The following is a 112376-nucleotide window of genomic DNA, read 5'->3' on the forward strand; positions in this document are numbered from 1 at the left end:
CCCCGTCCCACGGTGATCCTTTCGACCGCGACACCGGCCGCGGCGCCCGCCGCTATGACACCGATGGCGGCGCCGGCCCAGCCGGCCTTGCGCCAGTTTTCGCTCACGACGTCGCCGTCCTCACTCAGCCGCCCAGGTACACCCGGGGCACCCGACCTCCGATACGGGTGACGATCTCATACGCGATCGTGTGTGCCGCTTGAGCCCAGTCCTCGGCGGTGGGTTCGCCGCGCTCCGCGTCGCCGAAAACGACGGCCTCGTCGCCGGGCTCGGCGAGGTCCTCGCCGAGGTCGACGACGAACTGGTCCATGGCGATCCGGCCCGCGGCCCGGCGGACCTTGCCGCCGACGAGCACCGGCCCGCGGCCGGAGGCGCAGCGCGGCAGGCCGTCCGCGTAACCGGCGGGGACCAGCGCGAGGTGCGTCTCGGCCTCGGTGACGTAGTGGTGGCCGTAGCTCACGCCGTGCCCGGCGGGGACGGACTTGACCAGGGCGAGCGAGGCCTTGAGTCGCATGGCGGGACGCAGTCCGAGCTGGGCGGGGGTGCCGAGCTCGGGGGCGGGCGAGACGCCGTAGACGGCCAGGCCGGTGCGGACGAGGTCGTAGTGGCTCTCGGGGAGGGTGAGGGTGGCGGGCGAGTTGGCGATGTGCCGGACCTCGGGGTCGACCCCTTCCTTCTCCGCGTAGGCGAGCATGTCGCGGAAGGCTTCGAGCTGGAGCCGGATGGAGGGGTGGCCGGGCTCGTCGGCGCAGGCGAAGTGCGACCAGACGCCGGTGACCTGGACGGTTCCTTCGGCCTGCGCGGCGACGGCCGCGCCGACGAGCTCCGCCCAGTCGGCGGGCTGGCAGCCGTTGCGGCCGAGGCCGGTGTCGGCCTTGAGCTGGATCCGGGCGGTGCGGCCGGCCGCGCGGGCGGCCTCCCGTACCTCGTCCAGGGCCCACATTCCGCTGACCGACACGTCGATGTCGGCCTCGATGGCCTCCCGCCAGGGGCCGCCGGGGGTCCAGAGCCAGCACATGACGCGCCCCTCGATGCCGGCGGCGCGCAGGGCGAGCGCCTCCTCGGGGGTGGCGGTACCGAGCCAGGTGGCGCCGGCCTCCTGGGCGGCACGGGCGCAGGGGACGGCCCCGTGCCCGTAGGCGTTCGACTTGACGACGGCCATGAGCTGGGCCCGGGGCGCCCGTGCGCGCAGGGCGCGCACGTTCTCCCGTACCGCGTCAAGATCGATCTCGGCGTACACGCGCATCGGAGTCTCGTTCATCGCCCACAGTCTCTCAGAACCCCCGCCCCGCCCCGATCTCCACCCGCCCGGCCGCGCCGGACCGGCCCCGGCCGGACCCGCTTCCCGGGGTCAGGAGATGACGTCGCGCCACGCCGCCGGAAGGGCGGCGGCCACCTCCTGCGCCACCACCGGCGCCCCGTCGGCGGCCAGCCGCCCGGCCAGCCCGTGCAGGTACGCCGCCACCGACCCGGCGTCGGCCCCCGGCAGCCCGCCCGCCAGCAGGGCCCCGGCCAGGCCGGACAGCACGTCCCCGCTCCCGGCGGTGGCCAGCCACGGGGTCCCGGTCGGGTTGACCCGTACCGCTCCGCCCCCGGCGGGGGCGACCAGCGTCGTCGACCCCTTCAGCAGCACGGCCGCCCCGTACCGCTCCGCCAGCTCCCGTACGGCGGCCAGCCGCCCGGCCTCGACCGACTCCCTCGGCACCCCCAGCAGCGCCGCCGCCTCGCCCGCGTGCGGGGTCAGCAGGGTCGCGGCCCGGCGCCCCCGCACCACCTCGGGGTCCAGTCCGCGCAGCCCGTCCGCGTCCACCAGCACCGGCACGTCCCGGTCGGCCAGCGCCCGGCCGACCTCCGCGGCCCGCCCGGCCCCGATCCCCGGCCCGACCACCCAGGCCTGCACCCGGCCCCGCCCGACCAGCACCTCCGGGTACCGCGCGAGCACGGCGTCCGCCGCCGGGCCCACGTACCGCACCGCGCCCGCACCGCCCCGCAGCGCCCCCGCGACGGCCAGGACCGCCGCGCCCGGGTACTGCTCCGACCCGGCGACGACCCCGACCACGCCTCGCCGGTACTTGTCGCTCGACGCCGTCGGCACCGGCAGCAGCCGCGCCACGTCGGCGTGCTGGAGGGCCTCCAGCACGGGCTCCGCGAGGTCCAGCCCGATGTCGACCAGCCGCACCGCGCCCACCCGCGAGGCCCCGGGGTCGACGAGCAGCCCCGGCTTGTACGCGCCGAAGGTCACCGTCACGTCGGCCGTCACCGCGGGCCCGGTCACCTCCCCGGTGTCCGCGTCGACCCCGCTCGGCAGGTCCACGGCGACCACGAGCGCGTCCGCCCGGACCCGCTCCGCCAGCGCGGCCGCCGCCGGGCGCAGCCCGCCCCGGCCGCCGATCCCGAGGAGCCCGTCCAGGACGAGGTCCGCCCGTCGCGGGACGGACGCCTCGACCCGGCCCCCGGCGGCCCGCAGCGCGGCGAGCCCGCCGGGGTGGATCCGCTGCGGGTCCATCGGGACCGCCGTCACCCGGGCCCCGCGCCGCGCCAGCCGCGCTCCCGCGTACAGGGCGTCGCCGCCGTTGTCCCCGGGGCCGGCCAGCACCACGACGCGGGAGCCGTACACCCGCCCCAGCAGTCCCGCGCACACGGCGGCCAGCCCGGCCGCGGCCCGCGCCATCAGGGCGCCTTCCGGCAGCCGGGCCATCAGCTCGCGCTCGGCGGCCCGTACGGTCTCCACGCTGTAAGCAGTACGCATGGCACCAGCGTGCCCGAAGGCCGGTCCCGGAGGCCTACTTCTCGGCGATCACCACGGCGGACGCGATCCCGGCGTCATGGCTCAGCGAGATGTGCCAGGACTTCACACCGAGCTCCTTCGCCCGCGCCTCGACCGTCCCCGACACCCGCAGCCGGGGCTGCCCCGACTCCTCCACGTACACCTCGGCGTCGGTCCACAGCAGCCCGCCGGGCGCGCCGAGCGCCTTGGCGAGGGCCTCCTTGGCCGCGAACCGGGCGGCGAGCGAGGCGGTCCCGCGCCGCTCGCCGCCCGGCAGCGTCAGCTCGGAGTCGAGGAAGAGCCGCCGCGCCAGGTTCGGCGTCCGCTCCAGGGCCGCGCCGAACCGCTCGATCTCCGCAACGTCAATCCCCACACCGACGATCACAACAGCCCCATCTACTCCACGGTCACGGACTTTGCGAGGTTACGCGGCTGGTCCACCTCGTTGCCCCGCGCCGTCGCCAGCTCGCACGCGAACACCTGCAGCGGCACCGTCGCCACCAGCGGCTGGAGCAGCGTCGGGGTCGCCGGGATGCGGATCAGGTGATCGGCGTACGGGACCACCGCCTCGTCGCCCTCCTCGGCGATCACGATGGTCCGCGCCCCGCGCGCCCGGATCTCCTGGATGTTCGAGACGATCTTGTCGTGCAGGACCGAGCGCCCGCGCGGGGACGGTACGACCACCACCACCGGCAGGTCCTCCTCGATCAGCGCGATCGGACCGTGCTTGAGCTCGCCCGCCGCGAAGCCCTCGGCGTGCATGTACGCCAGCTCCTTGAGCTTGAGCGCGCCCTCCAGCGCCACCGGGTAGCCGACGTGCCGCCCGAGGAACAGCACGGTGTCCTTGTCGGCCAGCGAGCGCGCGAGCCGCCGTACGGGCTCCATCGTCTCCAGCACCGTGTCCACCGCGCCGGCGATGTCCGACAGCTCGCGGATCACGGCCTCGATCTCGTCGCCCCACTTGGTGCCCCGCACCTGCCCGAGGTACAGCGCGACCAGGTAGCAGGCGACCAGCTGCGTCAGGAACGCCTTCGTGGAGGCGACGGCCACCTCGGGGCCGGCGTGCGTGTACAGCACGGCGTCCGACTCGCGCGGGATCGTCGATCCGTTGGTGTTGCAGACGGCCAGCACCTTCGCCCCCTGCTCACGGGCGTGGCGCAGCGCCATCAGGGTGTCCATGGTCTCGCCGGACTGCGAGATCGCGATCACCAGCGTGCGCTGGTCGAGGATCGGGTCGCGGTAGCGGAACTCGCTGGCGAGCTCCGTCTCGCAGGGGATGCGGGTCCAGTGCTCGATGGCCAGCTTCGCGATCATGCCCGCGTGGTACGCCGTACCGCACGCCACGATCACGACCTTGTCGACCTCGCGGAGCACCGCGGCGGGGATGCGCACCTCGTCCAGGGTCAGCAGGCCGCTCGCGTCGATCCGGCCGAGGAGGGTGTCGGCGACGGCCTTGGGCTGCTCGGCGATCTCCTTGAGCATGAAGTAGTCGTAGCCCCCCTTCTCGGCCGCCGAGGCGTCCCAGTCCACGTGGTACGCGCGCACGTCCGCCGGCGCCCCGTGGAAGTCCGTCACCGTGACCTCGTCGCGGCGCAGTTCGACGACCTGGTCCTGCCCCAGTTCGATCGCGGAGCGGGTGTGGGCGATGAAGGCCGCCACGTCCGAGGCGAGGAAGTTCTCGCCCTCCCCCACGCCGACCACCAGGGGGGAGTTGCGGCGGGCGCCGACCACCACGTCCGGCTCGTCGGCGTGGACCGCGACGAGGGTGAACGCGCCCTCCAGGCGCCGGCACACCTGCCGCATCGCCTCGGCCAGGCCGCCCCCGGTGGCCGAGAACCGTTCGGCGAGCAGGTGCGCGACCACCTCGGTGTCCGTCTCGGACTCCAGCCGGTGCCCGCGCCCGGCCAGTTCGGCGCGCAGGGCGGCGAAGTTCTCGATGATGCCGTTGTGCACGACGGCCACCCGGCCGGAGTTGTCCAGGTGGGGATGGGCGTTGACGTCGGTGGGCCCGCCGTGGGTCGCCCACCGGGTGTGCCCCAGTCCGGTGGAGCCGGCCGGCAGCGGGTGTCCGACGAGCTCCTTCTCCAGGTTGACCAGTTTCCCGGCCTTCTTGGCGTTGGCGAGCTCGCCGTCGGCGAGCACCGCGATGCCCGCCGAGTCGTAGCCCCGGTACTCCAGCCGCTTCAGTCCGGCGATGACCACATCGAGCGCAGACTGCGCTCCCACGTAACCCACAATTCCGCACATAGGCCGCAGCGTACGCGCTGGCCGGCCGTCTGCCCCGTACCCGAACAAGACGAAAACCCCGCCCGGCGGATCGCCGGAGCGGGGTTGACGTACGGGGGCTGCGGGTCAGCCGAGCTTCTTGACCTGAGCGTCGATCAGGGCCGTCGGGGAATCGGCCTTGCCCAGCAGGCTGATCGAGCTGAAGGAGGCGATCGTGCCGCCCTTGCGCGCCATGACGAGGAGCAGGGTGCCCTTGTCGCCGCCCTCCATGTCGACGGTGAGGCTCAGGCTGACCGCCTCGTCGCCGGCGGTGACGGCCGGGCCCGCGGCCACGCTCTCGTACTTGGTGGTCTCGCCCTCCGAGGTGGAGGAGAACCCGCCCGCGCAGATCTGCCCGGCGGTCTTGAAGGCCGCGAGGGTCTCCTGCGCGCCCTGGCCGTCGTAGGAGGACAGACCGGTCAGGGTCGCGGTGGTGCCGAGGGCGTTCTTGACCGCTTCCAGCTTCTCCTCGGGCGAGGCGCCGGCCGCCGGCTCCTTCGGCTTGGCGCCCAGCGTCGTACGGGCGACACCGGTCGGCTTGCCGATCTTCTGCAGGGCCTGGGTCTGCACCAGGACCTTGCAGGCGGGCTTGTCGGTGGTGACCTGGTTCTCGTCGACCTTGGACAGCTTCGCGGCGGCCTGGGCGTTGATCACGTAGTCGGGGACCTCCGCCTGCGTGACCAGCAGGCCGGTCAGCTCCGCGTCCGTCCTGCCCTTCGCGGCGGGCGCGCTGGGCGCGGACGGCCGCGGGTCGGGCTTGGCGTCGCCCTTGGTGTCGGCCTTGTCGGAGCCACAGGCGGTGGCGAGCAGGACCAGGGACACCGCGGAAGCGGTCAGGACGGTACGACGGACAAGGGTGCTGCGCACGAAGGATCCCCCCGGGGAAAAAGAACACCGCACGCACACGGAACGGCGTCGCGGTAGCGATCAATCTACGACCCGGCGGAGCGCCCCGCCGGAGTTCCCGGCCCCACGGACCAATCGTGACCGGCATGAGACGGGACGGGATTGCGATCGATACCCGGACCCGTACAACCCCACCACCTGCGCCTTCGGCGGGGCCTTCGGCCACGTGACCGAGCCCACCACCCACGACCGGCCCGGAGCCCCGACAATGGCCCTGTGATCACTTCGCCGCCACGAAGCACGCCGGAGAGCGCAACGGAGCACCCCGACGGATCGGAGCACCCCGCGCACCCCGAACCCGCCGGGCACCCCGAACCCGCCGCGCACCCCACGCGCCGCCGGGGCCACGAGGCCTCCCCCTACGTCGACCTCACCCGCGCGGAGTGGAGCGCCCTGCGCGAGCGGACGCCGCTGCCCCTGACGGCCGAGGAGGTCGAGCGGCTGCGCGGCCTCGGCGACGTCATCGACCTCGACGAGGTCCGCGACGTCTACCTGCCGCTCTCCCGTCTGCTGAACCTGTACGTCGGCGCCACCAGCAACCTGCGCGGCACCCTGAACACCTTCCTCGGCGACGCCGGCAACGGCCACGGCGCCCAGCAGGGCACCCCGTTCGTCATAGGCGTCGCCGGCTCGGTGGCGGTGGGCAAGTCGACGGTGGCCCGCCTGCTCCAGGCCCTCCTCGCGCGCTGGCCCGAGCACCCCCGCGTCGAGCTGGTCACCACCGACGGGTTCCTGTACCCGATGAAGGAGCTCCAGCGGCGCGGCCTGACCGCCCGCAAGGGCTTCCCGGAGTCCTACGACCGCCGGGCGCTGACCCGTTTCGTCGCCGACATCAAGGCCGGCAAGGACGAGGTGACGGCCCCGGTCTACTCGCACCTGATCTACGACATCGTCCCGGGCGAGCAGCTCGTCGTACGCCGCCCGGACATCCTGATCGTCGAGGGACTGAACGTCCTCCAGCCGGCCCTGCCCGGCAAGGACGGCCGCACCCGCGTCGGTCTGGCCGACTACTTCGACTTCAGCGTGTACGTGGACGCCCGGCCGGAGGACATCGAGCGCTGGTACCTCAACCGCTTCCGGAAGCTGCGCGAGACCGCGTTCCAGAACCCCTTCTCCTACTTCCGCAAGTACACCCAGGTCTCCGAGGAGGAGGCCCTGGAGTACGCCCAGACGATGTGGCGGACCATCAACAAGCCCAACCTGCTGGAGAACGTGGCGCCCACCCGCGGGCGCGCCACCCTCGTCGTGCGCAAGGGCCCCGACCACAAGGTCCAGAAGCTGAGCCTGCGCAAGCTCTGACGTCACCCACTAGGGTGCGGCCATGCTGCACCTTCGGTTGATCACTCCGGCGGACCGGACCGAGGCCGTGGTCTCGGTCATCGAGTCGACGGTCGGCACCACCCACCTGGTCGTGCTGCCGGGCGCGGCCCGCGACCCCCGGGGCGATGTCGTGCTGTGCGATGTCGCCCGCGAGGCGGGGGACGAGCTGCTGCAGGAGCTCCAGGCCCTGGGCCTCGCGGAAGCCGGCTCGATCGCCGTCGAGAACATCGACCTGTCGCTGTCCCGGCGGGCCGATGCGGCCGAGGAGGAGGCCCCGGGCGAGGCCGCCGACGCGGTGCTGTGGGAGCAGCTGACCGAGGCCACCCACGAGGAGTCCACACTCACCATCACGTACGTCGCGTTCATGGTCCTCGCGACCATGATCGCGGCGTGTGGTGTCGTCCTCGACAACGCCATCCTGATCGTGGGCGCGATGGCGGTGGGTCCGGAGTTCGGACCGCTCGCGGGTGTCTGCACCGCGGTGGTGCAGCGCGCGCCGCGGCTCGCGCTGCGGTCCCTGGGCGCCCTGCTGGTCGGTTTCGCCGTGGCGATCGCGGCCACCACCCTCTTCAGCCTGGGGATGGACGCGATCGGGCAGTTCCACGAGGGAATGCTGGACAAGCCGCGCCCGAACACCGGCTTCATCTGGCAGCCGGACCCGTTCTCGTTCGTCGTGTCCCTGCTCGCGGGCGTGGCGGGGGTACTGTCCCTGACCTCCGCCAAGTCCGGGGCACTGGTGGGCGTCGCGATCTCGGTGACCACCGTCCCGGCCGGTGCCAATGCCGCCGTGGCCCTCAGCTACGGCGAGTTCGCCCAGATGTGGGGGTCGGCGGAGCAGCTGGCGCTGAACCTGGGCGGGATCATGCTGGCGGGCATCCTGACCCTGTACGCGCAGAAGGCCCTGTGGCGCACCCAGCGCGGCCGCTGGGTGCGCCGGCCCAAGACCTGAAGCGCGGCACCGGCCGCCCGGGAAACGCCGTCGGCCCCGTCCTGCGCAGCGTGCGGGAGGACGGGGCCGACGCGTGTGCCGGCTGCCGGATCTAGCCGAGCGCCGACTTCACCACGTCCGCCAGCCGACCGGCGACCGCGCGGGCCTGCTCGATGTCGGCGGCCTCCACCATCACCCGCACGAGGGGCTCGGTGCCGGACGGGCGCAGCAGCACCCGGCCGGTGCTGCCCAGCTCCCGCTCGGCGTCGGCGACGGCCGCGGCCAGCTCGCCGGAGGTCGAGACCCGCGACTTGTCCACGTCCGGGACGTTGATCAGGATCTGCGGCAGCCGCGTCATGACCCCGGCCAGATCGGCGAGGGAACGCCCGGTGGCCGCGACCCGCGCCGCCAGCATCAGGCCGGTCAGGGTGCCGTCGCCGGTCGTCGCGTGGTCGAGGATGATCACGTGGCCCGACTGCTCGCCGCCCAGCGCGTAGCCGTGCTCCTTCATCGACTCCAGCACGTAGCGGTCGCCGACCCCGGTCTGCACGACCTGGATGCCCTCGGCCTCCATCGCCAGCTTGAAGCCCAGGTTGGACATGACGGTGCCGACCACGGTGTTCTCGCGCAGCTGGCCCGCCTCGCGCATGGCCAGGGCCAGCACGGCGAGGATCTGGTCGCCGTCGACCTCGGCGCCGGTGTGGTCCACGGCCAGGCAGCGGTCGGCGTCGCCGTCGTGCGCGATGCCGAAGTCGGCGCCGTGCTCGACGACGGCCGCCTTGAGCAGGCCCAGGTGGGTGGAGCCGCAGCCGTCGTTGATGTTGAGCCCGTCGGGCTCGGCACCGATCGTGACGATCTCCGCGCCCGCGCGGGTGAAGGCCTCGGGCGAGACGTAGGCGGCCGCGCCGTGGGCCTCGTCGAGGACGACCTTGAGGCCGTCGAGACGGTTCGGCAGGACGCCGATGAGGTGGGCGACGTACTTGTCGAAGCCCTCGGTGTACTCGGAGACGCGGCCGACGCCGTCACCGGTGGGGCGGTCCCAGGGAGCGCCCGTGCGGTGCTCCTCGTAGACCGACTCGATGCGGTCCTCCAGGTCGTCGGCGAGCTTGTGGCCGCCGCGGGCGAAGAACTTGATGCCGTTGTCGGGCATGGCGTTGTGGCTCGCGGAGAGCATCACGCCGAGGTCGGCGCCCAGCGCACCGGTGAGATACGCCACCGCCGGGGTGGGCAGCACACCGACGCGCAGGACGTCCACGCCGGCGCTGGCGAGGCCCGCGACGACCGCGGCCTCCAGGAACTCGCCCGACGCGCGGGGATCGCGGCCGACGACCGCCGTGGCCCGGTGGCCCGCGAAGGTGCCCGCCTCGGCCAGTACGTGCGCGGCCGCCACGGAGAGGCCGAGCGCGAGCTCGGCCGTCAGATCCGCATTGGCGACGCCTCGTACACCGTCCGTCCCGAAGAGTCGTCCCACTGTTGTCCTCCCGAGTTCACGCTTCGCTTTGTGACCGCTTGTGACAGGTATTGCCGCTTGTGGCGGTAAACGAACCGCCCCGACAGCACGGAGAGTGCTGCCGGGGCGGTTTCGTTGCAGAACAGCAGGCGCAGATTAACGCTTGCTGTACTGCGGAGCCTTACGGGCCTTCTTGAGACCGGCCTTCTTGCGCTCGACCGCACGGTCGTCGCGGGAAAGGAAGCCGGCCTTCTTCAGCGCCGGGCGGTTGTTGTCCACGTCCGCCTCGTTCAGCGCACGGGCAACGCCGAGGCGCAGGGCACCGGCCTGACCGGAGACGCCGCCACCCGCGATGCGGGCGATGACGTCGTAGCGGCCGTCGAGCTCAAGAAGCTTGAAGGGCTCGTTGACTTCCTGCTGGTGCACCTTGTTGGGGAAGTAGTCCTCAAGGGTGCGACCGTTGATCTTCCACTTGCCGGTGCCCGGAACGATCCGGACGCGGGCGATGGCGTTCTTGCGACGGCCCAGGCCGGCGGCCGGCTGGGGGTCACCGAAGCGACCGGCAAGCGACTCGGAGGTGTAGTCGCCCTCGACGACAACCTCGGACTCGGTGGTGTACTCCTCGACGCCCTCGAACTCTTCGACGGGGGTCTCGGCGGTGGTCTCGGCCACGATGCTCCTCAGAATTTTCTACGTCTTAGGGGGTGGCCGGAACTACTGCGCGACCTGGGTGATCTCGAACGGCACCGGCTGCTGGGCAGCGTGGGGGTGCTGGTCGCCCGAGTAGACCTTCAGCTTCGAGAGCATCTGACGGCCCAGGGTGTTCTTGGGGAGCATGCCCTTGATGGCCTTCTCGACGGCCTTCTCCGGGTTGTTCGCCAGGAGGTCGTCGTAACGCACGGAGCGCAGACCGCCCGGGAAGCCGGAGTGGCGGTACGCCATCTTCTGGGTCGCCTTGTTGCCGGACAGGTGAACCTTGTCGGCGTTGACGATGATGACGAAGTCGCCCATGTCCATGTGGGGGGCGTAAGTCGGCTTGTGCTTGCCGCGCAGGAGGGCGGCGGCCTGGGTCGCCAGACGGCCGAGGACAACGTCCTGGGCGTCGATGACGAGCCACTGGCGCGAGATGTCGCCGGGCTTGGGGCTGAACGTACGCACGCGTATGCCTTCGCTTCTTCAGTGGTGGGTCATCCCATAGGGCACGAGCCCCGGGGGAAGGGTCCTGACAGGGTCACCACGGACGATCACGACAGCCGCTTGTCCACATCGGGGACGCAACCCGTGTGAACCGCTGGTCATCGGCCCGGTGGACCGGCGTAAGGCCCTTTCACGTGAGAATGAGAAAGCCAATACGCATAACAAACCAGCAGAGTACCCAAGCAGACCCGTACGGGTCAAAACGCGGTCCGCGATGCCGATGCTGCTGGCGTCGCGGCGCACTCCGGTTCGGTCCTGGGTGGGGACCCCGCAGTTGTTACGGGTCCCAGAGTAACCCGATCCGAGCGCAGGGCACGACGCGCGAGCAAAGCCGCCAGCCCGCACAGGGCCGCCATGTCCCGGAAAGCACGTCGCTTGTGGGCCAGCTCCGGGGGCCACGGGACCAAGGCCGCCTGGGGCACCAGGGCCAGCCAGAACCAGGGCGAGCGGGGCATCGAGCCCGGCCGCGAACCCGACGCCAGCAGCAGCGGCAGCACCACCAGGAGGTAGTGGTCGAAGGAGGGACGGGAGACCAGGAATGCGGCGAGCATCACCATGGCAGCCGTCTCCGCGAGCCGCAGCTGCCCCTCGTCCCCGTCGACGGGATCCGGCCGCCGCCAGCGCCGCCACACGCCCCAGAAAGCGGCCCCGGCCCCCGCACCCGCCAGCACCACCGCCACCGGCTCCGGCACCCCCAGCCGCGGCAGCACCGCGATCGGCGAGGCGTCCCAGGGCAGCGCGTAGGCGTCCTGCCCCTGGAACAGGAACGGCAGCGTCTTGGTGAAGAACAGCGTCGGGCTCGGCATCAGCACCGCCCCCACCAGCGACAACACCGCCGGCACCAGCACCGCCACCGCCAGCCCCCGCCACTGCCGGGCCAGTACGAAGACCAGCCCGACCGGCACCAGCATCGGCTTGCAGGCGATCGCCAGCCCCACCACCAGCCCGGCCGCGACCCACGAACGCCGGTGCGCCAGCAGCAGGGCCACCGGCAGGGCGGCCGCCGAGACCGCCGTCCAGTTCCCGATCAGCACGAGGTTCGCGTACGGCTTGTACGCCAGCGCGAGCAGCACGGGAACGGCCACCGCGAACCGCGAGCACAGCGGCACCGCGAACAACCGCAGCGAAGCCCACCAGCCGATCCCCATGAGCCCGGTCATCCCCAGCGGCAGCAGCCAGCGCAGCAGCTCCCGCGGGACCAGCGCCTCCGGCACCGCCATGAGCACCGCGCTCGGCAGGTACAGGAACCGCTTGTCCTCGTACGGGGAGACCCCCGACAGCAACGCGTCCGCGGCCTTGACCACGAACGCGTTGTCGGAGCCCCAGTTCGGGCGCAGGCTCGTCGAGACCGCGACGCCCAGCAGGACCAGCAGCGAGACGGCCCGCCAGGACCGGGGCGCCGGCTCCGCCAGCCAGGCGGCCCGCCGGCCGGCCGCGGACGGCCGGTCCCACTTCATGAGCCAGATGCCAGGCCGCAGCCCCACAGCGCCTCCCCCTCGCCCCGCAGGGGCCCGCCGGCCCCTACCGCTTGCGCTCGACCCTACGTTCGTCCCAGACAGGCTCCTGAGTCTCCCGCACAACACCGTCCGAACCGAAGACCAGGTAACGGTCAAATGTGCGCGCGAACCAGCGGTCGTGCGTCACGCACAGCACCGTGCCGTCGTACGACTCCAGGCCGTCCTGCAGGGCCTCCGCCGACTCCAGGTCGAGGTTGTCCGTCGGCTCGTCCAGCAGCAGCGCCGTCGTGCCCGCCAGCTCCAGCAGCAGGATCTGGAAGCGCGCCTGCTGTCCGCCCGAGAGCTTCTCGAACGGCTGCTCCGCCTGGCGCTCCAGCTCGTAGCGGCGCAGGGCGCCCATCGCCGCGCCCAGCGGCTTCGCCGCCTCCGTCCACAGGATGTCGACGAGCGTGCGCCCGAACAGCTCCGGATGCGCGTGCGTCTGCGCGAAATGGCCCGGCAGCACCCGCGCGCCCAGCTTCCAGTCGCCGGTGTGCTTGACGTCCTCGCCCGCCAGCAGCCGCAGGAAGTGCGACTTGCCGGAACCGTTGGAGCCGAGCACCGCGACGCGCTCCCCGTAGAACACCTCCAGCGAGAAGGGCTTCATCAGCCCCGTCAGCTCCAGGTTCTCCACGGTCAGCGCGCGCACCCCGGTGCGCCCGCCCTTCAGCCGCATCTTGATGTCCTGCTCGCGCGGCGGCTCCGGCGGCGGCCCCGCCTCCTCGAACTTCTGGAAGCGCGTCTGCATCGCCCGGTACCGCGAGGCCATGTCGGGGCTGGAAGCCGCCTGGTTGCGCAGCCGCAGCACCAGCGCCCTCAGCCGTGCGTGCTCCTCGTCCCAGCGCCGCTTGAGCTCCTCGAACCGCGCGAAACGCTCCTTGCGGGCCTCGTGGTACGTACCGAAGCCCGCACCGTGCACCCACACGTCGCTGCCCGTCGGGCTCGCCTCCAGGCTGATGATCTTCTCGGCGGCCTGGGTGAGCAGCTCCCGGTCGTGGGAGACGAACAGCACCGTCTTACGGGTGGCCCGCAGCTGCTCCTCCAGCCACCGCTTGCCCGGGACGTCCAGGTAGTTGTCCGGCTCGTCGAGCAGCAGCACCTCGTCCGGCCCGCGCAGCAGCGCCTCCAGGACCAGCCGCTTCTGCTCACCGCCCGACAGCGTGCGCACCTCGCGGAACTGCGCGCTGTCGTACGGGATCGCCAGCGCGGCCATCGTGCAGACGTCCCACAGGGTCTCCGCCTCGTAGCCCTGGACGTCCGCCCAGTCGCTGAGCGCCTGCGCGTACGCCATCTGCGCGGCCTCGTCGTCCACCGTCAGGATCAGCTCCTCGGCCCGGTCCACCGCCTTCGCGGCCTCCCGGATCCGCGGCTGCGCCACCGACACCAGCAGGTCCCGCACGGTCGTCTCGTCCCGCACCGAGCCCACGAACTGCGACATCACGCCGAGCCCGCCGCTGATCGTCACCCCGCCGCCGTGCGGCTGGAGCTCACCGGAGATCAGCTTCAGCAGTGTGGTCTTGCCGGCCCCGTTCGCCCCGACCAGGGCGACGACCGACCCCTCCCCCACCCGGAAGGAGACGTCGGGGAGCAGGACCCGCCCGTCGGGAAGGTAGTACTCCAGGTGGCTGGCTTCGAGATGTCCCATGCGGGGCATTGTCCCGGCCCGGCGGCGATCCGCCCAAACCGTTTGCGGCGGCGGGCCCGAACCGGCCCGGTGAGCGCCCGCCGGGCCCGGGCTCAGCAGCCGCCGCAGCCGCCGCCCGCCCCCGGCAGGGTCCGCATGTTGCGCGCTTCCTTGCTCCGGGCGGCCAGCAGCTCGTCCGCCGGGTAGCCGACCTCCTCCAGGGTCAGCCCGTGCGGCTTCACCACGTGCACCGAGGAGTCCCGTACGGCGGCGGCCAGCACCTGCCCGGGCCACTCAACGGGCCGGTGCCCGTCGCCCACGTGCAGCAGCGCCCCGACCAGGGAGCGGACCATGTTGTGGCAGAACGCGTCGGCCCGCACCGTCGCGGTGACGATCCCGTCCGCGTCCCGCACCCAGCTGAGCTCCTGGAGCGTACGGATCGTCGTGGCGCCCTCGCGCTTCTTGCAGTACGCGGCGAAGTCGTGCTCGCCCAGCAGCGCGGCGGCGGCCTGGTTCATGGCGTCCACGTCCAGCGGCCACTGGTGCCACAGCACGTGCCCGCGCCGCAGCGGGTCGACGCCCGCCTGGTGGTCGCCGACCCGGTAGGCGTAGCGGCGCCAGATGGCAGAGAACCGGGCGTTGAAGCCCTCGGGGGCCTCGGCGGCCCGCCAGACCCGTACGTCGTGCGGCAGCCGGCCCGCGAGGCGGCGCAGCAGCTTGTCGTGGTGTTCGGCCCACACCTCCTCGGCCAGGTCGAACTGCGCGACCTGCCCGCGCGCGTGCACCCCGGCGTCGGTGCGCCCGGCGACGGTCAGGTCGACGGGCTCCTTGAGGCGCATCACGGTCTGCAGGGCGCTCTCCAGCTCGCCCTGCACGGTCCGCAGCGTCCGCTGCTTCGCCCAGCCGGAGAAGTCCTTGCCGTCGTACGACAGGTCCAGCCGCACCCGGACGTGACCGGGCTCCACCTCGTCACTCACGTGACAGATCCTCTCTCAGAGATGCAGAACGGGCCCGCCCCGGGAAGGGGGCGGGCCCGTTCAGAGCCGATCAAGCAAGCTCGATCCCGTAGCGGGATCAGGCCTCCTTGGTCTCCTCGACAGCCTCGGTCTCGGTGGCCTCGGCCTTGGCCTCCGCCTCCTTGACCGCGCGCTTGGTGGCGGCCTCGGCCTCACCGGTGGCCTGCTGGGCGACCGTCAGGGCCTCGACCAGCTCGATGACCGCCATCGGGGCGTTGTCGCCACGACGGTTGCCGATCTTGGTGATGCGCGTGTAACCACCGGGGCGGTTCTCGTAGCGCGGGGCGATCTCGGTGAACAGCGTGTGCACGATGCTCTTGTCCGTGATCGTCTGCAGCACCAGGCGACGGTTGTGGATGTCGCCCTTCTTGGCCTTGGTGACCAGACGCTCGGCGTAGGGACGCAGGCGACGGGCCTTGGCCTCGGTGGTGGTGATGCGGCCGTGCTCGAAGAGCGCCTTCGCGAGGTTCGCGAGGAGGTGCTTCTCGTGCGCGGCGGAACCGCCCAGGCGGGCACCCTTTGCGGGACGCGGCATGGTGTTACTCCTTCATATCTGCACCGGCCGTGTCAGGTACCGGTGTCAGTTCCCCCGAGGCGGATGCCGCGGGAAAGATCTACGGGTGCTGCTTAGTACTGCTCGGTCTCGACGAAACCGGCGTCCGCGTCGTCGTCGGCGCCGAAGGCGTCGGCGGCGGCGGTCGGGTCGAATCCGGGCGGGCTGTCCTTGAGGGCCAGGCCCATGCCGGCCAGCTTCGCCTTGACCTCGTCGATCGACTTCGCACCGAAGTTGCGGATGTCGAGCAGGTCGGCCTCGGAGCGGGCGACGAGCTCACCCACGGAGTGGATGCCCTCGCGCTTGAGGCAGTTGTACGACCGAACGGTGAGCTCCAGCTCCTCGATCGGCAGCGCCAGGTCGGCGGCCAGGGCCGCGTCCGTCGGCGAGGGGCCCATGTCGATGCCCTCGGCGTCGATGTTGAGCTCGCGGGCCAGACCGAACAGCTCGACCAGGGTCTTGCCGGCGGACGCCATGGCGTCGCGCGGGCGCATGGCCTGCTTGGTCTCGACGTCGACGATCAGCTTGTCGAAGTCGGTGCGCTGCTCGACTCGGGTCGCCTCGACCTTGTAGGTGACCTTGAGGACCGGGCTGTAGATGGAGTCGACCGGGATGCGGCCGATCTCCTGGCCCAGCTGCTTGTTCTGGACGGCGGAGACGTAGCCGCGACCGCGCTCGACGGTCAGCTCCATCTCCAGCTTGCCCTTGCCGTTGAGCGTGGCGAGGACCAGGTCCGGGTTGTGCACCTCGACACCGGCCGGGGGCGCGATGTCGGCAGCGGTGACCAGGCCGGGACCCTGCTTGCGCAGGTACATCACGACCGGCTCGTCGTGCTCCGAGGAGACGACCAGCTGCTTGATGTTGAGGATGATGTCCGTGACGTCTTCCTTGACGCCCGGCACGGTGGTGAACTCGTGCAGGACGCCGTCCACGCGGATGCTGGTGACAGCGGCACCCGGGATGGAGGACAGGAGGGTACGGCGCAGGGAGTTGCCGAGGGTGTAGCCGAAGCCCGGCTCCAGCGGCTCGATCACGAACCGCGAGCGGTACTCGTCGACGACCTCTTCGGTCAGCGAAGGACGCTGAGCGATAAGCATGTCTGTGTTCCTTCAGTCGTGGACGCCCACTATTTGACGCCCGACGGGTGCGGTCCGGGGACCGCGGACTTACAAGGGTACGGGCGGCACGTCCCCCGAAGGGTTCGTACCGCCCGGACACTCAAGAACGCACAGGGGCGTCCGCTGCGTCAGACGCGGCGGCGCTTCGGCGGGCGGCAGCCGTTGTGCGGGGTGGGGGTGACATCCTGGATCGAGCCGACCTCAAGGCCGGTGGCCTGGAGGGAGCGGATCGCGGTCTCGCGGCCGGAGCCCGGACCCTTGACGAAGACGTCGACCTTGCGCATGCCGTGCTCCTGCGCGCGGCGGGCGGCCGACTCGGCGGCCATCTGCGCGGCGAAGGGGGTGGACTTGCGCGAGCCCTTGAAGCCGACGTGGCCGGCGGAGGCCCAGGAGATCACGTTGCCCGAGGGGTCCGTGATCGAGACGATCGTGTTGTTGAACGTGCTCTTGATGTGGGCGTGCCCGTGAGCGACGTTCTTCTTTTCCTTGCGGCGCACCTTCTTGGCAGCGCCCTGACGACCCTTGGGGGGCATCTAAATCTCCTACGGGAGGTGGTCGGTCCTACAGCGCAAGACCGCTGAACAGGACTACTTCTTGCCCGGCTTCTTCTTACCGGCGATCGCGCGACGCGGGCCCTTGCGGGTACGCGCGTTCGTGCTGGTGCGCTGACCGTGCACCGGGAGGCCGCGACGGTGGCGGATGCCCTGGTAGCACTGGATCTCGATCTTGCGGCGGATGTCGCCCTGGATCTCGCGGCGGAGGTCACCCTCGGTACGGAGGTTGGCGTCCACGTACTCGCGGATCTTGACGAGGTCCTCTTCGGCCAGGTCACGAACGCGGGTGTTCGGGTTCACGCCGGTGGAGGCGAGGATCTCCTTGGACCGGGTGCGCCCGATACCGAAGACGTAGGTGAGTGCGATCTCCACGCGCTTTTCGCGCGGGATGTCAACACCGGAAACGCGTGCCACAAATGGCTCCTGTGTGTTCGGGGGTCTTCCGCAGAACCACTCCCGACCGCCGACCACCCTGATGGGTGGTGGTACGTCCGGGTCCCCGGCCCCCGCCGGAGGTGCCGCCGGCCCCTCTCAGGGCTGGGCGGGTTCTGCGTATGTACGTTTTCTTACGTCGCGCGAAGAACTGCGGAAGGCAGGTCGGTCGGCGTGCGTCAGCCCTGGCGCTGCTTGTGGCGCAGGTTGTCGCAGATGACCATGACCCGACCGTGACGGCGGATCACCTTGCACTTGTCGCAGATCTTCTTGACGCTCGGCTTGACCTTCATGTTGGTGAGGTTCTCCGGGTCAGTGCCACCACCCGCACCGGGACGGATGCCCAGGCAGGAGTGAGGACAAGATCTACTTGTATCGGTAGACGATCCGGCCACGCGTGAGGTCGTACGGAGACAGCTCCACGACGACCCGGTCATCCGGGAGGATGCGGATGTAGTGCATGCGCATCTTGCCGCTGATGTGCGCGAGGACCTTGTGACCGTTCTGCAGTTCCACCTTGAACATCGCGTTCGGGAGGGACTCGATCACGGTGCCCTCGATTTCGATGGCACCTTGCTTCTTGGCCACGCTTCGCCCTTCGAATCGGCTACCTTGATCGGCCTCGCGCGCCATGCAGGCATGGAAGTGCACGAGAGCCGACGAGTCAGTCTACGTCAGGGCACCCAGAAAGACGAATCCGGAAAGTTTGCCCCAGAGTGTAGATCATTACGCCAGAGGGTCGGGAGCCGTGGTGACCCCGTACTCCGCCAGCTTTGCCTTGCCACAGTCCGGGCTGGTCAGGACGATGGGACCGGCTTCGGTCAGGGCGATGGAGTGCTCCCAGTGCGAGGACCAGGTGCCGTCCGTCGTGATGACCGTCCAGTCGTCCGCCAGTACCTCCGTCTGGGCGGTGCCCAGGGAGACCATCGGCTCGATCGCCAGGCACAGGCCCGGGACCAGCTTGACGCCCTTGCCCCGCTTGCGCGAGACGTAGTTCAGCAGGTGCGGGTCCATGTGCATCTCGGAACCGATGCCGTGGCCGCCGTAGTCCTCGATGATCCCGAACTTGCCGAGGCTGTGCTCACCCGTGGACGGCCGCGGCTGGCGCTTGATGTACCCCTCGATCGCCTTCGAGATGTCCACCAGGCGGTTGCCGAGCTTCATCGCCGCGATACCGGCCCACATGGACTCCTCGGTGACCCGGGAGAGCTCCACCAGCTCCGGAGCGTGACCCGTGCCCACGAAGGCCGTGTACGCCGCGTCGCCGTGCCAGCCGTCCACGATGGCCCCGGCGTCGATGGAGATGATGTCGCCGTCCTTGAGGACCGTCTTGTCGTCCGGGATGCCGTGGACGACGACCTCGTTCACCGAGGTGCAGATGGTCGCGGGGAAACCGCCGTAGCCGAGGAAGTTCGACTTGGCCCCGGCGTCCGCGATCACCTTGCGGGCCACCATGTCCAGATCACGCGTCGTGGCGCCCGGAACGGCCGCCTCGCGGGTCGCCGCGTGGATCGCTGCGACGACCAGCCCCGCCTCTCGCATCTTCGCGATCTGCTCGGGGGTCTTGATCTGCACCATGGGGCGTGCCTTCCAGCTTCGAAACGGGTCTTCTCAACAGTACGGCCGCGATGCCCTGGGGACACCGCGGCCGTACCTGTACGACAGGGGTACTACTTCTTGAGGGCGTCCATCGCCCGCTTGGTGATCTCGTGCACCTCACCGAGGGCGGCGATCGTCACCAGGAGGCCCTGCGACTTGTAGTAGTCGATGATCGGCTCGGTCTGCGTGTGGTAGACCTCCAGCCGGTTGCGGACCGTGGCCTCGGAGTCGTCGTCGCGCTGGTACAGCTCGCCGCCGCAGGTGTCGCAGACACCCTCGACCTTCGGCGCCGCGTACGTCACGTGGAAGACGTGCGAGGAGTCCAGGCGGCAGATCCGCCGGCCCGCGATGCGCTTGACGACCTCGTCCTCCTCGACCTCCAGGTCGAGGACGGCGTCGAGCTTCATGCCCGCACCCTTGAGCATCTCGTCCAGGGCCTCGGCCTGGGAGACGTTGCGCGGGAAGCCGTCGAGCAGGAAGCCGTTCGCGGCGTCCGGCTGCTCCATGCGGTCCTTGGCCATGCCGATGGTGATCTCGTCGGGGACGAGGTCACCGGCGTCCATGAACGCCTTCGCGCGCCGGCCCAGCTCGGTGTTCTGGCTGATGTTGGCGCGGAACAGGTCGCCCGTGGAGATGTGCGGGATCGACAGGTTCTTGGCAAGGAACGCGGCCTGCGTTCCCTTGCCCGCACCGGGGGGCCCGACGAGGACGATTCGCATCAGCGGAGGAACCCTTCGTAGTTGCGCTGCTGGAGCTGGCTCTCGATCTGCTTCACGGTTTCCAGACCCACACCCACGATGATGAGGATGCTCGTCCCGCCGAACGGGAAGTTCTGGTTCGCCCCGAAGCCCGCCAACGCCATTGTCGGCACGAGAGCGATCAGACCCAGGTACAGCGACCCCGGCCAGGTGATCCGGTTGAGTACGTAGCTCAGGTACTCGGCGGTGGGCCGGCCGGCGCGGATGCCCGGGATGAACCCACCATACTTCTTCATGTTGTCGGCAACTTCCTCGGGGTTGAACGAGATCGCCACGTAGAAGAACGCGAAGAAGACGATCAGGAGGAAGTAGGCGGCGATGTAGTACGGGTGGTCGCCCTTGACGAAGTGCTTCTGGATCCAGGTCGCCCAGCCGGCCTGCGAGCCGCTGAACTGCACGATCAGTGCCGGGATGTACAGCAGCGACGAGGCGAAGATGACCGGGATGACACCGGCCTGGTTCACCTTGAGCGGGATGTAGGTGGACGTACCGCCGTAAGCCCGGCGGCCGATCATGCGCTTGGCGTACTGAACAGGGATCCTGCGCTGCGCCTGCTCGACGAAGACCACCAGGGCGACCATCGCGAGACCGACCAGGATGACCACGCCGAACTCGACCCAGCCTCCAGCGATCTTGCCCTGGAGCTTGATCGTCCACAGCGCGCCGACGAAACCGGCGGCGATGGAGATGAACATGAGGATCGACATGCCGTTGCCGATGCCGCGGTCGGTGATCAGCTCACCGAGCCACATGACGACACAGGTGCCGGCGGTCATGGTGATCACCATGACGACCGTGGTGAAGATCGAGTGGTTCGGGACGATCTCCCGAGCGACCGGGCAGCTACCGAACAGGGCGCCGGTACGCGCGGTGGCGACCAGGCCGGTGCCCTGCAGGATCGCGAGCGCGACCGTCAAATAGCGCGTGTACTGAGTGATCTTCGCCGTGCCGGACTGCCCCTCTTTTTTGAGGTTCTCCAGCTTCGGGATGACCACGGTCAGCAGCTGCAGGATGATGCTGGCGGTGATGTACGGCATGATGCCGAGCGCGAAGATCGTGATCTGCAGCAGCGCACCGCCGCTGAACATGTTGACGAGACCGAAGAGGCTGTTGCTGGTGCCCATCGAGTCGACACAGATCTGAACGTTCTTGTAGCTCACGCCGGGTACCGGGATGTGGGACCCGAGCCGATACAGCACGATGATGCCGAGCGTGAAGAGCAGCTTCTTGCGCAGGTCGGGCGTCTTGAACGCCCGGGCGAACGCGGTGAGCACGGTGCCTCCTGCGACCCCCGCGCTACTGCGTCAGAGGTGACGGTCTGAGGGATCGACGAATACGTACGAGCAAAGGTGCACGCCACCTTACCGGCGAGTGTGCCCCCCGTGGAACGACCAACCGGGGATGCCCCATATGTGAGGCATCCCCGGTCGGGTTTCTAGCTATTTGTCACAAGAGTTTCGTCTTAGACGAGCTCGGTGACGGTGCCGCCGGCAGCGGCAATCTTCTCCTTGGCGGAGGCGGAGACGGCGTCAACCGAAACCGTCAGCGCCACGGAGATCTCGCCCTGGCCCAGGACCTTGACGAGGCTGTTCTTGCGAACCGCGCCCTTGGCGACCAGGTCGGCCACCGTGACCTCTCCACCCTCGGGGTAGAGAGCGCCGAGCTTGTCCAGGTTGACAACCTGGAACTCGGTGCGGAACGGGTTCTTGAAGCCCTTGAGCTTCGGCAGGCGCATGTGGAGGGGCATCTGCCCACCCTCGAAGCGCTGCGGGATCTGGTAGCGGGCCTTCTGGCCCTTCGTACCACGACCTGCCGTCTTACCCTTCGACGCCTCACCACGACCGACACGGGTCTTCGCGGTCTTGGCACCGGGGGCGGGACGGAGGTTGTGGGCCTTCAGCGGGCTGCTCTCAGCCATGTTAGTCAACCTCCTCAACCGTCACGAGGTGGCGGACGGTGTGCACCATTCCGCGGAACTCGGGGCGGTCCTCCTTGACGACGACGTCGTTCAGGCGCTTGAGCCCGAGCGAACGCAGCGTGTCGCGGTGGTTCTGCTTGCTGCCGATGTACGACTTCGTCTGCGTGATCTTGAGGCGGGCCATTAGACACCCGCCCCAGCACGCGCACGAAGCAGGGCCGCGGGGGCGACGTCCTCAAGGGGCAGACCACGGCGAGCCGCGATCTCCTCGGGACGCTGCAGGCCCTTGAGGGCCGCCACGGTCGCGTGCACGATGTTGATCGCGTTGGACGAGCCGAGCGACTTCGACAGGATGTCGTGAACGCCGGCGCACTCCAGAACGGCGCGCACCGGGCCACCGGCGATAACACCGGTACCGGGGGCGGCCGGCTTCAGCAGCACGACGCCCGCGGCACGCTCGCCCGTGATCGGGTGAGGGATGGTGCCCTGGATGCGCGGAACCTTGAAGAAGTTCTTCTTGGCTTCCTCGACACCCTTGGCAATGGCCGCGGGAACTTCCTTGGCCTTGCCGTAACCGACACCTACGGTGCCGTCACCGTCACCCACCACGACGAGCGCGGTGAAGCTGAAGCGACGACCACCCTTGACAACCTTGGCGACACGGTTGATCGCGACAACGCGCTCAACGTAAGCGGTCTTCTCGACGGCAGCACCACCGTCGCGACCCTTCCGGTCCCGCCGCTCGCCGCCACCGGCACCGCTTCCGCGGCGCTGGGGTCCAGCCATTGGATTACCTCTCTCTGTTACGTCCGTGAGTCCCGGAACCGGGGCTTAGAACTTCAGCCCGGCTTCGCGGGCGGCGTCAGCCAGAGCGGCAATGCGCCCGGCGTATCGGTTGCCACCGCGGTCGAACACGACGGTCTCGACACCCGCAGCCTTGGCACGCTCGGCGACGAGCGCGCCGACAGCCTGGGCCTGGGCGCTCTTGTCGCCTTCGCCACCGCGGATCGAAGCGTCCAGGGTCGACGCGGACGCCAGGGTGTGGCCCTGGAGGTCGTCGATGACCTGAGCAACGATGTTGCGGTTCGAACGCGTCACGACGAGGCGCGGACGCTCCGCCGTACCCGAGACGTTCTTGCGGATGCGGATGTGGCGGCGAGCCTTGGCAGCGCGCTTGTACGCGTCGCCCTTGGCGATCTTCACACCGTATGCCATGGCTACTTACCAGCCTTTCCGACCTTGCGGCGGATGACCTCGCCGGCGTACTTGACACCCTTGGCCTTGTACGGGTCGGGCTTCCGCAGCTTGCGGATGTTGGCGGCGACCTCGCCGACCTTCTGCTTGTCGATGCCCTCGACCGAGAACTTGGTGGGCGACTCGACCTTGAAGGAGATGCCCTCGGGCGCCTCGATCAGGATCGGGTGGCTGTAACCAAGCTGGAACTCCAGGTCGGAGCCCTTCGCGGCGACGCGGTAACCGACACCGCTGATCTCGAGCGCCTTCACGTAACCCGTGGTCACGCCGGTGATCATGTTCGCCACCAGCGTGCGGGACAGGCCGTGCAGGGCCTTGTTCTGACGCTCGTCGTTCGGGCGGGTGACGTTCAGAACGCCGTCCTCACCCTTGACGATCTCGATCGGCGCGGCGACGGTGTGGGCGAGGGAACCCTTGGGGCCCTTCACCTCGACCGTGCGGCCAACGATGGTGACGTCCACACCGGCGGGAACCTGGATGGGGAGCTTGCCGATTCGCGACATTGCTTTTCCTCCGTTCCCGACTACCAGACGTAGGCGAGGACTTCCCCACCTACGCCCTTCTTGCCTGCCTGCTGGCCGGTCAGGAGACCGTGGGACGTGGAGATGATCGCCACGCCCAGGCCGCCGAGGACCTTCGGCAGGTTGGTGGACTTCGCGTACACGCGCAGACCGGGCTTCGAGATCCGCTTGATGCCCGCGATGGAGCGCTCACGGTTCGGCCCGAACTTCAGCTCGAGGACGAGGTTCTTGCCGACCTCGGCGTCCTCGACCTTCCAGCCGGTGATGAAACCCTCCTGCTTGAGGATCTCCGCGATGTGCGACTTGATCTTGCTGTGCGGCATCACCACGGTGTCGTGGTACGCCGAGTTAGCGTTACGCAGACGGGTCAGCATGTCTGCGATCGGGTCAGTCATGGTCATGAAGTGGCCTTCGGCCTCTCTCGCCGGGGTTTCCTGTATGCGCCATCCCTCTCCCCACTCAGAGGCGGGACGGGTGCGGCGCGGGGACCTACGGCGTAGTAAGTCGTTATGGGCGGCGGACGCCCAACCACACAAGCCTAAGGCATGCGCGGCCGGGCACCCGCCGTCCAGATGCTTACCGAGAGTGCCTGGTACTCCTCAAGTCCTTGCGGACGAGAGGGAATTACCAGGAGCTCTTGGTCACGCCCGGCAGCTCGCCACGGTGAGCCATCTCACGAAGGCACACGCGGCACAGGCCGAACTTGCGGTACACGGAGTGGGGACGACCGCAGCGCTGGCAGCGGGTGTACGCACGCACACCGAACTTGGGCTTGCGGGCAGCCTTCGCGATGAGAGCCTTCTTCGCCATCTCGCTTACGCCTCCTTGAAGGGGAAGCCGAGGTGACGAAGGAGCGCGCGGCCCTCAGCGTCGTTGGTCGCCGTGGTGACCACGGTGATGTCCATACCCCGGGTACGGTCGATCTTGTCCTGGTCGATCTCGTGGAACATGACCTGCTCCGTGAGACCGAAGGTGTAGTTGCCACGGCCGTCGAACTGCTTCGGCGACAGACCACGGAAGTCACGGATACGCGGCAGCGCGAGCGACAGCGTACGGTCCAGGAACTCCCACATGCGGTCACCACGGAGGGTGACGTGGCAGCCGATCGGCTGACCCTCGCGCAGCTTGAACTGCGCGATGGACTTGCGGGCCTTCGTGACGGCCGGCTTCTGACCGGTGATCGTCGTCAGGTCCTTGATGGCGCCGTCGATCAGCTTGGAGTCGCGGGCGGCGTCGCCCACACCCATGTTGACCACGATCTTCACGAGGCCGGGGATCTGCATGACGTTCTCGTAGGAGAACTCTTCACGCAGCTTGCCCGCGATGTCCTCGCGGTACTTCGTCTTGAGACGCGGAGTGGTAGCCATCAGATGTCCTCACCCGTCCGCTTGGCAACGCGGATCTTGTTGCCCTCGTCGTCGAAGCGGAAACCGACGCGGGTGACGACCTTCTGGCCGTCCTTCTCCACAACCAGCTGAACGTTGCTGACGTGGATCGGCGCCTCGGTGATCACGATGCCACCGGTCTGCGAGCCACCAGCGGTCTGGCCGGCCTTGGTGTGCTTCTTGACCCGGTTGACACCCTCGACGAGGACGCGGTCGTTGGCGGGGAAGGCCGCGATGACCTTGCCCTGCTTGCCCTTGTCCTTACCGGTGATGACCTGAACCAGGTCGCCCTTCTTGATCTTCATGCTTACAGCACCTCCGGCGCGAGCGAGATGATCTTCATGAACTTCTTCTCGCGCAGCTCACGGCCCACCGGGCCGAAGATACGGGTGCCGCGAGGGTCGCCGTCGTTCTTCAGAATGACGGCGGCGTTCTCGTCAAAGCGGATGTACGAGCCGTCCTGGCGGCGACGCTCCTTGACGGTGCGAACGATGACCGCCTTGACGACGTCACCCTTCTTCACGTTGCCACCGGGGATCGCGTCCTTGACGGTGGCGACGATGACGTCACCGATGCCCGCGTAGCGGCGACCGGAACCACCGAGAACACGGATGCAAAGGATTTCCTTGGCACCAGTGTTGTCGGCGATACGCAGTCGCGACTCCTGCTGGATCACGTGTATCTCCTGTTTGTCTGCCGGTTCCCGGCGGGGGCCTCACTCCGAAGAGCTACCGCCCCCACCGAGCCTGGCGGAACGAACCTAAGGGAAACCCCTCAGGTGCTTACTTGGCCTTCTCGAGGATCTCGACGATGCGCCAGCGCTTGCTCGCCGACAGCGGACGCGTCTCCATGATGAGGACGCGGTCGCCGACGCCGGCAGCGTTCTGCTCGTCGTGCGCCTTGAGCTTGTTCGTACGGCGGATGACCTTGCCGTACAGGGCGTGCTTCACGCGGTCCTCGACGGCGACGACGACGGTCTTGTCCATCTTGTCGCTGACGACCAGGCCCTCACGGGTCTTGCGGAAGCCGCGCTCGGTCTTCTCAGTCACGTTGTTCTCGCTCATCAGGCGCTCTCCACCGTCTCGATACCGAGCTCACGCTCGTGCATCAGGGTGTAGATGCGAGCGATGTCCTTACGGACGGACTTGAGCCGGCCGTTGTTCTCCAGCTGACCCGTGGCCGCCTGGAAGCGGAGCTTGAACAGCTCCTCCTTGGCCTCGCGCAGCTTGCCAACGAGCTCCTCGTTGCCGAGCTCACGCAGCTCGGACGCCTTGGTTCCCGTCGCCATCACGACTCACCTGCCTCGCGCCGAACAATCCGGCACTTCATCGGAAGCTTGTGAGCAGCGCGGGTGAGCGCCTCACGAGCAATCTTCTCGTTCGGGTAGGACAGCTCGAACATGACCCGACCCGGGTGCACGTTCGCGATCCACCACTCGGGAGAACCCTTACCGGAACCCATGCGGGTTTCGGCCGGCTTCTTCGTCAGCGGGCGGTCCGGGTAGATGTTGATCCAGACCTTGCCGCCACGCTTGATGTGGCGGGTCATCGCGATACGAGCCGCCTCGATCTGGCGGTTCGTGACATAGGCGGGGGTGAGCGCCTGGATACCGTACTCGCCGAACGAGACCTCAGTACCGCCCTTGGCCATACCGCGGCGCTTCGGGTGGTGCTGCTTACGGTGCTTGACCCTACGAGGGATCAGCATGTCGGTCAGGCCTCCGTTCCGGTGCTCTCGGCCGGAGCGGCGGCGGGAGCGTCGGCCTTGGGGGCCTCGACACCAGCAGCCTGCTGCGGCTTGCGGCCACCACGGCCGCCGCGCTCGCCACCACGGCCACCACGGCCGGCGGGACGGTCGCCAGCGCCCTGCGCGCCACGGGCCGGGCGGTTACCCGCACGGGCCGCAGCGTTCTCGGCGCGAACCTCGGCGATGTTCTTGACATCGCCCTTGTAGATCCAGACCTTCACACCGATACGGCCGAAGGTGGTCTTGGCCTCGAAGAAGCCGTAGTCCACGTTCGCGCGCAGCGTGTGCAGCGGCACACGACCCTCGCGGTAGAACTCGGAGCGGGACATCTCGGCGCCGCCGAGACGGCCGCCACACTGGATCTTGATGCCCTTGGCGCCGGCCTTCATCGTGCCCTGCATGCTCTTGCGCATGGCACGACGGAAGGAGACGCGGGAGGAGAGCTGCTCGGCCACGGCCTGGGCAACCAGCTGAGCGTCGAGCTCGGGGTTCTTGACCTCGAGGATGTTCAGCTGGACCTGCTTGCCCGTGAGCTTTTCGAGGTCACCGCGGATGCGGTCGGCCTCGGCGCCACGGCGGCCGATGACGATGCCCGGACGAGCGGTGTGGATGTCCACACGCACGCGGTCACGGGTGCGCTCGATCTCAACCTTCGAGATGCCGGCGCGCTCCATGCCGGACGTCATCATCCGACGGATGGCGACGTCTTCCTTGACGTAGTCCTTGTACAGCTTGTCGGCGTACCAACGCGACTTGAAGTCGGTGGTGATGCCGAGCCGGAACCCGTGCGGGTTTACCTTCTGGCCCATTACCGGGAACCTTCCTTGCTGCTGACGACCACGGTGATGTGGCTGGTCCGCTTGCGGATCCGGTAGGCACGGCCCTGGGCACGCGGACGGAACCGCTTCAGGGTCGGGCCCTCGTCCACGTACGCCTCGCTGATGACCAGCGTGGAGGCGTCCGGGTGGTTGTAGTTGTGTGCGGCGTTGGCAATGGCGCTGTCCAGCACCTTGCCGACCGGCACGCTCGCGGCCTGCGGGGCGAAACGCAGGACCGCCTGAGCCTCCGTGGCATCCATGCCACGGATAAGGTCCACCACTCGGCGGGCCTTCATGGGCGTGACGCGGATGTACCGCGCCTGGGCCCTGGCTTCCATGGTTGTCCCTTCGGTGTAAGTCATAGTCATAACCACCCCGCCTTTAGCGGCGCTTCGACTTCCGGTCGTCCTTGACGTGGCCGCGGAAGGTGCGAGTCGGCGAGAACTCGCCGAGCTTGTGGCCGACCATCGACTCGGTGACGAACACCGGGACGTGGGTCTTGCCGTTGTGCACCGCGATGGTGTGACCCAGCATGCTGGGGATGATCATCGAGCGACGGGACCAGGTCTTGATGACGTTCTTGGTGCCGGCTTCGTTCTGGACGTCCACCTTCTTTACGAGGTGGTCGTCGACGAAGGGCCCCTTCTTGAGACTGCGCGGCATCTAAACCCGCTCCTAGCGCTTCTTGTTCGTCTTGCGGCGGCGGACGATGTACTTGCTCGAAGCCTTCTTCGGCGAGCGAGTACGACCCTCCTTCTGACCCCACGGGGAGACCGGGTGGCGACCACCACTGGTCTTGCCCTCACCACCACCGTGCGGGTGGTCAACCGGGTTCATCGCGACACCGCGGACGGACGGGCGAACGCCCTTCCAGCGCATGCGGCCGGCCTTGCCCCAGTTGATGTTCGACTGCTCGGCGTTGCCGACCTCGCCGACCGTGGCGCGGCAGCGCGCGTCGACGAGACGGATCTCACCGGACGGCATACGAAGGTGGGCCATCGTGCCCTCCTTCGCCAGCAGCTGCACGGAGGCACCGGCCGAGCGGGCGAACTTCGCGCCGCCACCGGGACGGAGCTCGATCGCGTGGATCGTGGTACCGACCGGGATGTTGCGGAGCGCCAGGTTGTTACCGGGCTTGATGTCGGCCGTGGGGCCGTTCTCAATCCGGTCGCCCTGCTTCAGAGCCTTCGGCGCGATGATGTAGCGCTTCTCGCCGTCCGCGTAGTGCAGGAGCGCGATGCGCGCGGTGCGGTTGGGGTCGTACTCGATGTGCGCGACCTTGGCCGGCACGCCGTCCTTGTCGTGACGACGGAAGTCGATCACGCGGTAGGCGCGCTTGTGTCCACCACCCTGGTGGCGAACGGTGATCCGGCCGGTGTTGTTACGGCCGCCCTTGCTGTGCAGAGGGCGAACCAGCGACTTCTCCGGCGTGGACCGCGTGATCTCGACAAAGTCGGCGACGCTGGAGCCACGACGGCCCGGGGTCGTCGGCTTGTACTTGCGGATACCCATTTCTCAGTCCTCGTCCGATTCCGGACGACTAGACCTCCGTTAGGAGGCCTGGCCGCCGAAGATGTCGATACGGTTGCCCTCGGCAAGGGTCACGATGGCGCGCTTGGTGTTGGCACGCTTGCCGAAACCGGTCTTGGTGCGCTTGCGCTTACCCTGACGGTTGATCGTGTTGACCCCGGTGACCTTGACCGAGAAGACCGCCTCGACGGCCTGCTTGATCTGGGTCTTGTTGGCGCCGGGCGCGACGATGAACGTGTACTTGTTCTCGTCCAGCAGCGCGTAGCTCTTCTCCGAGACGACCGGCTTGATCAGCAGGTCGCGCGGGTCGGTGAAGGTCTTGCTGGTAACGGTCGCCTCAGACATCAGGCCTCGTTCCCTTCGGTCTCATCGGCCTTGGGGCCAGACACGAAGGACTCGAAAGCGGCCTGGGTGAAGACCACGTCGTCAGAGACGATCACGTCGTACGTGTTCAGCTGGCCCGGCTCCAGGATGTGAACCTGGGGCAGGTTGCGGGCGGACAGCCACGCGGCCTCTTCGCTGCGGTCGACGACCAGGAGCAGGTTCTTGCGCTCCGAGATCTTGCCGAACAGCGTCTTGGCGGCCTTCGTGGAGGCGGCACCCTCGACCACGCCGGTGACGACGTGGATGCGGGAGTGACGCGCACGGTCCGAGAGGGCACCGCGGAGGGCGGCGGCCTTCATCTTCTTCGGGGTCCGCTGCGAGTAGTCACGCGGCTGCGGGCCGTGGACGACGCCACCGCCTGCGAACTGCGGAGCGCGGGTCGAACCCTGACGGGCGCGGCCGGTGCCCTTCTGGCGGTATGGCTTGCGGCCACCACCACGGACTTCGCCACGGGTCTTGGTCTTGTGCGTGCCCTGACGGGCAGCAGCCAGCTGAGCGACAACGACCTGGTGGATCAGCGGAACGCTGGTCTTGGCGTCGAAGATCTCCGCGGGGAGCTCGACGGTACCGGCCTTGTCGCCTGCCGGCGAAAGGATGTCAATGGTGCTCATTACCTCAAGCCCCCTTGGCCGCGGTACGGACCAGGACGAGGCCGCCGTTCGGACCGGGGACCGCGCCCTTGATGAGCAGCAGACCCTTCTCCGCGTCAACCGCGTGGATGGTCAGGTTCTGGGTGGTGACGCGCTCGTTACCCATGCGACCGGCCATGCGCATGCCCTTGAAGACACGCCCAGGGGTGGCGCAGCCACCGATCGAACCGGGGGAGCGGTGCTTGCGCTGCACACCGTGACCGGCGCCGAGGCCCCGGAAGTTGTGCCGCTTCATGACACCGGCGAAGCCCTTGCCCTTGCTGTTGCCCGTGACGTCAACCTTGACGCCGGACTCGAACACCTCAGCAGTGATCTCCTGGCCGAGCGTGTACTCGCTGGCGTCGGAGGTGCGGAGCTCCACCAGGTGGCGGCGGGGGGTCACGTCGGCCTTGGCGAAGTGGCCCTTGAGGGGCTTGTTCACCTTGCGCGGGTCGATCTCGCCGAAGGCGATCTGGACCGACTCGTAGCCGTCGATGTCGTTCGTACGGACCTGGGTAACGACGCAGGGTCCGGCCTTGACCACGGTCACCGGGACGACACGGTTGTTCTCGTCCCAGACCTGGGTCATGCCGAGCTTCTCGCCCAGGACGCCCTTGATCTGCTTTGCCATCTTCTCGACGCCTCTCAGAGCTTGATCTCGATGTCAACGCCGGCCGGAAGGTCCAGGCGCATCAGCGAGTCAACGGTCTTGGGCGTCGGGTCGAGGATGTCGATCAGGCGCTTGTGCGTGCGCATCTCGAAGTGCTCGCGCGAGTCCTTGTACTTGTGCGGCGACTTGATGACGCAGTACACGTTCTTCTCAGTGGGCAGCGGCACCGGGCCTGCGACCGACGCACCAGTGCGGGTCACCGTCTCGACGATCTTCTTCGCCGAGGAGTCGATGACCTCGTGGTCGTAGGCCTTGAGCCGGATGCGGATCTTCTGTCCCGCCATGGCTACTCCGTAGTCCTGTCTGTATGTGGAAACGCTCTGGCTCTCGGTCGGCTGCGGGACGGATCCCGCGGCTTCTCTCCGACCCACGCGGTCGGGCGTGTCGCACACCCTCTACAGAAAATTCCCATACGGAAATTCCCTCGTCCAAGGGGATGCGGTCCCGGACCGCGCATCGGGGGAGAAACACCCACCGAGTGCCTGGTAAGCACCCTGCTGACACTTCCCAGAAGATTCCCGTACGTCCGCCCTCATTGCTGCCCCGAAAGGCAGATTAAGGACGACGAGTACTGTGGGACTCGCTTCCGGTCCTCCCGGCGGGAGGCGCACAGCATCGGCACTCAACCGAGCAACTTGAGTAGTCTGCCATACGACACACCTACCTGGCCAATCGGGCCGAAGAGAATACCCCGCCGGGCGATCACGTCAAACCGCGCCGCGCGCCTCGCCCTACGGGGGTTCTCCCAGGCCGGACTGCTGATCACGAGCGGGAGACGGTCCCGCACTCCTCCTGCCCGCGCGCCTCGATGGTCTTGCTGCGGTCATACGGGTCGACCGGCGATCCGGAGGGTGCCGGTCCGCTGTCCGCGGGGTCCGAGAAGAAGGACGGGTGCAGGTACCCGTCGTACCGGTCGCAGGCGCTGTTGGCGAGGTCCGGCCGGAAGGACACGAGCCGCAGGGCGCCGGGCACCCCCTTCCACCTGGCGGGATCGGCGACCGAGAAGGTGATCTCGCGCCGCACGATCGTGCGCGCGACGTCCTCCGGGTTCCCCTTGACCTTCACGAAGGGGTGGACGAAGGAGAAGTCCGCCTTCACCTCGGCCTGTCCGGCCTTCTCCCCCGGCTCCACCCACATCCGGCCCCGCACCTTGACCACGTCTCCCACCGGCTTGAGCTCGGCCGGGTCGTAGCGGGTGAACAGGTCCAGCGGGTCGTGCTCGCGCGTCGGCTGCCGGAGGGACTCGTCCAGCTCCTTGCGCAACTCCTCGTCCTGCGGGTCCAGCAGCTTCAGGGCCTCTTCCGGCCGCTCCCCGCGCAGCGTCGCCGGGTTCAGGTTGGCGGCGACCAGAAACTGCTTCACCTTCGCCAGCGCGTCGGCGACCTGGTCCTCGGTCATACCCCCGACCGCGGTGGCCGGCGGGACCTCGATGCCCGCGGCGCCCTCCGCCCACTGGAGTGCCGGCGAGCCCCGGAAGGGGTCCTTGAGCGTCGGACGGTCGGGGTACACGGCCTCCGGGGCCGCGGTCGGACGTACGGACTCGGCCGGCAGCGGCGCGGCCGTGGCGGCCCGCTCACGGGCCCCGGCCTTGCCGGTCAGCTTGTCGATCACCAGCCCCGGGCGTACGACGACCAGCGCGAGCCCCGCGATGAAGACGATCGCGGCGGCCGCCTTGAGCCTGCGCTTGGCCTTCCCCCGGCCTTCCATCTCCTGCCAGGCCGGCCCGGTCCGCCACCCCGGCGGATCGTTGCGCACCGGCCGGCGGCGGCCGAACCGCCCGCGCCCCTGCCCGGCCGCCCGCTCCGCCTCCTCGCGGCGCAGCCGCTCGGTGACCATCCGCGCCCGTGCCGACGGCTCCGCCGGGGCGTCCGCGGACTCCCGCGCGACCTGATCCGCGAACCGGGCCCACTCCTCGTCGGAGATCCGCGGTCTGCCGTCGTCCTGCTGCCCCATGCTTCCCCACCTTGTGCGATTCCGGTCGAACTGCCGGTGAGCCTCTCACAGGGGCTTTATGTGTTCTTTACCGGGGTACGGAGAAGGGCCCCTCCCCCGCCGCCGGAGCGGTGGGGAAGGGGCCCTTCTGCCGAACATGGTGCCCGCTCGCGCGAGCTACCAGGTCAGAGCACGAAATTACTTCGTGATCTTGGTGACCTGGCCGGCGCCCACGGTACGACCACCCTCACGGATGGCGAACTTCAGGCCCTCCTCCATGGCGACCGGCTGGATCAGCGCGACCGTCATGTCGGTGTTGTCGCCCGGCATGACCATCTCGGTGCCCTCGGGGAGGGTCACGACGCCGGTCACGTCCGTGGTACGGAAGTAGAACTGCGGGCGGTAGTTGTTGAAGAACGGGGTGTGACGGCCACCCTCGTCCTTCGACAGGATGTACGCAGCGGCCTCGAACTCGGTGTGCGGCGTGACCGAACCGGGCTTGATGATGACCTGGCCGCGCTCGACGTCCTCGCGCTTGATGCCACGGAGGAGCAGACCGACGTTCTCACCGGCCTGGCCCTCGTCGAGCAGCTTGCGGAACATCTCGATGCCGGTGACCGTGGTGGTGGTCTTCTCGGTCTTGATGCCGATGATGTCGACGGTCTCGTTGACCTTGAGGACACCACGCTCGATGCGGCCGGTGACGACGGTGCCACGACCGGTGATCGTGAAGACGTCCTCGACGGGCATCAGGAACGGCTTGTCGGTGTCACGCGGCGGGGTCGGGATGGCCTCGTCCACGGCGTCCATCAGGCCGAGGAGCTTGTCACCCCACTCCTTGTCGCCCTCAAGCGCCTTGAGCGCGGAGACCTGGACGACCGGCAGGTCGTCGCCCGGGAAGTCGTACTCGGAGAGCAGCTCACGGACCTCAAGCTCGACGAGCTCCAGGATCTCCTCGTCGTCCACCATGTCGGCCTTGTTCAGGGCGACGACGATGTACGGAACGCCGACCTGGCGGGCCAGGAGCACGTGCTCCTTGGTCTGCGGCATCGGGCCGTCGGTGGCGGCGACCACGAGGATGGCACCGTCCATCTGGGCGGCACCGGTGATCATGTTCTTGATGTAGTCAGCGTGACCCGGGCAGTCGACGTGGGCGTAGTGACGCGCCTCGGTCTGGTACTCGACGTGCGCGATGGAGATGGTGATACCGCGCTGGCGCTCCTCGGGAGCCTTGTCGATCTGGTCGAACGCCGAGGCCGCGTTCAGGTCCGGGTACTTGTCGTGCAGCACCTTGGTAATGGCGGCCGTGAGGGTCGTCTTACCGTGGTCAATGTGACCGATGGTGCCGATGTTGACGTGCGGCTTAGTCCGCTCGAACTTCGCCTTCGCCACGGGGTCCTCCTGAGAGTGGTTCTGTACGCCTTGAATCATCGGCGCCAGGTGATCTTTGCTGGATAGCCGGTTCCCCCGGGGCAACGGGAGGGTTACTCCTGTTGCCCCAGAGGCTCCGGTGGCAAGCCTAAAACGTGAACTCGGAAGAGTTACTCGCCCTTGGCCTTCGCGATGATCTCCTCAGCGACGTTCCGGGGAACCTCGGCGTAGGAGTCGAACTGCATCGAGTAGCTGGCGCGACCCGAGGTCTTGCTGCGGAGGTCTCCGACGTAGCCGAACATCTCCGAGAGGGGCACGAGGCCCTTGACGACGCGAGCGCCGTGGCGCTCCTCCATGGCCTGGATCTGGCCACGGCGGGAGTTGATGTCGCCGATGACGTCACCCATGTAGTCCTCGGGCGTGGTGACCTCGACGGCCATCATCGGCTCCATGAGCACGGGGGACGCCTTGCGCGCGGCCTCCTTGAAGGCCTGCGAACCGGCGATCTTGAACGCGAGCTCGGAGGAGTCGACCTCGTGGTAGCCACCGTCGAGAAGCGTGACGCGGACGCCCGTCATCTCGTAGCCGGCGAGGATGCCGAACTGCATGGCCTCCTGCGCACCGGCGTCGACCGAAGGGATGTACTCCTTCGGCACGCGGCCACCGGTGACCTTGTTCACGAACTCGTACGCCGGACCGTCGGCCTCGGTGATGGGCTCGATCGCGATCTGCACCTTGGCGAACTGACCGGTACCACCGGTCTGCTTCTTGTGGGTGTAGTCGTGACGCTCGACGGTGCCGCGGATGGTCTCGCGGTACGCGACCTGCGGCTTGCCGACGTTGGCTTCGACCTTGAACTCGCGCTTCATACGGTCGACCAGCACCTCAAGGTGCAGCTCGCCCATACCGCCGAGGATGGTCTGGCCCGTCTCCTCGTCCGAGTGAACGTGGAAGGAGGGGTCCTCCTCCGCGAGACGCTGGATGGCGACACCCAGCTTCTCCTGGTCACCCTTGGACTTGGGCTCGATGGCGACCTGGATGACCGGGGCCGGGAAGTCCATGGACTCCAGGATCACCTGGTTCTTGTCGTCACACAGCGTCTCACCGGTGGTGGTCTGCTTCAGGCCCATGACGGCGACGATGTCGCCGGCGCCCACCGAGTCGATCTCCTCACGCTTGTTCGCGTGCATGCGGTAGATCTTGCCGATGCGCTCCTTCTTGCCCTTGACGGAGTTCAGCACCGCAGTGCCGGCCTCCAGGCGGCCCGAGTAAACCCGGACGAAGGTGAGCTTGCCGAGGTGCGGGTCGCTCATGATCTTGAACGCGAGCGCGGCGAGGGGCTCCTCGTCGGACGGCTTGCGCTTCACGACGACCTCGGGGTCGCGGACGTCGTGGCCCTCGATGGCCTCGATGTCCAGCGGCGACGGCAGGTAGCGGACGACGGCGTCGAGCAGGGGCTGGACGCCCTTGTTCTTGAACGCCGTGCCACAGAACACCGCGGTGATCGTGGGCTCGCCCTTGCCCTTGCCGGAGCCGAGGATGATGCGACGGACGGCGGCGTGCAGCTGCTCCACGGACGGCTCGTCGCCGTTCAGGAAGAGCTCCATGATCTCGTCGTCGTTCTCGGCGACGGTCTCGACCAGCTTGCCGCGCCACTCTTCAGCAGCCTCGGTGTGCGTGGCCGGGATGTCGACGATGTCGTACATCTCGCCCTTGGTCGCCTCGGCGGACCAGACGAACGCCTTCATCGTGACGAGGTCGACGACACCCTGGAAGTCGGCCTCGGCACCGATGGGGAGCTGCATGACGATCGGAACCGCACCGAGGCGGTCCTTGATCATCTCGACGCAGCGGTGGAACTCGGCGCCGGTGCGGTCGAGCTTGTTGACGAAGCAGATGCGCGGCACGCCGTAGCGGTCCGCCTGACGCCAAACGGTCTCGGACTGCGGCTCGACGCCGGCCACACCGTCGAACACGGTGACGGCGCCGTCGAGGACGCGGAGCGAACGCTCCACCTCGACGGTGAAGTCGACGTGACCCGGGGTGTCGATGATGTTGATGGTGTGGTCAACATCTTCGAGCGGCCAGTGGCAGGTGGTAGCGGCAGACGTGATGGTGATACCACGCTCCTGCTCCTGCTCCATCCAGTCCATCGTGGCAGCGCCGTCGTGGACCTCACCGATCTTGTACGACACACCGGTGTAGAACAGGATGCGCTCGGTGGTGGTCGTCTTGCCCGCGTCGATGTGGGCCATGATGCCGATGTTGCGCACCTTGGCCAGGTCAAGCGAAGTGGTAGCCATATCGGCTCAGTCTTCTCTCGGTCTCGATGTGGGTTGGGACTACCAGCGGTAGTGCGCGAAGGCCTTGTTGGACTCGGCCATCTTGTGCGTGTCCTCACGCTTCTTGACGGCAGCGCCAAGACCGTTCGAGGCGTCGAGCAGCTCGTTCATCAGGCGCTCGGTCATGGTCTTCTCGCGGCGGGCGCGGGAGTAACCCACGAGCCAGCGGAGGGCCAGGGTCGACTGGCGACCCGGCTTGACCTCGACGGGAACCTGGTAGGTCGCGCCACCGACACGGCGGGACTTGACCTCAAGGGACGGCTTGACGTTCTCCAGCGCGCGCTTCAGCGTGATGACCGGGTCGTTGCCGGTCTTCTCGCGGAGGCCTTCCATGGCGCCGTAAACGATGCGCTCGGCGGTGGAGCGCTTGCCGTTCAGGAGGATCTTGTTGATGAGCGAGGTCACCAGAGGAGATGCGTAGACCGGGTCGATGATGACCGGGCGCTTCGGGGCGGGGCCCTTACGAGGCATTCTTACTTCTCCTTCTTGGCGCCGTAGCGGCTGCGGGCCTGCTTGCGGTTCTTGACAGCCTGGGTGTCAAGCGCACCGCGGATGATCTTGTAACGAACACCCGGCAGGTCCTTCACACGGCCACCACGCACGAGCACGATCGAGTGCTCCTGCAGGTTGTGTCCCTCACCCGGAATGTAAGCGGTGACCTCGATGCCGGAGGTCAGACGCACACGCGCGACCTTACGGAGCGCCGAGTTCGGCTTCTTCGGGGTGGTCGTGAACACACGCGTGCAGACGCCACGACGCTGGGGCGAAGCCTCAAGCGCGGGGGTCTTTGTCTTCTCGACCTTGTCCTGCCGGCCCTTACGGACCAGCTGCTGGATCGTAGGCACTACTTCTCCGGTTTCTGTGTGCCGTGTAGTGAAGCTAACCTGGAACTTTGCCGACCCACGCGGTCGGGTGTGTCGGATCCGGCGGACCTCCGCGCAAGCGCGGAAACGCATGGATCGCGGTGGCCGATGCGGCTCGCGTGCGGTTGATGGACACGCACGGGAGCCCAGGCACACCCCAGGCACAAGGTCTGAGCGTACCCACCGCATCCACTCCGGTCAAAACATAAGCCGCACCGCTGCGGCCCGTACGACCGCACAGCTCAGACGCCACACGGGCGCGGGCCCCCCGAGGCGGGGTGGCCGTGCGCTCTTCACACCGGCGTGGTAGGGCGGGCGAACTACACTGCCAGCGAATCCCAGCGAGTCAGACCAAACACGTACGAGCGCCAGGAGCAGGACATTGGGGACGGTCACCTCGGAGCCGACGACGGCGGACAGCCCGCCCCCGGACGGCGGCCGGACCCCCGGGTCATCACGCCTCGGAGGGCGCCTGAGCCGCCTCTACGGGCCCCTGCTGGCCTTCCTCGTCACCTCGGGCGCCTTCTGCGCGGCCTGGGCGGCGCGCGGCAGCTTCCCCTTCGGCAACACCGGCCGGGCCATCAACGACCAGGCCAACCAGTACGTGCCCTTCCACCGCGCCCTGTGGGACCTGGTCCACGGCCAGGCCTCCGGCGACGTCCTGTTCAGCTGGAGCGGCGGCTTCGGACAGCAGTTCCTGTCCGACTACTACACCTACCTCGGCAACCCCTTCTCCTGGCTGGCCGTCCTCGTCCCGCGCGCGCACGTGGACCTGGCGGTCTTCGCGATCACCCCGGTCACGATGGGCGCCGCCGCCGCGCTGATGACCGTCTACCTGGGCAAGCTCCAGCCCGGCCCCTGGTGGCAGCGGGGCGTGCTCGGGGCCGTGTACGGGCTGTGCGGGTGGGCGCTGAGCGACGCCTCGTACATCCCGATGTGGCTGTGGGGCCTGGTCGCGCTCCCGCTCCTCGGCATCGCCGTCGAGTGGTGCCTGGAGCAGCGCCGCTGGCCGGGGGTCGCCCTGTTCGTCGCCCTCGCGTGGTTCGGGAACTTCTACACCGCCATGATGGCCACGATGGCCGCCTGCGTCCTGCTGGCCGTCCGCCTGATCACCCTGGACCTGACGGGCGCGCAGCGGCTGCGCGCGCTGTGGCGGGCCGCCTCCGCCACGGCGGTGGGCATCCTGCTGACCCTGCCGCTGCTGCTGCCGTCGTTCCTGTCCAGCGGGGCGGCGCAGCCCACGAAGGCGGCCGCCTTCGACCCCGTCCGCATCGAGGTCTTCCTCGCCGGGATGCTCCCGGCCACCCACCTGTGGGGCGGCCGGCCGCGCCTGTACGTGGCCTCGCTGGGCCTGATCCTGGCGGGCAGCTTCCTCTTCAACACCGCGATCGCGAAGAAGACCCGTCTGGTGTGGGCGGCGGCGACGCTGCTGGTCGTCGCCTCCTTCCAGTTCCCGCCGACCCAGTACGTGTGGCACGGGCTGGCCGTCCCGAACGGCAATCCGTACCGCGAGGCCTTCGTCTTCAGCGGCATGGTGGTCATCGTGGCCTGGCTGGCGCTGGCCAACCGGCCGCGCCCGCTGCACCTGGCCCTGGCCGCCGCCCTCCTGGTCACGGCCACCTTCGTGCTCCGGCGCACCGACGACTTCGGCGGCTGGACCTGGCCCGCGGTGCTGGGCGGCGGGGCCGTCTCCCTGCTGGCCCTGACGCTGCTCGCCCTGGGCGAGCGGCGCCGGGTGCTCGTCCCCGTCGCCGCCGCGCTGATGGTCGCGGTGGTCTTCGCCGAGTCCACCGTCGCCGCGGCCAACGCGGACGCCCGCCGCGCCCGCGAACGCTGGGCGAAGCCGGCCGCCACCTCCAGCCGGTCGATCACCGAGCACTGGCAGGCCGTCCGGCAGGTGGACGGCTGGCCCGCGTACCGGACGGATCCGGGTGCGCCGCAGACCTCGTACAACGACGGCCTGGCCCTGCGGGCGCAGGGGCCGCAGTACTACAGCAGCTACCTGCCCGAGGCCACCTACCAGGCCCTCGAACCCCTCGGCTACGGCTACAAGAACGACGGCCGGACCTTCTTCGGCGCCGACAACCCGGTACTCGACGCGATCTTCTCGATCGGCGCCCGCGTCCGCCCCGGCGCCACCCCGGGCAGCTGGACGGCCACCCGCTCCCCCGCCCCGCCGCTGGTCACGCTCCGCCCCGCCACCCCGTACACCTCCCCCCACCCGGCGGACAGCGTCTACGCCCGCCAGGAGACCGTCCTCGGCGCCACCGTCTACGAGGTCCCCGAGGTCACCCGCGGCGGCACCGCCACCGCACAGACGTACGCGGCCCAGTGCACCCCGGGCTCCGAGGCCTACTGGTACTCCCCCGAGCTCTACGGCACCCTCCACGCGGGCGCCACCCGGCGGCAGCTGGAGGACCGCATGAGCGGCGTCCTCCCCCTGGGCCCGGTCCCGGCGTCCGGCCGCCTGGAGGTCACCGTCGACACCCGCACCAGCGGCGCCGACGCCGGGGCCCATCCCATCGGCTGCCTGGACCGGCCCGCCCTGGACGCGGCGGTCGGCCACCTCACCGCCACCGGCGCCACGAAGGTCACCGCGGGCGGCCACACCGTCGAGGCCACCCTCCCCAAGGGCTCCACCGGCACCGCGGTCCTGGCCGTGACGGCCGTCCCCGGCTGGCAGTGCAGTGCCCCGGTCCGCCCCTTCCACGGCCTGCTCGCGGTCCCCCTGCCCCCGGACACGGACAAGGTCTCCTGCACCTTCACCCCCAAGGGCCTCACCCCAGGCCTGGCCGCCGCCGTCCTGGCCCTCCTCACCCTCCTGGCCGTCCCCCTCACCCACCGCCTCCGCCGCCGGCGCGAGCGGGGCTGACGGTCGGCGGCACCCGCGTCCGGGCGCCAATCCTGCCGTTTCCGCAGACCGGAGGGGTCTCCCGTCAGTAGATTGACGGCCCGCGATGGATCGGGGGCCACATGGATCCGGCATACCTCCCGGGCGACGGAGGACTGGACGACCGCGTCCCGTTCCTGGCCCGCCTGGAGAACGAGGACGCCACGGCGTTACGGGCACTGGGGCGCGAGCTGTACTTCGAGCCGCGCACCCCGCTGATCCAGCAGGACGAGCCGTCGACGCACGTCCTGCTCATCCTCACCGGCTGGACCAAGGTCACCGCCTCGGCCGCGACGGGCTACCAGGCCCTGCTGGCGTTGCGCGGCCCGGGCGACATCGTCGGTGAATCGGCCGCCGTCACGGGCCGCCCGCGATCGGCCACCGTCACGGCGCTGGAGCGGGTCCGGGCCGTGGCCATCGACCACCGCGCGTTCCGCGAGTTCCTGGTCCGCTGCCCCTCCGCCGCCTTCACCCTGATCGGGCTGACCGCCGACCGCACCCGGGCGGCTGACCGGCGCCAGCTGGCGCACGCCTCCATGAGCGTGCGGGAACGTCTGGCGACCCTGCTGCTCGATCTCGTCCGTACGCACGGCCGGACCACGGCCGATGGGGTGGAAATCACCGTGCCACTGACCAAGCAGGAGCTGGCCGGGGCCGTCGGAGCCTCGCGCGAGATGGTCCAACGGCAGCTCAAGGACTTCCGCGACCGGGGCGTCGTCGCCACCGGACGCCGCACGGTGGTGATCGTCCGACCGGACGTCCTGCGGCGGATCGGCCGCCTGGACGCCTGAACGGTCAGTGCACACCGTCACAGTCGCAGTGCGCCTTCTGCCCTCACGCAGTGCCCCGCCCCGCCCTCAACCTGGTGCGGCACCGGCACTCGACCCGTGAGAGGCAGACATGACGCACCCGCTCAACCGCACACTGCTCCTGCTCGACATCGAGAAGTTCAGCGACCGCGACGACGTGGAACAGGCCTACCTGCGCCGCATGCTCTACGACGTCGTCGAACGAGTCCTGCAGTCGGCCGGCATCGACCAGACACTCCACCTGCGCGCCGACCGGGGCGACGGGGTACTGGTGATGATCGACGCGAACGCCCCGCTGCCGCTCCTGCTCCGCGTCCTGCTCACCGAGGCCCCGGCCCAGCTGAGGGAGGTCAACCGGATGGCTTCGAGTGCGGCCCAGATCAGGCTTCGCGCGGTGGTGGCCACCGGCTTCGTCAGCGTCGACGCCGTGGACGGCTGGGTCGGCTCCGACCTCAACCACGCGTGCCGCCTCCTGGACGCCGACGTCCTGCGGGCCGCGCTGCGCCGGAGGAGCTCGGACATCGCTCTGTGCGTGTCCGAATCCGTGCACGCGGGGATCGTGCGCCACGATCACACGGGCATCCCGGCCGACGCGTTCCACCCGGTCACGGTGGAGAGCAAGAACGGTCCGCTGAAGGCCTGGCTCCACGGCCCGGTGCCCACGGCGGCCGATAGCGCTCCGACCGCGCGGGACGCCGCACCCGCACAGCAGCAGGGCCGGGCTCCGGCGGAGGGCGGCGGCGCGGTCGAGTTCCACGGCACGAACAGCGGGGTGGTCACGGGCCGGATCGACGGACCGATGATCCAGGGCGGGGTGATCAACGGCGGCGTCACCTTCAACGGGGCCCAGGGTGAGCGCCGATGACCGCTCCCGCCCCGGCCGAGCCGACCGACCCCAAGGCGGACGGGGGCCAGTCGGCCACGCCCGGTGACGCGGACGACACCGGTCAGGGCACCGACGAGAAGAGCGCCCAGCGGGAGGAAGCCCCTCCGCAACGGGCCTGGGACACCCTGCGTGACATCGACCGGCACGCCCCGGCCTCCGCCCGGTTCACCGGGCGGAACAACGGCGTCGTCGCAGGTGAGATCAACGGAAACGTCACCAGGACCGAGCACCACTACTACGGCGCCTCGGGCCCCACCCGGACCTCCGGAGAGGTTCCGGCCGCGGAACTGGACCGGCTGGCCCTCACCTTCGTGTCCGACGGCACCCCCTTCGAGGAGCTCCTGGAGCGGCTCCGCGAAGAGCGGGTCCTGGTGCTGACCGGCGTCCCCTTCACCGGGCGCCGCACCGCCGCTCTGATGCTGCTGCGACGGGCGGGGGCGAGCCCGGTGCACGCGATCGACCGTGAGACGCCACCGAGCGCACTGCTCCAACAGCTCACGAAGGGCGAAGCCCCCGGTCACGTGCTGTGTGACCTGGTGACCTCGCGCGACGAGCCGCTGCGCGAGACACACCTGCTGTCGCTCCGGGACCACCTCCTGAAGCACGGCGGCCACCTCGTGATCACCACGGGTCTGCGGCCGTGGATCGAGGACGACGTCCGCACCCGGATGTGGGAGGCGCCGCGTACCGATGTCCTGCTGCGGTCCCGCCTGGAGCGCCGGACCGGCGAGGCCACTGCCCGCAGGCTGCTGGAGCTGGCCGAGGTACGGGAGTTCCTGCCCCGCGCCCACCAGCCGCGTGAGGTGGTCGCGTACGCCGCCGAGCTGATGCGCCTCGCCTCGGGAGAAATCGGCGAGGAAGCACTCCGTGACACCTCGGCCGAATTGCTGAACGAACAAGTGCGCGAGTGGTTCGAGGCGGATGAGGACACGCTCCACCTGCGGGAGAAGGCCTTCCTCATCGCTCTCGCCGCATTCGACGCCGGCCCGTACGCCCTCACCGCCGAACTCAGCGACCTGCTGTTCCAGGAGCTCCAGGCGACCGCCAACTCCGACCTGCCCAAGGCCGTCCCCGTGTTCGGCACCCACATCGCCCACCGGCTGAGGACGGCCCGCGCACGGCCCTACCCCGCCCGGGAGATGACCGAGTGGGGTCCCGTGGAGCAGCTCATGGCCGAGTTCCTGGACAGCCGCACCGCCTTCGTCCTGCTCCGCGAGGTGTGGACGGGGCACCCTTCGGCCCGTCCCGCCCTGGTCTCCTGGCTCGGGGAGCTCATCGTCGACGGCCGGCCCTTCGTCCGTACCCGGGCCGCGGCAACCGTGGGGGCGCTCGCCTTCACCGACCTGCCGTCCGCGATGGCCCTGGTCATCGAGCCCTGGGCGGTGTCCCGCAATCCCCTGCAGCGGGTCGGCGCGGTCAGCTCGCTGGCCCTGGCGCACCGGGTGGGGGCTCCGAACATCCTGCGGATCGCCGACGACTGGACGGCCGACAGCGACCCGCGACTCTCCTGGGTGGGCATCCGCGTCCAGGGCCTGCTGGGGGCCGAACGCCCCCGGGAGGCGCTCGCCGCCCTTCGGGTACAGGCGCGCAAGCAGTACGACCCCGAGAAACCCGGCCCACTGGAGAGCGAGCTCGCCCAGTCCGTCGAACTGCTGCTGCTCTCCCCCGAGACCGAGGACGTCCTCTCCGAGGTCCTGCGGACACTGGACGACCACCGTTCGGTGTTCCGGATCTCGGTCTCCGGGTTCCTGGGGGCCTGCCGGCACACCGAGGAAGAGTCAGGCCTCCCGCTCGTCCTCCGGACGTACCGGCAGGCCCGCCTCGACAGCACACCCGCGGCCCACGGGATCCCCAGGCTGTGGAGGGCCGCTCTGGACGACCCCTCGTTCACCACGGAGGCACTGGACGTCCTCCGTGGCTGGGTCCTCGCCGCCGACCGGGACGAGGACACGTCCTGGGCCCTCGCGGACCTGCTGCCGAAGCTGGTCGACGGCGCGACCGCCGCACACCGCATCGGGCACCTGCTGCACACGGTGCGCGGCGATGACGGCGGCCCGCGCCCGGCAGCGGCCGACGACCTCCTCACAGCCCTGCACCGGGCCTGACCCCAAGGAGTCCCCATGTCCCCGGCACACTTCGACTGGTTACAGGCGGCCGACCGGCACACAGAGCTGGTGGACCCGGTCATCAGCGTCCGCCAGCTCTCCCGGTGGGACCTGCGCCGAAAGCACCACACCCGCTTCGACCACTGTCTGGTCTACGCGACGCACCAGGGCGAGTACGTGGAGTTCCGCCCACCCGTGCGCCCCAGAGCAACCGCTCGGTACAGCGCCGTGTACGAGGTGGACCTGGGCGTCCACCTGGTCCGCAGGGAGCTGACGCTGCCCAGCTCGAACGACGCCCTGGAGTTCCAGGCCGAGGTCGAATTCCGCTGGCGGGTGGAAGACCCGGTCGGGTTCGTCCGCAGCGGGCGGCGCGACGTGCCGCGCCTGCTGCGCAACGAACTCGAAGAGCGCGCACGGGGCCTCGTACGGCTCCACCCCGTCACCGACAGCGCCGCCGCCGAGGCCGAGCTCCTGGCCGCCGCTGTGGGCTGGCCCCGGCTGGGGGCCGAGGCGGGCCTGGACACTGCCTGGACCCTGCGCCTGCGCCGCAACCAGCAGGCGATCGAACACCAGGTCCGCCTGCAGGAGATCACACAGGACGCTGAGGCGAAGATCCTCGATGCCGTGCTCGGGAAGGACGTGGACGCCGCGGCCGAGCAGCGCGAGGCCGCTCTCCTCAGGCTCCAGGCCGAGAAGGTCGGCCTGTACGAGGACTACCTGGAACAGGGCGGGACCCGAGCCTCGGCCTGGTACCTGAGCCGGCACCCCGAGGCGGGGCAGGAGGTCATGGCCAACCTGCGGGAGGACCAGCGGCAGCTGGTCGAGAAGCAGCTGGAACTGGTCACGAAGCTGTTCGACTCGGCGGAGGCCGAGACCCACGAGCTGGCAGAACCCCGCAGGCACGCAGTCCGCGCACTGACCGAGGTCCTCACCCAGCGGTTCCCGGGCACCTCCACCGACACCGGTCACGCGGCAGCCGAGGGACCGCCCGCCAAGGACCTGCCGCCCGGCTACGGACGGACACCCGTCGACCCGGCCAAGGGGTGACCGTGGGCGAGGATTCCGAGCACCACGACGACCTCGACTACCGGCACGCTCCCGGCACCCGGGTCCACTACCGGGCCCGGACCCGCGCCACCGATCTCGCGGCTGTCGGCCGCCTCGCTCTCCAGCTGCCCGGCGCCCTGTTCGGGCTGCTCCTCGTCGGTCTGGTGGCCCGCGTGCTGCAATCCGCCACCGGGATCCCCTACGGGGTGCCCGTCGGGTTGTGGTTGGCGGCCGGAGCGCTCGCCTTCCACCCGCCCACCGAAGCCCTGCTCGCCCGGTACCTGCTGAGGCTCGGACGCCCCCTGCCGCACGAGCTCGCCGTGCTGGCACCCGTGTGGCGCGAGGTGACGGCCCGCGCCGGTGTGGACGGCAGCCGCTACCAGTTCTGGATCGAGGAGGGCGAGGAGCTGACGGCCTCGGGCGCCGGCGGCCACCTCGTCATCGTCACCAGGCGGGCACTGGAGACACTGCCGACGTCACAGCTGGCGGCGGTCCTCGCCCACGAGCTCGGACACCATACGGCGGGGCACGCCTGGGCACAGTTGCTCGGCTGGTGGTACGCCCTGCCCGGCAGGCTCGCCCGATGGGCCCTGGCTGCGGCCGCCCGTTCGGGCCGGCGGCGGATCAGGGACGTGCCGCCGTTCGCCGTCGTCCTGTCAGGCGCGCTCGTCGCCCTGGCCGGCTACCGGGCCCTGTTCGTCACCTTCGGCCTGCCCCTGCTCCTGCTGGCACTGCCCTTCCTGATCGCGGCCGTCAGCCGGCGCACCGAACTGCGGGCGGACCGGCACGCCGCAGCGCTGGGCTTCGGCCCCCCGCTCGCCCAGGTCCTCACGGCAGAGCCCGAGGAGGACGGGCCTGGCCTCCTGCGGCGCCTGCTCTCCTCCCACCCCGACCACCGCACCCGCCTCCACCACCTCCAGCGGCACCTCTGAGGCGGGCGCCCCGGGAACGCCGCAGGGCGGCCACCCTTTCGGGTGACCGCCCTGCGGTTACTGCTCTGCTGCGACTCAGCCGTTGTACGGGCCGTAGTCGTAGTCCTCCAGCGGGACAGCCTGGCCGGAGCCGGTGCCGAAGGGCGAGTAGTCGATGTCGTCGTAGCCGACGGCCGAGTACATCGCGGCCTTGGCCTCTTCGGTGGGCTCGACCCGGATGTTGCGGTAGCGGGACAGACCCGTACCGGCCGGGATGAGCTTACCGATGATGACGTTCTCCTTGAGGCCGATGAGGCTGTCGGACTTGGCGTTGATCGCCGCATCCGTCAGGACTCGGGTCGTCTCCTGGAAGGAGGCGGCCGACAGCCAGGATTCCGTCGCCAGCGAGGCCTTGGTGATACCCATCAGCTGCGGACGGCCGGAGGCGGGGTGACCGCCCTCGGTGACCACGCGACGGTTCTCGGTCTCGAACTTCGAGCGCTCGACGAGCTCGCCCGGCAGGAGCTCCGCGTCGCCGGACTCGATGATCGTCACGCGGCGCAGCATCTGCCGGATGATGATCTCGATGTGCTTGTCGTGGATCGACACGCCCTGCGAGTTGTAGACCTTCTGGACTTCGCCGACCAGGTGGACCTGGACGGCACGCTGGCCGAGGATGCGCAGCACGTCGTGCGGGTTGGTGGCACCCATGGTGAGCTTCTGGCCCACCTCGACGTGGTCGCCCTCGTGCACGATGACCTTGGCGCGCTTGGAGATCGGGAAGGCCGTCTCCTCGCTGCCGTCGTCGGGCGTGATGACGATCTTCTTCGTCTTCTCGGTCTCCTCGATCCGCACGCGGCCGGCGGCCTCGGAGATCGGGGCGACACCCTTCGGGGTACGGGCCTCGAAGAGCTCGACGACACGCGGCAGACCCTGCGTGATGTCGTCACCGGCCACACCACCGGTGTGGAAGGTACGCATCGTCAGCTGGGTACCGGGCTCACCGATGGACTGGGCGGCGATGATGCCGACCGCCTCACCGATGTCGACCAGCTTGCCGGTGGCCAGCGAGCGGCCGTAGCAGAAGGCACAGGTGCCGACCGCGGACTCGCAGGTCAGGACCGAGCGGGTCTTGACCTCCTCGACGCCGTTCGCGATGAGGGCGTCGATGAGCACGTCGCCGAGGTCCACGTTCGCCGGCGCGATGACCTTGCCGTCGATGACGACGTCCTCGGCCAGCATGCGGGCGTACACGGAGGTCTCGACGTCGTCCGCCTTGCGGAGGACACCCGCCTCGTCCTTGACACCGATCTTGAGCTTGAGGCCGCGCTCGGTGCCGCAGTCCTCCTCGCGGATGATGACGTCCTGCGAGACGTCCACCAGACGACGGGTGAGGTAACCCGAGTCGGCGGTACGCAGGGCGGTGTCCGCCAGACCCTTACGGGCACCGTGCGTGGAGATGAAGTACTCCAGAACGGTGAGGCCCTCACGGAAGGACGCCTTGATCGGACGCGGGATGGTCTCGTTCTTCGCGTTCGACACCAGACCACGCATACCGGCGATCTGTCGCATCTGCATCATGTTTCCTCGGGCACCCGAGTCAACCATCATGAAGATGGGGTTCGTCTTGGGGAAGTTCGCGTTCATCGCCTCGGCGACCTCGTTGGTCGCCTGCGTCCAGATCTGGATGAGCTCCTGGGTGCGCTCTTCCTTGGTGATCAGACCGCGCTCGTACTGCTTCTGGACCTTCTCGTCCTTGGCCTCGTAGCCCGCGACGATTTCCTTCTTCGCCTCGGGAACCACGACGTCGGAGATGGCCACGGTGACGCCCGAACGGGTCGCCCAGTGGAAGCCGGCCGCCTTCAGGTTGTCGAGCGTCGCCGCCACGATGACCTTGGGGTAGCGCTCCGCCAGGTCGTTGACGATCTCGGAGAGCTGCTTCTTGCCCACCGAGTAGTCGACGAACGGGTAGTCCTCGGGCAGCAGCTCGTTGAAGAGCGCACGGCCCAGGGTCGTCTTCAGACGGAAGCTGTCGCCCGGCTGGAACTCCTGCTCGCCCTCTTCGGCGACCGGCGCCACCCAGCCGCGCGGCGGGATGGTGCCCACCGGGAAGCGGATGTCGACGGACGACTGCAGCGCGAGCTCGCCGGCGTCGAAAGCCATGATCGCCTCGGCGGTGGAGCCGAACGCACGGCCCTCGCCCTTGACGTCACGGAGCTCACCGTCGGTGGTCAGGAAGAACAGACCCAGGACCATGTCCTGCGTCGGCATCGTGACCGGACGGCCGTCGGCCGGCTTGAGGATGTTGTTCGAGGACAGCATCAGGATGCGGGCCTCGGCCTGCGCCTCCGCGGAGAGCGGCAGGTGCACGGCCATCTGGTCACCGTCGAAGTCCGCGTTGAACGCGGTGCAGACGAGCGGGTGGATCTGGATGGCCTTGCCTTCGACCAGCTGGGGCTCGAAGGCCTGGATGCCGAGGCGGTGCAGCGTGGGCGCACGGTTCAGGAGGACCGGGTGCTCGGCGATGACCTCTTCGAGGACGTCGTAGACGACCGTGCGGCCGCGCTCGACCATCCGCTTGGCGCTCTTGATGTTCTGCGCGTGGTTCAGGTCGACCAGGCGCTTCATCACGAACGGCTTGAAGAGCTCCAGCGCCATGGCCTTGGGCAGACCGCACTGGTGCAGCTTCAGCTGCGGACCGACGACGATCACGGAACGCGCGGAGTAGTCCACACGCTTGCCGAGAAGGTTCTGACGGAATCGACCCTGCTTGCCCTTCAGCATGTCGCTGAGGGACTTCAGCGGACGGTTGCCGGGGCCCGTCACCGGGCGACCACGACGGCCGTTGTCGAAGAGGGCGTCGACCGCCTCCTGGAGCATGCGCTTCTCGTTGTTCACGATGATCTCGGGGGCACCGAGGTCGAGAAGGCGCTTCAGGCGGTTGTTGCGGTTGATCACACGGCGGTACAGGTCGTTCAGGTCGGAGGTCGCGAAGCGGCCACCGTCCAGCTGCACCATCGGACGCAGGTCCGGCGGGATCACCGGGACGCAGTCCAGGACCATGCCCTTGGGGCTGTTGCTGGTCTGCAGGAACGCGGAGACGACCTTGAGGCGCTTGAGCGCACGGGTCTTCTTCTGGCCCTTGCCGGTACGGATGATCTCGCGGAGGCGCTCGGCCTCCTCCTCCAGGTCGAAGGACTCCAGGCGCTTCTGCAGCGCCGCGGCACCCATCGAACCGTCGAAGTACGTACCGAAGCGGTCGCGCAGCTCGCGGTAGAGCAGCTCGTCGCCCTCAAGGTCCTGGACCTTGAGGTTCTTGAAGCGGTTCCACACCTCGTCGAGGCGGTCGATCTCGCGCTGGGCGCGGTCACGGAGCTGCTTCATCTCGCGCTCGGCACCCTCGCGCACCTTGCGGCGCACGTCGGCCTTCGCACCCTCGGCCTCAAGCTCGGCCAGGTCGGTCTCAAGCTTCTTGGCACGGCCTTCGAGGTCCGCGTCACGGCGGTTCTCGATCTGCTGGCGCTCGACGGAGACGTGGGCCTCCAGCGACGGCAGGTCGCGCTGACGGCGCTCGTCGTCGACGAACGTGATCATGTACGCGGCGAAGTAGATGACCTTTTCGAGGTCCTTCGGCGCGAGGTCCAGCAGGTAGCCCAGGCGCGACGGGACGCCCTTGAAGTACCAGATGTGGGTGACGGGAGCGGCAAGCTCGATGTGGCCCATCCGCTCACGGCGCACCTTGGCGCGCGTGACCTCGACGCCACAACGCTCACAGATGATGCCCTTGAAGCGGACACGCTTGTACTTGCCGCAGTAGCACTCCCAGTCCCGGGTAGGACCGAAGATCTTCTCGCAGAAGAGTCCGTCCTTCTCGGGCTTGAGGGTGCGGTAGTTGATGGTCTCCGGCTTCTTGACCTCGCCGTGCGACCAGGTTCGGATGTCGTCCGCGGTGGCAAGGCCGATCCGCAGCTCGTCGAAGAAGTTGACGTCGAGCACTGTGCGTCAATCCCTCTTTCGGGGTCGAGTCTCAATCATGGTCTGAACGGTCCCGGGGATGACGGGGGGCTCTTGAGCGAGCCCCCCGTCAGGCCCGTCAGACCTCTTCGACGCTGCTCGGCTCGCGCCGGGACAGGTCGATACCGAGCTCCTCCGCCGCGCGGAAGACGTCCTCGTCGGTGTCGCGCATCTCGATGGACATGCCGTCCGAGGACAGCACCTCCACGTTGAGGCAGAGCGACTGCATTTCCTTGATGAGCACCTTGAAGGACTCGGGAATGCCCGGCTCGGGGATGTTCTCGCCCTTGACGATGGCCTCGTAGACCTTCACGCGGCCGGTGACGTCATCGGACTTGATGGTCAGCAGCTCCTGGAGGGCGTAAGCGGCGCCATAAGCCTCAAGCGCCCACACCTCCATCTCACCGAAGCGCTGGCCACCGAACTGCGCCTTACCACCCAGCGGCTGCTGCGTGATCATCGAGTAGGGGCCGGTCGAACGTGCGTGGAGCTTGTCGTCGACCAGGTGGTGGAGCTTGAGGATGTACATGTACCCGACCGAGATCGGGTCCGGGAACGGCTCGCCGGAGCGGCCGTCGAACAGACGCGCCTTACCGGTCGGGAGCACCATGCGCTCGCCGTCACGGTTCGGGATGGTGTGCTGGAGCAGGCCGGCCAGCTCGTCCTCGCGGGCACCGTCGAAGACCGGGGTCGCGACGTTGGTACCGGGGGCGACCTGGTCGGCGCCGATCGCCTGGAGGCGCTGCGCCCACTCGTCCGCGAGGCCGGAGACGTCCCAGCCACGGCTGGCGAGCCAGCCGAGGTGGATCTCCAGGACCTGTCCCGGGTTCATTCGGGACGGGACACCCAGCGGGTTCAGGATGATGTCGACCGGCGTGCCGTCCTCAAGGAAGGGCATGTCCTCGATCGGAAGGATCTTGGAGATGACACCCTTGTTGCCGTGGCGGCCGGCGAGCTTGTCACCGTCGGTGATCTTGCGCTTCTGGGCGACGTAGACGCGGACCAGCTGGTTCACGCCCGGAGGAAGCTCGTCGCCCTCCTCGCGGTCGAAGACGCGGACACCGATGACCTTGCCGATCTCACCGTGAGGAACCTTGAGCGAGGTGTCACGCACCTCGCGGGCCTTCTCACCGAAGATCGCGCGGAGCAGGCGCTCCTCCGGGGTCAGCTCGGTCTCGCCCTTGGGCGTGACCTTGCCGACCAGGATGTCGCCGGCGACGACGTCCGCACCGATGCGGATGATGCCGCGCTCGTCGAGGTCCGCGAGGACCTCCTCGGAGACGTTCGGGATGTCCCGGGTGATCTCCTCGGGGCCGAGCTTGGTGTCACGGGCGTCGACCTCGTGCTCCTCGATGTGGATCGAGGAGAGGACGTCGTCCTGCACGAGGCGCTGCGACAGGATGATCGCGTCCTCGTAGTTGTGACCCTCCCACGGCATGAACGCGACGAGCAGGTTCTTGCCGAGGGCCATTTCGCCCTCTTCGGTCGCAGGACCGTCGGCGAGGACCTGGGCCTCGATGATCCGGTCACCCTCGTTGACGATGACCTTCTGGTTGACCGAGGTGCCCTGGTTCGAGCGGGAGAACTTGGCGACGCGGTACGTGGTGTACGTGCCGTCGTCGTTGGCGACGGTGATGTAGTCGGCCGAGACCTCCTGGACGACACCGTCCTTCTCCGCCTTGATCGAGTCACCGGCGTCGACCGCACAGCGGTACTCCATGCCGGTGCCGACGAGCGGGGCCTCCGCCTTGATGAGCGGAACGGCCTGGCGCATCATGTTCGCGCCCATGAGGGCACGGTTGGCGTCGTCGTGCTCCAGGAAGGGGATCATCGCGGTCGCGACGGACACCATCTGGCGCGGGGAGACGTCCATGTAGTCGACGTCGTCGCCGGCGATGTAGTCGATCTCGCCGCCACGACGGCGGACCAGCACGCGGTTCTCGGTGAAGCGCATCTCGTCGTTCAGGCCGGCGTTGGCCTGGGCGATCACGAAGCGGTCTTCCTCGTCCGCGGTCAGGTAGTCGACCTCGTCCGTGACGACACCCTCGACGACCTTGCGGTACGGGGTCTCGACGAAACCGAACGCGTTGACGCGGCCGTAGGAGGCGAGCGAGCCGATCAGACCGATGTTCGGGCCTTCGGGGGTCTCGATCGGGCACATGCGGCCGTAGTGCGACGGGTGCACGTCACGGACCTCGAAGCCTGCCCGCTCACGGGACAGACCACCGGGACCCAGCGCCGAGAGACGACGCTTGTGCGTCAGACCCGACAGCGGGTTGTTCTGGTCCATGAACTGCGACAGCTGGCTGGTGCCGAAGAACTCCTTGATGGAGGCGACGACCGGCCGGATGTTGATCAGGGTCTGCGGCGTGATCGCCTCGACGTCCTGGGTCGTCATCCGCTCGCGGACGACGCGCTCCATACGAGCCAGACCCGTGCGGACCTGGTTCTGGATGAGCTCGCCGACGTTGCGCAGACGACGGTTGCCGAAGTGGTCGATGTCGTCGGTCTCGACGACGATCGAACGGCCCGACTCACCGATGGTCTCGGTCTCGCCCGCGTGGAGCTTCACGAGGTACTTGATCGTCGCGATGATGTCGTCGGTGGTGAGCACACCGGCGTCCAGCGGCTCGTCGGCGCCGAGCTTCTTGTTCACCTTGTAGCGGCCGACCTTGGCGAGGTCGTAGCGCTTCGGGTTGAAGTAGAGGTTCTCAAGCAGCGTCTGAGCGGCCTCGCGGGTCGGCGGTTCGCCCGGGCGCAGCTTGCGGTAGATGTCGAGCAGCGCGTCGTCCTGGCCCTGGGTGTGGTCCTTCTCCAGGGTGGCGCGCATGGACTCGTACTCGCCGAACTCCTCCAGGATCTGCTCGGTGGTCCAGCCGAGAGCCTTGAGGAGGACGGTGACGGACTGCTTGCGCTTGCGGTCGATGCGGACACCGACCATGTCGCGCTTGTCGACCTCCATCTCCAGCCAGGCACCCCGGGACGGGATGATCTTGGCGGAGAAGATGTCCTTGTCGGACGTCTTGTCGATGGAGGAGTCGAAGTAGACACCCGGGGAACGGACGAGCTGCGACACGACGACGCGCTCGGTGCCGTTGATGACGAAGGTGCCCTTGTTGGTCATGAGCGGGAAGTCGCCCATGAAGACCGTCTGAGACTTGATCTCACCGGTCTCGTTGTTCGTGAACTCGGCCGTGACGAAGAGCGGCGCCGCGTACGTGAAGTCGCGCTCCTTGCACTCGTCGACGGAGTTCTTCGCCGGCTCGAAACGGTGGTCGCGGAAGGTCAGCGACATCGACCCGGAGAAGTCCTCGATCGGCGAGATCTCCTCGAAGATCTCTTCCAGACCGGACTTGGTGGGGACGTCCTGTCCACTCTCAAGCGCCGACTCGACGCGGGACTTCCAGGCGGCGTTGCCGAGCAGCCAGTCAAAGCTCTCGGTCTGCAGCGCCAGGAGGTTCGGAACCTCGAGGGGCTCCTTGATCTTTGCAAAGGAGATGCGCAGCGGGGCGGTGCTGGCACCGTTGTTCGTATTGGTCGAGGCGTTGCGCGAGGCGGCCAAGAGGGGGTCCTTCCGAGGGCTCGGACTCACTACGCGCGTACCGGTCCCAGCCGACACAGAAGACAGAGCCTCCCCAGCTGGCCAAAAGACCAGGTCAGGGCGTATCAATCAGGTGTGCTCAAGCGTGGGCATGACCCTGGCGACGGGCAGGGGTCAGCTAACAGGCAGCGCAAAGGGTCAGTGTAGCCACTCGGCTCACTGATGTCCAGACCAGGTTTCCGGAAACCGGCAACAGGCCTTCCTCAACTCGTTCCACCAACACCAACGCTGCGGCGCTCGCACACGGAGCGCGTATCAGTACTGCCCTCTTCGTAGTCGATCCATGCCTCGAATCCGGGATCGACCCGGCCGAGCTGGCGACGGCTCTGAGAATTGCGCGCCGCTGGCCGTTCGTCAAGGCCCCGTGCTCCGAGCGGATCATCCGCGGACCCCGCACCGGGGCAACGATGATCACCCTACTCCCCAACGAGACCAGGGCAAGTCAGGCACTGGGGGTACGCCAAAGGGCGACCACCCTTACGGGTGATCGCCCTTGGAAGGGGCCTCAGAGGGCCCCAGAGGTGTTACTTGACCTCGACGCCAGCGCCAGCGGCCTTGAGGGCCTCGGCGGCCTTGTCAGCGGCCTCCTTGTTGACCTTCTCGAGGACCGGCTTCGGGGTGCCGTCGACGAGGTCCTTGGCCTCCTTCAGACCCAGGGAGGTCAGCTCACGCACGACCTTGATGACCTGGATCTTCTTGTCGCCCGCACCGGTGAGGATGACGTCGAACTCGTCCTTCTCCTCCTCGGCGGCGGCGGCGTCGCCACCACCCTGACCCGGGGCGGCAACGGCGACGGCCGCGGCGGCGGTGACGTCGAACTTCTCCTCGAAGGCCTTCACGAACTCGGAGAGCTCGATGAGGGTCATCTCCTCGAACTGGGCGAGGAGGTCGTCCTGAGAGAGCTTCGCCATGATGGGCGATCCTTCCACTAATTCGGCAGGTGCCGGATGTATTGAGAGGCGGGCGTAACGGCCCGCTACGACCCACGCACTAGGCGGCGTAGATCAGTGCGCGAGCCGAATTACTCGGCACCGCCCTGCTCGGCGAGCTTGACGCGAAGCGCTTCCGCAGTGCGGACGAACTTCGACGGCAGCGCCTGGAAGAGCGAGGCAGCCTGGGACTGCTTGCCCTTGAACGCGCCGGCCAGCTTGCTGAGCAGAACCTCGCGGGACTCAAGGTCCGCAAGCTTCTTGATCTCATCGGCGGTCAGCGCCTTACCGTCAAGGACACCGCCCTTGATGATGAGATTCGGGTTCTCCTTGGCGAAGTCACGAAGACCCTTCGCCGACTCCACCGGGTCACCGGTGATGAAGGCGGCGCCCGTCGGACCGGTGAACTGGTCGTCGAGCGAGGTGATCCCGGCGTTGTTGGCCGCAATCTTGGTCAGCGTGTTCTTCACCACGGCGTACTGGGCGTTCTCACCGAGCGCGCGGCGCAGCGTCTTGAGCTGCGCGACGGTGAGACCCCGGTACTCGGTCAGCACAACGGCGTTCGAGCTGCGGAACTGGTCCTCAAGCTCGGCTACCGCAGCAGCCTTGTCGGGCCTTGCCATAGAGCGTCGGCCTCCTTCCGGGTGATGAGGACCGCTCAGAAGGGGCTGGACAAACAAAACGCCCCGGCGCATGGCGCACGGGGCACGGCTCAACCGAAATGAATTCCGGGAACTTTCCTCGAACACCTGCGCAGGACGTCCGCTCGCAGCGAATCCTTCGGCCACCGCCCTCTTTCGAGCACGGCAACGACCAGCGGTCTTTGGCTTCTCCGGAAGCGTACGCGAAGGCGACCGGACGAGGCAAATCGCCTCAGGAGCCGCCCTGCAGCACCGCGTCGAAGTCGGCGACCTGGTCGGCCGGCGGGGCCGTGACCGGCGCTACCTGGCCGAAGCCGTCGAAGGTGGCCTTGGTGCTGGAGGCGCCCTTGTCGTCGTGGCTCACCGTGACGACGCGCGCCGGGTAGTCGTCCTTGCCGATCCACACGTCCGCCTCCAGCGCCGTGAGGTGCTTCACGGACTCGCGGAGGTACCGGCGGTCCTTCTCCGGCATCACCTTGGTCGACTCGTCGGCCGCCTGGAGGTCCGCACCGGTGAGGAGGGCCCGGTAGTGCCGGGTCCCGGGGGCGTCGGTGGCCGTCGCCGGGACCAGGGCGACCTTGGGCTGGCCCAGGAGCAGGGCGAGGTACTCCGCCGGGTCCTCGTTCATCCGGGGGGCGGGCGCGCCCCCCGCGGCGAGGTCCAGCTTCATCCAGGGCTTGCCGTCGACCGGGGTCTTGAGCTGGGTGTAGACCACGTCGCCGGTCATGACGGAGCGGGACTCGGAGTCGGGTCCCTTGATCGTCAGGTCGTGGGCCGAGGGGTACCAGCCCTTGGTCCCGGTCTGGGTGGTGGTCTTGCCGTCGCGGTCCGTGGCGGAGATCTCGGCCATGGCGAACTTCGCCTTGACCGTCTTGAGCCAGGACGCCTTCACGGCCTCCACGGGGGACGACCCCCGCGTCGGCGCCCCGGGCGCCGCTCCGGCCCCGTCGGCGGCCCCCTTGGCCGCGTCCGTCTTCGTAGCGCCCTCACAGGCCGCGAGGCCGCCCACGAGCAGCGTTGCGCCCGCCAGGACGGCGACGGCCCGTGTCCGGACAGTCCGGTTCATCTGGTCCTCCCCCATGTGTGGATCCCCCTGTCTCCGTAACGGAACCGGGCCCCGGCCCCGGGGAGGGGGCGGGGCCCGGTATCAGGCGTGCGCCGGACGCGGTCAGGCGCCGCCTGTGCCCTTGTTCTTCATCGCCTCGGCCAGGTCCATGACCTGGTCGGCCGGCGGCGCGGTGATCTCGACCGGCAGTCGATGGTCTCCTCGCCGACCTTCTTGAGGTCCTTGGAAGCGCTCAGGCTGTCGGCCGTGTCGGCCGGGTTCTGGCCCTGCTGGGCGGAGCCGAGCGAGTCCAGCTCCTTGGCCTGCTCCGGAGCCAGCGCCTTGAGGTCGAACTTGAGCCACTGGGTGCCGCTGCCCATGTACATGGCACCGTCGACGAGGCGGATCTGCACCTTCTCGCCCGGCTCGTCCGGCGAGTCCATCGTCATTCGCACAGAAACAGGAAAACGGGCCCTTCGCCCCCGGAAGGGGGCGAAGGGCCCGTTCAACCACTCGGTGGTCCGATCAGGCAGGTGCCGGATCAGACAGCGGCCGGGTCTTCCTCGACGAGGAGGTTCCGGGTGCGGTTGGAGTCCAGCTGGATGCCGGGGCCCATCGTGGTGCTGAGGGCGGCCTTCTTGATGTAGCGGCCCTTGGCGGCGGACGGCTTCAGACGGATGATCTCGTCCAGGGCCGCAGCGTAGTTCTCGACCAGCTTCTCATCGGAGAAGGAAACCTTGCCGATGATGAAGTGCAGGTTCGAGTGCTTGTCGACGCGGAACTCGATCTTGCCACCCTTGATCTCGGTGACAGCCTTGGCGACGTCCATCGTGACGGTGCCGGTCTTCGGGTTCGGCATGAGGCCACGGGGACCGAGCACGCGGCCGAGGCGGCCGACCTTGCCCATGAGGTCCGGGGTGGCCACAACGGCGTCGAACTCGTTGAGGCGGTTGCCCTTCGCGATCTCGTTGATCAGCTCGTCGTCGCCGACAATGTCGGCGCCGGCGGCTTCCGCGGCCGCAGCACGGTCACCGGTCGCGAAGACCAGGACCCGGGCGGTCTTGCCGGTGCCGTGCGGGAGGTTCACGGTGCCACGGACCATCTGGTCGGCCTTACGCGGGTCGACACCCAGACGGAAGGCGACCTCGACGGTGCTGTCGAACTTGGTCGCGGAGGTCTCCTTGGCGAGACGGACGGCCTCGAGCGGGGCGTAGAGCTTCTCCCGGTCGACCTTGGCGTCCGCAGCGCGGAGAGTCTTGCTGCGCTTCACTTCTGCTCCTGTGTTGTGACTTCAGGCGTGGAGTCGTGGTGCGGACCAGCGCTTGGTCCTACCACTGTCGTGCTGGGGTGGCTGAATCAGCCTTCGACCGTGATGCCCATCGAACGCGCGGTGCCGGCGATGATCTTCTCGGCGGCGTCGATGTCGTTGGCGTTCAGGTCAGGCATCTTGATCGTGGCGATCTCGCGGACCTGGTCACGCGTCAGCTTGGCGACCTTGGTCTTGTGCGGCTCGCCAGAGCCCTTCTCCACGCCCGCGCTCTTCAGGATGAGGCGCGCGGCCGGCGGAGTCTTGGTGATGAAGGTGAAGGAACGGTCCTCGTAGACCGTGATCTCCACCGGCACGACCATGCCACGCTGCGACTCGGTCGCGGCGTTGTAGGCCTTGCAGAACTCCATGATGTTGACGCCGTGCTGACCGAGCGCGGGGCCGACCGGCGGAGCCGGGTTGGCCGCACCGGCCTTGATCTGGAGCTTGATAAGCCCCGTGATCTTCTTCTTCTTGGGAGGCATTGCTCTCTCCGGGTCCTAGTGAGAGTTTTCAGCCGCCAACCGGTCATCCGGATGGAGGCATACCGCACCACGATAGCGGGTATAGGCGCGGGGCTAAAAACCGAGCAGGTCAGACCGCCCTTCTCGGGCTGGTCTGACCTGTTTCGGAAGCGTCGCTCAGAAGATCTGGATCAGTTCTTCTGGATCTGGTCGAAGCTCAGCTCGACCGGGGTCTCGCGGCCGAAGATCTCGACGAGGCCCTTGACCTTCTTCGAGTCCGGGTTGATCTCGTTGATCGTCGCCTGCAGCGTGGCGAACGGGCCGTCGGTGACGGTGACCGAGTCGCCGACCTCGAAGTCGAGGACCTCGATGGTGCGCTTGACGGCGGGGGCCGGCAGACCGGCCTCCTCGGCCGCCTGCTTGGCGGCCTTCTCCTGCGCCTCGGGGGCGAGCATCTTGACGATCTCGTCGAGGGTCAGCGGGTACGGGTCGTAGGCGTTGCCGACGAAGCCGGTGACACCCGGGGTGTTGCGGACGACGCCCCAGGACTCGTTCGTCAGATCCATGCGGACGAGAACGTAACCGGGCAGCTTGTTCTGCCGGACGTTCTTGCGCTCGCCGTTCTTGATCTGGACGATCTCTTCCTCGGGCACCTCGGCCTGGTAGATGAACTCCTCGACGTTCAGCGAGACGGCACGCTGCTCCAGGTTCGCCTTCACGCGCTTCTCGTAGCCCGCGTAGGTGTGGATGACGTACCACTCGCCGGGGAGCAGGCGCAGCTCGTCGCGGAGGGCCTGGATGGGGTCGACCGGCTCGGCGGGCTCGACCTCGGCGGCCTCTTCGGCCTCCTCGTCGGCCTCGGCCTGGGCGTCGCCCTCGTCCTCGTCGGCGTCCTCGACGTCGTCGGCCTCATCGGCCTCGGCGTCGTCTTCGGCCTCGGCGTCGACCTCGTCCTCGACGTGCAGCGCGGCTTCCTCGGCGGCGATGCCGGCCTCGGCGTCGGCGAGCTCGGCCTCGTCCGGGTCCACAGCGTCTGCCGCCTCGACGATGTCGAGCTCGTCCTCGACGGACTCGACGGAGTCGTGGCTCACGTTCAGGTTCGGGTCAGACACGGTGGCTGCTTCTTCCTGGATACAAAAGGTGGTGGAACATGCGAAAACGGGCGGCACCCATCAGGCGCCGCCCTCCGCGGGGATCAGCCGAAGACGAACTTGATGGCTTCCTGGAACCCATAGTCAATCACGGTCACCAGACCGATCATGATGACGACGAAGACAATCACCACAGTGGTGTACGTCGAGAGCTGGTTACGGGTGGGCCATACGACCTTGCGGAGTTCCGCGACGATCTGGCGGTAGAAAAGCGCGAGACGGCCGAGAGGGCCCTTCTTGCCGCGCTTGCCGCCCTTGCGGGCCTTCTTCTCGCGGGTGTCGTCCTCGGCGTCAGGCATGTCGATGGAGCCCAGGGCGTCCGTCACGTCTCTCACCTGAATCCGGGTCGTGGCCGTAGCCGCGCCCGGTTGCGCCGCACGGCGTTGCATCGAAGTACGTACCTGCGCACACGTCCGAGAGGAGTGTGAAGCAGGGCCGGAGGGACTCGAACCCCCAACCGCTGGTTTTGGAGACCAGTGCTCTACCAATTGAGCTACGACCCTTTGCGCTCCCCAACCTACCGCATCCGAGCGAGTGCACGGAGTGTTCACGCTCTGGGGCGGCTGTTGAGGACCAACGACAGGTGAGTGTACGTGGTCCGGGCCCTGACGTCGAACAGAAGACATCCGGACCTGCTCCGTCCGGTGTTTGAAACGGTGTGCGGCGGCTCGGAGGCGTCTGGGACGATTGGCCGCATGACCTCTGCAACGCCTTCCTCCGAGCGCCGGGTGTCCGCCCGTATCGGCGCCATTTCCGAGTCCGCCACCCTCGCCGTCGACGCCAAGGCCAAGGCCCTCAAGGCCGCCGGGCGCCCGGTGATCGGCTTCGGTGCGGGCGAGCCCGACTTCCCGACCCCGGACTACATCGTCGAGGCCGCGGTCGAGGCCTGCCGCAACCCGAAGTACCACCGCTACACGCCGGCCGGCGGTCTGCCCGAGCTGAAGGCCGCGATCGCCGCCAAGACGCTGCGCGACTCGGGCTACGAGGTGGACGCCTCCCAGGTCCTGGTGACCAACGGCGGCAAGCAGGCCATCTACGAGGCCTTCGCGGCCATCCTCGACCCGGGCGACGAGGTCATCGTCCCGGCCCCGTACTGGACCACCTACCCGGAGTCGATCCGCCTCGCCGGCGGCGTCCCGGTCGAGGTCGTCGCCGACGAGACCACCGGCTACCGGGTCTCGGTCGAGCAGCTGGAGGCCGCGCGCACCGAGCGCACCAAGGTCGTCCTGTTCGTCTCCCCGTCCAACCCCACGGGCTCGGTGTACTCCGAGGCCGACGCGAAGGCGATCGGCGAGTGGGCGGCCGAGCACGGCCTGTGGGTGCTGACGGACGAGATCTACGAGCACCTGGTCTACGGCGACGCGAAGTTCACCTCGCTGCCGGTCCTGGTCCCGGCGCTGCGCGACAAGTGCATCATCGTCAACGGCGTCGCCAAGACGTACGCGATGACGGGCTGGCGCGTGGGCTGGGTCATCGCCCCGCAGGACGTCATCAAGGCCGCGACCAACCTGCAGTCGCACGCCACCTCCAACGTCTCCAACGTGGCCCAGGTCGCCGCGCTGGCCGCCGTCTCGGGCAACCTGGACGCGGTCGCGGAGATGCGCAAGGCCTTCGATCGCCGCCGCCAGACCATGGTGAAGATGCTGAACGAGATCGACGGCGTCTTCTGCCCGACCCCCGAGGGCGCGTTCTACGCGTACCCGTCGGTCAAGGAGCTCATCGGCAAGGAGATCCGCGGCAAGCGCCCGCAGAGCTCCGTCGAGCTCGCCGCGCTGATCCTGGATGAGGTCGAGGTCGCGGTCGTCCCGGGCGAGGCCTTCGGCACCCCCGGCTACCTGCGCCTGTCCTACGCCCTGGGCGACGAGGACCTGGTCGAGGGCGTCTCCCGCATCCAGAAGCTCCTGGCGGAGGCCAAGGCCTAGGCCTCCGGCGGTTCCGCGAGTACGGAGCGGCGTCACCCCGGGGGTGACGCCGCTCCGGCGTTTCGAGGCCCGGGGTCCGGGGTCCGGGGTGTCAGATTCGTGTTCGGGCAATGTCCCGTTCAGGTAATCCGCTGCCAATCGGGTGAGCGATGCGGCAGGATCACCAGATGGAGCACGTACGCGATCTCACGCTTCTGCCGAAGGCCCACCTGCACCTGCACTTCACCGGCTCGATGCGCCCGTCGACCCTGCTGGAGCTGGCCGACAAGTACGGCGTCCGGCTGCCGGACGCCCTGACCGCCGGGGAGCCGCCCAAGCTCCGGGCCACGGACGAGCGCGGCTGGTTCCGTTTCCAGCGCCTCTACGACGCCGCCCGCTCCTGCCTGCGCGAGCCCGACGACATCCGCCGCCTGGTCCGCGAGGCCGCGGAGGAGGACGTCCGGGACGGCAGCGGCTGGCTGGAGATCCAGGTGGATCCCACCTCCTACGCCCCGCTGCTCGGCGGCATGATCCCGGCCGTGGAGATCATCCTCGACGCCGTCGACGCGGCCTCCCGCGAGACGGGCCTGGGCATGCGGGTCCTCATCGCCGCCAACCGCATGAAGCACCCCCTGGACGCCCGCACCCTCGCCCGCCTCGCCGTCCGCTACGCCGACCGCGGCATCGTCGGCTTCGGGCTCTCCAACGACGAACGCCGCGGCATGGCCCGGGACTTCGACCGCGCCTTCGCCATCGCCCGTGAGGGCGGTCTGCTCGCGGCCCCGCACGGCGGCGAGCTCACCGGGCCCGCCTCCGTCCGCGACTGCCTCGACGACCTGCACGCGGCCCGCATCGGGCACGGCGTACGGGCGGCCGAGGACCCCCGGCTGCTCAAGCGGCTCGCCGACCGGCAGATCACCTGCGAGGTCTGTCCGGCCTCCAACGTGGCGCTCGGCGTCTACGAGCGGCCCGAGGACGTGCCGCTGCGCACCCTCTTCGAAGCCGGGGTGCCCATGGCGCTGGGCGCGGACGACCCGCTGCTGTTCGGCTCCCGGCTCGCGGCCCAGTACGAGATCGCCCGCCGCCACCACGCCTTCACGGACGCGGAGCTCGCCGAGCTGGCGCGGCAGTCGGTGCGCGGTTCGGCCGCGCCCGACGAGGTGAAGGCCAAGCTGCTCGACGGGATCGACCACTGGCTCAACGGGTGAGCCGCAGGTCCCCCTCGTAGCAGTCGGCCCGCACCCGGTGGCCGTCCGTGAACACTATTTCCAGGTGGGTGCGGCCCTGCTCGGGCACCGCGAACTCGGCGACCGACGCGACGGTCTGGCCGAGGTGGCGCAGGAAGGGGTGGTCGCCGAGGTCCTCGCCGACCTCGATGCGGCCCCACTCCCCCATGTCGTAGGGCTCGTGGGGGACGGCGGACTCCACGATGAGGCACCGGTCCGAGCCGGTGGTGATCCGCGTGGACTCGCCGTCGCTGTCGATCAGCCAGACGTCGAGCGGCGCCTCGGAGCGCTCGCCCTCGCAGATGTGCCAGGAGGCGACGACCCGGCTGATCTCGCGGCCCACCAGGCGGGTGGGGTCCGTACCGGCCCCGTGCAGGGGGCAGTGCATGTCAGATCTGGACGCCGACCGTCACCGGCTCGTTGACGAGGGTGACGCCGAACGCCGCGTGGACTCCGGCGACGACCTCGCGGGCCAGGGTGAGGAGGTCTTCGGTGGTGGCCGCGCCCCGGTTGGTGAGGGCGAGGGTGTGCTTGGTGGAGATGCGGGCGGGGCCGGTGCCGTAGCCCTTGGTGAACCCGGCCTTGTCGATCAGCCAGGCCGCGCTGGTCTTCGTACGGCCCTCGCCGGCCGGGTAGGCGGGCGGGGCGGTGTCGGGGCCGAGGCGGTCCTGGACGCGGGCGAGGAAGGCGGCGTAGGCCTCGTCGGTCAGGATCGGGTTGTGGAAGAAGGAGCCGGCGGACCAGGTGTCGTGGTCGGCGGGGTCGAGGACCATGCCCTTGCCGGCGCGCAGGCGCAGGACGGTCTCGCGGGCGAGGGCGGCCGGGACCCGGTCTCCGGCCCCGACGCCGAGGGCGCGGGCGGTCTCGGGGTACTTGATCGGCGCGGACAGGCCGCCCGCGTCCTCCAGGGCGAAGCGGACGCGCAGGACGACGTAGCGGTCGGGCTGGTCCTTGAAGGTGCTGTTGCGGTAGCGGAACGCGCACTCGGCGGCGGAGAGGGTGACCGTCGCGTCGGTGGCGCGGTCGTAGGCGACGACCTCGGTGATGGTGTCGCAGACTTCCTGGCCGTACGCCCCGACGTTCTGGATCGGGGTGGCTCCGGCCGAGCCGGGGATTCCGGCGAGGCATTCGATGCCCGCGAGGCCGGCTTCCACGGTGCGGGCGACGGCGTCGCTCCAGTTCTCGCCGGCGGCGAGTTCCAGGGTGGTGCCGTCGAGGGTGAAGCCCGTGGTCGCGATGCGCAGGGCGGTTCCGGCGAAGCCCCGGTCGCCGATGACCAGGTTGCTGCCGCCTCCGATGATCAGGAGGGGGGTGCCGCTCGCGTCGGCGGCGCGTACGGCGTCGACGACCTCGGCGTCGGTGGTCGCGGTGACCAGCCTGGCCGCCGGGCCGCCGAGGCGGAAGGTGGTCAGCGGGGCGAGGGGGGCGTCGTGGAGTTCCTGCACGTGGACAAGAGTACGGTCCGTCCCCCTCGCATCCCGGCGGGGCACTCAGTAGGCCTGCTTCCGCTCCGCCAGACGGCGCTCGGCCTCGGCCCAGCCGAGGGGCAGCTCCGAGGCGGGCACGGTCCAGTAGGTGAAGGCGGACTCCTTCATGAAGGCGGCGGCGGCGCGCGAGCTGGAGCGGTGGGGCTCGCTGCGGGCGAAGCGGTGGAGGGCGTCCCGGTCCTCCCAGGCGGAGAGGGTCAGGAAGGTGCGGCGGGTCACCCGGGCGCGGAGGGCGACGCCGTGGGCGCCGGGGGCCTTGCGGATCTGGCGGATGATGCCGGGGGCCTTGAGGAAGAACCTGAGCGCCCCGGTGAGGGTCTCGGTCTCGAAGCGGGAGGCCATGACGTAGACCTCGGCGCCGGGGGCGGGCTCGTGGGGCGTGGACCAGGGGATGTCGGGCATGACGGCTGCTCCTTCGGTTCGCGTCCGGGGTCAGCGGGTGGTGGGGATCTTGGCGGGGGTCTCGGTGGGGGTGGGCGGGGCCGCCGGGGTGGGCGGGGTGGTGGTGCGGCGGGGCAGGAGCAGGGCGAGGGCTGCGGCCAGGGCGACCGCGGCGGCGCCGATCCACAGGGCGGGGACGGTCCCGTCGGTGAAGGCCTGCGGGGTCTCGTAGCCGCCCCGGGCGGAGAACACCGAGGCCAGGACGGCCACGCCGAGGGCTCCGCCGACCTCCCGGAGGGCGTTGTTGGTACCGGAGGCCTTGCCCTGGTCGGCGGGGGCGACGGTGGACATCAGCACGTTGTTCGCCGGGGCGAAGTACAGGGACATGCCGATTCCGCTGAGGATCAGGGCGGGGAGCTGGGTGACGTAGGAGACGTCCGGGGCGAGGACCACCGCGAACCAGCCGAGGCCCAGCGCCTGGAGGGCCAGCCCGGCGACGACGACGGGGCGGCCGCCGATCCGGTCGGACAGGATGCCCGCGATCGGGGCGACGATCATCGCCATGCCGGTCCAGGGCAGCATGCGCAGGCCGGCCTCGGTGGGCGAGTATCCGGCGACGCCCTGGAGGAACTGGCTGAGCAGGAAGATCGACCCGAACATGCCGAGGTACATCAGCAGGCTGGCGAGGTTGATCCCGAAGAAGCCCCGGCTACGGAAGAGCCGCATGGGGAGCATGGGGTTCGCGCTGTTGAAGCCGTGGTGGACGAAGCCCCCGATGAGGGCGCTGCCCGCGATCAGGCCGGTGAGGACGGGGGCGCTGGTCCAGCCGTGGGCGTTGGCGTTGACCAGTCCGTAGACGACCCCGAAGAGCCCGCCGCTGATGAGGAGGGTGCCGGGGATGTCGAGGCGGGAGTTCGGGGCGGTGGACTCGGCGAGGCGCAGGCGGGCGAGCGGGATCAGGGCCAGGCCGATCGGCACGTTGAGCCAGAAGATCCACTGCCAGGAGATGTGCTCGGTGAGGCTGCCCCCGATCAGCGGACCACTGGCGACGGCCAGACCGCTGACGGCTCCGTAGATGCCGAGTGCCATACCGCGTCGGGTGGCCGGGACGGCGGTGGTGAGCAGGGTGAGGGACAGCGGCATCATGACGGCGGCCCCGACGCCCTGGACGGCGCGGGCGGCGATCAGCTGGCCTATCCCGGGCGAGAGGGCGGCCGCGGCGGAGGCGGTGGTGAACACGGCGAGCCCGGCGATGAAGAGCCGGCGGCGCCCGAAGCGGTCCCCCAGGGCGGAGCCGAACATGAGCAGGACGGCGAAGGTGAGGGTGTAGGCGTTCACCGTCCACTCCAGGTCCTCCAGCTTGCCGCCGAGGTCGGCGCGGATGGCGGGGAGGGCGGTGGTGACGACGAGGTTGTCGAGCGCGGCCATGAAACTGGCGGCCCCCGTGAGCACGAGGGCCCACACCGCGGGCCTGCTGAGCCGGTCTTGCTGGTTCACGGTTCCCCCTGAAGGTTGTTAGTTATTGCTGACTAACTTTGAAGGCCAGAAGGCGGGGCGGGGCTTGGGGTGGTGCGGGTGGGCTTGGGGTGGTGCGGGTGCGGGTGGTGCGGGTGCACCTGCGGGCGTGGGGGTGCGGCGGGTGGTGCAGGTGGTGGGGGTAGTGCAGGTGGTGCAGGTGGACTACTGCGGCGCCGAGGTGATCCCGTCCACCGGCTTCACCTCGGCCTCGCCGTCGCCCTGGTTGCCCTGGCTGCCGCGGCCGCCCTGACTGCCCCCCGAGGGGTCGAGCCCCTCCCAGATGCGGTGCCCGGGCGGGAAACCCATGGCGGTGAGGGTGTTGATGAGCATTCCGTAGGCCATGAAGGTGGTGGTCTCCTTGACGTCACCACCGAGCGGCACCGTCACGGTGTCCCACAGCTCCTGCCAGCCCGCCCGCACGAGCTCCCCGAGCTCGTGATCGCCGGCGGCCTCGGCGGCGGAGACGGTCACGTACATCTGGAGCTGCATCTGGAGCACGTGCGGGTCTTCGGCGATCAGCCGCATGTACGCGTCCGCCATGGCGTCTCGGGCCTCTTCGCCCTCCAGGCCTTCGCCCGCCCGGGCGAAAACGGCCCGGGTGGTCTCCAGGCAGCGCGCGGACGCCGCGAGGAACATGGCCTGCTTGTTCGGGAAGAGCCGGAAGAGGTAGGGCTGCGAGACTCCGACCTGCTTGGCGATCGCCTCGGTGGAGGTCCCGTAGTACCCCCCACGAGCAAACTCCCGAGCCGCCGCCCGGATGACGCTCTCACGCCGCTCTTCTGCGCTCATCCTTGCCATGCTTCAAAGTTAGTGCTCACTCACTAACTTAGTCAAGGGGTGGGCTGGGGGAGCGGGCGGGCGGTGTCGGGAGACGGCGGGACTTGACCCGGTCCGTGTCAGGGAGGGTTTGGGGGTTTCCCGTCAGTCTCATCGTCCTTCCGCGTCGGGCCGGGCAGTCAAGGGCGCTCCCTTCGGTCGCGTCGCTTCGCGATGGCCTTCGGCCACCCTTGACAGCCCGTCCCGCCACGGAATGCCAAAGACTGCCGGGAAACCCCCAAAAGAACGGTCACGGGGGAAGAGGAGGAGGGGCGGGCGTCCCAGAGATGTGCGAGCCGTCTCCGCCCAGTCCTCCAAATCCGGACCGATACTTCATCGGCCCCAGGCCCGGGGCGCCCCAGACCGCCCGACACGGCGATCAGAGCGTTCAACGGGCCGGACAGGCGCATCGGATCGCTACGCGCTTCGCACGGCATAGCGTCCGGCGGCCGTCTGAGGTCGGACATGAGCCGCCCACGGCCGGGAGTCCCAGTCCCCCACGCAGGTGCGGGTTGTTTGTCCCTTTTGGGGGTGCTGGATGAGTCCCGAAGGGGTGGGGGTGGCGCCTGTCGGGCTCTGAGGACGACTTTGTCGTCCTCAGAGCCCGACAAGGCCAGAAAGAGGCTCGGGGAAGGCTGGGGAGGGCTGGGAAGGACCTGCGGAGGGCCGGGAAGGACTTCCGGAGGGCCAGGGAGGACTTCTGGGGGGCCAGGGAGGGCTTTCGGAGGGCCGGGAAGAACTTGCGGAGGGCCGGGAAGAGTCTCCGGGGAGGGGAAAGGCCTGCTTGAGCCCTTGGGCGCTCACCCAAGGCCCTCAGGCACCCCTCAGGCACCCCTCGGGCGGGCCAATCGTCCGGCCATGCCGTCAGTCGCCCGACGAGCGAGCCGATTGCTCGTCTTTGGCAGCTTATGTCCAGCCCCAGGCGGGCGGCAGACGCCATGCCGAGTGAAGCGCGTAGCGATCTGACGCGCAGGAGCCGGGAGGGAGCGGTTGGTCGATCTGGTCGCCGTTTGGGGTGGTCTGGCGGCCCCCGGCCCGGAATCTGATGGAAGTGGGGCCGCATCTCGGGTCCACCCAGGCGTGACGGCATGGGCATCCCTGAGACACCCGCACATCCACTCTTCCTCCCGGCCGTTTCCCTGGGGGCTTCCCGACAGTCTTTGGCATTCCGGGACGGGTCGGCCTGTCAAGGGTGGCCGAAGGCCATCGCGAAGCGACGCGACGAAGGAGCGCCCTTGACAGGCCGGCACGGCACGGAAGGACAGTGGACTGGCGGGACGCCCCCAGCCCTTCCCTGATCCCGGCCAAGGGTGCACCGCCCACCCCCGACCCCGACCAGTCCGCCCTCAGCCCAGCTGGACCACCGCGCGGGACATGCCGAGGACCTTCTGGCCGGCGCTCATCGCCGTCAGGTCGACCCGTACACGCTTGTCGTCCAGCTTGGCGGCGACCTTCGCCGTGACCTCGATCAGGGCGCCCTGGTCGTCGTTCGGGACGACCACCGGCTTGGTGAAGCGCACCCCGTACTCGACGACCGCGCCCGGGTCGCCCGTCCAGTCGGTCACCACACGGATCGCCTCGGCCATGGTGAACATGCCGTGCGCGATCACGTCCGGCAGTCCGACCTCCTTGGCGAACTTCTCGTTCCAGTGGATCGGGTTGAAGTCACCCGACGCCCCGGCGTAGCGGACCAGCGTGGCGCGCGTCACGGGGAAGGACGCCGCCGGCAGCTCGGTGCCGACCTCGACGTCTGCGTACTGGATCTGCGCGGTCATCTCAGGCCTCCTCGGGGGCGCGGGACACGAGCTTGGTCCAGGCGGTCACCACGTGCTCGCCGGACTCGTCGTGGACTTCGCCGCGGATGTCGATGATGTCGTTGCCCGCGAGGGACTTCACGGCCTCGATCGTGGAGGTCACGGTGAGACGGTCACCGGCCCGCACGGGGCGGACGTACGCGAACTTCTGGTCGCCGTGGACGACGCGGCTGTAGTCCAGCCCGAGCTGCGGGTCCTCGACGACCTGGCCCGCGGCCGCGAAAGTGATGGCGAACACAAAGGTCGGCGGGGCGATCACGTCCTGGTGACCGAACGCCTTGGCGGCTTCGGGATCGGTGTAGACGGGATTCTCGTCACCCACCGCTACCGCGAATTCGCGGATCTTCTCCCGGCCGACCTCGTACGGCTCGGTGGGCGGGTACGTCCGCCCCACGAAGGTCTGGTCGAGGGCCATGGCTCACTACCTCCTGTTGAAGGGACACGAAAGGCTGCGGACGACCGATCGAAGATCACCGATCGACGATCAAGAAACCGGAGCAGAAACGACACAAGGCCGCCCCCATTGAAGGGGACGACCTCATGACGGTGCCTATATTGGAGACTTCGCCAGGATCAGCGGGTCTCGCGGTGCGCGGTGTGCGAGTTGCAACGCGGGCAGTGCTTCTTCATCTCCATGCGGTCCGGGTTGTTACGCCGGTTCTTCTTGGTGATGTAGTTCCGCTCCTTGCACTCCACGCAGGCCAGCGTGATCTTCGGGCGGACGTCGGTGGCAGCCACGTGAGTGCTCCTTGACGGACTATGGGACGGATGAACGCATAAAAGAGTAGCCGATCGGGAGACCGACCCCGCAATCGGCTACTGGGTGTAGCGGCGACCGGACTTGAACCGGTGACACAGCGATTATGAGCCGCTTGCTCTACCGACTGAGCTACGCCGCTTTGATGAGATCCGCTCCCCACCCGAGGGTGGGGAACCTCTCTCACCAGAGCCCCAATGCGGAATCGAACCGCAGACCTTCTCCTTACCATGGAGACGCTCTACCGACTGAGCTATTGGGGCGAGCGAGGAAGACATTACACGGTTGCGCGCCGATCGCCCAAATCCTTTGGGGGGACTGGGCTCGGAAGGCAGGACCAGGGCTTTCCCCACCGACCCGCCACCCCCTCCCGACCCACTTTCACCCCCAAATGTGCCCGGGGTCACATCCCGGGACCGTCCCTCGGCCCGTGGGCACCACACCGGTACGACTATTGAGCTCCTCCGCGAACCCGGGACCCCCGCGCCCTAGGCTCGGAGCACGCTGCGTGATCTTGGGCCGCGGGCTGCGGCCACGGCACAGGAACCGCCCGAGCCCCCGCAGGAGCGCGATGTCCGACAGCCAGCCGCAGCAGCCGTCCCACTCCCCGCGGAACCCCGCCGAAGGCCCTTCCCGCAACCCGGCCCGTGACCCCCTCGGCGGCCCCGCCCCCGAGGCGACCGGTCTCCTCCTCGCCGGGGCGCGGCTCACCGACGGCCGCACCGTCGACGTACGGCTCGGCGGGGGCCGGATCCAGGCCGTCGGGACCGCGGGCAGCCTCCCCGCGCCGGCCATGGCCCGGGTCGACCTGAGCGGGTACCTGCTCCTGCCCTCCCCCGCCGAGCCGCACGCCCACGGGGACACCGCCCTCACGGCCGACGCCGAGGGCCCCGTCTCGTACACCCCCGACGAGGTGCAGCGCCGGGCCACCGAGGCGGCGCTGCTCCAGCTCGGCCACGGCGCCACCGCCGTCCGCTCCCACGTGCGCATCGGGGACGTGCACGGCCTGGGCCCCATGGAGGCCGCGCTCCAGGCCCGCCGCTCGCTGCGCGGCCTGACCGACCTGACCACGGTGGCGGTCCCCCGGCTGCTGACCGGGGTGGCCGGCGCCGAGGGGCTCGCCATGCTGCGCGACGCCGTCAAGATGGGCGCCTCGGTGATCGGGGGCTGCCCCGACCTGGACCCGGACCCCACGGGCTTCCTCGAAGCCGTCCTGGAACTGGCCGGTGAGCACGGCTGCCCCGTCGACCTGCACACCGACGGTGACGATCCCGGCCGTCTCGCCCGCCTCGCGGCGATGGCCGGGGGGCTGCGCCCCGGCGTGACCATCGGCCCCTGCGGCGGGCTGTCGAGGCTGCCGCTGGACGCGGCCGCGCGGGCCGCCGACCAGCTCGCCGCGGCCGGGGTGCGGGTGACCTGCCTGCCCCAGGGGGACTGCGCCGCCCTGGAGCGCCGCGGGCTGCGCACCGCCCCCGTGCGCCTGCTGCGCGCGGCCGGGGTCCGGGTCGCCGCCGGCAGCGGGGCGCTGCGGGACGCCGGGAACCCGGTGGGCCGGGGCGATCCGCTCGAAGCGGCGTACCTGCTCGCCTCCCAGGGCGGGCTGCGCCCCGCGGAGGCCTACGAGGCGGTGAGCGCGGCCGCGCGCGAGGCCATGGGCCTGCCGGAGGTGCGGGTGGAGGCGGGGTTCCCGGCGGAGCTGCTCGCCGTGCGCGGGGAACGGATCGCGGGGGTGCTGTCCCTCGCGTACAGCAGGATCGTGATCCACCGGGGGCGGGTGGTAGCCCGGACGAGTGCCGTACGGGAGTACTGCGATTCGGCGGTGGCGGTGGCTCTGGACCTGCCCAGGCAGGGCCGTACGGAGGCCGGGCCCTGAGCGTCCGCGGGCCGTTCGCGGGCGTGGGCGCCCGGTACGTCGTACGGTCGGGACATGCGCATCGTCATCGCGGGTGGACACGGTCAGATCGCGCTGCGGCTGGAGCCCCTGCTCGCCGCGCGCGGGTACGAGGTCGCGGGCATCATCCGCGACCCGGAGCAGGGCGGCGATCTGCGGGCGGCCGGTGCCGAACCGGTGCTGTGCGACCTGGAGTCGGCTTCGGTCGAGCACGTGGCGGGGATCCTGCAGGGCGCGGACGTGGCGGTGTTCGCGGCCGGGGCCGGTCCGGGCAGCGGCGCGGAGCGCAAGGACACCGTGGACCGGGCGGCGGCGGTGCTGTTCGCCGACGCGGCCGAACGGGCACGCGTGCGGCGCTTCCTGATGGTGTCCTCGATGGGCGCCGACGCCCGTCACGACGGGGGCGAGGTCTTCGACTTCTACCTGCGGGCCAAGGGCGAGGCCGACGACCACCTCCGTACCCGGCTGGGGCTGGAGTGGACGATCCTGCGGCCGGGTGCGCTGACGGACGACGCCGGTACGGGTCTGGTCCGGCTGGAGGCGCGCACCGGCCCGGGCTCGGTGCCGCGCGAGGACGTGGCGGCGATGCTGGCGGAGCTGGTCGACACCCCGGCGACGGCCGGTCTGACGCTGGAGCTGGTGTCGGGTTCGACGCCGGTGTCGGTGGCGGTGAAGGACGTGGCGGGCAACTGAGGGCGGGGGCGCGGTCCGCTGCGAGTGCCCGTCAGAACCCGGCTTCCACCTTGTCGTCGGAGCGGTCGACGGACGACGGCCCGATGCGTTCGCGGTAGGTCCGGCGGATCCGTTCGACGCGGGTGCCGCGCTCGTCGGCCTCCTTCTCGGGGTAGAGCAGGACGACTTCGTACGAGGTCTCGCGGACGGTCGCGCCGTCCGGTCCGCGCCGCCGGCCCTGCCCGTACCGGAGGGTCAGGCCTTCGGGGAAGGCGGGGGTGACCTCCCGGTCCAGGAAGCGCGTGAACTCGTCCCGGGTGACGGGCTCCCGGCCGCCGGGGCGTTCGGTGCCGAAGGAGAGCCGGGTTTCCCGGTAGGGCTCCCCCGCGTGCCCGTGGAGCGTCGTTCCGAGCAGGGCCGGGATGCCGGCGCCGAGCAGGGCGGCCAGTACGCCGCCGCCGACTTTCCCCCGTGTGTCCGATGTCCATGTCACGCCCCGTGAACGACCGTCCGTCCACATCGGTGCGCCCGGGTGGCCCGATAGGGTCACCCGGGAATCGGCCGCAGGGGGTGGTCGTGCGAGGTGGCGGGGCGGGGCATGGGCGAGGGCGACTGGCGGATCGGCGCGGCGGAGGGTGGCCGGCTCGCCGCGAGGTGGTGGAAGTGGGCCCTGTCCGCGCCGGCCGACGAGAGTCCCGTGGCCGATACGACGGGGGCGTACGCGGGGTGGCGCCAGCCGTCGGACCTGTGGTTCCTGGCGGGCACCTTCGGCGGCCGGGTGGTGCGCCGGTGCAGCGTCCCGGCGGGGCGGCGGCTGTTCTTCCCGGTCCTGAACACCCAGCGCCCGGTGGTGCCGTTCGTGACCGGGCCGTGGCGTCTGGAGGCGACCCGGGCCTCCGCGGCGCTGAACAGCACTCCCCTGCCCGTGCGGGAGTTCTCCTCGAAGCCCTTCCTGAGCCTGGGCATACCCCGGGTGGCGTGGGGTCTGTGGTGCGCTCTGGCGCCGCTTCCGGCGGGTCAGTTCGTCCTGGAGATCCGGGCGGCCGACACCCAGGGCTTCTGGGTCGACACCACCTACCACCTGACGGTGACGGACCCGTCGGCGGCGTAGGCCGGGGCGGGCGGGCGGGGCGCGCGGGTATGCGAAGAAACCCCCGCCCTCTGCGTTTCCGCAGATGAACGGGGGTTCCACTCGCGTGGCGGCGCCAGGGTTCGAACCTGGGTAGGCTGAGCCGGCAGATTTACAGTCTGCTCCCTTTGGCCACTCGGGCACACCGCCAAGACCGCTGCCATCTTTCCGCCTTTCGGCGGCGCTCCTTGGCAACGACGTAAACAATACCCGATGCTCGGGGGTGGTTCGCCACCGGATTGATCAGCGCCGCGCGCGGGTGCGGTGGCTAGGCTTTGCCGAGCGGTACGGGGATGTCCGGCCGCGCCCTCCGGGGCACATCACAGCCGACTTCAAGGAGCCACAGCACATGGCCGACTCCAGTTTCGACATCGTCTCGAAGGTCGAGCGGCAGGAGGTCGACAACGCCCTCAACCAGTCCGCGAAGGAGCTCTCGCAGCGCTACGACTTCAAGGGCACGGGCGCGTCGATCGCCTGGTCCGGCGAGAAGATCCTGATGGAGGCGAACTCCGAGGAGCGCGTCAAGGCGGTCCTCGACGTGTTCGAGACCAAGCTGGTCAAGCGCGGCATCTCGCTGAAGGCGCTGGACGCCGGCGAGCCGCAGCTGTCCGGCAAGGAGTACAAGATCTTCGCGACGATCGAGGAGGGCATCTCCCAGGAGAACGCCAAGAAGGTCGCGAAGATCATCCGGGACGAGGGCCCCAAGGGCGTCAAGGCCCAGGTCCAGGGTGACGAGCTGCGCGTCAGCTCCAAGAGCCGCGACGACCTCCAGGCCGTCCAGGCCCTGCTGAAGGGCAAGGACCTGGACTTCGCGATCCAGTTCGTGAACTACCGCTGACCGGCGTCCGTGACGCGCCGCTGAGCGGAACCCGCGGGGCACAGCGGGGGCAGATCGCCGAGGCCTTCCTCGGCGGCCGCCCGCGCTGTGCCCTTCGTCGTGTCGGCGCTCGTCAGGGTGTGTGCCCGGCGTGAGCGGCGCACGCTCCTGCGCGGCCCCCTCGTGGTCACTAGGCGCGGGCCGGTGCGCCCGCCACGCTGGGTGAATCATCAACCACTGCGTGACAGGGGGTTCCCGCATGCCTGGGGCCGGCAGTTTCCGTGCGGACTTCGGGGCGTCCGTGGTCGTGGCGCTGGTCGCGCTACCGCTGTGCGTGGGGGTGGCCGTCACCTCCGGGGTCCCGGCCGAGCTGGGGATCGTCACCGGGGTGGTCGGCGGCTTGGTGACCGGCTGGTTCCGGGGCAGCTCGCTGCAGGTCAGCGGCCCCGCGGCCGGGCTGACGGTGCTGGTCTACGAGGCCGTGAGCGCCTACGGCCTGCCCGCGCTCGGGGTGCTGGTGCTGGCCGCCGGGCTGCTCCAGCTCGTCATGGGCGCGCTGCGGCTGGGCCGGTGGTTCCGGGCGATCTCGGTGGCCGTGGTGCACGGGATGCTCGCCGGGATCGGGCTGGTGCTGATCGCGGGGCAGCTCTACGCCCTGGGCGGGGTCGAGGCTCCGGGGCGGACGCTCGCCAAGCTGGGCGCGATGCACGAGCTCGGGGCGCGGGCGGACTGGGCGGCGGTGGCGCTCGGCGCCGGGACCATCGCGGTCCTGGTCCTCTGGCGGCGGGTCCCGCCCCGGCTGCGACTGGTGCCCGGGGCGCTCGTCGGGGTGGCCGCCGCCACCGCGGCGGCCGCGCTGCTGCGCCTGCCCGTGGAGCGGGTGCGGGTGACCGGGGTGCTGGACGCCGTGGCGCCGCCCGACTGGGCCGACTTCGGGATGCTGGCCTCCGCCGGGGCCGTGGGGACGGTGATCGCGCTCGCGCTGATCGCCTCCGCCGAGACCCTGTTCAGCGCCGCGGCCGTCGACCGGATGCACCAGGGGCCGAGGACCGAGTACGACCGGGAGCTGATCGCCCAGGGGGTGGGCAACACCGTCTGCGGGCTGCTCGGGGCGCTGCCGATGACCGCCGTCATCGTGCGCAGCTCGGCCAACGTGGAGGCCGGGGCGCGCACCCGGGCCTCGCGGATCCTGCACGGCGCCTGGCTGCTGCTGTTCGCCGCGGTGTTCCCCGGGGTGCTGGAGGCCGTGCCGCTCGCGGCGCTCGCCGGGGTGCTGCTGCACGCGGGCTGGAAGCTGCTGCCGGCGCGCGCGGTGGCCGCCCTGTGGCGGTCCCACCGGGGGGAGGCGGTGGTGCTGGTGGTGACGGCCGCGGCCATCGTGGCGACCAGCCTGTTCGAGGGGGTGCTGGTCGGGCTGGGGCTCGCCGTGGCGAAGGCGGCCTGGGAGACCTCCCACGTGCACATCGAGGAGGTCTGGGAGGGCGAGGAGCTGTGCGTGCGGGTCGTGGGGAACGCCAGCTTCCTGAAGCTGCCCAAGTTGCTGGACTCCCTGGAGGCGGTGCCGCACGCCGCGTCGGTGCGTCTGGACCTCAGCGGGCTGCGGCACCTCGACCACGCCTGTCTGACGGCCCTGGAGGGGTGGGAGCGCGCGCGGATGCCGCTTCCCGGCCGGGAGGGGGTCATCTAGGGCGGTTACCCTCCGCGCGTGGACAACGAGTTGAGACGCACCCTGGGCGTGTCGGACGCGGTCGTGGTGGGACTCGGTGCGATGGTCGGCGCCGGGATCTTCGCGGCCCTGGCCCCGGCGGCGCGGGCGGCGGGCGGCGCCCTCCTCGCCGCTCTGGCGGTGGCGGCGCTGGTGGCCTACTGCAACGCCCACTCCTCGGCGCGGCTCGCCGCCCGGTACCCCTCCTCCGGCGGGACGTACGTGTACGGGCGCGAGCGGCTCGGCCCTTTCTGGGGGTACCTGGCCGGCTGGGGCTTCGTGGTGGGCAAGACGGCCTCCTGCGCGGCGATGGCGCTGACCGTGGGCGCGTACGTGTGGCCCGGACGGGAGCACGTCGTGGCCGCCCTGGCGGTGGTGGCGGTGACGGCGGCGGGCTGGGGCGGGGTGCAGAAGTCCGCCCGGATCGCCCGGCTGATCGTGGCGGCGGTACTGGCCGTGCTGGCCGCGGTGGTGGTGGCGTGCCTGACGTCGGGGGCGGCGGAGTACGGCCGGCTCGGCGGCGCGGACCCCGGGGCGGTCGGGGTGCTGCAGGGGGCGGGGCTGTTGTTCTTCGCCTTCGCGGGCTACGCGCGGATCACCACCCTGGGCGAGGAGGTGCGCGATCCGGAGCGCACGATCCCGCGCGCGGTACCGATCGCGCTGGGGATCGCCCTGGGCGTGTACGCGGCCGTGACGGTGGCGGTGCTGGCGGTGCTCGGGGCCGACGTGCTGGCGGGGTCGGCGGCCCCGCTGGCGGACGCGGTGCGGGCGGCCGGGTGGCCCGGACTGGCGCCGGTGGTCCGGGCGGGTGCGGCGCTGGCCGCGGTGGGCTCCCTGCTGGCCCTGGTGCTGGGGGTGTCGCGGACCGTGCTGGCGATGGCCCGGGACGGCCATCTGCCGCGGCCGCTGGCGGCCGTTCATCCCCGGCGGCAGGTCCCGCACCGGGCCGAGGCGGCCGTGGGCGCGGTCGTGGCGGTGCTCGCGGCCACGGTCGACCTGCGGGGCGCGATCGGCTTCTCCTCCTTCGGAGTGCTGGCCTACTACGCGATCGCGAACGCCTCCGCATGGACTCTCGGTTCAGCTGTCAAGGGCCGGGCCGTGGCAGCGGTCGGGCTGTCCGGCTGCGTACTGCTCGCCTGCGCGCTGCCCCTCGTCTCGACGGTGACGGGGGCCGCGGTACTGGCGCTGGGCGCGCTCTCCTACGGTGTGCGCCGCCGCTCCGTTTCCGGGAGCTGAAGCGGATTCAGGGGCTCATCTCCACAGCGTCCCCCTGCCCCGCACGGGCCCCCGCGGACGGCGGCGGCGCGGGGGTCGGGGCGAGGCGGGGCCGGGGCCCACGCGTACGGCCCGGCGGGTCCCCATACCGCCGGGGAGGTCGCTCCTGACCTTCCGGGGGCGGCGCGCGCAGGAGCGTAAGCGGCGTTCGGCTTGCTGGAGCAACTGCCCTGTCTCGTTCATGTGTTCATGGTGAGGCACGCCACCGACAGTCCGCCAGGCCTGTGGATAACCCCCGGAGCCAAGGCCGCCGGGGGGTGTGTGGAGCAGGTTCAGCGGGAGGCGAAGGGCGCGTCGGTCGGGACGATTTCGCGGCCCAGCGGGAGCAGGGAGAGGGGGACCATCTTGAAGTTGGCGATGCCGAACGGGATGCCGATGATCGTGATGCAGAGGGCGATGCCGGTGACGATGTGGCCGATGGCGAGCCACCAGCCCGCGAGGACCAGCCACAGGACGTTGCCGATGCAGGAGCCGGCGCCCGAGTCGTGGCGCTCGACCGTGGTGTAGCCGAAGGGCCAGAGGGCGTAGACGGCGATGCGGAAGGCTGCGATGCCGAAGGGGATGCCGATGATGGTGATGCACAGCAGCACCCCGGCGAGGCAGTAGCCGAGGAAGAGCCAGACGCCGCTGAGCACGAGCCAAATGACGTTCAGGATGGTTTTCACTGGCTGCGTCCTGCCATCTGTTCGAGTCGGGCGATGCGCTCGGCCATCGGAGGGTGCGTCGAGAACATCTTGGACAGCCCCTCACCGGGCCGGAAGGGGTTGGCGATCATCATGTGGCTCGCCGTCTCCAGCCGGGGTTCCGGGGGCAGGGGGAGCTGCTTGGTGCCGGCGTCCAGCTTGCGCAGGGCGCTGGCCAGCGCGAGGGGGTCGCCGGTGAGCTGGGCCCCGGAGGCGTCCGCCTCGTACTCGCGCGAGCGGCTGATGGCGAGCTGGATCACGGAGGCGGCCAGCGGGCCGAGGATCATGATCAGCAGCATGCCGATGAGGCCCGGACCCTCGTCGTCGTTGGACCGGCCGATCGGGATCAGCCAGGCGAAGTTCACCAGGAACATGATCACGGAGGCCAGGGCTCCGGCGACCGACGAGATCAGGATGTCCCGGTTGTAGACGTGGCTCAGCTCGTGGCCGATGACCCCGCGCAGCTCACGCTCGTCGAGGATCCGCAGGATGCCCTCGGTGCAGCAGACAGCTGCGTTGCGCGGGTTGCGGCCGGTGGCGAAGGCGTTGGGGGCCTCGGTCGGGGAAATGTAGAGCCGTGGCATGGGCTGGCGCGCGGACGTGGAGAGCTCGCGCACCATCCGGTAGAGCTCGGGGGCCTCGAATTCGCTGACGGGCCGGGCCCGCATCGCGCGTAGAGCCAGCTTGTCGCTGTTCCAGTACGCGTACGCGTTCGTCCCCAGGGCGACGACGACGGCGATGATCAGGCCGCCCCGTCCGAAGAAGCTTCCGATGAGGATGATGAGTGCGGACAGCCCGCCGAGGAGTACGGCGGTCTTCAGCCCGTTGTGCCGGCGGTGCACGGTACGCCCTCCAAGTGGTGCGGCAGGGGAACCCCGTCCTGTATCCGAGGGTCTTCGGTCCAGTGGACCCTCCCTTCCTGGTCAACGCGAGGTGAGGGCGTCTGGTTCCCCGGGCACGACGACGCCGCCGCCCCCGGGGCCGGGGCCCGGGGACGGCGGCGGGCGTTGCTCCGTACGGGTGACCGCGTCGGACTACTGCGGGAAGAGGGTGCCCGAGGCGAACCGCAGGACCAGCTGGGGGGCTCCGGAGAGGACCAGGGCGGTGACGGCGGTGAGGGCGATCGCGGCCTTGACCGGCGGGGGCGTCTTGATGCGTACGGCCCCCTCGGCCGCTCCCTCCTGCGCGGGACGGAAGAGGAGCGCCGTCCAGCGCAGGTAGTAGTACAGGGCGACGACGACGTTGACGGCCATGAGCACGGCGAGCCAGCCCAGGCCCGCGTCGACGGCGGACCGGAAGACGACGACCTTGGCGAAGAGGCCGATGATGCCGGGCGGCAGGCCGGCCAGGCAGAGCAGGAAGAAGGCCATCGAGAGGGCGGCGAGGGGACGCTCGGCGTACAGGCCCCGGTAGTCGCTGATGCGGTTCAGCGGCTTCGTACGGGCGACCAGGGCGGCCACGGAGAAGGCGCCGAGGTTCACGGTCGCGTACATCAGGGCGTAGGCGACGGTGGAGCCGATCTGGTCGCGGTCGGAGTACGCGGCCGCGGCGATCGGGACGAGCAGGTAGCCGGCCTGGCCCACGGAGGACCAGGCGAGGAGCCGGACGGCGCTGCCCGGCCGGTCCGGGGACTGGCGCAGGGCGGCGGCGTTGCCAAGGGTCATGGTGAGCGCGGCGAGGACGGCCAGGGCCGGCCCCCAGACGTCGGAGTACGCCGGGAAGGCGATCACGGTGACGAGGACGAGGCCGGTGAAACCGACGGCCTTGCCGATCACGGAGAGGTAGCCGGCGACGGGCAGCGGGGCGCCCACGTAGGTGTCCGGGACCCAGAAGTGGAAGGGCACGGCGGCGGTCTTGAAGGCGAAGCCGACGAGGGTGAGCGCGACGCCCGCCATGGCGAGGGTGTCGAGCTGCCCGGGGACGTCTTCGAGCCGGTCGGCGACCTGGGACAGGTGCAGGGAGCCGGTGGCGGCGTAGACGAAGCTGACGCCCATCAGGGACACGGCGGTGGCGGTGACCGAGGACAGGAAGAACTTGAGGGCGGCCTCGGAGGAGAGCCGGTCGCCGCGGCGCATGCCGACGAGGGCGAAGGCGGGCAGCGAGGCGACTTCGAGGGCGACGATCAGGGTCGCGAGGTCGCGGGCGGCGGGCAGCAGGGCCGCGCCGGCGGCGGAGGAGAGCAGCAGGAACCAGTACTCGCCGGCCGGGATGCGGCCCTCGCGCACGACGGTCAGCGACAGCAGGGCGGTGACCAGGGCTCCGGCCAGCACCAGGAACTGGATGACGAGGGCGAAGTGGTCGGCGGTGTAGCTGCACGCGGCGGGGTCGCCGGTGAGGCAGAAGGTGGTGCGGTCCCCGGCGCGCAGCGGCAGCAGGGCGGCGGTCGCGACGGCGAGGCCCGCCACCGAGATCCAGCCGAGGACCGGCTTGCGGGCCTCCGTGAGGAAGAGGTCGGCGACCAGGACGAGCAGGGCGACGGCGGCGGGGACGACGACGGGCGCGATCGCGAGCCAGTCGACGGACTGGACCAGGGTGGCGGTGTCGGCGGCGAGGACCGTGGGGGCCGTCATGCGTTGCCTCCTGCGAGGAGCTTCTGGACGGCCGGGTCGGTGAGGCCGAGGAGGGTCGCGGGCCACAGGCCGGCGAGGACGGTGAGGGCGACGAGCGGGGTCCAGGCGGCGAACTCGTAGTGCTGGACGTCCGCGAGGGAGACCTCGGGGCCGGCCTTCGGGTCGCCCATGCAGACGCGCCGTACGACGACCAGCAGGTAGGCGGCGGTCAGCAGGGTGCCGAACGCGCCGACGGCCATGTAGGTGAGGAAGGCCGGGCGGGACAGGCCCTCGGCCGGGTCGAAGGCGCCGAACAGGGCCAGCATCTCGCCCCAGAAGCCGGCCAGGCCGGGGAGCCCGAGGGAGGCGACGGCGGCGAAGGCGAGGAGCGCGCCGAGGCGGGGGGCCCGGCCGTAGAGGGCCGCGCCGGTGACTCCGGCGAGGGTGTCGAGGTCGCTGCTGCCGTAGCGGTCCTTGAGGGCGCCGACCAGGAAGAAGAGGAGGCCGGTGATCAGACCGTGGGCGATGTTCGCGAACAGCGCGCCGTTGACGCCGGTGGGGGTCAGCGTGGCGATGCCGAGGAGGACGAAGCCCATGTGGCCGACGGAGGAGTAGGCGATGAGCCGCTTGAGGTCGCCCTTGTTGCCCTTGCGGGCGAGGGCGAGGCAGGCGAGGGACCCGTAGACGATGCCGACGGCGGCGAAGGCGCCGAGGTACGGGGCGAAGGTGTGCATGCCTTCGGGGGTGATGGGCAGCAGGATGCGGACGAACCCGTACGTGCCCATCTTCAGCATCACGCCGGCGAGCAGCACGGAGCCGACGGTGGGGGCGGCGGTGTGGGCGTCGGGCAGCCAGCTGTGCAGCGGCCACATCGGGGTCTTCACGGCGAGACCGAGACCGATGGCCAGGACGGCCAGGATCTGGGTGGTGTGGGACAGTCCGCGGCCGTTGTCAGAGGCGAGTGCCACCATGTCGAAGGTGCCGCTGTTCAGTCCGATCAGCAGCAGTCCGAGGAGCATGACCACGGAGCCGAGGAGCGTGTAGAGGATGAACCTCCAGGCGGCGGCCTGCCGCTGAGCACCGCCCCAGCGGGCGATGAGGAAGTACATCGGGATGAGGACCATCTCGAAGGCGAGGAAGAAGAGCAGCAGGTCGAGGACGGCGAAGGTGGCGAGGGTGCCGGACTCCAGGACGAGCAGCAGGGAGACGAAGGCCTTCGGGGAGGGTCCCTCGGGGAGCTTGAAGTAGCTGTACACCGCGCAGAGGAAGAACAGCAGCGCGGTCATCAGGAGGAGGGGGAGCGAGATGCCGTCGATGCCGAGGTGGATCCGGATGTCCAGCGCCGGGATCCAGCTGATGTCCGTCGTCGCCTGGAAGCGGGACGGGGCGTCGTGGTCGAAGCCCAGGGCGAGGGCGATCGCCGCGACGAGGACGGCTCCGGTGACGGTGACGCCGTGGCGGAGCACCGCCTGGTCGGGGTTCTTGCCCTTGAGACCGGGCGGGGCGGGCAGCAGGGCGGCGACGGCCCCGAGGAGCGGTACGGCCACGGCGAACGCCAGAAGGAACTGCATCACGGACGGGCTGATATCAATCACGGCTGACTCACGGCTCACGATCCGGCGTTGACGTTGGCGAGGACGGCGGTGGCGATCGCCAGGACCACGGCGCCGGCGAGCAGGGCGCTCAGATAGCTCTGCACGTTGCCGGTCTGGGCCCGGCGTACGAGGCCGCCGAGCAGCCGGGGGCCGGCGCCCGCGCCGCGGACGTACGTGTCGACGACCTCGCGGTCGAGGAAGCGGACCAGGGTCGCGGCGGCCCGGACGGGGCGGACGAACAGCCGGTCGTAGACGGCGTCGAGGTGGAAGCCGTCGGCGGCGTGGCGGTGCAGGGGGCCCAGGAGCGCGCGGCCCGGGTCGGGGGCGGGCCCGGCCGGGACGGCGGGGTGGTCGTGGGTGACCTCGGCGACCTCGGGGGTCTCGGCGGCGGACACGGCGGCGAGCGCGGCGGATTCGGCGGATTCTTCGGCGGCGACGGAGGCGGGTGCGGGGGCCGTGCCGGGGGCGCCCGTGGCCGGGCCCGCAGGGGCCTTGCCGGGGGCGGGCGCGGCCGTGGCGCCGACGGCGGCGGCGGCCTGGGCCGCGGCGCGCTGCCAGAGGCCGTAGGTGAGGACGATGCCGATGAGGGCGGCGCCCGTGCCGAGGACCGAGGTGGCCACCGTCGGGGTGAGCTCCCTGCCGCCGAACCAGTCGGCGAGGGTTCCGGCGGCGAGGCCGAAGCCGACCGTGGGGACCGCCAGCAGCCACAGCACGCCGGTCATGGCGACGGGCTCCCTGCCGTGGTCGGGGGCGGCGGCGCCCCGGCCGCGGAAGGCCATCAGCCACAGCCGGGTGGCGTAGGCGGCGGTGAGCAGGGCCGTCAGCACCCCGGCGACGAGCACCAGCCAGCCGGCCGCGCCGGGGGCGGTGTCGGAGTGTCCGGTCGCGGTCTGCTCGGCGGCGACGAGGACGGCTTCCTTGGAGAAGAAGCCGGCGAAGGGCGGGATGGCGGCGAGCGCGAGCAGCGCGATCGTCATCGTCCAGAAGGCGTCGGGGATGCGCTTGGCCAGGCCGTCCATCCGGGACATGGCGGCCAGGGAGTTCGTTCCGGCGGCGTGGATGATGACGCCCGCGCCGAGGAAGAGGAGCGCCTTGAAGGCGCCGTGGGACAGGAGGTGGAAGACGGCGGCCGCGCGGTCGCCGACGGCCAGGGCCCCGGTCATGTAGCCGAGCTGGCCGATCGTGGAGTAGGCGAGCACCCGCTTGATGTCGTCCTGCGCCAGGGCGGCGAGGGCGGAGCCGACCATCGTGACGGCGGCCATGACGGCCATGACCACCAGTGCGGCGCGCGAGGCCTCGAAGACCGGCAGGAGGCGGGCGACGAAGTAGATGCCGGCCGCGACCATGGTCGCGGCGTGGATCAGCGCGGAGACCGGGGTGGGGCCCGCCATGGCGTCCGGGAGCCAGGTGTGCAGCGGGAACTGGGCGGACTTGCCGGCGACGCCCGCGAGCAGGAGCAGCGCGATCAGCGTCGGGTGGTCGAGCCCGCCGGAGGCGACGGTGCGCAGGATCTTGGTGATCTGGAAGGAGTCGGCGTCGGTGGCGAGGGCGAACAGTCCGATGAGGAAGGGGACGTCGCCGAGCTTGGTGACGAGGAACGCCTTGAGGGAGGCGGAGCGGGCCGCTTCGGTCTCCCAGTAGTGGCCGACCAGGAAGTACGAGCAGATGCCCATGACCTCCCAGCCGACGAGCAGCACCATCAGGTCGCCGGAGTAGACGACGAGCAGCATGGCGGAGGTGAAGAGGGAGACGAGCGCGGCGTACGAGGGGTAGCGCGGGTCGTCGCGGAGGTAGGCGGTCGAGTAGACCTGCACGCAGGTGGCGACGACCCCGACGAGGACGGCGACGAGGACGGCGAAGCCGTCCAGGTAGAGCGACAGGTCGATGGGCACCGAGCCGGTCGGTGTCAGTTCGGTGGCGGTCTCGATCGCCGGGCCGCCGCCCTGGCGGACGGCGACGAACACGGCCAGTACGGCGGCGCCCAGCGTCGGCAGGATGGCGAGCGGCCGGACGAGTCCGGGGGCCGTGCGGCCGAGGAGCAGGCCTGCCACCGCGCCCAGGAAGGGCAGGACGGGTACGAGGACCGCGAGGGTCGTGGTGCTCACGCGGCGACCTCCGGCCGGGCGGTGTTGTCGTCGGGCCGGGCGGGCTCGTGGCCCTCGGCGGTGTCGCGCAGCTTGTCGACGTCCGAGGTGCCGCGGTTGCGGTACACCATCAGCACGATCGCGAGGCCGATGCCGATCTCGGCGGCGGCGATGGCGATCGTGAAGAGGGTGAGGGCCTGTCCGGCGTGGAGGGTGTCGCGCAGCCAGACGTCGAAGGCCACCAGGTTGAGGTTGACGGCGTTGAGCATCAGCTCGACGGACATCAGGACCAGGATGGCGTTGCGGCGGGCGAGCACTCCGTAGAGGCCGGTGGCGAACAGGAGCGCCGCCAGGACGGCGGGGTAGGCGAGGTGCATCAGCGCTGGCCCTTCCCGGTGCGGGCGGCGGCGTCGGCGGCTTCCTCGGCGGCGGTGTTGCGCCGGGAGAGCACGATGGCGCCGATGAGGGCCGCGAGGAGGAGGACGGAGAGCGCTTCGAAGGGGAGCACCCAGTGCTGGAAGAGGATCTCGCCGGTGACCTTGGTGGAGCCCTGGGCGGGGCCGTCGAGGTCGATCCAGGTGGCGCGGAAGGCGTCGACCACGACCCAGACGAGGGTGGCGCCCGCGAGGCCGGCCACGCCGAGGGCGACCCAGCGGTTGCCGGAGTCGGCGTCCGGTGAGCGGCCGATGGGGGCCTTGGTGAGCATGAGTCCGAAGAGGAGGAGGACGACCACGGAGCCGAGGTAGATCAGTACCTGGACCCAGGCGATGAACTCGGCGGTCAGCAGCAGGTACTCGACGGCGATGCCGCCGAGGGCGACGACCAGCCAGAGGGCGGCGTGCACGAGCTGCTTGGTGGTGACCGTGACGAGGGCGGCGCCGAGGGTGGCGAGGCCGACGAGGACGAAGGCGATCTCGACGCCGGTCGGCGACAGGAAGCCGTGTCCCGCGGCGGCCAGGGGGGCCAGGGGGGCGGTTGCGATGCTCACGCGTCGGCCTCCGGGGTGGTCGGGGGCGTGGCGGGCGCGGTGTCCGCCGCCTGGGCCCGGGCAGCGGCGGCCGCCGCGGCTTCGGCCTTGTCCACGGCCTTGCGGGCGGCGGCGATCTCCTTGGGCTCCTCGGCGGCGGGGTCCAGGGCGGGCGGGGCCGGCACGGTCCACATCCACTCGCGCAGCTTGTCGCGCTCGTGGGTGAGGTCGTGGATGTCGGTCTCCGCGTACTCGAACTCCGGCGACCAGAAGAGGGCGTCGAAGGGACACACCTCGATGCAGATGCCGCAGTACATGCAGAGGGAGAAGTCGATGGCGAAGCGGTCGAGGACGTTGCGGCTGCGCTCGCGGCCGCCGGGGGTGGCGGCGGGCACCGTCTCCTTGTGGGAGTCGATGTAGATGCACCAGTCGGGGCACTCGCGGGCGCACAGCATGCAGACCGTGCAGTTCTCCTCGAACAGGCCGATGACCCCGCGGCTGCGGGGCGGGAGCTCGGGCTGCGTCTCGGGGTACTGGGCGGTGTGCGCGCGCTTGGTCATCGTGCGCAGGGTGACGGCCAGGCCCTTGGCGAGGCCGGATCCGGGGATCGGGGACATTACTGGATCGCCACCTTCACGATGCCGGTGAGCGCGATCTGGGCGAGCGCGAGGGGGATGAGCACGGTCCAGGCGAGCTTCTGGAGCTGGTCCTCGCGCAGGCGCGGGTAGCTCACGCGGAGCCAGATCACCACGAAGGCGAGGACGGCGACCTTGAGGAGGGTCCAGACCCAGCCGAGGCCGTCACCGCCGAAGGGGCCGTGCCAGCCGCCGAGGAAGAGGACGGTGGTCAGGGCGCACAGGACGACGATGCCGGCGTACTCGGCGAGCAGGAACAGCGCGAAGCGCAGGCCGGTGTACTCGGTGTACGCGCCGAAGATGATCTCGGAGTCGGCGACGGGCATGTCGAACGGGGGCCGCTGGAGTTCGGCGAGGCCGGCGGTGAAGAAGACCAGCGCGCCGATGATCTGCCAGGGCAGCCACCACCACTCGAAGGCGCCCACGATGCCGGGCAGGGACACGGTCCCGGCGGCCATCGCCACGGAGGCGGCGGCGAGCAGCATGGGCAGCTCGTACGCGAGCAGCTGGGCGGCGGTGCGGAGGCCTCCGAGGAGGGAGAACTTGTTCGCGGAGGCCCAGCCGCCCATGAGGGAGCCGAGGACTCCGATGCCCATGACGGCGAGCGCGAAGAAGAGACCGGCGTCGATGACCTGGCCGACGGCGCCCTCGCCGGGCCCGATGGGGATGGCCAGGAGGACGAGCAGGTACGGCAGCAGGGCGACGGCCGGGGCGATCTGGAAGATGCGGCGGTCGGCGTTGGCCGGGACGATGTCTTCCTTCTGCGCGAACTTCACGCCGTCGGCGACGAGCTGGGCCCAGCCGTGGAAGCCGCCGGCGTACATGGGGCCGAGACGGCCCTGCATGTGCGCCATCACCTTGTGCTCGGTCTGTCCGACGACGAGCGGGAGCACGAGGAAGACGGCGAAGACGACGATGAGTCGCAGGGCGACGTCGAGGACGTCGTTCACGCGTCGCCTCCGGTGGTGTCGGGATCGGGGTCGGGGTCCGGATCGGGGTCGGGCTTGGCCTTGGGCTCGGACGCGGGGTCCGGGGGTGTGGCCGGGGACCCTCCGGGGTCCTCGAAGGCGGGCTTCGGGTTGTGCCAGGGGGCGTCGGCGCTACGGGGTGCCGTGCGGCGGGGAGCCTCCGGCTCCGGCGCGGGGGTCGTCTCCGCGTCCGCCGCCGGGGCCGCCTGGCTGGCGGATCCGTCCGAGGCGGAACGGGTACGGCGGACCGGGCGGGCCGGGTCCGGGGTGGCGGCGTCCGGAGCCGTGGTGTCCGGAGCCGCCTGGCTCGCCGAGCCGTCCGACGCCGAGCGGGTACGGCGGACCGGGCGGGCCGGGTCCGGGGCCGCCGCGTCCGGGGTGCCGGCCGCCGGAGCCGTGGCGTCCGGGGACGCCTGGCTCGCCGAGCCGTCCGAGGTCGAGCGGGTGCGGCGGACCGGGCGGGCCGGGTCCGGGGCCGCCGCGTCCGGGGTGCCGGCCGCCGGAGCCGTGGCGTCCGGGGACGCCTGGCTCGCCGAGCCGTCCGACGCCGAGCGGGTACGGCGGACCGGGCGGGCCGGGTCCGGGGTGGTGGTGTCCGGGGCCGGGGTGTCCGTCGGCTGGGTGGCCGAGCCTTCCGTTACCGAGCGGGTGCGGCGGGCGGCCGGGGCGTCGCCGGTCGGGCGGGGGCGGCGGGCGGCGGGGCCTTCGCCGGCCGCGCGCGGGGTGCGGGCCGGGCGGGTGGGGGCCGGCGGGAGCTGGCCCTTGAGGGGACCCCAGTCGTTCGGGTCGGGCACCCCGGGCGGCAGCATCTGGCGCCGCTTGGGCGCGTCCGGGTCGTGGGCCTCGCCCGGCTCCTTCGCCCCGGGCCACGCCTTGGCGACCCGCGCCGCCAGGACGAAGTCCTTGCGCAGCGGGTGGCCCTCGAAGTTCTCGGGGAGCAGCAGGGGGACGAGGTGCGGGTGGTCGGTGAAGGTCACGCCGAACATCTCGTACGTCTCGCGCTCGTGCCATTCGGCCCCCGCGTACACGGCGACGGCCGACGGCAGGGACGGGGCGGCGTGCGGGACGGTGGTGCGCAGCAGGAGGCGGCGTACGCGGTGGTTCTCCAGGGAGACGACGTGCGCGCAGATCCGGAAGCCCGTGCCGGGCTCGTCGACCGCGCTCAGCCAGTCGAAGTAGGTGCAGCCCAGCTTGTCGCGGGCGATCTCCAGCGCGGGGACCCAGGATCCGACGGGGACGTCCACGGTGAGGACGTCGTACGCGAAGGAGCCCACGGCCTCGGCGCCGAAGACGGTGGCGGCCGCGTCGGGGAGGGAGTCGTAGAGGTTCACGCGCCGGCCTCCGGGGCGGAGACGGGGGCGGGCGGGGGCGTGACGAGGCCGCTGGTGAGCTGGGAGACCGAGGGCGCCGCCGCGTACCGCTCCGCGAGGGACTCCCGGGCGATCTTCTCCTGGAGCTTGAGGATGCCCTGGAGGAGCGCTTCGGGGCGGGGCGGGCAGCCGGGGACGTAGACGTCGACCGGGATGATCTGGTCGACGCCCTTGGTGACCGAGTACGAGTCCCAGTAGGGGCCGCCGCAGTTGGAGCAGGCGCCGAAGGAGATGACGTACTTCGGCTCGGGCATCTGCTCGTAGAGCCGCTTGACGGCCGGGGCCATCTTGTCCGTCACCGTGCCCGAGACGATCATCAGGTCGGCCTGGCGCGGGCCGGGGGCGAAGGGGATGACCCCGAGCCGGATGAAGTCGTGGCGGGCCATGGAGGCGGCGATGAACTCGATCGCGCAGCAGGCGAGCCCGAAGTTGAACACCCACAGGCTGTAGCGGCGGCCCCAGTTCAGGACCACCTTCATGGGCTCCGGGGCGAGGCGGGAGAGGACTCCCAGGCGCTTGGGCTCCGGGAGCAGCTCCGGCTGAACCGTCACGTCGGTCACGTCCGGCTGGGGTGTCACGTCCATTCGAGGACGCCCTTCTTGTACGCGTAGAGCAGGCCGACGGCCAGGAAACCGAGGAAGACGAACATCTCCACCAGGGTCGTGGCGCCGTAACCGGCGGCGGCGAACACCGTCGCCCACGGGAAGAGGAAGATCGAGTCGACGGCGAAGATGACGTAGAGGAAGGCGTAGACGTAGTAGCGGACCTGGGTGTGGGCCCAGCCCTCGCCGACGGGGTCCACGCCGCACTCGTAGGTCAGCAGCTTCTCGGGGGTCGGGACGACGGGCCGCAGCAGGCGGCCGGCGCCGAAGGCCACCGCCACGAAGAGCACGCCGAGGACCGCGAGCAGGCCGACGACCGAATAACTCCGGAAGTAGTCCGCGGCGGTCACGGTCACGGTCGATACCGTTGGGTCGGGCACGTCCGTTTCCTCGCTCCTCGGCCACTGTCGACGATCTGGTTGATCTGGTACGGACGGGAGTCTAGGGCCTGGGCTGCGCGGGGTGGGGTTATCCCCCGTTCACTGCCGCCGGGCCGCCCCATGGCATGACGCGGACGGAATTGGCAGGCTGTCCGGCATGACCGCGAACGATCAAGCTCCGTCCCCTCCTCCCGTGCGTCCCGCCTTCGACGCGGTCACGTGGAAGGAGATCGCTCATCTGCTGAGCAATCTGCCGGTGACGTTGATCGGTTTTGTTTACACGGCGTTCATGGTCGCCACGACCGGCGGTCTGTCCGTGACCGCGATCGGACTGCCCCTGCTCGTTTGCGGCCTTTACGGGGCCCGGCTGCTCGGGAAGTTCGAACGGATGCGCGCGCGGGCGCTGCTGGGGGTGCGGGTGGCCGAGCCGACCCCGCTGCCGGGGCCGCGGCGCGCGGGCGGGTTCTTCGCCTGGCTGTGGGCGGGGATGAAGGACCCGGTGGGCTGGCGGACCGTGCTGTACGAGTTGGTCCGGCTGCCGTGGGGGGTGCTGACCTTCACGGTAACGCTGACGGGGCTGTTCGTGCTGTGGCCGGTCCTGCCGTACCTGGTCCGCGGCATGGCCAATGTGGACCGGGTGATGGTACGGGGCCTGCTGTCGCCCTCGGACGAGCTGGAGCGGCGCATCGCGGAGCTGGAGTCGGACCGGGTGGTGGTCGTGGACACGGCGGCGGCGGACCTGCGGCGGATCGAACGGGACCTGCACGACGGGGCGCAGGCGCGGCTCGTGGCCCTCGCGATGGGGCTGGGTCTGGCGAAGGAGAAGCTGCTGGAGGACCCGGAGGGGGCGGCGGCGATGGTCGACGAGGCTCACGGGGAGGTGAAGCTGGCCCTCCAGGAGCTGCGGGACCTGGCCCGCGGGATCCACCCGGCGGTGCTGACCGACCGGGGGCTCGACGCGGCCCTGTCCTCGGTGGCCTCGCGCTGCCTGGTGCCGGTGAAGGTGTCGGTGGACCTGCCGGCCCGGCCGGCGGAGGCGATCGAGGGGATCGCGTACTTCACGGTCTCCGAGCTGCTGCAGAACGTCAGCAAGCACGCGGGGGCGCGGGGCGCGAGCGTCGAGGTGTGGCGGGCGGGGCCGCGGCTGCTGATCCGGGTCTCGGACGACGGGCGGGGCGGGGCGCGGATGTCCGGCGGCACGGGTACGGGCATGGCCGGCCTCGCGGAACGGCTGCGGGCGGTGGACGGGGTGTTCACGGTGGACTCCCCCGAAGGGGAGGGCACGGTGGTCTCGGCGGAGCTGCCGTGGCGGGAACGGGGGCTCGCGTAGGCAGCGCAGCTGCCGGGCCGGAACGGGGCTCGCGCGGACGAGCGGGACCGGCCGCGATCCGGGCACCGAGCGGGGCCTCCGCCCGAGAGGGCGGGGGCCCGTCGGCACGTACGGGGCCGCGTGGCCGCGGCCGGGAGCCGGAGCCGGGGGCCGGAGCCGGGACCGGGGACCGGAGCCGGGACCGGGGACCGGGGGCCAGAGCCCAGGGCCCGTGCCGGAGGCCGGGGGCTGGGGGCTGGGGCGGAGGCCAGGGACTGGGGCGGAGGCCAGGGGCTGGGGCCCAGAACTGGGCGAGCCGGGACCGGGACCGGGGACCGGAGCCCAAAGCCAGAGCCGGGGGGCCGGAGCCGGGACCGGGGGCCAGAGCCCAGGGCCCGTGCCGGAGGCCCGGAGCTGGGCCGGTGGCCGGGGGCTGGGCCCGGCGCATGGGCCGGGGCTGGGAGTCGGCGGAGGTCCAGGGGGCGGGGGCCGGAGTCCGGGGACCCGGTGGGTGGGAGCGGGGCCCGGGGGCCCGGGGGCCGGGGCGGGTGGGGTGGGGTTAACCCCCGGGTGGAGAGGCCGATCCGCCGCATGGTTCGGAATAGGGCCGGACGGCAGGCTGGGAGCCGACAAGGACACGAGGAAGGGCGGGGCGGGATCATGGGCAACGGCATGGGCGGCATCGACGGCCCCGGCGGCGGGCTCGCCGCCGTGCTGCGGGCGCCGGTGGCGGCGCGGACCTGGCGGGAGTTCGGGTACCTGCTGATCGGGCTGCCGCTGAGCACCCTGTACTTCTGCGTCGCCCTGACGGGCGTGGCCCTCGGCACCGGGCTGCTCGTCACCTTCGTCGGGGTGCCGGTCCTGGCCGGTGTCCTCCTGGTGTGCCGCGGCTTCGGCCGGATCGAGCGAGGCCGCGTACGGTCGCTGCTACGCATGCCGGTCGCCGAACCGGCGCCGGTCCGGGCCGGCAAGAGCGGGCCCCTCGCCGCCATGGGGGCGCTGCTCAAGAGCGGGAGCGCCTGGCGCCACGTCCTGTACTCGGTGGTGCACTTCCCGTGGGCGGTGTTCGCCTTCTGCCTCGCGCTGACGCTGTGGGCCTACGGGTGGAGCGCCCTGCTGTACCCGCTGTGGTTCTGGGTCTTCCCCGCCTTCACCGATCAGCCCGGCCTGCAGCTCGTCCAGAACGGCGAGTACACCTTCTACCTCGACTCGCCCGTGGCCATCGCGGCCACCTGCCTGGCCGGGCTCCTGATCACCCTCGCCACGCCCTGGGTGATCCGCGCGCTGACCGGCGTCGACCGGCTCCTGGTCGGCGGGCTGCTGGGCCGTACCCGCCTGGACGACCGGGTCCGGGAGCTGGAGTCCGACCGCGGGGTGGTCGTGGACACGGCGGCGGCGGACCTGCGGCGCATCGAACGGGACCTGCACGACGGGGCGCAGGCCCGCCTGGTGGCCCTCGCGATGGACCTGGGGCTGGCGAAGGAGAAGCTGACGGAGGACCCGGCGGGGGCCGCGCGGATGGTGGACGCGGCCCACGGCGAGGTCAAGGTCGCCCTCCAGGAGCTGCGGGACCTGGCGCGCGGGATCCACCCGGCGGTGCTGACCGACCGGGGGCTCGACGCGGCCCTGTCCTCGGTGGCCTCGCGGTGCGCGGTGCCGGTGAAGGTGTCGGTGGACCTGCCGGCCCGGCCGGTGGCGGCGATCGAGGGGATCGCGTACTTCACGGTCTCCGAGCTGCTGCAGAACGTCAGCAAGCACGCGGGGGCGCGGGGCGCGAGCGTCGATGTGTGGAAGTCCGGGGGTCGGCTGCTGATCCAGGTCGTGGACGACGGGCGCGGCGGGGCGGATCCGCGGGGCGGGACGGGGCTGGCGGGGCTCTCCGAGCGGTTGGACGCGGTGGACGGGGTGCTCGTGGTGGACTCCGAGGCGGGGCGGGGGACCACGGTGACGGCGGAGCTTCCCTGGAGGGCCTGACCGTTGCCCTGGCCGGGCCGGTACGGGGTTTCCCGGGGGGCCTGACCGCGCAGCGGCCCGGGGCCCGGGGGCTGGCCCCCGGGCCCCGGGCCGCTGCGCGGGGCTGGTCCCCTGCCCGTCCTTCGCCCGTTCCCCCTCAGGCGCCGGGGAGGCCGGCGGAGCGGTGCGGGCCGTCTCCCGGGGGCTCCGCCCCGGAGCCCCGCGCCTCAAACGTCGGCGAGGCTGGATCTTGCCCCGGCACCGCCGGACTTTCACCCCGGCGCCCCCCGCCGGATTTCGCCACTGCGGCTGGAATTGATCGACCCGGCTTGATTCGACCCGATTTCGTTCGTCCCGCACGCACTTGTTGACCAAGACCACCCTTTACCGGGCCTTTGGGCTGGGATGCTTGGCTCGGCCAGGGAAACCCGGCTGCCAGGAACGGTCGTGGATTGACGAGTGGACGCGGGAGCTGCTGAACGTGGACGACAGGGTGCGGGTGGTCATCGCCGAGGATTCAGTGCTGCTCCGTGAGGGCCTGACCCGGCTGCTGACCGACCGGGGGCATGACGTCGTGGCCGGCGTCGGGGACGCGGAAGCCCTGATCAAGACGGTGGCGGACCTCGCGGCCGAGAACGCGTTGCCGGACGTGGTGGTGGCCGACGTACGGATGCCGCCGACCCACACCGACGAGGGCGTACGGGCCGCCGTGCGCCTGCGCCGGGAGCATCCCGGGATCGGGGTGCTCGTGCTGTCGCAGTACGTGGAGGAGCAGTACGCCACCGAACTGCTGGCCGGTTCCAGCACCGGGGTGGGGTATCTGCTCAAGGACCGCGTGGCCGACGTCCGGGAGTTCCTCGACGCCGTCGTCCGGGTGGCCCGGGGCGGTACGGCCCTGGATCCCGAGGTCGTGGCGCAGTTGCTCGGCCGCAGCCGCAAGCAGGACGTCCTGGCCGGCCTGACCCCGCGCGAGCGGGAGGTGCTGGGCCTGATGGCGGAAGGACGCACCAATTCCGCCGTGGCCAAGCAGCTCGTGGTCAGCGACGGGGCGGTCGAGAAGCACGTCAGCAATATCTTCATGAAGCTCGGCCTGTCCCCGAGTGACGGGGATCACCGGCGCGTTCTGGCGGTCCTCACCTATCTGAGGTCCTGATCGACTGACACTCTGTCAGGCAGAGCACACCGGCACAGGTCGGGGGATTCGGAACATTCGTTTGGAGCACGACGTCTGTCGGACAGACCGGCCCCGAAGGGCCGGTCCAGAATGCGGGCGCCCAGAGGCCGAAAATCCTCACGGACGTAGGGTTGGCCTTGGGAACGAACGCCCGCGCCTCGAAGGAGGTCCAGTTCAGTGACCAGCCAGGTCAGTAGCCCGGCCGAGCAGGCCGACGGGGCCGGTGGGTCCATCGGAGAGCAGCGCAGCGAGAATGCGCCCGATGGAGCCGGCAAGGAAATCCGTCGTGTGGACCGTGTGATCATCCGTTTTGCGGGTGATTCGGGTGACGGTATGCAGTTGACGGGTGACCGTTTCACGTCGGAGACGGCGTCGTTCGGTAATGATCTTTCGACGTTGCCGAATTTCCCGGCGGAGATCCGGGCGCCTGCCGGGACCCTGCCGGGTGTGTCGTCGTTCCAGCTGCATTTCGCGGATCACGACATCCTGACGCCGGGGGACGCGCCGAACGTTCTGGTGGCGATGAATCCGGCGGCGCTGAAGGCGAACATCGCCGATGTGCCGCGGGGTGCGGAGATCATCGTGAACACGGACGAGTTCACGAAGCGGCCGATGGCGAAGGTGGGGTACGCGACGTCCCCGCTGGAGGACGGTTCGCTGGACGCCTACCGGGTGCACGGGGTGCCGCTGACCACGCTGACGGTGGAGGCGCTGAAGGACTTCGGTCTGTCGCGCAAGGAGGCCGAGCGCAGCAAGAACATGTTCGCGCTGGGTCTGCTGTCGTGGATGTACCACCGGCCGACGGAGAACACGGAGAAGTTCCTGCGGCAGAAGTTCGCGAAGAAGCCGGACATCGCCGAGGCGAACATCGTGGCGTTCCGGGCGGGCTGGAACTTCGGGGAGACCACGGAGGACTTCGCGGTCTCCTATGAGGTGGCTCCGGCGACGAAGGCGTTCCCGGCGGGTGTGTACCGCAACATCTCGGGGAACCTGGCGCTGTCGTACGGGCTGATCGCGGCGGCGCGGCAGGCGGATCTGCCGCTGTACCTGGGTTCGTACCCGATCACGCCGGCCTCGGACATCCTGCACGAGCTGTCCAAGCACAAGAACTTCGGGGTGCGGACCTTCCAGGCCGAGGACGAGATCGCGGGGATCGGTGCGGCGCTGGGGGCGGCGTTCGGCGGGGCGCTGGGGGTGACGACGACCTCCGGGCCGGGTGTGGCGCTGAAGTCGGAGACGATCGGGCTGGCGGTGTCGCTGGAGCTGCCGCTGCTGATCGTGGACATCCAGCGCGGCGGGCCCTCGACGGGGCTGCCGACCAAGACCGAGCAGGCCGACCTGCTCCAGGCGATGTACGGGCGCAACGGTGAAGCCCCGGTCCCGATCGTGGCCCCCCGCACCGCCGCCGACTGCTTCGACGCCGCCATCGACGCCGCCCGGATCGCGCTCACCTACCGCACCCCCGTCTTCCTGCTCTCCGACGGCTACCTCGCCAACGGCTCCGAGCCCTGGCGGATCCCGGACGTGGCCGACCTGCCCGATCTGCGGACCCGGTTCGCGACCGCCCCCAACCACACGCTGGCCGACGGCACCGAGGTGTTCTGGCCCTACAAGCGGGACCCGCAGACGCTGGCCCGGCCGTGGGCGGTCCCGGGGACGCCGGGGCTGGAACACCGGATCGGCGGGATCGAGAAGCAGGACGGCACCGGGAACATCTCCTACGACCCGGCCAACCACGACCACATGGTCCGCACCCGCCAGGCCAAGATCGACGGCATCGCCGTCCCCGACCTGGAGGTCGACGACCCCACCGGCACCGCCCGCACCCTGGTCCTGGGATGGGGCTCCACCTACGGCCCCATCACCGCCGCCGTCCGCCGGCTCCGCGCCCAGGGGACGGCCATCGCGCAGGCCCACCTGCGCCACCTCAACCCCTTCCCGGGGAATCTCGAAGAGGTCCTGAAGCGTTACGACAAGGTAGTGGTGCCCGAGATGAACCTCGGACAGCTGGCCACCCTGATCCGGGCGAGGTACTTGGTCGACGCCCAGTCGTACAACCAGGTCAACGGAATGCCCTTCAAGGCGGAGCAGCTCGCGACGGTTCTCAAGGAGGCCATCAATGACTGAGGTGACCGACGCCCCCCACCACCTGCTGTCCTTGGTCCCCAAGGCCGAGGCCAAGCAGTCGATGAAGGACTTCAAGTCGGACCAGGAGGTCCGCTGGTGTCCGGGCTGCGGCGACTACGCCGTCCTCGCCGCCGTACAGGGCTTCATGCCCGAGCTCGGACTGGCCAGGGAGAACATCGTCTTCGTCTCCGGCATCGGCTGCTCCTCCCGCTTCCCGTACTACATGAACACCTACGGGATGCACTCCATCCACGGCCGCGCCCCCGCCATCGCCACCGGACTCGCCTCCTCCCGCCGCGACCTCTCCGTCTGGGTCGTCACCGGCGACGGCGACGCCCTCTCCATCGGCGGCAACCACCTCATCCACGCCCTGCGCCGCAACGTCAACCTCAAGATCCTGCTCTTCAACAACCGGATCTACGGCCTCACCAAGGGCCAGTACTCCCCCACCTCCGAAGTCGGCAAGATCACCAAATCCACCCCGATGGGCTCCCTCGACGCGCCCTTCAACCCCGTCTCCCTCGCCCTCGGAGCCGAAGCCACCTTCGTCGCCCGCACCATCGACTCCGACCGCAAACACCTCACCGAGGTCCTGCGCCAGGCAGCCGACCACCCCGGCACCGCCCTCGTCGAGATCTACCAGAACTGCAACATCTTCAACGACGGCGCCTTCGACGCCCTCAAGGACCAGGAACAGGCCCGCGAAGCCGTCATCCGCCTCGAACACGGCCGGCCCATCCGCTTCGGCACCGACGACACCAAGGGCGTCACCCGCAACCCCGACACCGGCGACCTCGAAGTCATCACCGTCACCCCCGACAACGAACACCGCGTCCTGACCCACGACGCCCACGCCACCAGCCCCACCACCGCCTTCGCCCTCTCCCGCCTCGCCGACCCCGACACCCTCCACCACACCCCCATCGGCGTCTTCCGCGACACCACCCGCCCCGTCTACGACACCCTCATGGCCGACCAGCTCGACAGGGCGATCGACCAGAAGGGCAAGGGGGACCTGGCGACGCTGCTCGCGGGCAACGACACCTGGACGGTCGTCGGTTAGCCGGCAGCCGCCGTGGTCCTGTGAAGACGGAAGCCCGGATCCCGCTACGGGGTCCGGGCTTCGTCGTAGGCGACGCGGGCCCGCTCCACCTCGCCGGTGCGCCGCTCGGTCCAGCGGGCCAGCGCCCACACCTGCTCGGCGGCCTCCCGGCCCAGTTCCGTCAGGGAGTAGTCCACGTGCGGCGGGATCACCGGGCGGGCGTGGCGCAGGACGAACCCGTCGCGTTCCAGGGTCTGGAGGGTCTGGGCCAGCATCTTCTCGCTGACCCCGCCGACCTCGCGGCGCAGCTCGCTGAACCGGTACGAGCGCTCGAAGAGGGCGGCGAGCACCAGGACGCCCCAGCGGCTGGTGACGTGTTCCAGGATCCCGCGCGAGGGACACATGGGGGCTTTCACACTTACTTCCATACCAGTACCTTACTTTGAAGTGGGTACTTACGGATAGTTAGCGCTTTCCATAGGCTGGTGTAATCCCCGCAGGAGAACACCAGAGACACCCGCACAGGAGCGTGAGCGTCATGAGCATCGTCGTCACCGGAGCCACCGGATCCCTCGGCCGCCTCGTCGTCGAGGAGCTGCTGGCCAAGGTCCCCGCCGACCGGCTGGCCGTCGTCGTGCGCAACGAGGAGAAGGCCGCCGACCTGGCCGCGCGCGGCATCGAGGTCCGGGTCGCGGACTACGACGACCCCGCGAGCCTGGCCGGCGCCTTCCGGGCCGGCGACCGCGTGCTGCTGATCTCCGGCAGCGAGGTCGGCCGCCGGGTCCCGCAGCACACGGCCGTCATCAAGGCGGCGGAGGCCGCCGGGGTGGCCCAGCTGGCCTACACCGGGATCCTCGGCGGGCCGGAGGCGGACTTCGAGCTGGCGGCCGAGCACAAGGTCACCGAACAGGCGATCCTCGACTCCGGCCTCCCCTACACCTTCCTGCGCAACGGCTGGTACCACGAGAACTACACCGCGCAGCTGGCCTCGGTCCTGGAGCACGGGGCGGTGCTCGGCAGCGCGGGCGAGGGCCGGATCGCCTCGGCGGCCCGTGCCGACTACGCGGCGGCCGCCGCCGCGGTGCTGACCGGCGAGGGCCACCTGAACCAGGTCTACGAGCTCTCCGGAGACACCGCCTGGAGCCTGGCCGAGTACGCCGCCGAGGTGGCGCGGCAGTCCGGGCGCGAGGTCGCGTACGCCGCCCTTCCGGCGGACGCGCACCTGAGGGCGCTGACCGGGGCCGGGGTGCCCGAGGGCTTCGCGGCGATCCTGGTCGACGTGGACGCGGCGATCTCGCGCGGCCGCCTCGCCGGCACCAGCGGCGACCTGGCCCGCCTGATCGGCCGCCCGACGACCCCGGTCGCCCACGCCATCGGCGCCGCCCTGGCCGGCTGACCGGACGGCGGGAGGCGGAAAGCGACAGCCGGGTGTCATGAGTATCTCGCCGTAACGGGCATGACATCGGCTCCTCGCGGCGCTACGGTCGTGAGGTTGTGAGATTGGCCGGAAGTCGCACTGGAGGGCCCGTGAAGGCACAGAACGAGCAGCGCGCGGGTCTGCTCTACGGATTCGGCGCCTACGGGATGTGGGGGCTGGTCCCCCTCTTCTGGCCGCTGCTCAAGCCTTCCGGGGCGATCGAGATCCTGGCCCACCGCATGGTGTGGTCCCTCGCCGTGGTCGGCGTCGCGCTGATCGCGCTGCGCCGCTGGAGCTGGATGGCGGAGCTGCTGCGCCAGCCGCGCAAGCTGGCGCTGACCGCGCTGGCCGCGACCGTGATCAGCGTGAACTGGGGCCTGTACATCTGGTCGGTCAACAACGGCCACGTGGTCGAGGCCAGCCTCGGGTACTTCATCAACCCGCTGGTGACCATCGCGCTCGGCGTCCTGGTCCTCGGGGAGCGGCTGCGCCGCCCCCAGTGGGCGGCGGTCGGCATCAGCTTCGCCGCCGTACTGGTCCTGGCCATCGGGTACGGGCGCCCGCCGTGGATCTCGCTCGCGCTGGCCTCCTCCTTCGCCACGTACGGGCTGATCAAGAAGAAGCTCGGCATGGGCGGGCTGGAGTCGCTGACCGCCGAGACGGCGATGCTGTTCCTGCCCGCCCTGGGCTACCTGCTGTGGCTCGCCGCGGAGGGCCGCTCGACCTTCGCCGCACAGGGACTCGGACACTCCGCCCTGCTCGCCTCGACGGGACTGGTCACCGCGATCCCGCTGGTCTGCTTCGGGGCGGCCGCGATCCGGGTCCCGCTGTCCACGCTGGGGCTGTTGCAGTACCTGGCGCCGGTGTTCCAGTTCGGGCTCGGGGTGCTGTACTTCCACGAGGCGATGCCGCCCGAGCGCTGGGCCGGCTTCTCCCTGGTCTGGGCCGCGCTGGTGCTGCTGAGCTGGGACGCGCTGCGCAGCTCCCGGCGCTCGCGGGCCCGGCTCGCGCAGGCCGCCGTGAACGCGGCGGCGCCCGCCGCGGCGCCCGCCGCTTCCGCCACCGGGTCCGCGGCCCCGTCCGCCGACGCCCCCGCGGCGGGGGCGGCCCCGACCCGCGGGCCCGCATAACGGCCTTCACTTCTCTCCCCCGGTCCCCGGTACGAAACCTTCGTACCGGGGATCGTCCGTTTACCGAACTCCCTTGACCGGATCGCGGTCTTGACGGACAGTCACGCTCTCACTGAACATCAGGCTCGCACTGGCGCATCATCGTTCACCTGATCGATACCGCACGTTCCGTCTCATCCCCATACGGAATCCCGGAGCCCCCACATGAGCCTGTCCGTCTCCCGGCGCCTGGCCGCCGCGACCGCGCTCGCGGTCGCGGGCCTGCTGGCCGCCACCTCCCCCGCCGCGCTCGCCGCGCCGACGGCCGTCGCCGCAGCGCCGACGCCGCCCGACATCCCGCTGGCCAACGTCAAGGCGCACCTGGCGCAGTTCTCCTCCATAGCCGCCGCCAACGGCGGCAACCGTGCGCACGGCCGGTCCGGCTACAAGGCCTCGATCGACTACGTGAAGGGCAAGCTGGACGCGGCCGGTTTCACCACCACGCTGCAGACCTTCACCTCCAGCGGTGCCACCGGCTACAACCTGATCGCCGACTGGCCGGGCGGCGACCCGAACTCCGTGCTGATGTCCGGCTCCCACCTGGACTCGGTGACGGCGGGCGCGGGCATCAACGACAACGGCTCCGGCTCGGCGGCCGTCCTGGAGACGGCGCTGGCCGTCTCCCGCGCGGGCCTGCAGCCCACCAAGCACCTGCGCTTCGGCTGGTGGGGCGCGGAGGAGCTGGGCCTGGTCGGCTCGAAGTACTACGTGAACAACCTGCCGGCGGCCGAGAAGGCGAAGATCTCCGGCTACCTGAACTTCGACATGATCGGCTCGCCGAACCCGGGCTACTTCGTCTACGACGACGACCCGACCATCGAGCAGACCTTCAAGAACTACTACGCGGGCCTCGGCATCCCCACCGAGATCGAGACCGAGGGCGACGGCCGTTCCGACCACGCCCCCTTCAAGAGCGCGGGCATCCCCGTCGGCGGCCTGTTCTCCGGCGCCGACTACACCAAGACGGCGGCGCAGGCCCAGAAGTGGGGCGGCACCTCCGGCAGGGCCTTCGACGCCTGCTACCACTCCTCCTGCGACACCACGGCGAACATCAACGACACCGCCCTGGACCGCAACGCGGACGCCATCGCCTACGCGGTCTGGAACCTCGGGGCGGCCACCCCGGTCCCGCCGGGCCCGTCCTTCGAGAACACCGCGGACGTGAACATCCCGGACTCCCCCGGCGCCGCGGTGACCTCGCCGATCAATGTCTCCGGCGTCACGGGCAACGCGCCCGCCACCACCAAGGTGGACGTCAACATCGTCCACACCTACCGCGGCGACCTGGTGATCAACCTGATCGCCCCGGACGGCACGGCGTACCTGCTGAAGAACTCCAGCTCGGACTCGGCCGCCAACGTGATCGCCACCTACACGGTGAACGCGTCCAGCGAGGTCGCCAACGGCGTCTGGAAGCTCCAGGTCAAGGACGTGGGCGCGCAGGACGTCGGCTACATCAACAGCTGGAAGATCACCTTCTGAACGGTCTGGTCCTCCAGGGCCTCCGGCACGGTCCGACCGGACCGTGCCGGTGGTGCTACGCGTCCTCGGCGGCCGGTCGCAGCGAGGCGGGCAGGGGGTCCTGGATGCGGGCGCGCAGTTCCTCCGCGACCGCCCCGATGTCCACCCGGCCCAGCTTCGCGGCCTCCACCAGGTCGCCCAGTTCCTCCGGCGAGGGCAGCTGCTTGGCCCCGGCCACCCGCAGGTACGAGCGGGTGGCGGCGGCCGCGTAGAACTCGTTCATCGGGGATTCCAGCGCGGGGCACACGGCGAGGGTGTGCAGGAACGCGGCGGCCCGCCAGGCCGTGTCGGGAGCGGGCTGCTCGGGCACCAGCACCAGGTCGTTCTGGTGCCGGGCGACGGCCGCGGCGACCCCGGAGGGGTCCCACACGGCGGGATCCGACGGCAGATGGTGGGCCAGGGCCGTCCAGGCCCACTCCATGGTGATCTTCAATTGCCGAACCGCTCCTGGAAATAGCCCCAGTGGTCGGCGAACTCCTCTATGCCGGACAGGAAGGTCTTCCGGTCCTCGTCGAGTTCGCGCTCGGTGACCTCGGTGATCAGCGCGGTCACCGTCGTCCCCAGCGCCGCCGCGCGCGCCTTGAGGCGCTCGTGGAACTCTTCGTCCAGGCGGATGGTGACGTGTCTCGACATGGCGTTCACGGTACAGCGGCCGTGCTGTACGCAGGAGCGGAACAGGACAAGGGTGGCCGGGGACACACGTCCCCGGCCACCCCCGTCGGTGGTGCGACTACTTGGCGGAGTCCGCCGTCTTGACCAGCTGGTCCTTGGTGACCGCGCCGACGTAGACCTTGCCGTCGTCGGTGATCAGCGCGTTGACCAGGCGGGTGGAGAAGATCCGGCCCTCGCCGAACTTCCCGGTGACCTTGTCCCCGAGGGAGTTCAGGAACTGCTTGGCCTCCTTCGGCGCGTTCTTGTCCTTCTCGATGTCGGAGAGGCTCTTGCCGGCGCCGGTGTCGATGCGCGCGACCGTCGCCCAGCCCTCGCCGAGGACCTTCACGTCGCCCTTGCCGCCCTTGCCGTCCGCCCCGCCGGTCAGCGCGTCCAGACCGGGGATGGACTCCAGCGGCCCGAACTCCTTGCCGTGCTCCCCGCCCTTCCCGGCGGCCTTGTCCGCGCCCTCGGTCACCTTGGCGCCCTTGGGCGGGGTGAAGGAGAAGGCGTCGGCGCCCGGCTTGGCGAAGTCGACCTGGGTGAAGCCCGCCTCGGCGATCGGCTTGCCGCCCTGGCTGGAGAGCAGCTGGACGCGCAGCGGCACTCCGTTCTTGGCGTCGACGGCGATCCGGACCGAGCCGACGGTGGAGCCGCTCTGCTTGGGCTTCAGGACGAGCTGGTAGGCGTCGCGGCCGGCGACCTGCGCGGTGTCGCCCACGGCGATGTCGGTGGTCGGTCCGGCCTGCTTGAGCAGGTCCTGGGCCAGCTGCTGCGGCGAGGCCGCGAGCCGGTCGGCCGTCTTCGGGTGCTCCTTGCCCTTGCCGGCGTCCTTACCGGCGTCCTTGCCGTCGGCCTTGTCGTGGAAGGCCTCGTTGGACTTGGAGTCGTAGCCCCAGACGTCGGTGCCGTTGTGGACGAGGGTGTACTCGTCCTTGCCGTCCAGGAAGGTCAGCTTCTGCCGGTCCGGGCCGTCGGCCGCTACGCGGAAGGTGTGGGTGCCGTTGGCCAGCTGCGCGACCTTGTCCTGCGGGTCGGCCGAGCCGCCCGCGACCCCGCCGCCGCCGAGCAGGCCGGAGGCGAGGGTGGGCAGCCCCAGGTCGGTGCTGAGCTTGGCCGTACCGGTGAGCTGCTGGACGTCGGAGGCGGCGACCTTCTCGATCAGCTGCTGCGCCGTCACCTTGGGCAGGTCCGGGCCGCCGGCGTTGGCGAAGGCCGGGACCATCGCCACGGTCGCCGCGGCGACGCCCGCCACCGCTACCGGTACCGCGTACCGGGCGGCCTTGCGAGAGGTCTTCGTGTTCGCTGCCATGTCAGTGCCCTGCCCTCTGTGTCTGTGGCGGCGACCCCCGTGTCACCGCTCTCACCCGATCCGGTGGGGTTGATGACTCCATCTGACCAAATGGGCGGCCCCGGGGCGTCAGTCCCCGGAATCAACTGCGCGTACGACCGTGGGATGACACGAAGGGGGCCCCTCACCCCGGACCCGTAGGGGTCGCGGCGGGCGAGGGGCCCCCTTGCGGTGTCGGCGGGGACGGCTCAGCCGGCCCGGTGGACCACCGCGTCGCACAGCTCTTCCAGGGCCGACTTCGCGAAGCACTCCGGCAGCGGGGCCAGCGTGGCGCGCGCGTCCTGCGCGTACTGGATGGTGTCGCGGCGGGCCTGCTCCAGCGCGGGGTGCACCCGCAGCCGGGCGAGGACCTCGGCGTGCCGGGCGTCGTCGCTCAGGTCCCCGTCCAGCAGCGCCACGAGCTCCAGGTCCTCCGGGCGCCCGTCCCGCTCGGCCATCTCCCGCAGCCGCAGCACGGGGAGCGTGGGGATGCCCTCGCGCAGGTCGGTGCCGGGGGTCTTGCCGGACTCGTGCGAGTCGGAGGCGATGTCGAGGACGTCGTCGGCGAGCTGGAAGGCGGTGCCGAGGCGCTCGCCGTACTGGGTCAGGATGTCGACGACCGACTCGTCGGCCCCGGACATCAGCGCGCCGAAGCGGCCGGAGACCGCGATCAGCGAGCCGGTCTTGCCCGCGATGACGTCGAGGTAGTGCGCGACCGGGTCGCGGCCGTCGCGCGGGCCGGCCGTCTCCAGGATCTGGCCGGTCACCAGCCGCTCGAAGGCCTCGGCCTGGATGCGTACGGCCTCGGGTCCGAGGTCGGCCAGGATGTGGGAGGCGCGGGCGAACAGGAAGTCACCCGTCAGGACCGCCACGGAGTTGCCCCAGCGGGCGTTGGCGCTCTCCACCCCGCGGCGCACGTCCGCCTCGTCCATGACGTCGTCGTGGTAGAGCGTGGCCAGGTGGGTGAGCTCCACGACCACCGCGGACGGCACGATCCCGGGTGCGTAGGGGTCGCCGAAGCGGGAGGCGAGCATCACCAGCAGCGGCCGGAACCTCTTGCCTCCGGCGCGCACCAGATGCTGGGCGGCCTCGGTGATGAAGGGGACTTCGCTCTTGGTGGCTTCCAGCAGACCCGCCTCGACGGCGGCCAGTCCGGCCTGGACATCGGTCTCAAGAGCCTGGTCCCGCACGCTCAGTCCGAACGGCCCGACGACGGTCACGAGGGGTACTCCTGTCTGCTGACGATCACGCTGACGATCACCTGGATTGTCGATGTGTCGCTGCCATCACTCAAGCCAGCGTATCCGGTCCGTTTTCGATCACCCAGAGCGCCTGCCCGGTCGCCACGTGCGCATCGCCCGATGCGCACCGGTATGTTCTAGGAGACCCGAAACAACCGGAGAATACGTTTTGTCCAGAACTGTGACCGATATAGACGAACCCAGGGACCCGGAGGCGGACCAGCCGCCACCGGGCGACGACCACGCCTTCCTCGGTCACCCCAGGGGTCTCGCCACGCTCTCCGGGCTGGAGGTCTGGGAGCGGTTCTCCTTTCTCGGCATGCAGGCCATCCTGGTCCTCTACTTCGCGGACACGGTCGCGAACGGCGGCCTGGGGATGGACCCGGCCACGGCCGCCTCCGTCTCGGCGGCCTACGGGACCATGGTCTACCTCGTCTCCGTGGCCGGCGGATGGCTCGCCGACCGGATCCTCGGTTCCTACCGCGCCGTCCTCTCCGGCGGCATCCTGATCGCCTGCGGCCACTACGCCATGGCCGTCCCCACGGCCGCCATGACCTGGGTGGGCCTCGGCCTGATCAGCGCGGGCACCGGCCTGCTCAAGCCCAACGTGGCCAGCATGGTCGGCAAGCTGTACCGGACGGCCGACCAGCGGCGCGACGCCGGTTTCGCCCTCTACTACATGGGCATCAACATCGGCGCCTTCGCCGGACCGCTGGTCACCGCCTGGTTCGGCGAGAACAAGGGCTGGCACTGGGGCTTCTCCGCCGCCGCCGTCGGGATGACCGCCGGGCTCGTCCAGTACGTCCTCGGGCGCCGCCATCTGGCCGGACGCAAGCACTCGGCCGAGTACGCCCTGGCCCCCGACGCGATGCGCACCGCCGTCCGCAGGATCGCCGGCGGCTGCGTCGCCTTCGCCGCCGTCGCCACCCTGCTGGCGGTCGTCGGCTGGTTGACGATGGGCCGTTTCGTCGACCTCCTGACCCTCGTCTCGGTGATCGCCCCGGTGGTCTACTTCACGCTCATGTTCCGCAGCCCGCGCGTCAGCGCCGAGGAGCGCGGACGGCTGCGCCCGTACGTGGTCCTCTTCCTGGCCTCGGTCGCCTTCAACTTCATCCTCTTCCAGGCGTACTCGACGATGATGCTGCTGGCCTCGACGAACGCCCGCACCGAGATCCTCGGCTTCGACTTCCCGGCGGGCTGGTACGCCTCGGCGCTCGGTGCCTTCGAGGTGCTGCTGGCCCCGGTGGTGGCCGCGCTGTGGGCCCGCATGGGCCCCCGCCAGCCGCACGCCTCCAACAAGATCGCCATCGGGGTGATCCTGGGCGGCCTGTCCTTCCTGCTGATGGTGATCCCCACCTCGGGCCACGGCGGGGAGGCCTACCGGATGGCCGCCTGGTGGATCGTCGGCTCGTACCTGCTGCTGGGGCTCGGCGACGTCCTGCTGGAGACCTCCGGCATGTCGGCCACCACCAAGCTCGCCCCCAAGGCCTACGCCAACCAGACGATGGCCCTGTGGTTCCTCTCCCTGGCGCTCGCCAACGGCATCCAGGCCCAGGTGGTCAAGGTCTACGGCACGGTGTCCGACCCCGTGTACTTCGGCGTCAACGGCGCCATCGCGGTCGCGGTGGGCCTGGCCGTGATCGCGATGGCGCCCTGGCTGCGCCGCACGATGCATCCCGTCCACTGAGGGGACCGGTGAACCCGCTCCGATGATCATCCGAACCGACTTCCCGTACGCGACGACCCACGAGGACGTCCGGATCCCGATGCCCGACGGCGTCGAGCTGTACGCCCGGATCTGGCGCCCCGTGAGCGACGATCCCGTCCCGGCCCTGCTGGAGTACCTCCCGTACCGGCTCACCGACTGGACCGCCCCGCGCGACGCCCAGCGCCACCCCTGGTACGCGGGCCACGGCTACGCCTCCGTACGGGTCGACGTGCGCGGCCACGGCAACAGCGGGGGCCGCCCCGGCGACGAGTACGACGCCCGGGAACTGGCCGACGGGGTCGCCGTGGTGGAGTGGCTGGCCGCGCAGCCCTGGTGCACGGGCGCGGTCGGCATGTTCGGGATCTCCTGGGGCGGCTTCAACAGCCTCCAGATCGCCGCGCTCGCCCCCCGGGCGCTGAAGGCCGTCGTCACCGTCTGCTCCACCGACGACCGCTTCGACAACGACGTGCACTACATGGGCGGCTCGGTCCTCGCCGTGGACATGCACGCCTGGGCCGCCACGATGCTGGCCTTCACCTCCCGCCCGCCGGACCCCCGGTACGCCGGGGACGGCTGGCGCCGCCAGTGGCTGGAGCGGCTGGAGGGCATGGAGCCCCTCGTCCACACCTGGCTCTCGCACCAGACCCGCGACTCCTACTGGCGCCACGGCAGCGTCTGCGAGGACTACGGGGCCGTCCGCGCGGCCGTCCTCGCCGTCGGCGGCTGGCACGACCCCTACCGGGACACGGTCCTGCGCCTGGTCTCCGCCCTGCCCGCCTCCCGCGTCCGGGGACTGATCGGCCCCTGGTCGCACCAGTACCCGGACCGGGGACTGCCGCCGGGCCCGGCGATCGGTTTCCTCCAGGAGACCCTGCGCTGGTGGGACCACTGGCTCAAGGGCGAGGACAACGGGGTCATGGAGGAGCCGCTGCTGCGCTCCTGGATCAGCGAGTCGCACCGGCCCGCGACCGTGTACGACCGCCTGGAGGGCCGCTGGGTCGGCGACCGGGCCTGGCCCTCCCCGACGGTGGTGCCCGTCTCCTACGGGCTCCAGGGCGCCCCGGTGGTCGTGGCCTCGCCCCAGCACACCGGGCTGGACGCGGGCCGCTTCTTCCCCTTCGGCAACGCCGCCGACCTGCCGCCGGACCAGCGGGAGGAGGACGCGAAGTCGGCCTGCTTCGAGTTCCCGGTGGCGCCGGGCGAGCCGGTGGAGATCCTCGGCCGCCCGTCGGTGACCCTGCGGCTGCGGATGGACGTCCCGTACGGGCAGGTCGTGGCCCGGCTGTGCGACGTCGCCCCCGACGGCTCCTCGACCCTGGTCACCCGGGGCGCGCTGAACCTGTCGGCGCGCCGGGGCCGGGACCGGGCGGCGCCGTGGACCCCGGGCACGCAGGAGGACGTCACCTTCGAGCTGAACGGCATCGGCCACGCCTTCCCGCCCGGCCACCGCATCCGCCTCGCCCTGTCCTCCGCGTACTGGCCGTGGATCTGGCCCCGGGCCGGCTCCGAGGCCGGCTGGACCCTCGACCCGACGGGCTCCACCCTCGAACTCCCGGTCCGCACGGCCTCCCCCGCCACGGACGGGGGCATCGTCTTCGAGGCCCCGGAACAGGCGGAGCCGCTGGGCGTGTCCTACCCCGAGACCCTGGACGGACCGCACCCGGAGCGGGTGGTCGTACGGGACGTGGCGCGCGGCACCTGGCGCCTGGAGGTGGACCCCCGCTACGGCGGCACCCGGGTCTACCCGGACGGCCTGGAGTACGAGGAGGAGGCGGCGGAGGTCTACGAGATCCAGGACGCCGATCCGCTGTCCGCGGCCTGCCGCTCGGACTGGCGCATCCGGCTCCACCGGCCGGAGGAGGGCTGGGACGCCCGGGTGGAGACCCGCTCGGAGATCACCTGCGACGAGGGCGGCTTCCTGACGTCCAACGAGGTGGTGTGCCGGGAGGGCGAGGAGGTCGTCTTCCACCGCACGTGGGAACGCCGCCTGCCGAGGACGGCGGGCTAGGGTCCGGACGCGGCTTCCGCGACGACTCCCTGCCGCGACCGCCAGGTACCGTCGTGGATCGGTGATCGGCGCTGTCAGAGGGTGCTGGCAGCATCGTCGTCATGGATGCCGTCCGTACCACCCCGCCGCGGCCGCTCGACGTCACCGCGGTCTTCCCCCGACTGGCCCCGCTGGCACGCACGGCGACCCGGTTGCATCCCCGCCCCGGAGCTCCTTCGGTGCACGACAGTTCGGTCGGCGGGCCACTGCTGTGGCCCGCCGACGAGCCCTGGCCGCACTGCGACGCCCCGCACGAGGGCGGGGACCACGCCTTGGCCGAGCTGCGCCTGCAGCAGCGCATCCGGGCGAGCGAGGCGATGCACCCGGACGGCGATGCGCCCGTCCCGGGGTACACACCTGCGGAGCAGGCGGTCCTGGACCGGCTCGACTCCGACGAAACCTGGCACGACAGCTCGTGGCTTGAGGGCCCGGTCGCCCTGCTGCCCCTGGCCCAGCTCTACGTGCGTGACGTCCCCGGGCTGCGCCCGCCCGCGGGGGCCGGGGCGGATCTGCTCCAGGTGCTGTGGTGCCCCTTCGACCACCCTCCGGAGCAGTACATGCCCAGGACCGTGGTGGTCTGGCGGTCCGCGGCCGCCGTCAACGAGGTCTTCACCTCACCCCCGGAACCGCCCCTGGTGGTCGAGGAGTACCTGCCGGAGCCGTGCGTGCTCGCGCCGGAGCAGGTCACCGAGTACCCCGGTGCCGGGGAGTTGAGCGGGGAACTGCTGGAGCAGATCGGGGACTGGAGCCTGTGGCAGGCGGCCGGCGCCGGTGTGGACAGCTCCTACGCCCCCTACCCGGACTCGTTCTACGGGAGCCACCTGTCCGTCGCCCCCGGGTGGAAGGTCGGTGGCTGGCCCATGTGGGGCTACACCGACCCCGCTCCCCGGTCCTGCCCCGCGTGCGGCACCGCGATGGACCCGCTGCTGACCATCGCCACCTTCGAATGGGACAGCAGCAACGGCAGCTGGATCCCGTACGAAGACCAGGCCGCCGCGTCCTCGACCGACCCCCGCTACCGCGACCTGACGCAACCGACCCGGATCCAGATCGGCAGCGGCTACAAACAGCAGCTCTACTTCTGCCCGGCGGCTCCGGAGCATCCCCACATCGAGTTGATGCAGTAGCCGGCCTGAGGGCGGCCGAACGGGCCCCGGGCTGCCCGCCCGGGGCCCGCCGGGCCGCTCAGACGGCCTTGAGACCGTCGACGAAGGCGGCGAACGCGTCGGCGGTGAAGCCGAGTTCGGGGCCGTCGGTGTGCTTGGAGTCCCGGACGGGGACCACACCGCGCGACGGGACGAGGTTGGTGGCGACCTCGACGCAGGCGCCGCCGTTGTCGCTGTAGGAGGACTTGAACCAGCGGGGGGATTCGGTCGTCACGACGTGCCCTTTCTTAGCTGCTCGATCAAGGCCACAGAAGTCGCCTGCGTGTGCGCTTCGGCCTGGAGCTGATGGTAGGCCGTCAGCAGGGGGACCACCGAGTTGTTGTCCCGCTCCAAATGGCCCCGTTGGGCGGATTCCGCATAGGACATGATCGAGCGATCCGGCAGCGTCAGGATGTACAGCGGCAGGTTGAACGGCCGTCGCTCGCCCATCTCGAACGGGGCGATCTGGAGCACGGTGTTCGGCAGTTCGGCGAATTCGAGCAGCCGCGTGTACTGCTCCCGCATGAGGGCGGGTCCGCCGAGCGGGCGGCGGATGCAGCTCTCGTCGAGCACCGCGAGGATCATCGGCCGGGGCGTGCGCAGCAGCACGTCCTGCCGCTCCGCGACGACGGCGATGCGTTCGGCCGCGTGATCGGCGGTGATGGCCCCCCGCTTGACGGCGCTCTCGGCCAGCACCGTCGCGTACTCCGGCGTCTGGAGCAGTCCCGGTATGACGCCGACCTCGTACAGCCGGATCTCCACCGCCCGGCTCTCGTAGCCGAGGAACTCCGGGAAGCCCTCCAGCAGGACGCCGTGACGGATCTCCCGCCACTGGCGTTCGAACGTGTTCTCGGTCCCCGCGGTGCCGAAGACCGCGTCCGCACTGCGCGCGAAACGCAGAGTAGAAATCTTGCGCCCGGTTTCCACCGCCGAGACGTGCGTGCTGGAGTAGCCCAGCCGCTTCCCGAGCTCCTCCTGCTTCCAGCCGCGCTCTTCCCGCGAGCTGCGCAGACGTGCCCCGAAGGCGGCTTCGGGGCCCGCTTCGGGGTTCAACTCCTTGCGATTCACAGGCTCGTGACCAATCTTCCGTTCCGCACTGGCAAGTTGAAGTGTCCCCACCGCCCGGCCACTCTGAACCCGCTTGGTAGTGGCATCGCTACGGAGAGGAACCGCCGTGTGTGGAACGCCCCTTCCCCCGCCCCCCGTTCCCGGAACCCTCGTCGTGGACACCGGCCGCGACGACCGGCTCGGGGAGTTCCGGGGCCTCGCCGGACCGTACTGGGCGCTGCGGCCCGTGCGCGGGGGCCCCGAGTGGGAGGCGGAGCCCCGTGAGGTGCGGCTCGCCGACCCCATGGAGCGGCTCCGGGCCGAGATCGCGCGGCGCAACGCCCTCAGCTCCGAGGGCCGGCCGTGACGCCCCGGCTGGAGGCCATGGCCGTGACCCTCGGGGCCGTCGCCTGGGTGTGCTGCGTGGCCTGCATCGTCGCCCGGGGGTGGTCCGCGTGAGCAACGCCTGCGGCGCGCCCGGGCTGCTGTCGGCCGCCCACCTCGACGCCCTCGCGGAACTCCTCGCCGGGAACGCCCGCGCCCTGCGGGCCGCGCTGGAAGAGGGCCCCGAGCTGCGCTGCGCGCTCGAACGGCACTCCGGGCCCCACATGGACCTGGTCCACGACTCCGGCTCCGGTGCGGCCCTGTGGGCCCAGTGGCCCGGCCCGGGCAGCGACGGGTGGCTGGAAACAGTCGTCACCCTGCCCGACTGCCCGGCCACCACCCCCGGCCGCGGCACGGGCTGCTGGGCGTACCTGGCCCACCCCGGCGCGCACACCTGGGAGCTCACCCCGCCCTGGGCCGTCGGCCGGAGTCCGGTCCGGCGCGTTCAGGAATAGAGGCGTTCCAGGACCACCGCGATGCCGTGCGCCTCGTTCGAGAGGGTCACCTCGTCGGCGACGGCCAGCAGCTCGCGGTGGGCGTTGGCCATCGCCACCCCGTGCGCCGCCCACGCGAACATCGGGACGTCGTTCGGCATGTCGCCGAAGGCGATCGTCGACGAGGCCTGCAGGTCCAGGACCTCCGCCGCCCGTGCCAGCCCGTCCGCCTTGTCGACGCCGGGCGGCTGGAGCTCCACCGTGTGCTCCCCCGCCATCGTGACGTTCACCAGGTCCCCGGCCACCGCGCGGGCCAGCCGCGTCAGCTCGTCGTCGTCCAGGCGCGGGTGCTGGAGCAGCACCTTGTTGATCGGCGCCGACCAGAGGTCCTCGCGCCGGGGGACGCGGACCATCGGCAGGTGCGGGTGCCACATCCGGTAGCCCGGCCCCATCAGGGTCTCCCCGTCGAGCCCCTCCTGGTTGACGGCCGTGTACACCTCGCCGACCTCGGCCTCGATCTTCCCGAGGGCCACCTCCGCGAGACCGCGGTCCATCGAGACGGAGTGCAGCAGGCGCCCGCGCGCCGTGTCGTACACCTGCGCGCCCTGCCCGCACACCGCGAGCCCCGTATACCCAAGATCCTCCAGGATCTTCCGGACCTGGGGGACGGGGCGTCCGGTGACCACGATGTGCTGGGCTCCCGCCGCGCGCGCCGTGGCGAGGGCCGCGTGGGAGCGGGCGGAGACGGTGTCCGCGGCGCACAGCAGAGTCCCGTCCAGGTCAGTGGCGATCAAGGCATAGGGAAGGGCGGAAGTCACGGCGCCAAGGATACGGACCCCATTGGACAAGTCCTACAAATAGCGCCCGAATCCGGCCTCCCACAGACCCCACCAGCCACGTAACGTGTCAGCCAGCCCCCGGGACACCCCCGGACCGCATGGAAAGCGAGGCAGTACCCCATGCCCCAGCAGAGCCCCCTCGACGTTCCCGAGGGCGACCCGTTCGGGCCGCACAACCTCCCCTACGGCGTGTTCAGCACCCCCGAGGAGCCGCAGCGCCGCCGCGTCGGCGTGCGGATCGGCGGGTACGTGCTCGATGCGGGGGCCGTGGCGGTCGCGCTCGGGTCCCCGTACGCCGGGCTGCTCGCCCAGGGCTCGCTGAACCCCCTGCTGGCCGCCGGCCGCACCGCCTGGCGGGACGTGCGCCGCGCGCTGACCGCGTGGGTGACCGACCCCGGCCACCGCGGGACCGTCGAGCCGCACCTGCTGCCGCTCGACGCCGTCACCCTGCACCTGCCGTACGAGGTCGCGGACTACGTCGACTTCTACGCGAGCGAGCACCACGCCACCAACGTCGGCAGGATCTTCCGCCCGGACGGGGACGCGCTGACCCCCAACTGGAAGCACCTGCCCATCGGTTACCACGGCCGGTCGGGAACGATCGTGGTGTCGGGCACGGACGTCGTGCGCCCCTCCGGGCAGCGCAAGGCCCCCACCGACCCGGCGCCCGTCTTCGGGCCCTCGGTCAAGCTCGACATCGAGGCCGAGGTCGGCTTCGTCGTCGGCGCCCCCTCCGAGCTGGGCCGCCCCGTGGCGCTCGGCGACTTCGAGGACCACGTCTTCGGCCTCTTCCTGCTCAACGACTGGTCCGCGCGCGACGTCCAGGCCTGGGAGTACGTGCCGCTCGGCCCGTTCCTCGGCAAGTCCTTCGCCACCTCCGTCTCCGCCTGGGTGACCCCCCTGGAGGCCCTGGACGCGGCCCGCGTGGCCCCGCCCGCCCGGGACTTCCCGCTCCTGCCCTACCTGGACGACTCCACGGCCGACCGCCCCGGCGGCTTCGACCTGCACATCACCGTCTCCATCAACGGGCAGGAGGTGGCGCGTCCGCCGTTCGCCTCGATGTACTGGACCGCCGCCCAGCAGCTGGCCCACATGACCGTCAACGGCGCCTCGCTGCGCACCGGCGACGTGTACGGCTCCGGCACCGTCAGCGGGCCCGAGGTCGACCAGCGCGGCTCCCTCCTGGAGCTCACCTGGAACGGCCGCGACGCCATCGAGCTGGCCGACGGCAAGCGCACCTTCCTGGAGGACGGCGACACCGTCACCCTCACCGCCTGGGCCCCCGGCGCCGACGGCACCCGCGTCGGCCTCGGCGAGGTCACCGGCCGGATCGTGGGCTCCGCTAGCTAGACCCCTCCGGCGGGGTGGCGGGCCTTCCCGCCGCCCCGCCGGAACCCACGTCCCCGCCTACGCCACCCGGGCGGCCCGACCACCCGTACGCTCCCCCACCCGTGGCGGGCAGGGGCGGCCG

Annotated in this window: 116 protein-coding genes and 4 tRNA genes (1 of these 120 only partly in view); 30 read left to right on the forward strand and 90 right to left on the reverse strand. The window is 70.3% G+C overall.

All coding sequences use genetic code 11. The annotated features are described in order from the left end of the window. The 6 genes from SLAV_RS15570 to SLAV_RS15595 all read right to left on the reverse strand — a co-directional run. Positions 1–128, reverse strand: partial view of an alpha/beta fold hydrolase gene (locus SLAV_RS15570; protein ID WP_030230708.1) — the 5' end (the start) only. It extends 1075 nt beyond the left edge of the window; the window shows 128 of its 1203 coding nt (coding positions 1–128); the start codon lies at positions 126–128; its stop codon lies off the left edge, out of view. After that, positions 125–1261 carry an alanine racemase gene (gene alr / locus SLAV_RS15575; protein WP_030230705.1) on the reverse strand — a complete coding sequence of 379 codons (1137 nt, stop codon included), beginning with the start codon at positions 1259–1261 and terminating at the stop codon, positions 125–127. The genes SLAV_RS15570 and alr overlap by 4 nt, the downstream gene beginning before the upstream one ends. A gap of 90 nt (positions 1262–1351) precedes the next feature. Beyond that, positions 1352–2749: a bifunctional ADP-dependent NAD(P)H-hydrate dehydratase/NAD(P)H-hydrate epimerase gene (locus SLAV_RS15580; protein WP_030230703.1), complete on the reverse strand. Its 1398-nt coding sequence runs from the start codon at positions 2747–2749 to the stop codon at positions 1352–1354. A 34-nt stretch (positions 2750–2783) separates the two neighbouring features. Continuing rightward, on the reverse strand, positions 2784–3152 hold the full coding sequence (locus tag SLAV_RS15585) for a holo-ACP synthase (protein WP_030230700.1): 369 nt from the start codon (positions 3150–3152) through the stop codon (positions 2784–2786). 11 nt (positions 3153–3163) lie between these two features. Further along, positions 3164–5014 carry a glutamine--fructose-6-phosphate transaminase (isomerizing) gene (glmS, locus tag SLAV_RS15590; RefSeq protein WP_030230694.1) on the reverse strand — a complete coding sequence of 617 codons (1851 nt, stop codon included), beginning with the start codon at positions 5012–5014 and terminating at the stop codon, positions 3164–3166. A 105-nt stretch (positions 5015–5119) separates the two neighbouring features. Continuing rightward, positions 5120–5899: a hypothetical protein gene (locus SLAV_RS15595; protein ID WP_030230691.1), complete on the reverse strand. Its 780-nt coding sequence runs from the start codon at positions 5897–5899 to the stop codon at positions 5120–5122. Positions 5900–6154: 255 nt separating this feature from the next. Between SLAV_RS15595 and coaA the strand changes: the two genes are divergently transcribed. Continuing rightward, positions 6155–7237 carry a type I pantothenate kinase gene (gene coaA, locus SLAV_RS15600; RefSeq protein ID WP_078950356.1) on the forward strand — a complete coding sequence of 361 codons (1083 nt, stop codon included), beginning with the start codon at positions 6155–6157 and terminating at the stop codon, positions 7235–7237. Positions 7238–7259: 22 nt separating this feature from the next. Then, a complete protein-coding gene (locus SLAV_RS15605; protein WP_030230687.1) occupies positions 7260–8207 on the forward strand; it encodes a DUF389 domain-containing protein in 948 nt (315 codons plus the stop codon). Between the two features lie 91 nt (positions 8208–8298). Here SLAV_RS15605 and glmM read toward each other — a convergent pair whose 3' ends face one another. The 41 genes from glmM to rpsL form a co-directional block, all read right to left on the reverse strand. Further along, entirely contained in the window at positions 8299–9657 is a 1359-nt protein-coding gene (glmM, locus tag SLAV_RS15610) for a phosphoglucosamine mutase (RefSeq protein ID WP_030230683.1), read from the reverse strand. Positions 9658–9792: 135 nt separating this feature from the next. Continuing rightward, the gene (rpsI, locus tag SLAV_RS15615) at positions 9793–10308 is read right to left on the reverse strand and encodes a 30S ribosomal protein S9 (protein ID WP_030230680.1); all 516 of its coding nucleotides are present in this window, start codon (positions 10306–10308) and stop codon (positions 9793–9795) included. Between the two features lie 42 nt (positions 10309–10350). Continuing rightward, entirely contained in the window at positions 10351–10794 is a 444-nt protein-coding gene (gene rplM, locus SLAV_RS15620) for a 50S ribosomal protein L13 (protein ID WP_030230678.1), read from the reverse strand. A 236-nt stretch (positions 10795–11030) separates the two neighbouring features. After that, the gene (locus SLAV_RS15625; RefSeq protein ID WP_063760306.1) at positions 11031–12317 is read right to left on the reverse strand and encodes a glycosyltransferase family 87 protein; all 1287 of its coding nucleotides are present in this window, start codon (positions 12315–12317) and stop codon (positions 11031–11033) included. Positions 12318–12354: 37 nt separating this feature from the next. Further along, a complete protein-coding gene (locus tag SLAV_RS15630) occupies positions 12355–13974 on the reverse strand; it encodes an ABC-F family ATP-binding cassette domain-containing protein (RefSeq protein ID WP_381517206.1) in 1620 nt (539 codons plus the stop codon). 92 nt (positions 13975–14066) lie between these two features. Beyond that, the gene (truA, locus tag SLAV_RS15635; RefSeq protein ID WP_030230671.1) at positions 14067–14930 is read right to left on the reverse strand and encodes a tRNA pseudouridine(38-40) synthase TruA; all 864 of its coding nucleotides are present in this window, start codon (positions 14928–14930) and stop codon (positions 14067–14069) included. Between the two features lie 97 nt (positions 14931–15027). Beyond that, complete coding sequence (gene rplQ, locus SLAV_RS15640; protein ID WP_007265921.1) at positions 15028–15504, reverse strand: 50S ribosomal protein L17; 477 nt, start codon at positions 15502–15504, stop codon at positions 15028–15030. Positions 15505–15596: 92 nt separating this feature from the next. Further along, complete coding sequence (locus SLAV_RS15645) at positions 15597–16619, reverse strand: DNA-directed RNA polymerase subunit alpha (RefSeq protein WP_007265920.1); 1023 nt, start codon at positions 16617–16619, stop codon at positions 15597–15599. 149 nt (positions 16620–16768) lie between these two features. After that, positions 16769–17173, reverse strand: a complete 405-nt coding sequence (rpsK, locus tag SLAV_RS15650; protein ID WP_003956432.1) for a 30S ribosomal protein S11 — start codon at positions 17171–17173, stop codon at positions 16769–16771. Positions 17174–17227: 54 nt separating this feature from the next. Next, positions 17228–17608: a 30S ribosomal protein S13 gene (gene rpsM / locus SLAV_RS15655; protein WP_007265919.1), complete on the reverse strand. Its 381-nt coding sequence runs from the start codon at positions 17606–17608 to the stop codon at positions 17228–17230. A gap of 197 nt (positions 17609–17805) precedes the next feature. Continuing rightward, complete coding sequence (rpmJ, locus tag SLAV_RS15660; protein WP_003956441.1) at positions 17806–17919, reverse strand: 50S ribosomal protein L36; 114 nt, start codon at positions 17917–17919, stop codon at positions 17806–17808. A 73-nt stretch (positions 17920–17992) separates the two neighbouring features. After that, a complete protein-coding gene (gene infA, locus SLAV_RS15665; protein ID WP_003956442.1) occupies positions 17993–18214 on the reverse strand; it encodes a translation initiation factor IF-1 in 222 nt (73 codons plus the stop codon). Positions 18215–18352: 138 nt separating this feature from the next. Continuing rightward, the gene (gene map / locus SLAV_RS15670) at positions 18353–19204 is read right to left on the reverse strand and encodes a type I methionyl aminopeptidase (RefSeq protein ID WP_030230667.1); all 852 of its coding nucleotides are present in this window, start codon (positions 19202–19204) and stop codon (positions 18353–18355) included. 92 nt (positions 19205–19296) lie between these two features. Further along, complete coding sequence (locus tag SLAV_RS15675) at positions 19297–19944, reverse strand: adenylate kinase (protein ID WP_030230663.1); 648 nt, start codon at positions 19942–19944, stop codon at positions 19297–19299. Further along, on the reverse strand, positions 19944–21257 hold the full coding sequence (secY, locus tag SLAV_RS15680; protein WP_030230660.1) for a preprotein translocase subunit SecY: 1314 nt from the start codon (positions 21255–21257) through the stop codon (positions 19944–19946). Before secY ends, SLAV_RS15675 begins: the two co-directional genes overlap by 1 nt. A gap of 188 nt (positions 21258–21445) precedes the next feature. After that, positions 21446–21901, reverse strand: a complete 456-nt coding sequence (rplO, locus tag SLAV_RS15685; protein ID WP_030230657.1) for a 50S ribosomal protein L15 — start codon at positions 21899–21901, stop codon at positions 21446–21448. 1 nt (position 21902) lies between these two features. Continuing rightward, positions 21903–22085: a 50S ribosomal protein L30 gene (rpmD, locus tag SLAV_RS15690; protein ID WP_005313525.1), complete on the reverse strand. Its 183-nt coding sequence runs from the start codon at positions 22083–22085 to the stop codon at positions 21903–21905. Beyond that, positions 22085–22687 carry a 30S ribosomal protein S5 gene (gene rpsE / locus SLAV_RS15695; RefSeq protein WP_030230653.1) on the reverse strand — a complete coding sequence of 201 codons (603 nt, stop codon included), beginning with the start codon at positions 22685–22687 and terminating at the stop codon, positions 22085–22087. The genes rpmD and rpsE overlap by 1 nt, the downstream gene beginning before the upstream one ends. A 45-nt stretch (positions 22688–22732) precedes the next feature. After that, positions 22733–23116, reverse strand: a complete 384-nt coding sequence (gene rplR / locus SLAV_RS15700) for a 50S ribosomal protein L18 (protein WP_030026334.1) — start codon at positions 23114–23116, stop codon at positions 22733–22735. A gap of 2 nt (positions 23117–23118) precedes the next feature. Beyond that, entirely contained in the window at positions 23119–23658 is a 540-nt protein-coding gene (gene rplF / locus SLAV_RS15705; protein WP_030230649.1) for a 50S ribosomal protein L6, read from the reverse strand. Between the two features lie 20 nt (positions 23659–23678). Further along, positions 23679–24077 carry a 30S ribosomal protein S8 gene (gene rpsH / locus SLAV_RS15710; RefSeq protein WP_007265911.1) on the reverse strand — a complete coding sequence of 133 codons (399 nt, stop codon included), beginning with the start codon at positions 24075–24077 and terminating at the stop codon, positions 23679–23681. A gap of 223 nt (positions 24078–24300) precedes the next feature. Further along, complete coding sequence (locus SLAV_RS15720) at positions 24301–24486, reverse strand: type Z 30S ribosomal protein S14 (RefSeq protein WP_003956452.1); 186 nt, start codon at positions 24484–24486, stop codon at positions 24301–24303. 5 nt (positions 24487–24491) lie between these two features. After that, positions 24492–25043, reverse strand: a complete 552-nt coding sequence (gene rplE, locus SLAV_RS15725) for a 50S ribosomal protein L5 (protein WP_030008469.1) — start codon at positions 25041–25043, stop codon at positions 24492–24494. Then, a complete protein-coding gene (gene rplX / locus SLAV_RS15730; protein ID WP_030230645.1) occupies positions 25043–25366 on the reverse strand; it encodes a 50S ribosomal protein L24 in 324 nt (107 codons plus the stop codon). The genes rplE and rplX overlap by 1 nt, the downstream gene beginning before the upstream one ends. Positions 25367–25368: 2 nt before the next feature. After that, positions 25369–25737, reverse strand: a complete 369-nt coding sequence (gene rplN, locus SLAV_RS15735) for a 50S ribosomal protein L14 (protein WP_008739701.1) — start codon at positions 25735–25737, stop codon at positions 25369–25371. A 106-nt stretch (positions 25738–25843) separates the two neighbouring features. Continuing rightward, positions 25844–26125: a 30S ribosomal protein S17 gene (gene rpsQ, locus SLAV_RS15740; RefSeq protein WP_030008467.1), complete on the reverse strand. Its 282-nt coding sequence runs from the start codon at positions 26123–26125 to the stop codon at positions 25844–25846. Next, complete coding sequence (gene rpmC / locus SLAV_RS15745) at positions 26125–26349, reverse strand: 50S ribosomal protein L29 (protein WP_008739703.1); 225 nt, start codon at positions 26347–26349, stop codon at positions 26125–26127. The genes rpsQ and rpmC overlap by 1 nt, the downstream gene beginning before the upstream one ends. Then, positions 26349–26768 carry a 50S ribosomal protein L16 gene (gene rplP, locus SLAV_RS15750; protein WP_030026326.1) on the reverse strand — a complete coding sequence of 140 codons (420 nt, stop codon included), beginning with the start codon at positions 26766–26768 and terminating at the stop codon, positions 26349–26351. The genes rpmC and rplP overlap by 1 nt, the downstream gene beginning before the upstream one ends. Before the next feature lie 5 nt (positions 26769–26773). Then, positions 26774–27616: a 30S ribosomal protein S3 gene (gene rpsC / locus SLAV_RS15755; protein WP_030230639.1), complete on the reverse strand. Its 843-nt coding sequence runs from the start codon at positions 27614–27616 to the stop codon at positions 26774–26776. After that, entirely contained in the window at positions 27616–27963 is a 348-nt protein-coding gene (rplV, locus tag SLAV_RS15760) for a 50S ribosomal protein L22 (protein WP_007265904.1), read from the reverse strand. The genes rpsC and rplV overlap by 1 nt, the downstream gene beginning before the upstream one ends. 43 nt (positions 27964–28006) lie before the next feature. Further along, positions 28007–28288: a 30S ribosomal protein S19 gene (rpsS, locus tag SLAV_RS15765; protein ID WP_008739713.1), complete on the reverse strand. Its 282-nt coding sequence runs from the start codon at positions 28286–28288 to the stop codon at positions 28007–28009. Positions 28289–28300: 12 nt separating this feature from the next. Next, on the reverse strand, positions 28301–29137 hold the full coding sequence (rplB, locus tag SLAV_RS15770; RefSeq protein WP_008739715.1) for a 50S ribosomal protein L2: 837 nt from the start codon (positions 29135–29137) through the stop codon (positions 28301–28303). Between the two features lie 39 nt (positions 29138–29176). Beyond that, a complete protein-coding gene (gene rplW, locus SLAV_RS15775) occupies positions 29177–29500 on the reverse strand; it encodes a 50S ribosomal protein L23 (protein WP_007265901.1) in 324 nt (107 codons plus the stop codon). After that, positions 29500–30150, reverse strand: a complete 651-nt coding sequence (gene rplD, locus SLAV_RS15780; RefSeq protein WP_030230635.1) for a 50S ribosomal protein L4 — start codon at positions 30148–30150, stop codon at positions 29500–29502. The genes rplW and rplD overlap by 1 nt, the downstream gene beginning before the upstream one ends. 4 nt (positions 30151–30154) lie before the next feature. Beyond that, complete coding sequence (rplC, locus tag SLAV_RS15785; RefSeq protein ID WP_007265899.1) at positions 30155–30799, reverse strand: 50S ribosomal protein L3; 645 nt, start codon at positions 30797–30799, stop codon at positions 30155–30157. 14 nt (positions 30800–30813) lie between these two features. Continuing rightward, positions 30814–31122, reverse strand: a complete 309-nt coding sequence (gene rpsJ / locus SLAV_RS15790) for a 30S ribosomal protein S10 (RefSeq protein ID WP_003948644.1) — start codon at positions 31120–31122, stop codon at positions 30814–30816. Positions 31123–31600: 478 nt separating this feature from the next. Continuing rightward, complete coding sequence (locus tag SLAV_RS15795; protein ID WP_030230631.1) at positions 31601–32791, reverse strand: hypothetical protein; 1191 nt, start codon at positions 32789–32791, stop codon at positions 31601–31603. A gap of 177 nt (positions 32792–32968) precedes the next feature. Continuing rightward, on the reverse strand, positions 32969–34162 hold the full coding sequence (tuf, locus tag SLAV_RS15800; RefSeq protein WP_030230628.1) for an elongation factor Tu: 1194 nt from the start codon (positions 34160–34162) through the stop codon (positions 32969–32971). 149 nt (positions 34163–34311) lie between these two features. After that, positions 34312–36444 carry an elongation factor G gene (fusA, locus tag SLAV_RS15805; RefSeq protein ID WP_030230624.1) on the reverse strand — a complete coding sequence of 711 codons (2133 nt, stop codon included), beginning with the start codon at positions 36442–36444 and terminating at the stop codon, positions 34312–34314. A gap of 39 nt (positions 36445–36483) precedes the next feature. Then, positions 36484–36954 carry a 30S ribosomal protein S7 gene (gene rpsG, locus SLAV_RS15810; RefSeq protein WP_007265894.1) on the reverse strand — a complete coding sequence of 157 codons (471 nt, stop codon included), beginning with the start codon at positions 36952–36954 and terminating at the stop codon, positions 36484–36486. A gap of 2 nt (positions 36955–36956) precedes the next feature. After that, complete coding sequence (gene rpsL, locus SLAV_RS15815; protein WP_007265893.1) at positions 36957–37328, reverse strand: 30S ribosomal protein S12; 372 nt, start codon at positions 37326–37328, stop codon at positions 36957–36959. 400 nt (positions 37329–37728) lie between these two features. On the opposite strand from rpsL, the gene SLAV_RS15820 reads away from it, so the two are divergent. The 6 genes from SLAV_RS15820 (at position 37729) to SLAV_RS15845 (ending at position 46015) form a co-directional block, all read left to right on the forward strand. Continuing rightward, complete coding sequence (locus tag SLAV_RS15820; RefSeq protein ID WP_234333630.1) at positions 37729–40218, forward strand: YfhO family protein; 2490 nt, start codon at positions 37729–37731, stop codon at positions 40216–40218. Between the two features lie 101 nt (positions 40219–40319). Continuing rightward, positions 40320–41027 carry a Crp/Fnr family transcriptional regulator gene (locus SLAV_RS15825; protein ID WP_030230616.1) on the forward strand — a complete coding sequence of 236 codons (708 nt, stop codon included), beginning with the start codon at positions 40320–40322 and terminating at the stop codon, positions 41025–41027. A 109-nt stretch (positions 41028–41136) separates the two neighbouring features. Beyond that, positions 41137–41910 (forward strand): hypothetical protein, encoded by a 774-nt coding sequence (locus SLAV_RS15830; RefSeq protein ID WP_030230614.1) that lies wholly within the window; start codon positions 41137–41139, stop codon positions 41908–41910. Further along, positions 41907–44036, forward strand: a complete 2130-nt coding sequence (locus SLAV_RS43150) for a hypothetical protein (protein WP_030230611.1) — start codon at positions 41907–41909, stop codon at positions 44034–44036. Before SLAV_RS15830 ends, SLAV_RS43150 begins: the two co-directional genes overlap by 4 nt. Positions 44037–44051: 15 nt before the next feature. Next, positions 44052–45083 (forward strand): SPFH domain-containing protein, encoded by a 1032-nt coding sequence (locus SLAV_RS15840; protein WP_051841004.1) that lies wholly within the window; start codon positions 44052–44054, stop codon positions 45081–45083. 2 nt (positions 45084–45085) lie between these two features. Beyond that, positions 45086–46015, forward strand: coding sequence for a M48 family metalloprotease (locus SLAV_RS15845; protein ID WP_037687484.1), 930 nt, complete (start codon positions 45086–45088; stop codon positions 46013–46015). A gap of 75 nt (positions 46016–46090) precedes the next feature. Here the strand turns inward: SLAV_RS15845 and SLAV_RS15850 are convergent, their stop codons facing one another. The 11 genes from SLAV_RS15850 to SLAV_RS15905 all read right to left on the reverse strand — a co-directional run bounded on the left by SLAV_RS15850 (position 46091) and on the right by SLAV_RS15905 (position 59648). Further along, the gene (locus tag SLAV_RS15850; protein ID WP_030230602.1) at positions 46091–49990 is read right to left on the reverse strand and encodes a DNA-directed RNA polymerase subunit beta'; all 3900 of its coding nucleotides are present in this window, start codon (positions 49988–49990) and stop codon (positions 46091–46093) included. A gap of 97 nt (positions 49991–50087) precedes the next feature. Next, a complete protein-coding gene (rpoB, locus tag SLAV_RS15855; protein WP_030230599.1) occupies positions 50088–53570 on the reverse strand; it encodes a DNA-directed RNA polymerase subunit beta in 3483 nt (1160 codons plus the stop codon). A gap of 563 nt (positions 53571–54133) precedes the next feature. Continuing rightward, positions 54134–54520, reverse strand: a complete 387-nt coding sequence (rplL, locus tag SLAV_RS15865; protein ID WP_030230596.1) for a 50S ribosomal protein L7/L12 — start codon at positions 54518–54520, stop codon at positions 54134–54136. Between the two features lie 110 nt (positions 54521–54630). Beyond that, a complete protein-coding gene (gene rplJ / locus SLAV_RS15870; RefSeq protein ID WP_030230593.1) occupies positions 54631–55161 on the reverse strand; it encodes a 50S ribosomal protein L10 in 531 nt (176 codons plus the stop codon). Between the two features lie 250 nt (positions 55162–55411). Continuing rightward, the gene (locus SLAV_RS15875; protein ID WP_158740686.1) at positions 55412–56245 is read right to left on the reverse strand and encodes an SCO4651 family lipoprotein; all 834 of its coding nucleotides are present in this window, start codon (positions 56243–56245) and stop codon (positions 55412–55414) included. A gap of 128 nt (positions 56246–56373) precedes the next feature. Further along, complete coding sequence (locus SLAV_RS15880; protein WP_158740684.1) at positions 56374–56673, reverse strand: hypothetical protein; 300 nt, start codon at positions 56671–56673, stop codon at positions 56374–56376. A 92-nt stretch (positions 56674–56765) separates the two neighbouring features. Further along, positions 56766–57494, reverse strand: a complete 729-nt coding sequence (gene rplA, locus SLAV_RS15885) for a 50S ribosomal protein L1 (protein ID WP_030230585.1) — start codon at positions 57492–57494, stop codon at positions 56766–56768. An 86-nt stretch (positions 57495–57580) separates the two neighbouring features. After that, the gene (gene rplK / locus SLAV_RS15890) at positions 57581–58015 is read right to left on the reverse strand and encodes a 50S ribosomal protein L11 (RefSeq protein ID WP_030230579.1); all 435 of its coding nucleotides are present in this window, start codon (positions 58013–58015) and stop codon (positions 57581–57583) included. Positions 58016–58185: 170 nt separating this feature from the next. Next, complete coding sequence (gene nusG / locus SLAV_RS15895; protein WP_030230576.1) at positions 58186–59106, reverse strand: transcription termination/antitermination protein NusG; 921 nt, start codon at positions 59104–59106, stop codon at positions 58186–58188. A gap of 83 nt (positions 59107–59189) precedes the next feature. Then, positions 59190–59471: a preprotein translocase subunit SecE gene (secE, locus tag SLAV_RS15900; RefSeq protein ID WP_030230573.1), complete on the reverse strand. Its 282-nt coding sequence runs from the start codon at positions 59469–59471 to the stop codon at positions 59190–59192. Between the two features lie 104 nt (positions 59472–59575). Beyond that, positions 59576–59648 (reverse strand) — tRNA-Trp (locus SLAV_RS15905). 192 nt (positions 59649–59840) lie between these two features. Between SLAV_RS15905 and SLAV_RS15910 the strand changes: the two genes are divergently transcribed. Together SLAV_RS15910 and SLAV_RS15915 are read left to right on the forward strand one after the other, a co-directional pair. Beyond that, positions 59841–61067 (forward strand): pyridoxal phosphate-dependent aminotransferase, encoded by a 1227-nt coding sequence (locus SLAV_RS15910; RefSeq protein WP_030230570.1) that lies wholly within the window; start codon positions 59841–59843, stop codon positions 61065–61067. Positions 61068–61234: 167 nt separating this feature from the next. Beyond that, positions 61235–62254 (forward strand): adenosine deaminase, encoded by a 1020-nt coding sequence (locus tag SLAV_RS15915; RefSeq protein ID WP_030230568.1) that lies wholly within the window; start codon positions 61235–61237, stop codon positions 62252–62254. On the opposite strand, the gene SLAV_RS15920 is transcribed toward SLAV_RS15915, so the two are convergent. The 10 genes from SLAV_RS15920 to SLAV_RS15970 all read right to left on the reverse strand — a co-directional run bounded on the left by SLAV_RS15920 (position 62244) and on the right by SLAV_RS15970 (position 69308). Then, on the reverse strand, positions 62244–62660 hold the full coding sequence (locus SLAV_RS15920; RefSeq protein WP_030230565.1) for a hypothetical protein: 417 nt from the start codon (positions 62658–62660) through the stop codon (positions 62244–62246). The genes SLAV_RS15915 and SLAV_RS15920 overlap by 11 nt on opposite strands. A 1-nt stretch (position 62661) precedes the next feature. After that, positions 62662–63717, reverse strand: coding sequence for a UDP-N-acetylmuramate dehydrogenase (locus SLAV_RS15925; RefSeq protein WP_030230561.1), 1056 nt, complete (start codon positions 63715–63717; stop codon positions 62662–62664). Between the two features lie 45 nt (positions 63718–63762). Then, the gene (locus SLAV_RS15930; protein WP_030230556.1) at positions 63763–64161 is read right to left on the reverse strand and encodes a DUF3291 domain-containing protein; all 399 of its coding nucleotides are present in this window, start codon (positions 64159–64161) and stop codon (positions 63763–63765) included. A 30-nt stretch (positions 64162–64191) separates the two neighbouring features. Further along, on the reverse strand, positions 64192–65637 hold the full coding sequence (locus SLAV_RS15935) for a DHA2 family efflux MFS transporter permease subunit (protein WP_244225241.1): 1446 nt from the start codon (positions 65635–65637) through the stop codon (positions 64192–64194). Between the two features lie 183 nt (positions 65638–65820). After that, entirely contained in the window at positions 65821–66456 is a 636-nt protein-coding gene (locus SLAV_RS15940; protein WP_078950796.1) for a TetR/AcrR family transcriptional regulator, read from the reverse strand. 1364 nt (positions 66457–67820) lie between these two features. After that, on the reverse strand, positions 67821–68249 hold the full coding sequence (locus SLAV_RS15950) for a MaoC family dehydratase (protein ID WP_030241244.1): 429 nt from the start codon (positions 68247–68249) through the stop codon (positions 67821–67823). A 1-nt stretch (position 68250) separates the two neighbouring features. Beyond that, a complete protein-coding gene (locus SLAV_RS15955) occupies positions 68251–68703 on the reverse strand; it encodes a MaoC family dehydratase N-terminal domain-containing protein (protein WP_030241242.1) in 453 nt (150 codons plus the stop codon). A 158-nt stretch (positions 68704–68861) separates the two neighbouring features. Further along, positions 68862–69026 (reverse strand): 50S ribosomal protein L33, encoded by a 165-nt coding sequence (rpmG, locus tag SLAV_RS15960; protein ID WP_007265873.1) that lies wholly within the window; start codon positions 69024–69026, stop codon positions 68862–68864. Between the two features lie 88 nt (positions 69027–69114). Then, a tRNA-Met gene (locus SLAV_RS15965) sits at positions 69115–69187 on the reverse strand. 48 nt (positions 69188–69235) lie between these two features. After that, positions 69236–69308 (reverse strand) — tRNA-Thr (locus tag SLAV_RS15970). Between the two features lie 308 nt (positions 69309–69616). Between SLAV_RS15970 and SLAV_RS15975 the strand changes: the two genes are divergently transcribed. Both SLAV_RS15975 and SLAV_RS15980 read left to right on the forward strand, forming a co-directional pair. Further along, the gene (locus SLAV_RS15975) at positions 69617–70918 is read left to right on the forward strand and encodes an amidohydrolase family protein (RefSeq protein ID WP_030241241.1); all 1302 of its coding nucleotides are present in this window, start codon (positions 69617–69619) and stop codon (positions 70916–70918) included. A gap of 54 nt (positions 70919–70972) precedes the next feature. Further along, a complete protein-coding gene (locus SLAV_RS15980) occupies positions 70973–71629 on the forward strand; it encodes an SDR family oxidoreductase (RefSeq protein ID WP_030241238.1) in 657 nt (218 codons plus the stop codon). 31 nt (positions 71630–71660) lie between these two features. Here SLAV_RS15980 and SLAV_RS15985 read toward each other — a convergent pair whose 3' ends face one another. Next, the gene (locus SLAV_RS15985; RefSeq protein WP_030241235.1) at positions 71661–72101 is read right to left on the reverse strand and encodes a DUF3574 domain-containing protein; all 441 of its coding nucleotides are present in this window, start codon (positions 72099–72101) and stop codon (positions 71661–71663) included. 105 nt (positions 72102–72206) lie between these two features. Here SLAV_RS15985 and SLAV_RS15990 point away from each other — a divergent pair, with 105 nt between their 5' ends. After that, on the forward strand, positions 72207–72719 hold the full coding sequence (locus SLAV_RS15990; RefSeq protein WP_030241233.1) for a hypothetical protein: 513 nt from the start codon (positions 72207–72209) through the stop codon (positions 72717–72719). A gap of 86 nt (positions 72720–72805) precedes the next feature. On the opposite strand, the gene SLAV_RS15995 is transcribed toward SLAV_RS15990, so the two are convergent. After that, positions 72806–72887, reverse strand: a tRNA-Tyr gene (locus SLAV_RS15995). 199 nt (positions 72888–73086) lie between these two features. On the opposite strand from SLAV_RS15995, the gene SLAV_RS16000 reads away from it, so the two are divergent. From SLAV_RS16000 to SLAV_RS16010, 3 genes are all read left to right on the forward strand, one after another. After that, entirely contained in the window at positions 73087–73575 is a 489-nt protein-coding gene (locus SLAV_RS16000) for a YajQ family cyclic di-GMP-binding protein (RefSeq protein WP_030241231.1), read from the forward strand. A gap of 238 nt (positions 73576–73813) precedes the next feature. Continuing rightward, entirely contained in the window at positions 73814–75241 is a 1428-nt protein-coding gene (locus SLAV_RS16005; RefSeq protein WP_030241228.1) for a SulP family inorganic anion transporter, read from the forward strand. A gap of 18 nt (positions 75242–75259) precedes the next feature. Then, complete coding sequence (locus SLAV_RS16010) at positions 75260–76495, forward strand: APC family permease (protein WP_030241227.1); 1236 nt, start codon at positions 75260–75262, stop codon at positions 76493–76495. Between the two features lie 311 nt (positions 76496–76806). Here the strand turns inward: SLAV_RS16010 and SLAV_RS16015 are convergent, their stop codons facing one another. The 12 genes from SLAV_RS16015 to SLAV_RS16070 all read right to left on the reverse strand — a co-directional run bounded on the left by SLAV_RS16015 (position 76807) and on the right by SLAV_RS16070 (position 88367). Beyond that, positions 76807–77199: a YccF domain-containing protein gene (locus SLAV_RS16015; protein WP_030241224.1), complete on the reverse strand. Its 393-nt coding sequence runs from the start codon at positions 77197–77199 to the stop codon at positions 76807–76809. Further along, positions 77196–78059, reverse strand: coding sequence for a zinc metalloprotease HtpX (htpX, locus tag SLAV_RS16020; RefSeq protein WP_030241221.1), 864 nt, complete (start codon positions 78057–78059; stop codon positions 77196–77198). The genes SLAV_RS16015 and htpX overlap by 4 nt, the downstream gene beginning before the upstream one ends. Positions 78060–78251: 192 nt before the next feature. Then, positions 78252–79787, reverse strand: a complete 1536-nt coding sequence (locus SLAV_RS16025; protein WP_030241220.1) for an NADH-quinone oxidoreductase subunit N — start codon at positions 79785–79787, stop codon at positions 78252–78254. Further along, on the reverse strand, positions 79784–81361 hold the full coding sequence (locus SLAV_RS16030; protein ID WP_078950739.1) for a complex I subunit 4 family protein: 1578 nt from the start codon (positions 81359–81361) through the stop codon (positions 79784–79786). The genes SLAV_RS16025 and SLAV_RS16030 overlap by 4 nt, the downstream gene beginning before the upstream one ends. Positions 81362–81375: 14 nt before the next feature. Continuing rightward, positions 81376–83466, reverse strand: coding sequence for an NADH-quinone oxidoreductase subunit 5 family protein (locus SLAV_RS16035; RefSeq protein ID WP_030241216.1), 2091 nt, complete (start codon positions 83464–83466; stop codon positions 81376–81378). Continuing rightward, complete coding sequence (gene nuoK / locus SLAV_RS16040) at positions 83463–83822, reverse strand: NADH-quinone oxidoreductase subunit NuoK (protein WP_030241213.1); 360 nt, start codon at positions 83820–83822, stop codon at positions 83463–83465. Before nuoK ends, SLAV_RS16035 begins: the two co-directional genes overlap by 4 nt. Next, positions 83822–84433, reverse strand: a complete 612-nt coding sequence (locus SLAV_RS16045; RefSeq protein ID WP_037689182.1) for an NADH-quinone oxidoreductase subunit J family protein — start codon at positions 84431–84433, stop codon at positions 83822–83824. Before SLAV_RS16045 ends, nuoK begins: the two co-directional genes overlap by 1 nt. Then, entirely contained in the window at positions 84430–85029 is a 600-nt protein-coding gene (locus SLAV_RS16050) for a NuoI/complex I 23 kDa subunit family protein (RefSeq protein WP_030241206.1), read from the reverse strand. The genes SLAV_RS16045 and SLAV_RS16050 overlap by 4 nt, the downstream gene beginning before the upstream one ends. Then, positions 85029–85997 carry a complex I subunit 1/NuoH family protein gene (locus SLAV_RS16055; RefSeq protein WP_030241204.1) on the reverse strand — a complete coding sequence of 323 codons (969 nt, stop codon included), beginning with the start codon at positions 85995–85997 and terminating at the stop codon, positions 85029–85031. The genes SLAV_RS16050 and SLAV_RS16055 overlap by 1 nt, the downstream gene beginning before the upstream one ends. Continuing rightward, positions 85994–87346, reverse strand: a complete 1353-nt coding sequence (locus SLAV_RS16060) for an NADH-quinone oxidoreductase subunit C (RefSeq protein ID WP_100660888.1) — start codon at positions 87344–87346, stop codon at positions 85994–85996. Before SLAV_RS16060 ends, SLAV_RS16055 begins: the two co-directional genes overlap by 4 nt. Then, on the reverse strand, positions 87343–87969 hold the full coding sequence (locus SLAV_RS16065) for an NADH-quinone oxidoreductase subunit B (RefSeq protein WP_030241200.1): 627 nt from the start codon (positions 87967–87969) through the stop codon (positions 87343–87345). Before SLAV_RS16065 ends, SLAV_RS16060 begins: the two co-directional genes overlap by 4 nt. Continuing rightward, complete coding sequence (locus SLAV_RS16070; RefSeq protein WP_030241197.1) at positions 87960–88367, reverse strand: NADH-quinone oxidoreductase subunit A; 408 nt, start codon at positions 88365–88367, stop codon at positions 87960–87962. The genes SLAV_RS16065 and SLAV_RS16070 overlap by 10 nt, the downstream gene beginning before the upstream one ends. A gap of 157 nt (positions 88368–88524) precedes the next feature. On the opposite strand from SLAV_RS16070, the gene SLAV_RS16075 reads away from it, so the two are divergent. From SLAV_RS16075 to SLAV_RS16095, 5 genes are all read left to right on the forward strand, one after another. After that, positions 88525–89697 carry a sensor histidine kinase gene (locus SLAV_RS16075; protein ID WP_030241194.1) on the forward strand — a complete coding sequence of 391 codons (1173 nt, stop codon included), beginning with the start codon at positions 88525–88527 and terminating at the stop codon, positions 89695–89697. A 639-nt stretch (positions 89698–90336) separates the two neighbouring features. Next, entirely contained in the window at positions 90337–91650 is a 1314-nt protein-coding gene (locus SLAV_RS16080) for a sensor histidine kinase (RefSeq protein WP_078950738.1), read from the forward strand. A 472-nt stretch (positions 91651–92122) separates the two neighbouring features. Beyond that, the gene (locus SLAV_RS16085) at positions 92123–92782 is read left to right on the forward strand and encodes a response regulator transcription factor (RefSeq protein ID WP_030241187.1); all 660 of its coding nucleotides are present in this window, start codon (positions 92123–92125) and stop codon (positions 92780–92782) included. A gap of 198 nt (positions 92783–92980) precedes the next feature. Continuing rightward, the gene (locus SLAV_RS16090; RefSeq protein WP_100660889.1) at positions 92981–94930 is read left to right on the forward strand and encodes a 2-oxoacid:acceptor oxidoreductase subunit alpha; all 1950 of its coding nucleotides are present in this window, start codon (positions 92981–92983) and stop codon (positions 94928–94930) included. Next, positions 94923–95993: a 2-oxoacid:ferredoxin oxidoreductase subunit beta gene (locus SLAV_RS16095; protein WP_100660890.1), complete on the forward strand. Its 1071-nt coding sequence runs from the start codon at positions 94923–94925 to the stop codon at positions 95991–95993. Before SLAV_RS16090 ends, SLAV_RS16095 begins: the two co-directional genes overlap by 8 nt. Positions 95994–96037: 44 nt before the next feature. Here the strand turns inward: SLAV_RS16095 and SLAV_RS16100 are convergent, their stop codons facing one another. Then, the gene (locus tag SLAV_RS16100) at positions 96038–96400 is read right to left on the reverse strand and encodes a winged helix-turn-helix transcriptional regulator (RefSeq protein WP_030236269.1); all 363 of its coding nucleotides are present in this window, start codon (positions 96398–96400) and stop codon (positions 96038–96040) included. 110 nt (positions 96401–96510) lie between these two features. Here SLAV_RS16100 and SLAV_RS16105 point away from each other — a divergent pair, with 110 nt between their 5' ends. The 3 genes from SLAV_RS16105 to SLAV_RS16115 all read left to right on the forward strand — a co-directional run bounded on the left by SLAV_RS16105 (position 96511) and on the right by SLAV_RS16115 (position 100040). Then, positions 96511–97368: an SDR family oxidoreductase gene (locus SLAV_RS16105; RefSeq protein ID WP_030236272.1), complete on the forward strand. Its 858-nt coding sequence runs from the start codon at positions 96511–96513 to the stop codon at positions 97366–97368. A 131-nt stretch (positions 97369–97499) separates the two neighbouring features. Further along, the gene (gene rarD, locus SLAV_RS16110) at positions 97500–98519 is read left to right on the forward strand and encodes an EamA family transporter RarD (protein ID WP_030236275.1); all 1020 of its coding nucleotides are present in this window, start codon (positions 97500–97502) and stop codon (positions 98517–98519) included. Positions 98520–98723: 204 nt separating this feature from the next. Further along, positions 98724–100040 (forward strand): M28 family metallopeptidase, encoded by a 1317-nt coding sequence (locus SLAV_RS16115; protein ID WP_030236277.1) that lies wholly within the window; start codon positions 98724–98726, stop codon positions 100038–100040. Between the two features lie 55 nt (positions 100041–100095). On the opposite strand, the gene SLAV_RS16120 is transcribed toward SLAV_RS16115, so the two are convergent. The 4 genes from SLAV_RS16120 to SLAV_RS16135 form a co-directional block, all read right to left on the reverse strand. Beyond that, on the reverse strand, positions 100096–100512 hold the full coding sequence (locus tag SLAV_RS16120; protein WP_234333789.1) for a hypothetical protein: 417 nt from the start codon (positions 100510–100512) through the stop codon (positions 100096–100098). Continuing rightward, the gene (locus SLAV_RS16125) at positions 100509–100712 is read right to left on the reverse strand and encodes a hypothetical protein (protein WP_234333790.1); all 204 of its coding nucleotides are present in this window, start codon (positions 100710–100712) and stop codon (positions 100509–100511) included. Before SLAV_RS16125 ends, SLAV_RS16120 begins: the two co-directional genes overlap by 4 nt. A gap of 97 nt (positions 100713–100809) precedes the next feature. After that, positions 100810–102042: a LolA family protein gene (locus tag SLAV_RS16130; RefSeq protein WP_030236284.1), complete on the reverse strand. Its 1233-nt coding sequence runs from the start codon at positions 102040–102042 to the stop codon at positions 100810–100812. Positions 102043–102269: 227 nt separating this feature from the next. Beyond that, positions 102270–103280: a polyprenyl synthetase family protein gene (locus tag SLAV_RS16135; protein ID WP_030236286.1), complete on the reverse strand. Its 1011-nt coding sequence runs from the start codon at positions 103278–103280 to the stop codon at positions 102270–102272. A gap of 190 nt (positions 103281–103470) precedes the next feature. On the opposite strand from SLAV_RS16135, the gene SLAV_RS16140 reads away from it, so the two are divergent. The 3 genes from SLAV_RS16140 to SLAV_RS16150 all read left to right on the forward strand — a co-directional run bounded on the left by SLAV_RS16140 (position 103471) and on the right by SLAV_RS16150 (position 108183). After that, the gene (locus tag SLAV_RS16140) at positions 103471–104988 is read left to right on the forward strand and encodes a peptide MFS transporter (RefSeq protein WP_394298627.1); all 1518 of its coding nucleotides are present in this window, start codon (positions 103471–103473) and stop codon (positions 104986–104988) included. 22 nt (positions 104989–105010) lie between these two features. Beyond that, positions 105011–107017, forward strand: coding sequence for a CocE/NonD family hydrolase (locus SLAV_RS16145; RefSeq protein ID WP_030236290.1), 2007 nt, complete (start codon positions 105011–105013; stop codon positions 107015–107017). Between the two features lie 101 nt (positions 107018–107118). Next, a complete protein-coding gene (locus SLAV_RS16150; protein ID WP_030236291.1) occupies positions 107119–108183 on the forward strand; it encodes a hypothetical protein in 1065 nt (354 codons plus the stop codon). Positions 108184–108241: 58 nt separating this feature from the next. Here SLAV_RS16150 and SLAV_RS16155 read toward each other — a convergent pair whose 3' ends face one another. Both SLAV_RS16155 and SLAV_RS16160 read right to left on the reverse strand, forming a co-directional pair. Next, positions 108242–108436, reverse strand: coding sequence for a DUF397 domain-containing protein (locus SLAV_RS16155; protein WP_030236293.1), 195 nt, complete (start codon positions 108434–108436; stop codon positions 108242–108244). Next, positions 108433–109269 carry a helix-turn-helix domain-containing protein gene (locus SLAV_RS16160; RefSeq protein ID WP_030236295.1) on the reverse strand — a complete coding sequence of 279 codons (837 nt, stop codon included), beginning with the start codon at positions 109267–109269 and terminating at the stop codon, positions 108433–108435. The genes SLAV_RS16155 and SLAV_RS16160 overlap by 4 nt, the downstream gene beginning before the upstream one ends. Positions 109270–109423: 154 nt before the next feature. On the opposite strand from SLAV_RS16160, the gene SLAV_RS16165 reads away from it, so the two are divergent. Then, positions 109424–109615, forward strand: a complete 192-nt coding sequence (locus SLAV_RS16165; protein WP_392846316.1) for a hypothetical protein — start codon at positions 109424–109426, stop codon at positions 109613–109615. Between the two features lie 88 nt (positions 109616–109703). Beyond that, the gene (locus SLAV_RS16170; protein WP_037688035.1) at positions 109704–110087 is read left to right on the forward strand and encodes a hypothetical protein; all 384 of its coding nucleotides are present in this window, start codon (positions 109704–109706) and stop codon (positions 110085–110087) included. Here SLAV_RS16170 and SLAV_RS16175 read toward each other — a convergent pair. Then, a complete protein-coding gene (locus SLAV_RS16175; RefSeq protein WP_030236305.1) occupies positions 110078–110884 on the reverse strand; it encodes an HAD family hydrolase in 807 nt (268 codons plus the stop codon). The two genes, SLAV_RS16170 and SLAV_RS16175, sit on opposite strands and share 10 nt — an antisense overlap. A 141-nt stretch (positions 110885–111025) precedes the next feature. Here SLAV_RS16175 and fahA point away from each other — a divergent pair, with 141 nt between their 5' ends. Further along, the gene (fahA, locus tag SLAV_RS16180) at positions 111026–112255 is read left to right on the forward strand and encodes a fumarylacetoacetase (RefSeq protein WP_030236307.1); all 1230 of its coding nucleotides are present in this window, start codon (positions 111026–111028) and stop codon (positions 112253–112255) included. Positions 112256–112376: the final 121 nt, after the last annotated feature.

The organism is Streptomyces lavendulae subsp. lavendulae (assembly GCF_002803845.1).
In the GTDB taxonomy this organism is placed as follows: Bacteria; Actinomycetota; Actinomycetes; order Streptomycetales; family Streptomycetaceae; genus Streptomyces; species Streptomyces lavendulae.

Bases quoted from the DNA above. Each gene is read 5' to 3' on its own strand.
- SLAV_RS16145 (WP_030236290.1), top strand. From the start codon at position 105,011: ATGATCATCCGAACCGACTTCCCGTACGCGACGACCCACGAGGACGTC.
- SLAV_RS15830 (WP_030230614.1), top strand. From the start codon at position 41,137: ATGACGCACCCGCTCAACCGCACACTGCTCCTGCTCGACATCGAGAAG.
- rpsC (WP_030230639.1), bottom strand. From the start codon at position 27,616: ATGGGCCAGAAGGTAAACCCGCACGGGTTCCGGCTCGGCATCACCACC.
- SLAV_RS16105 (WP_030236272.1), top strand. From the start codon at position 96,511: ATGAGCATCGTCGTCACCGGAGCCACCGGATCCCTCGGCCGCCTCGTC.
- SLAV_RS15950 (WP_030241244.1), bottom strand. From the start codon at position 68,249: ATGACCGCGCAGATCCAGTACGCAGACGTCGAGGTCGGCACCGAGCTG.
- SLAV_RS15930 (WP_030230556.1), bottom strand. From the start codon at position 64,161: ATGCCCGACATCCCCTGGTCCACGCCCCACGAGCCCGCCCCCGGCGCC.
- rplV (WP_007265904.1), bottom strand. From the start codon at position 27,963: ATGGAAGCCAGGGCCCAGGCGCGGTACATCCGCGTCACGCCCATGAAG.
- rplP (WP_030026326.1), bottom strand. From the start codon at position 26,768: ATGCTGATCCCTCGTAGGGTCAAGCACCGTAAGCAGCACCACCCGAAG.
- SLAV_RS15840 (WP_051841004.1), top strand. From the start codon at position 44,052: ATGTCCCCGGCACACTTCGACTGGTTACAGGCGGCCGACCGGCACACA.
- rplE (WP_030008469.1), bottom strand. From the start codon at position 25,043: ATGGCTACCACTCCGCGTCTCAAGACGAAGTACCGCGAGGACATCGCG.
- SLAV_RS43150 (WP_030230611.1), top strand. From the start codon at position 41,907: ATGACCGCTCCCGCCCCGGCCGAGCCGACCGACCCCAAGGCGGACGGG.
- SLAV_RS15605 (WP_030230687.1), top strand. From the start codon at position 7,260: ATGCTGCACCTTCGGTTGATCACTCCGGCGGACCGGACCGAGGCCGTG.
- rplB (WP_008739715.1), bottom strand. From the start codon at position 29,137: ATGGGTATCCGCAAGTACAAGCCGACGACCCCGGGCCGTCGTGGCTCC.
- rplC (WP_007265899.1), bottom strand. From the start codon at position 30,799: ATGGCAAAGCAGATCAAGGGCGTCCTGGGCGAGAAGCTCGGCATGACC.
- SLAV_RS15720 (WP_003956452.1), bottom strand. From the start codon at position 24,486: ATGGCGAAGAAGGCTCTCATCGCGAAGGCTGCCCGCAAGCCCAAGTTC.
- SLAV_RS15825 (WP_030230616.1), top strand. From the start codon at position 40,320: ATGGATCCGGCATACCTCCCGGGCGACGGAGGACTGGACGACCGCGTC.
- SLAV_RS15645 (WP_007265920.1), bottom strand. From the start codon at position 16,619: ATGCTTATCGCTCAGCGTCCTTCGCTGACCGAAGAGGTCGTCGACGAG.
- SLAV_RS16130 (WP_030236284.1), bottom strand. From the start codon at position 102,042: ATGGCAGCGAACACGAAGACCTCTCGCAAGGCCGCCCGGTACGCGGTA.
- rpsG (WP_007265894.1), bottom strand. From the start codon at position 36,954: ATGCCTCGTAAGGGCCCCGCCCCGAAGCGCCCGGTCATCATCGACCCG.
- rplL (WP_030230596.1), bottom strand. From the start codon at position 54,520: ATGGCGAAGCTCTCTCAGGACGACCTCCTCGCCCAGTTCGAGGAGATG.
- rpmD (WP_005313525.1), bottom strand. From the start codon at position 22,085: ATGGCCCGCCTCAAGATCACGCAGACGAAGTCGTACATCGGCAGCAAG.
- alr (WP_030230705.1), bottom strand. From the start codon at position 1,261: ATGAACGAGACTCCGATGCGCGTGTACGCCGAGATCGATCTTGACGCG.
- SLAV_RS16065 (WP_030241200.1), bottom strand. From the start codon at position 87,969: ATGGACGTGACACCCCAGCCGGACGTGACCGACGTGACGGTTCAGCCG.
- rpsE (WP_030230653.1), bottom strand. From the start codon at position 22,687: ATGGCTGGACCCCAGCGCCGCGGAAGCGGTGCCGGTGGCGGCGAGCGG.
- rpsJ (WP_003948644.1), bottom strand. From the start codon at position 31,122: ATGGCGGGACAGAAGATCCGCATCCGGCTCAAGGCCTACGACCACGAG.
- SLAV_RS16115 (WP_030236277.1), top strand. From the start codon at position 98,724: ATGAGCCTGTCCGTCTCCCGGCGCCTGGCCGCCGCGACCGCGCTCGCG.
- rpmJ (WP_003956441.1), bottom strand. From the start codon at position 17,919: ATGAAGGTCAAGCCGAGCGTCAAGAAGATCTGCGACAAGTGCAAGGTG.
- rplO (WP_030230657.1), bottom strand. From the start codon at position 21,901: ATGGCTGAGAGCAGCCCGCTGAAGGCCCACAACCTCCGTCCCGCCCCC.
- SLAV_RS15880 (WP_158740684.1), bottom strand. From the start codon at position 56,673: ATGACGATGGACTCGCCGGACGAGCCGGGCGAGAAGGTGCAGATCCGC.
- SLAV_RS16025 (WP_030241220.1), bottom strand. From the start codon at position 79,787: ATGACGGCCCCCACGGTCCTCGCCGCCGACACCGCCACCCTGGTCCAG.
- SLAV_RS16000 (WP_030241231.1), top strand. From the start codon at position 73,087: ATGGCCGACTCCAGTTTCGACATCGTCTCGAAGGTCGAGCGGCAGGAG.
- rpsH (WP_007265911.1), bottom strand. From the start codon at position 24,077: ATGACCATGACTGACCCGATCGCAGACATGCTGACCCGTCTGCGTAAC.
- rpsS (WP_008739713.1), bottom strand. From the start codon at position 28,288: ATGCCGCGCAGTCTCAAGAAGGGGCCCTTCGTCGACGACCACCTCGTA.
- map (WP_030230667.1), bottom strand. From the start codon at position 19,204: ATGGTGCAGATCAAGACCCCCGAGCAGATCGCGAAGATGCGAGAGGCG.
- rplX (WP_030230645.1), bottom strand. From the start codon at position 25,366: ATGAAGATCAAGAAGGGCGACCTGGTTCAGGTCATCACCGGTAAGGAC.
- rplW (WP_007265901.1), bottom strand. From the start codon at position 29,500: ATGTCTGAGGCGACCGTTACCAGCAAGACCTTCACCGACCCGCGCGAC.
- rplD (WP_030230635.1), bottom strand. From the start codon at position 30,150: ATGAGCACCATTGACATCCTTTCGCCGGCAGGCGACAAGGCCGGTACC.
- fusA (WP_030230624.1), bottom strand. From the start codon at position 36,444: ATGGCTACCACTTCGCTTGACCTGGCCAAGGTGCGCAACATCGGCATC.
- SLAV_RS15920 (WP_030230565.1), bottom strand. From the start codon at position 62,660: ATGCACTGCCCCCTGCACGGGGCCGGTACGGACCCCACCCGCCTGGTG.
- SLAV_RS15675 (WP_030230663.1), bottom strand. From the start codon at position 19,944: ATGCGAATCGTCCTCGTCGGGCCCCCCGGTGCGGGCAAGGGAACGCAG.
- SLAV_RS16125 (WP_234333790.1), bottom strand. From the start codon at position 100,712: ATGTCGAGACACGTCACCATCCGCCTGGACGAAGAGTTCCACGAGCGC.
- SLAV_RS15910 (WP_030230570.1), top strand. From the start codon at position 59,841: ATGACCTCTGCAACGCCTTCCTCCGAGCGCCGGGTGTCCGCCCGTATC.
- SLAV_RS16075 (WP_030241194.1), top strand. From the start codon at position 88,525: ATGACCGCGAACGATCAAGCTCCGTCCCCTCCTCCCGTGCGTCCCGCC.
- rplJ (WP_030230593.1), bottom strand. From the start codon at position 55,161: ATGGCAAGGCCCGACAAGGCTGCTGCGGTAGCCGAGCTTGAGGACCAG.
- SLAV_RS15630 (WP_381517206.1), bottom strand. From the start codon at position 13,974: ATGGGACATCTCGAAGCCAGCCACCTGGAGTACTACCTTCCCGACGGG.
- nuoK (WP_030241213.1), bottom strand. From the start codon at position 83,822: ATGCACCTCGCCTACCCCGCCGTCCTGGCGGCGCTCCTGTTCGCCACC.
- fahA (WP_030236307.1), top strand. From the start codon at position 111,026: ATGCCCCAGCAGAGCCCCCTCGACGTTCCCGAGGGCGACCCGTTCGGG.
- SLAV_RS15915 (WP_030230568.1), top strand. From the start codon at position 61,235: ATGGAGCACGTACGCGATCTCACGCTTCTGCCGAAGGCCCACCTGCAC.
- SLAV_RS16100 (WP_030236269.1), bottom strand. From the start codon at position 96,400: ATGGAAGTAAGTGTGAAAGCCCCCATGTGTCCCTCGCGCGGGATCCTG.
- SLAV_RS15875 (WP_158740686.1), bottom strand. From the start codon at position 56,245: ATGAACCGGACTGTCCGGACACGGGCCGTCGCCGTCCTGGCGGGCGCA.
- SLAV_RS15580 (WP_030230703.1), bottom strand. From the start codon at position 2,749: ATGCGTACTGCTTACAGCGTGGAGACCGTACGGGCCGCCGAGCGCGAG.
- SLAV_RS15975 (WP_030241241.1), top strand. From the start codon at position 69,617: ATGTCCGACAGCCAGCCGCAGCAGCCGTCCCACTCCCCGCGGAACCCC.
- SLAV_RS15795 (WP_030230631.1), bottom strand. From the start codon at position 32,791: ATGGGGCAGCAGGACGACGGCAGACCGCGGATCTCCGACGAGGAGTGG.
- rpmC (WP_008739703.1), bottom strand. From the start codon at position 26,349: ATGGCGACGGGAACCAAGGCGTCCGAGCTGCGTGAGCTCGGCAACGAG.
- SLAV_RS15955 (WP_030241242.1), bottom strand. From the start codon at position 68,703: ATGGCCCTCGACCAGACCTTCGTGGGGCGGACGTACCCGCCCACCGAG.
- SLAV_RS15940 (WP_078950796.1), bottom strand. From the start codon at position 66,456: ATGGCAAGGATGAGCGCAGAAGAGCGGCGTGAGAGCGTCATCCGGGCG.
- SLAV_RS16150 (WP_030236291.1), top strand. From the start codon at position 107,119: ATGGATGCCGTCCGTACCACCCCGCCGCGGCCGCTCGACGTCACCGCG.
- rplR (WP_030026334.1), bottom strand. From the start codon at position 23,116: ATGGCATACGGTGTGAAGATCGCCAAGGGCGACGCGTACAAGCGCGCT.
- rpsQ (WP_030008467.1), bottom strand. From the start codon at position 26,125: ATGAGCGAGAACAACGTGACTGAGAAGACCGAGCGCGGCTTCCGCAAG.
- SLAV_RS15980 (WP_030241238.1), top strand. From the start codon at position 70,973: ATGCGCATCGTCATCGCGGGTGGACACGGTCAGATCGCGCTGCGGCTG.
- SLAV_RS15990 (WP_030241233.1), top strand. From the start codon at position 72,207: ATGGGCGAGGGCGACTGGCGGATCGGCGCGGCGGAGGGTGGCCGGCTC.
- rplQ (WP_007265921.1), bottom strand. From the start codon at position 15,504: ATGCCGCGTCCCGCAAAGGGTGCCCGCCTGGGCGGTTCCGCCGCGCAC.
- rpsK (WP_003956432.1), bottom strand. From the start codon at position 17,173: ATGCCCCCCAAGGGTCGTCAGGGCGCTGCCAAGAAGGTGCGCCGCAAG.
- rplK (WP_030230579.1), bottom strand. From the start codon at position 58,015: ATGCCTCCCAAGAAGAAGAAGATCACGGGGCTTATCAAGCTCCAGATC.
- SLAV_RS16095 (WP_100660890.1), top strand. From the start codon at position 94,923: ATGACTGAGGTGACCGACGCCCCCCACCACCTGCTGTCCTTGGTCCCC.
- SLAV_RS16050 (WP_030241206.1), bottom strand. From the start codon at position 85,029: ATGTCCCCGATCCCCGGATCCGGCCTCGCCAAGGGCCTGGCCGTCACC.
- rplF (WP_030230649.1), bottom strand. From the start codon at position 23,658: ATGTCGCGAATCGGCAAGCTCCCCATCCAGGTTCCCGCCGGTGTGGAC.
- SLAV_RS16005 (WP_030241228.1), top strand. From the start codon at position 73,814: ATGCCTGGGGCCGGCAGTTTCCGTGCGGACTTCGGGGCGTCCGTGGTC.
- glmS (WP_030230694.1), bottom strand. From the start codon at position 5,014: ATGTGCGGAATTGTGGGTTACGTGGGAGCGCAGTCTGCGCTCGATGTG.
- SLAV_RS16080 (WP_078950738.1), top strand. From the start codon at position 90,337: ATGGGCAACGGCATGGGCGGCATCGACGGCCCCGGCGGCGGGCTCGCC.